Source organism: Microbacterium halophytorum (assembly GCF_002970975.1).
In the GTDB taxonomy this organism is placed as follows: domain Bacteria; phylum Actinomycetota; class Actinomycetes; order Actinomycetales; family Microbacteriaceae; genus Microbacterium; species Microbacterium halophytorum.
Window position 1 is genome coordinate 1 of record NZ_PNFA01000017.1, and the last position, 83,186, is coordinate 83,186.

Genomic DNA, 83,186 nt, shown 5'->3' on the forward strand with positions numbered 1-83,186 from the left:
ACCCTGATCGAAGGCGTCCCCGCGATCAACGCACGATACGCCGCCAACCGGACCGACCAATCAAACACGACACCCATCAACAACCCCATCCCCATCAGGAGCGTTGCACTAAGAATCTGAAACGGCCGCGTTGTATGGAGCGGAATCTGTCACGGCGACGGAATCGGGTGCGGCGGGTGGGGGCGATGACGTCGGTGTTCGCGCGCGGGGGCCCGGCGGGGCAGGATGGTGGGGTGCGCCGAGCGGCGCCGGTGAGGAGGAGCGGATGAGCGTCGCGGTCGTCGGAAGCGTGAACATGGACGTCGTGGCGCGGGTGCCGCGCATCCCCTCACCGGGAGAGACGCTCCTCGCGCGCTCCTCGTCGCGCGGCGGCGGCGGAAAGGGCGCGAACCAGGCCGTCGGCGCCGCACGCGCGGGCGGGGCGCAGACGGCGTTCATCGGCGCCGTGGGCGATGACGCGGACGGTGCCCAGCTGCGCGCGTGGTTGGAGGCCGACGGCATCGACGTCAGCGGCCTCGAGACGGTCGCCGAGCCGAGCGGCGTCGCCCTCATCTCGGTCGATGACGACGCCGAGAACACGATCGTGGTCGTCGCCGGCGCGAACCGGGCCCTGACCTCCCTGACCGCGCGCCAGCGTGCGATCATCGAGGCCGCCGACGCGGTCGCGGCGCAGCTGGAGGTGTCGATCGAGCTCGTCGAGGCGGCAGCGGACGCCGCACGCGGGCCCGCGCAGTTCGTTCTGAACGCGGCGCCGTCGGAGGCGCTCACCGACCGCGAGACGGCCGCGCGCATCCTGCCCAAGGTCGACGTGCTGATCGTCAACGAGCACGAGCTGCTCGACGTGGCGGGCCTCGAAGACCGCGAGCAGGCCATCCGGGCACTCGCCGCCCAGGTGCCCGCGCTCGTCGTGACGCTGGGCGCCGCCGGCTCGGTCGTCGTGCTCGGCGACGAGCGCGTCGAGGTGCCGGCGTTCCCGGTCGCCCCTGTCGACACGACGGGCGCCGGCGATACGTTCTGCGGCGTCTTCGCGGCGCACCTGAGCCGCGGGGAGCTCCGCCTCGCCGACCTGGCGATCGCGGCCCGCGCCGCCGCGGCGGCCAGCGCGATCGCGGTGACGCGCGAGGGCGCGCAGCCGGCGGTGCCGACGGACGACGAGGTGGCCGCCCTGCTCGCCGAGGAACGGCCGAGCGAGATCCCGACGCGGTGACGGATTCCTCGCCCTGCGGCGCGGCCTGGGCACGGATGCTGCGACGGCGGCGCCCGGGTGGCGGCATCCGCCGCGCGCGGAGCGTACGGGGGCTCATTCTCCCGGGGTGAACGGTGTCGCCGAGAGCGTCGGTCGCGCTAGCATGCGATCGTGCCCCCTCGTATCAAAAGCCTGATCACAGAGGTGCGGAGCCGTGGGTTCCGCACCGTGGCCATGGGTGTCTGCGCCCTCGTCGCCGCGGGGGCGCTCGCCGCAGCCGTCGACGTCGCGGCGCCGGAGCCGGCCGCCGCCGCGCAGGATCCGACGACCTGCGGTGATGCTGCCGCGCTCGTCAACGGCGGGTTCGAGGAGCCGGTGGTCGCCGGCAACCGCTACGGTCTGCTCCCCCAGGGGGATGTTCCCGGATGGAGCACGACGGACACCCGCGGTGCCATCGAGATCTGGAAGAGCGGATTCAACGGTGTGCCCGCCGCCGAGGGCGACCAGTTCGCCGAGATGAACGCGTACAGCGCGGGCACGCTGTACCAGGACATCGAGACGACGCCGGGGCAGTCACTGTCGTGGTCGCTCAGCCACCGCGGGCGTGACGGCGTCGATGTCATGCGCGTGCTCATCGGCACACCGGACGACCTCGTGCAGTCCGGACCGGACCTGAGCGATGCGCGATCGTGGGGAGAGCACTCGGGCACGTATGTCGTTCCCGACGGCCAGACCACGACGCGATTCGCGTTCCAGGCGGTCTCGTCCTCGTCGTCCAGCAATGCGGCAGGCAACCTGCTCGACAACATCATGTTCGGCACGGGGCCCTGCGTCATCAGCGATAAGACAGTGGAGAACGTCACGACCGGCGCGGCGGGGGCTGAGGTCGGCGACGTGCTGAGGTACACCGTCACGACGCGCAACGACGGGGGCAATGCGTCGCGTGAGATGACCTCGACCGATGTGCTCGACCCCGGCCTCGATTTCGTTCCCGGATCGCTCCAGATCGTGAGCGGATCCGGCACGGGCACCCTCACCGACGCGTCCGGAGACGACCGCGGCGAGTACATCGACGCCGACCGCACGGTACGGGTGCGCCTCGGTGAGGCGGCGACGGAGTCGGCCGGCGGTGCGATGCTCCCCGGAACGACCACGACGTACAGCTTCGAGGCGCGCGTCAACGTCGATGCGGCGGACAGCACGCTCCTGAATGAGGCGCAGGTCGCCTTCTTCGACCCCGTACTGGGCGAGGACCGAGTCTCTGTGACCCAGACGACCGAGACTCCCGTCGGGGAGGCCGCCGACCTGGCGATCACGAAGACGCTCGAGACCTCGCCGCTCGTGGCAGGCGAGCCCGTCACCTACGACCTGACCGTGACGAACAACGGCCCGCAGGCGGCCGAGGACTTCACCGTCTATGACCCGGTGCCGGGCGTCCTGAGCGACGTCCAGGCGGAGACGGCCTCAGGATCCTGCGTCGTGACGAGCAGCGTGAACTGCATCGGCGGAGCGCTCGCGCCCGGCGACAGCGCCGAGATCACGATCACGGGGGTGCTGTCGCCCGACGCGCAGGCCGGCTCCGCCGTCGTCAACACCGCGCAGGTCGAATCCGCGACGATGGATCAGGACCAGTCGAACAACACCTCCACGGCGTCGAGCACCGTGACGGCAGTCGCCGATGTCGCGGTCGAGAAGACATTCTCTCCCGAGCAGCCGACGGCCGGGGAGGACGTCGTCTACACGATCGCAGCGACCAACGCCGGGCCGTCCACGGCCACGGATGTCGTGATCACGGATCCGCTGGATCCGGCGACGACGTTCGTGAGTGCGGAGTCCGATGCGGGCGCGTGCGACTTCGACGGCACGGCGGTGTCGTGCCCGGTGGGGTCGCTCGAGCCCGGCGGGTCGGCCGATGTCGTCGTGACAGCGACGCTGGCGGCCGACGCGGACGCCGCGGTGCAGAACACGGCGACAGTCGCGACATCCGCCTCCGATTCCGATGCGACGAACAACGCGAGCTCGACGAGCTTCGACCCGACGATCGACGCCGACCTCGCCGTGACGAAGAGCGCCTCGGTCGAGACGGCTACCGCGGGCGACACCTTCACCTACACGATCGACGTGACGAACAACGGGCCGTCGGCCGCGCAGAACGCCGTACTGACCGATGCGGTCCCGGACGGCCTGGTCGTGCAGGGCGTCGCACAGCCGGACGGAGCGGTGTGCTCGTTCGACGAGGCCTCGGCGCGGTGCGACTGGGCGGAGCTGCCGCCGGGTCAGACCGCGACGGTCGAGGTCGCGGTCCTAGTGCCGGAGGACGCGCCTGCGGGATCGCTGGTCAACACCGCGTCGGTGGCAGCGCCGTCCGACGATGCCGACACGACGAACAATTCGGACTCATCGACCGTCGTCGTCGACCAGAGCGCCGACATCGGCGTCGAGAAGACGGCGATGCCGAATCCGGGTATTCCCGGCACCGAGCAGTCGTTCACGATCACGGTGACGAACCACGGGCCGTCGACGGCGCGCGGGGTCACGGTCGCCGATGTGATCCCGAGCGAGCTCCAGGATGCGTCCGCCGATGAGGCGTGCACCCTCACCGGTGTGATCGGCGCCTGTGCGCTCGGAGACCTTGCGGCGGGCGACTCCGCTTCCGTCACGGTGACGGGCACAATAGCTCCGGACGCGACGGGCAGCATCTCGAACACGGCGCGCGCAACGTCGGGCACGCCGGATCCGAACGGCGACAACTACCAGAGCACCGTCACGGTGCCGCTCGAGCCGTCGGCCGACGTGTCGTTGACGAAGACGACCTCGACGCCCGAGGTCGTCCTCGACGGTGAGGTGCGATACGAGGTGGCGGTGCGCAACGACGGGCCGTCGACGGCGACGGGTGTGATCGTCGAGGACACCGTCGACGAGGGCATCGCGCTGACAGGGGCCGAGGCGTCCGTCGGCACCCTGTCGGGGAACATCTGGAACGTCGGAGCACTGCAGCCGGGCGAAGCGGCGACGATCGCGATCACGGGCGTCGCCCACGCCGAGGGCACGTTCACGAACACCGCCACGGCGTCGTCGGAGTCGCCGGACCCCGACGCGGACGACCTCACCGCCGCGGCGGACGTGACGGTCGCGGCGGCCGCCGACCTCGCGATCACGAAGACGATCTCGGACGACCCTGCGCCGTCGAACGGCGAGGTCACCTACACGATCGCGGTCGAGAACTTCGGGCCGAACGACGCGAGCGAGGTCGTCGTCACCGACGAGCTCCCCGCGGAGCTCCTCGACGCGACGACCATAGGCGAGGGCTGTGAGATCGCGGACGGCGTGCTCACGTGCGAGGCGGCTTCGCTCGCCGACGGCGACACGCTCGAACTCGTGGTCACGGGCACGATCGATCCGGCAACAGGATCCGACGAGATCTCGAACACGGCGAGCGTGACGGCGACGCAGGCCGACCCGGATGCCGACAACAACTCCTCGACCGTCGTCGCCCCGATCACGGGCGAGAGCGCGGTCGAGCTGACGAAGGCGGCGTCGCAGCCTGCCGACACGAACGGCGACGGCCGGGTCGGCGCGGGCGACGAGATCGAGTATTCGTTCGTCGTCGAGAACACGGGCTCGACGCGGCTCGCGCAGCTGGCGCTCGACGACCCGCTGCTCGGCGGCGCGGTCGAGTGCACGGCGTTCGACGGCGCGCGCCTCGCGCCGGGGGAGTCGCTCGAGTGCGGCCCCGTCGCGTATGCGCTCACGCAGGCGGACATCGACGCCGGCACGGTCGCGAACACCGCGACGATCACGGCGACCTCGCCCCGCGGTGATGCCTCGGACGAGGCGACGGCGACGACGATCGTGCCGACGGTCGACGCCGTGAGCCTGGCGAAGTCGGGCGGTACGCCGGCCGATGTCGACGGTGACGGCAGGCTCGGTGCGGGCGACACGGTCGACTATGCCTTCACCGTGACGAACACGGGAACGACGACGCTGACGGGCGCGGCGATCACAGACCCGATGCTGGGCGGCGCGGTCGCGTGCCCCGAGCTCGAGGACGCGGACCTGGCACCGGGCGACGCGATCGAATGCGCACCGGTCACCTACGAGCTGACGCAGGTCGACATCGACGAGGGCTCCGTGCACAACGAGGCCCAGGTGACGGCGGACGCCCCGAGCGGCGGCGTCTCCGACGACGCGTCGGCCGAGGTCGACGTCGACGGGACCGACGCGCTGGAGCTGCAGAAGAGCGCGACGGGCGTCACGGATGTCGACGGCGACGGCCGCTACGGCGTCGGCGACGAGATCGGCTACACGTTCACGGTGGTCAACACCGGCACGACGGCCGAGACGATCGTTGCGATCGACGACCCGCTGCTCGGCGGCGACACCGGATGCCTCACGGACGGCGCGGTGACGCTCGCGCCGGGCGAGACGTTCGAGTGCGGGCCGGTGGCGTACGCGCTGACGCAGGAGGACGTCGACGCGGGTGTCGTCGAGAACACCGCGACCGCCACGGGCGAGGGTCGAGCGAGCGTCGAGGACTCGGGCACCGCCGCGGTGCGCTTCGGGGCCTCGGCGGGCGTCGACCTGACCAAGACGGCCGCGGCCCCGGCGGACGCCGACGGCGACGGCATGATCGGCGCCGGTGACACCGTCGACTACACGTTCACGGTCGAGAACACGGGCACGGCCACGCTGACGAGCGCGACCCTCGAGGATCCGCTCCTCGGCGGCGACGTCGCGTGCGACGCGCTCGACGCGGAGATCGCCCCGGGCGAAGCGGTCGAGTGCGGGCCCGTCGCGTACCCGCTGACGCAGGAGGACGTCGACGCCGGCGCGGTGCACAACGAGGCGAGCGTCGTCGCGCAGTCATCGGCCGGCGAGGCGAGCGACTCCGACGCGGCGGATGTCGCGGTCACGGGCACCGATGCCATCGCGCTCGCGAAGACCGCCGGTGAGCCCGTCGACGCCGACGGCGACGGCATGATCGGCGCGGGCGACACGATCGACTACGCCTTCACGGTGACGAATACGGGCACGACGACGCTGGCGGACGCCGCGATCGACGACCCGATGCTGGGCGGAGCGATCGACTGCGCCGAGCTGGCGGGCACGGCGCTCGCCCCGGGCGACGCGGTCGACTGCGCGCCCGTCGCGTACGCGCTGACGCAGGAGGACGTCGACGCGGGCGTCGTGCGCAACGCCGCGACGGTGACGGCGACGGGGTCGGGCGGCGAGGTCTCCGACGACGCGGACGCGACGGCGACCCTCGCGACCGCGAGCGGCATCAGCCTCGCCAAGACGGCGGGCGAGCCCGTCGACGCGAACGGTGACGGTGCGCTCGGTGCCGGCGACACGATCGAGTACACCTTCTCGGTGGCGAACACCGGCACCACGACGCTCAGCGGCGTCGCTGTGACCGACCCGATGCTCGACGGCGCGATCGACTGCGCCGCGGGCGACGGCGGGTCCATCGCACCCGGGGAGACGGTCGAGTGCGCTCCCGTGGAGTACGTGCTGACGACCGATGACGTCGACGCGGGAGCGGTGAACAACACGGCGACGGCGACGGCAGAGTCGCCGCACGGCGACGTCGACGACACCGCGAGCGCGGAGACGACCATCGCGGGCACGAGTGCCGTCGAACTGGTCAAGACCGTCGAGGCCGTCTCCGACACGACCGGCGACGGGCGCGTCGGCGCGGGCGACGAGGTGACGTACGCGTTCACCGCGACCAACATCGGCACGCGGACCGTCACGGACCCCGCGATCGAGGACCCGCTGCTCGGCGGGCCGCTGGAATGCCCCGCGCTGACGGGCACCGAGCTCGCGCCCGGTGACGCGATCGGCTGCGGTCCGTACGCGTACGAGATCACTCAATCCGACGTCGAAGCGGGCGTCGTGCACAACACCGCGACGCTGACGACGGCATCGGCCTCCGACGACGCGAGCATCGCGGTGATGATCGCCGGCGCGGACGGCATCGCGCTCGACAAGACCGCATCGGCCCCCGTCGACGTGGACGGTGACGGGATGATCGGCGCGGGCGACGAGCTGTCGTACAGCTTCGCGATCAGCAACACGGGGACGACCGTCCTGACGGACATCGCGATCGACGATCCGCTGCTCGGCGGTGCGGTCGGCTGCCCCGCCGTCGAGGCGGCCGACCTCGCTCCGGGCGAGTCGGTCGACTGCGGCCCCGTCCCGTACACCTTGACGCAGGGCGACATCGACGTGCGGACCCTCCACAACGAGGCGACCGTCACGGCGACCGGCGCGGCCCCCGTGACCGACACCGCGTCCGCCGACGTCGACGTGGACGGCACCGACGCGATCGCGCTGGTGAAGTCGGCCGCGGCGATCGAGGATGCCAACGGCAGCGGGGCGCCGGATGCGGGCGACACGATCGACTACTCGTTCGCGGTGACGAACGCGGGCACGACGACGCTGACCCAGCTGGAGGTCGCGGATGCCCGGATCGACGGCGGCGTCGCGTGCGAGAGCACGGCGATCCTGCCGGGGGAGATGGTGGCCTGCGGCGCGGAACCGGTCGTGCTGACGGACGACGACGTCGCGGCCGGCCAGGCGGTCAATACGGCGACGGCCACGGCCGTCGGCGCCCGCGGCACTGAGGTCCGTGCGGACGACACGGTCACGACGCCGATCGAGGCGCAGCCGGCGGTCGCGCTGGAGAAGACGGGCGGCGGCTACGACGACGCGAACGGTGATCGCGAGGTCAGCGCGGGCGACACGGTGCAGTTCCGATTCACGGTGACGAACACGGGCGCGACGGCCCTGACGGACATCGCGATCGACGACCCGAAGCTCGGCGGAGCGGTCGCGTGCGACATCCCCGACCTCGCGCCGGGGGAGTCCGCCGAGTGCGGTCCGGTGGCGTACTCGATCACGGCGGACGAGGCCGCGTCCCGCACGGTCGTGAACGCGGCGACGGCGGCCGCGACCGGCGGTGCGGTCGTGGTGACGGCGTCGGATTCGGCGACGGTCGACCTGCCCGAGCTCGCGGTGACCGGCGGCTTGATCGTCGGCCTCGGCTGGGCGCTGCTGTTCCTGGCCCTCGGCGCGGTCATCCTGCTCCTGGCCCGCCGCTCTCGCCGCACGGCGATCTGACCCGGCGGGCGGGGCGGGGCAACGCCCACCCCGCCCGCCGCGGTCGCAACATCCGCGCTCCCGATCGCCGATCTGGCGCGGATTCTGCGACGGCGGCGGAAGGAATTCGGCTGAGAGGGCGACCGGGACCGCGGCCCGGGGTCAGGCCGCGGCGGCCGCCGCGTGCTCGGCGCAGGCGGCGCGATCGCCGCACGCCTCGCACAGAACGGTGCGGGCCCGGCACGACTCGTCGACGCAGTTCGCGATGCGCTCGCTCGGCGAGCCGCACGCGCGGCAGCGGCCGATCACGTCGCCGCCGAACGACACCGACTCGCGGCCGTCGAAGACGTACAGCGACCCCTCCCACAGGCCGGTCGCGCCGAACGCCTCGGCGTAGCGCACGATGCCGCCGTCGAGCTGGTACACCTCGTCGAAGCCGCGGCTCGTCATGAGGCTCGACAGGACCTCGCACCGGATGCCGCCGGTGCAGTACGTCACGACTGGCCGGTTCTTGAGGTGGTCGTACTTCCCGCTGTCCAGCTCGGCTACGAAGTCATGCGTTGTCGCGACATCCGGAACGATCGCGCCGCGGAAGCGGCCGATCTCCGCCTCGAACGCGTTGCGGCCGTCGAAGAAGACGACGTCGTCGCGCTCGTCGATCATCCGGTGCAGCTCATCGGGCGTCAGGTGCGCGCCGCCGCCGACGACGCCGGCGCGGGAGACCTCGAGCTCGTCGGGGGCGCCGAACGAGACGATCTCGTCGCGCACCTTCACGCTCAGGCGGGGGAAGTCGAGGCTGCCGCCGTCGGCGTCGAGGCCCGTGCCCTCCGACCACTTGACGTCGAGGCCCGCGAACGGTGCGTACTCCTTGGTCTTGCGCACGTAGCGCTTGAGCGCGGGCATGTCGCCGCCGAGGGTGCCGTTCAGCCCGTGCCGCGAGATGAGCAGGCGGCCGCGCAGGCCGAGCGCCTCGGCGAGGTCGCGCTGCCAGAGCCGGATCGCCTCGGGGTCGGCGAGCGGCGTGAAGACGTAGAACAGCAGGACTTTCGCGAGCACGCCTTACAGGGTACGGACCCTGGATGGGCGATCGCCCTGCCGATCGCGGCGGACGATGCGGCGGCCGCGACCCGACGCGGGGGAGCGGCGGCGGCCGCGTGGTGGTTGTATGGGGCGGGTGAACCTGTACTTCCGTCTGATGAGCCTGATGCTCCGTCTGCGCCGTGCGCCCCGCGTCTCGCTGTGGAGCGAGGTGCGCACGCCGTTCCGCGTCTGGCCGACCGACCTCGACCTGCTGCGCCACATGAACAACGCGCGCTACCTCGCGCTGATGGACCTCGCGCGCACCGACCTCATCGGGCGGGCGGGGTTCATGAAGGACGTCTCCGATCGCGGCTGGTACCCCGTCGTGAGCGCGCAGACGATCACCTACAAGCGCTCGCTGAAGCTGTGGCAGCGCTTCGTCATCGCCACGCGCGTGCTCGGCTTCGACGACCGGGCCGTGTACATGCACCAGGAGTTCCGTCGGGGCGGGAAGCTCGTCGCGCGCGCCGTCGTGCAGGCGCGGTTCCTGAAGCGCTCGGGCGGAACCGTCACCACCGCCGAGCTCCTCGAGGTGTCGGGCCCGCCGGCGGAGCACGTCGAACTGCCCGAGTGGGTCACCGACTGGGCCTCGTCCATCCGGATCAGCTCGGCCGACGCCGCCGCCTGACGCGCGCGGCGGGGCATGGGGAGTTCTGCTCGCGACGGGCGGCCGCCGATGGCGGCCGGTAGTCTGGCGGGGCCGGTCGGTTCAGGTTCCGGCGGCCAGCGCGACACCGGGGGAGACATGTCCGACCGCGACCTTTCGAGCTACACCGAGCAGGATCTGCTGCGCGACCCGTTCTTCGACCAGTCGACGCTCGGGCACCTCGCGACCGCGCGGCCCGATCTGCGGCCAGCGATCCTCGCTCATCCGAACGTGTACCCCGAGCTCGCCGAGTGGTTGCGGGCGCAGGCGGTGCAGCCCCCGGCCGATGCGGCCCGCCCCGGCCCGACCGACCCCGCCCACGACACGGCGGTCGGTGGTGCCGTCGGGGAACAGCCCATGTCCGACACGGTCCGCGCCGGCGAAGCCCCGGTGTCGGGCGGCTACGGCACCCCCTCCGCGGCCCCGTCCGCCGGCCCCGGAATGGCGGCCCAGGGGCCGTCCGGCTCGGGCTGGGGCCAGCCGGGTGCATCGGTTCCCGCTCAGGAAGGCGCCGCGAGCGCCGGCTGGGGCCAGCCGGGCGCCTACGCCCCCGCGCAGGCCGAAGGCGCCCCCGCGTCGGCCGGCCCGCCGGACCCAGCCGGATGGAGCGACGCGTTCCGCGCGCGCACCGGGCGCGAGCCGTCGCTCGCCGAGTACCAGGCGGCGGTCGCCGCCGGTCAGGTCGCGCAGGGACGCGACGACTCGTGGGCGAAGGTCTCGGCCGGCGCCGCACAGGTCGCCGACGGGGCGAAGGACTTCTTCCAGAACCGTGTCGCGCCGGCCGCGCAGGGCGCCGCCCGCGACTTCCAGCGCGCCGTCGGCGATGCGCAGGCGACGCCGTTCGCGAAGGCCGTCTCGATCGCGGGCTTCGTGCTTCCCGCCCTCGCGCTCGTCGCGATCCTCCCGGTGTTCCTGCCCGCGGTGTCGATCTCCGCGATGGGGATGTCCGAGAGCGTCAGCTTCTGGGATTCGGGCGAAGGCGTCCTGCTGCTGATCGCCTTCGCGCTCACGGTCGCGGCGGGCGTCACCGCGATCATCGTGAAGGCCCTGTGGGCCAGGATCACGGTCGCCTGTCTCGGCATCGGATCCGCCCTCATCGGTCTGATCGACTCGATCGCCGTGATGGTCGGATCCGGTGATCTCGCCGACGTGGGCGGCGGCATGCTCGAGGTCAGAGCCGACGTCGGCTTCGGCGTCGTCCTGCTGCTGATCCTGTCGATCCTGTTGCTCCTCGCGGGCATCGCGATGCTGCTGCCGACGCGGAAGAAGCAGCCGAAGCCGTCCGCGAACCCGTGGCAGCAGGCGGCACAGCCCGGCCAGCAGCAGCCCGCGCCGGGTTACGCGCCCGATGCGCGGCAGGCGCCGAACGGGCAGCCGCAGCAGCCGGTGCCGGGAGCACCGCCTGTGCCCGGGGCTCCGCCGGTTCCGGGCGGCCCCGCGCAGTTCGGCGACTACTCCCGGCCGCCGCTCGACGACGCCCCCTACGGGCAGATCCCGCCGCGCCCGCAGCCGCCGCAGGCGCCGCGCGGCTGAGCCGGCGGGCGCCCGCGCCCCGGGGGCGGGTTCCGGAACGCCGCGGCGCGTGCCAGAATCCGAGAATGGAAGGCGACGACGGCGCCGCCGAACTGACGATGCGCGCCGTGACCCCCGGCGACGCGGACATACTCCGCGAGGCCACGCTGCGCAACATGAACTGGTCGGGCGAGCGGTTCACCATGGACGACATCCGGAGCAGGCCCGAGTTCGCCCGCTACTCCGCACTCGTGCCGGAGCGCGGAGACTTCGGGATCGTGGCGGAGGACGACGCCGGCTGGGTGTGCGTCGCCTGGCTGCTGTTCCTCGACGCCAGCGACCCCGGCTACGGCTACGTGCGCGACGGCGTGCCGGAGCTGAGCATCTGCACGCGGGAGGGCATGCGAGGGCGGGGGCACGGGCGCCGGGTGATCGAGCGCGCGATCCGCCAGGCGCGCTTCCACGGCGTCGAGGCGATCAGCCTGAGCGTCGAGCCGGGCAATGCGGCGCGGCACCTGTACGAGGCGGTCGGCTTCGTCCCGGCGCCGCAGGCGGCCGATGAGGGGGCCATGATCCTCGCCCTGAAGGGCTGAACAGCGGGACCGCCGCCCTCACCGCGCGGTGGGGCGGCAGGCGCCGGATCATCGGAGCGGACGCGGCTCCCACCGGGGCGCCGCCGGGCCGAGCCGGCTCGCGTCCCGAGACGACCGGGCCTACGCCGGGTCGGGGTCGAGCTCCGGGTGGCGCTCGGCGCCCGCGTGCACGAGGCTCTCCACGACGTCGTGGTGCCCGCGCGAGGCCGCGGCGATGACCGGTGTGACGCCGCGATGGTTCCTGTGAGCCAGGTCGGCACCGCGCGCGATGAGCCCGCGCACGAGCTCGACGTGCCCGCCCTGCGCTGCGAGCAGCAGCAGCGAATCGCCGTTCTCGTTCACGCTGTTCACGTTGTAGCCGTCGTCGATCTCCTGCAGCAGCACCCTGTCACCGGTGCGCGCGAACGTGTACAGGTCCATGTTCCGAGTATGGAGCGAAGCCGAGCGGATGTACACCGTTCGTCGCGCGTTCGTCGTGACGGAGCATCCGGATGCTCCGTCGGAGCCGCCGATGCCCGCTCGGCACCCCCTTGTGCGCGCGCCGAACCGGGAGCACGCTGGAGGCGCGGTGGCGCCCGTTGTGCCTTCGCGTTCGCCCCAGCGCTTCCCAGGAGGACCCATGGCGCAGAAGATCGTTCCGAATCTCTGGTGCGACCGTGCGGAGGAGGCCGGTGCGTTCTATGCGTCGGTCCTCCGCAACGCGTCGAGCGAGACGACGGCGCACTACCCGGATGACGTGCCCGACTGGCAGCAGGAGTTCGCGGGCCAGCCTCTCACGGTCGACGTCGTGATCGACGGGTTCCGCATCGTGCTCATCAATGCCGGCGACGCCTTCCGCCCGAACCCGACGGTGTCGTTCATGCTGAACTTCGACCCTCTGCAGTTCGGCTCCGACGCGGATGCGGCGAAGGCCGCCCTCGACGAGACATGGGCGGGCTTCTCGGAGGGCGGGCGGGTGCTCATGCCGCTGCAGGAGTACCCGTTCAGCCCGCGGTACGGCTGGGTCGAGGACCGGTACGGCACCAGCTGGCAGCTGATGCTGACGGACCCGGACGGCGACCCGCGGCCGTTCGTGATCCCCCAACTGATGTTCGCGCGCGACGTGACGGGCAAGGCGCGCGAGGCGGCCGAGTTCTACGCGTCGCTGTTCGAGGATTCGGGGGTGGGTTTCGTCGCCGAGTACCCCGAACAGACGGGGCCCGCCGCGGCAGGGGACGTGATGTTCGGCGAGGTGCGCCTCGCCGGGCAGTGGTTCTCGATGATGGATTCCGGCGCCGAGATGGAGTCGTCGTTCACGAATGGCGTCTCGCTCGAGGTGCTCTGCGACGGCCAGGCGGAGATCGATCGTCTGTGGGAGGCGCTCTCCGCCGACCCGGAGGCGGAGCAGTGCGGCTGGCTCGCCGATCACTACGGTCTCAGCTGGCAGATCATCCCCGCCGAGATGGGGGAGCTGATGCGGCGACCGGGCGCGCACGCGACGTTGATCTCGCAGAAGAAGATCGTCATCGACGACTACTGAGGGCTGCCCGTTCCGCGGCGGCAGCGGCCCACCGTGCGCCGTCGGCGTGCAGCGTGCGGTCGAGGGTGTCATTGCCGAGCACGGGCCCCTCGGTCGGCCGGCCGATGACCGCCAGACCCTCGGTGCGCCCGCCGTCGGGCCGGATGGCCGTGCCGTCGGGCGCGGTGAGCACGCCGCGCTCGCCGCGCCGGATCGTGGTGAGGCCGCGCGCGTGCAGGTCGGCGAAGAGCGGGTCGAGGAAATCCGGCGTGCCTGTCGCGGTCCGGGCGCCCGCCGCGGGCAGTGCCGCCCGCACGACGCCCGGCCCGATCGTGACAGCGTCGATGCATTCCGAAGGAGCGGGGGAACCAGACGCGAACTCGATCAGGCCCGCGTCGGCGAGAGCCACGAGCCGACGCGCGGTGAGCCCCGACGGGCCGAACGATGCGCGCTCCTGGTGCGCGAGCACCCGGTTCAGCCTCACCCGGTCGCGGGGCAGGAGGCGAGCGCGGTCGAGCAGCCGCAGGGTCTCGGGGAACAGCTCGAACCAGACCCGGCCCAGCACCCACGATTCGTCGGGCGGGCGGAGGCCGGCGTCGATCTCAATGCGCGTGCGCAGGAACAAGGCCTGCTGCCGACCGGCCCAGACGGCTTCGTCGCGTGCTGGCCGGCCCGTCAGCAACGTTCGCCACAGCCGCAGGGGCGAGGTCCGGATGCCGTGCGCCGCCAGCGCGTTCTCGCTGGCCCCGAGCACGCTGCGCCAGAGTGCGTCGAGGTCGAGCGGGGCGCCGCGCCCCGCAGTCCTCGGCAGCGCACGCGCGGGGGACCCAGTCGCGCTCGACGCGGAGCCGCGACCGGTGCCGGGTCGGGCGCCGGCGCCCACCGATGCCGGGCCGCGCCCCGCACCGGCCGGAGTGCTGATCGACTCTTCCCGCGCGCGCAGTTGAGCGCGCAGGTCCGCCCGAGCCCGCTCGATCGCCGGAACCAGTCGCGGGTGGGCGCCGTCGGGCTTCGGCGACATGACGGTACCCGAACGCGACAGTATCCGGATGCGCTGCGGCTCACGGCCCGAGGGGACGTACGTCAGGAAGCCGGCCGGGTTCTCACCCGGGGTCCGCACCCAAGCACCGCCGCGGGCCTCGGTCAGCAGGGCGACGGCGTCGAGGCCCGTGAGCGCCGCCCCGCGGATGACGGCGACCGAGCCGGCCGGGACGCGCCCGGCTCGGTCGTGGAGGTCGGACGGCGGCCCGGCATGGCCGGTCGCGAGGAGCACTTCGTCGTGCGCGCGGATGTCGAGAAGCTCCGGGGCCGGCTCGGGCGCGTCACATCCCGTGACGCGAGCTCCCGGCGCAGGCGCGCCCGTGGCTTCGCGCCCGGCGAGCGGGGCTGCCTCAGCGGCTGTCGCCGTGCCCTCGGGGGCGCCCGTGCCGCGGAGCCCCGTGATGCGACGGCGCACGTGTCGCACCGTCATCCGGTCGCTCTCCACGAGGGCGGCGAACGCCTCGCGCAGGTATGCGCCGGCGAGGCGGCGCGGCACGTAGGTCTCGGCGGCATGTTCGGGGTGGGTGCGGGCGACCCAATCGGCGAGGGCTTCGCCGAAGCCGGAGAAACGGGCATCGACGGCGCCAGCGGAGGAGTTCATGCGGAGCGCGGGCGGCAGCTCGGGCCGCCACACGGCGCCGCCGCCCGGTTCGGCCGGGTCGAACACGTCGACGGCGACGTCCGCGCCATCCGGAAGCCGGTCGTGCAGTTCCTGAAGGGCGAACAGCGCTTTGGGCCCGCCGCCGATCACCGCGATCCTGTGCACCCCGTGACTCTACTGGCCGAGACGGCACGACGCGCGCCTGCTCGCGGTGTCGATGGCGACGGCTCGGATGCCGCTGTCGTACGTCGGGCTCCGAGCCGCGGACGCGATCGTCGGTATCAGCGAAGGTGATCCTCGACATCCGTGGATGCGCCCCCAATATCTCTGGACATAGGCAAACCGTGCGGATTAGTGTGAGGGCACACCGCCCCCGGACAAGGAAGTCGAGGTCGCCATGGCGCGCAATCTTCAGGAACTGCTGGACGAGAAGGGCAGCGCCGTCGAGCTGCTCAGGAACTCGCGGCTGGGGGCGTACATCTACCCCGTTGTGCCAGCGGAGTTCTCGAACTGGAGGCGCGAGCAGAAGGCGTGGCGCGAGAGCGCCGTACTGTTCGACCAGTCGCACCATATGGTCAACTTCTTCGTCTCGGGCCCCGATGCGCTCCGCCTCCTCAGCGAGACGGGCATCAACAGCTTCGCGAACTTCCCGGTCGGCACGGCGAAGCAGTTCGTGCCGACGGCGTCGAACGGCGGCGTGATCGGTGACGGAATCCTGTTCCACGAGACCCAGGGCGAGTACGTCTACGTCGGTCGCGCGCCCGCGGCGGACTGGCTCCAGTTCCACGCCGAAACCGGCGGGTACGACGTCGAGTTCCGCTACGACGACCGCTCGCCGTCGCGCCCCTACGGCGAGGCAGTGCACCGTGACTACTACCGGTTCCAGATCCAGGGCCCGAACGCCTGGCCGATCATCGAGAAGCTGGCCGGCGGGCCGGTCGAGCAGGTGAAGTTCTTCCACATGGGCCAGATCGAGATCGCGGGCGAACGGGTGAGCACTCTCCGCCACGGCATGGCGGGCGCCCCCGGGCTGGAGATCTGGGGGCCGTACGCGCAGCACGGGAAGATCCGCGACGCGATCCTCGAGGCGGGCGCCGAGTTCGGCATCGAGCCGTGCGGGTCGCGCGCGTACTCGTCGAACACGCTCGAGTCGGGATGGATCCCTTCACCGTTGCCGGCGATCTACTCGGGCGAGGGCGAGCGCGCGTTCCGGGAGTGGCTGCCGACGTCGAGCTACGAGGCGGTCAACGCCCTGGCCGGCTCGTTCGTGTCGGAGAGCATCGACGACTACTACCTCAACCCGTGGGAGCTCGGCTACGGCTCCTTCGTCAAGTTCGACCACGACTTCATCGGCCGCGACGCTCTGGAGCGGCTCAACACCGACGCACAGCGCAAGAAGGTCACGCTCGCGTGGAACGACGAGGACCTCGCCAAGATCCTCGCGTCGCCCGTCGATCGCGACGGCCGGGGATATCAGTTCTTCGACCTGCCGAATGCGAATTACGGCTCGTCGAACTACGACGCCGTGATCGACGCCGACGGCACGGACGTCGGGCTGTCGCTCTTCACGGGCGTCACCGCGAACGAGAAGCGCGGGCTCTCGCTCGCGACGGTCGATCGCGACATCCCGATCGGGACCGAGGTGCGCGTGGTGTGGGGCGAGCCGGATGGCGGATCCGGCAAGACCACCGTCGAGCCGCACGAGCAGATCGCCGTGCGCGCCGTGGTGAGCCCCGTGCCGTACGCGGAGACGGCCCGGCTCGAGTACCAGGGCGGCTGGCGCTCCACGGGCGCCCTGTGACGCGTCCGATCGTCCTCGTCCACGGCGCCTGGGGCGGTGCGTGGGTGTGGCGGCGCGTGCTCGGTCCGCTGCGCGACGCCGGGCACGAGGTGCACGCCGTGACGCTGACGGGCGACGGCGAGCGCGCCCACCTGCGCCGGCCGGACATCACGCTCGGCACCCACATCGACGACGTGGTGGGGCTGGTCGAAGCCGAGGAGCTGGACGACGTGGTCCTGGTCGGCCACAGCTACGGCGGCATGGTGATCACGGGCGCCGCGGCCGCGCTGCGGTCGGCGGAGCCGTCGCGCGTGGGCGGCCTCGCCTACGTCGACGCGATGGTGCCGCTGCCGGGGGAGGGGTGGGGCGTCAGGCACTCGCCGGCGATCGCGGCCGCGCGCAGGGCGGCCGCGGCCGAGCACGGCAACGCACTGCCGCCGCCCGACCCTGCCGAGGGCTTCGCGCTCGACGAGGCCGACGCGGCATGGCTGCGCCGCCGCCACGTGCCGCATCCGTTCGGCATGTACCAGGAGCCACTCGAGTACGACGCGGCCCTCCTCGATCCGCTTCCTCGCCTGTTCGTCGACTGCTCCGAACCCGCCTACCGGACGATCGACTCGATCCGTGAGCGCGTCCGGTCGACGCCCGGATGGCGGGTCGAGGAGATCCGGACGGGGCATTTCCCGATGGTGACCGAGCCGGAGGCGCTGGTGCGCCACCTCGTGGCGTTCGCGGAGGGAACCGGCTCCGGGGACTGATCCGCATGCGCCGCAGGGCAGCGTGTGAAGCCGATGCCAGGCGGCGCAGGGACCAGGACGTGCGGCAGACCGATCAGGGCCCGCCGCAGACAGCGCCCGGCCCGACGGTGACGTTCGCCGCGGCGCTGGGCCCGCACGCCGCGGTAGCCTGGCTGGATGCAGGACAGCGCGGCCGTCGAGGCCTTCTGGAGCCGGTGCCGCGACGAGATCGACGGGCTGCCCGTCGAAGTGCCCGAGGCGTGGCCCTTCGGTGCGACGCCCGAGCACGCCGATGGTCTGCTCGCGCTCGTGCTCGACGGCGTGAAGACGGCGACGGCATCGTCGTTGTGGGATGTCGAAGCGCTCGGCGAAGAGCTGCCGGCGGCCGGAACGCACAGCATCATCCTCGACGGCTCGGGTGCACCCCGTGCGCTGCTCGAGACGATGTCGGTCGAGATCGTGCCGTTCGACGAGGTCGGTGCGGAGCACGCGCGCGCCGAGGGCGAGGGCGACCGCACGCTCGCGTACTGGCGCGAGGTGCACGAGCACTTCTGGCGCACGTACGCGGAGAACCCGAAGGGCTTCGACCCGAAGATGCCGGTCGTGTGCGAGTCCTTCCGCCTGCTGCGCGCCGAGTCGGCGGACGCAGTCTGACCGAGCACGCACCCCGCGCATGCTGACGTGGGCGGGCTCGTCGTACCGTCCGGAAGACTGCCGCGCCCCGAGGGCTATCGCCCGCCGTGCCCGAAGCATAGCGCAGCGCGCCGTACCACTCCTCCAGCGGTATCCGCCGTCGTCAGTGCAGCGGGCAACCGCGACCGGTCCGTCGTCGCCTGTGCAGCGATCCGGCGGGCCTGCCCCGCCCGGGCAGAGCAAAACCCCCGCCATGTAGAAGCTAGGCGAGGGTTTCTGGGATGATTGTAATGATCATCCTTGTGGCTCCGACGGGCGTCGATCCCGTGACCTCACGATTTTCAGTCGTGCGCTCTACCAACTGAGCTACAGAGCCTTACGGCGATGATGCATCTGCCGCATCCTACGCGAAAGGCCTTCTCGAAAGAAGGCCCGTCGCTCAGAGCGACCCTGACGGGACTTGAACCCGCGACCTCCGCCGTGACAGGGCGGCACGCTAACCAACTGCGCTACAGGGCCATACTTTATGAAATTTTCGTCGGCATGAGTGACCCCAACGGGATTCGAACCCGTGCTGCCGCCGTGAAAGGGCGGTGTCCTAGGCCGCTAAACGATGGGGCCGGGGCGAACCTGCTGGCTCTCCGTTGCCGACAACCAAGCATACGTACATCCGGCGCGAATCTTCAAATCGAGGGCGCGCCGACCGCATCTCGGGAGTGTCGCGGGGCAGGATGAGGGCGATCTGTGCCCGAGGTGGCGCGGAGAGCGCGCCCGTGGGGCGCGTGATGCGTGTGCCTGAGTCAGTGACATATGTGATTGATGTTGCTACTGTGGCGCGAGTGAGTAAGGCGGTGAACGACCCGATGGACACCACTCCCGAGTCCGATTGCGACTGCGCGCCGACGCAGGCGGAGCGGCGCGCCCTCTGGGGGCCCGTGTCGCGGCGCGTCGCGCTGGCAGCCGGTGCCGTCGGCGTTGCCGCCGTGAGCATCTCGTCCTTCGCCAAACCGGCAGCGGCGTATAACCCCGCCGACTACCCGTCGTGGGAGGACGTCGCCAACGCGCGCGCGAACCAGTCGGCCAAGGCCGCGGAGACCCGGCGCATCGAAGGACTCATCGCGCAGCTCAAGGAGAACGTCGCGGCGGCCCAGGCGCGCGCCGAGGAAGCGGCGGACGCGTACTACGAGGCGCAGCAGGACGCATTCGCCGCCGCCCAGCGGCTCCAGGAGCTGCAGTCGCAGGCCGATGAGGCGGCGAAGGCGGCCGACGAGGCCGAGCTCGCGGCCGCGCGCCTCGCGGCGCAGCTGAGCCGCACGAGCGGCAACGAGACGTCCCTCGGGGTCCTCTTCGCCGAATCGGACGACAGCGCGGACGAACTGCTCGCGCGCCTCGGGCAGATGGACAAGCTCTCGGAGCAGAACGAATCGATCCGGGCCGACGCCGTCGCCGCGCGCGATTCGGCCCAGTCGCTCTCCGACCAGGCGGAGGTCGCCCGCGACGAGCGCGACCGCCTGCAGAAGGTGGCCGAGCAGAAGCTCCAGGAAGCGCGCGCCGCGCAGGAGGCGGCGGAGGCCGCTCTCGCGCAGCAGGAGGAGCACCTCGTGACGCTCGAGGCGCAGCTCGCGGCCCTCAAGGACACGACGACCAAGACGGTCGCCGACTACAAGAAGGGCGTCGAGGCCAAGGAGGCATACGAGGCCGAGCAGCGCCGCCGGGCCGAGGAGCGCCGCCGGAAGCAGCAGGAGGAAGCCGAACGGCGCGCCCGCGAGGAGCGGGAGCGCCGTGAGCGCGAGAACAACGACTCCGGCGGCGGCGGAGGTGGCGGCGGCGGTGGTGGCGGCAACGACACGAGCACCCCGACGAACACCAGCTCGGGCTCCGGCTGGGTGCGGCCGAACGGCGGCGCCGTGACGTCGGGCTTCGGCCCGCGCATGGTGCAGTGCGGCACCGGGTACTGCTCGAGCGGCTGGCACATGGGGACCGACATCGCGGCGGGCTGCTGGGCGCCGATCTACGCCGCTCACTCCGGCACGGTGATCTGGGCCGGACCGCTCGGCGGCTACGGCAACTTCGTCAAGATCGATCACGGCTATGGCATCGCCACGGGCTACGGCCACCAGAACCAGGTCGCCGTCGGCTACGGCCAGTATGTCTCTGCCGGGCAGGTCATCGGCTACGAGGGCAACACGGGCAACTCCTTCGGCTGCCACGTGCACTTCGAGGTGTTCCAGGGCGGCACGCAGATCGACCCTGTGCCGTTCATGGCGTCGCGGGGCGTCTACCTCTGAGGCCCGCGCCGGATGCACGGCATCCGGGAACGACGAAGGGGACCAGCCGCGCGGCTGGTCCCCTTCGTCGTTCGGCTCAGTGGCCCTGCGTCTTGGCGCGGTCGAACGCCTCCGTGACGAGGCGCTCGGCCTCGGCGGCGTTCGCCCACTCGTCGACCTTGACCCACTTGCCCGGCTCGAGGTCCTTGTAGTGCTCGAAGAAGTGGCAGATCTCCTTGCGGGTGTACTCCGGGAGGTCGTCGACGTCCTGGATGTGGTCCCAGCGCGGGTCCTTCGCGAGCACGGCCACGACCTTGTCGTCGCCGCCGGCCTCGTCGCTCATCTTCAGCACGGCGACGGGGCGCACCTTGACGCCGACGCCCGGGTAGACCGAGTGGTCCATGATCACGAGCACGTCGAGCGGGTCGCCGTCCTCGCCGAGCGTGTTCTCGAAGAAGCCGTAGTCACTCGGGTAGCCGAATGTCGTGTACAGCACGCGGTCCAGGAAGACGCGGCCCGTCTCGTGGTCGACCTCGTACTTCACGCGGCTTCCGCGCGGGATCTCGATGACGGCGTCGTATGCGCCCATGCGTGTGCTCCTTCAGAAGAACGGTTGGAATCCGCGACAAGCCTACCGGCGGCACCCCGGGGAGTTCGAGCGGCGCCGGGGCGGACGGGTCGAGTCGGGTGCGGCGCGCGGGCTCCCCGTCACCGGGGCGCGGGCCGGTTCCGCGCGGCGCCCGGCGGCCGGTCTCGACGCGTCGGTGCGCATCCGGACGCCGCGCGTCGGTCGCGGGCGGGGCGGGCGGCCCCGCGGTAGCGTGAGCGCATGCTCGACCCCGCGATCGCCGCCGTCCGACTCGCCGTGCGCGAGGCGCTCCAGCCGTTCGCCGAGAGCGGCGCGACGATCCTCGTCGCGCTCTCCGGCGGCGCCGATTCGCTCGCGCTCGCCGCGGCCGCGGCTCACGAAGCGCGGGGCCTCGGCCTCGGCATCGCGGCCGTCACGGTCGACCACGGCTTGCAGCCGGGCTCCGCCGAGGTCGCCGAGCGCGCGGCGGCCCAGGCACGCGGGCTCGGGATCCCGGATGCGCGCGTCGCACGCGTCGAGGTGGGAACGGACGGCGGGCCGGAGGCCGCGGCCCGCACCGCGCGGTACGCCGCGATCTCACGCGCCGCGTCCGAGACCGGCGCCGCGGCCGTCCTGCTCGGCCACACGCTCGACGACCAGGCCGAGACGGTGCTGCTCGCCCTCGCCCGCGGCGCCGGCGCCGGCAGTCTGCAGGGGATGGCGCCGCGCCGCATCGACGAGCGAGGGCTCGCGTGGGAGCGCCCGCTGCTGGGGCTGCGCCGCGCCGAGACGCGCGCGTTCTGCGCCGCGGCCGGCATCGAGGCGTGGGAGGACCCGCACAACTCAGACGAGCGGTTCGGCCGCGTGCGCGTGCGCGAGACGGTGCTGCCGGTGCTGGAGCGTGAACTCGGCCCCGGCATCGCCGATGCGCTCGCTCGGACGGCCGAGCAGCTCCGCGAGGACAACGAGGCGTTCGCCGACATGATCGACGAGACGATCGAGGACATCGTCGAACACGCCGAGGCCGGCATCGCGATCTCGGTCGCGGCGCTGGCGGCCAACCCGGCGGCCATCCGGAACCGGATCATCCGGCACGTGGCCGCGAGCGAGTTCGATGCGTCGCTCACGCGCCGGCACACCCTCGAGATCGCCCGCCTCGTCACCGATTGGCGGGGCCAGGGGCCCATCGACCTGCCGGGCTTCGCGGCGACCCGCCGCGGCGCGCTCATCGTGCTCACCGCGCGTTGACCGTTCCTCGCGCTTCCCGCTCCTCCGCCTCCCGCTGAGGAGCAGGCGGCATGCGATTCCCATTCGGCAATGCGTAGGATCGATGCATGCGCGCCGCGGATATCGCCGACCAGCTGACCGACATCCTCGTGACCGAGGAGCAGATAGGCGACAAGCTCGCCGAGATCGCTCGGCAGGTGGAGGCCGACTACGAGGGCAAGAAGCTCCTGCTCGTCGGCGTGCTGAAGGGGGCTGCCACGGTGATGGTCGACTTCTCGCGCCACCTCGACCGCGAGATCGAGATGGACTGGATGGCGGTGTCGAGCTACGGGGCGGGCACCAAGTCCAGCGGAGTCGTGCAGATCCGCAAGGACCTCGACACCGACCTCGGCGGCTACCACGTGCTGATCGTCGAGGACATCATCGACTCCGGCCTCACGCTGAGCTGGCTGCTGAAGAACTTCGCGGAGCGCGGTGCCGAGTCGGTCGAGGTCTTCGCGCTGCTGCGCAAGCCGGAGGCCGTGAAGGTCGAGATCGACTGCCGCTACCTCGGCTTCGACATCCCGAACGAGTTCGTCGTCGGCTACGGCCTCGACTTCGCCGAGCACTACCGAAACCTGCGCGACGTCGCGGTCCTCGCTCCTCACGTCTACTCCTGATCGGAGCGGTGCCAGGGCGCCGCTCGACCTCGGCCGCCGCTCGCGCGTTACGCCTCGGGCGAATTCAGAAGCGCCATAGTGGCCGCGCGATAGCCTGGAGGCTGGACGCGCTTCGGCGCGCAGTTCGTCGACCCCGAGGGAGCACGGGCGCAGCCCGCACTATGAAAGCCAAGAAGATCACCCGCAATCCGCTGATCTATGTGCTGCTGATCGGCGTGCTTCTCATTGCGGGTTTCATCCTGATCAACTCGCTCGCGGGGCCGAAGCAGATCACCACCCAGCAGGGCATGGAGCTGCTCGGCGGCGACACCGTGACCGAGGTCACGATCACCGACGGCAACCAGCGGGTCGACATGCACCTCTCCGAGGCCTTCGAGGGCTCGGAGGACGTGCAGTTCTACTACGTCGGCGCCCGCGCCGACGAGGTCGTCGCCGCGGTCGAGACGGCGGCGCCGGCCGACGGTTTCGACGACGACGTGCCGCAGCAGAGCATCCTGGGCAGCCTGCTGACCTTCATGATCCCCGTGCTGCTGCTCGGCCTGCTGTTCTGGTTCCTGCTCGCGAACGCGCAGGGCGGCGGCAAGATGGCGCAGTTCGGCAAGTCGAAGGCGAAGATCGCCAACAAGGAGCATCCGGATGTGACGTTCGCGGACGTCGCCGGCGCCGACGAGGCGCTCGAAGAGCTGCAGGAGATCAAGGACTTCCTCGCGGACCCCTCGAAGTACCAGGCCGTCGGCGCGCGCATCCCGAAGGGCGTCATGCTCTACGGCCCTCCCGGAACGGGCAAGACGCTGCTCGCCAGGGCCGTCGCGGGCGAGGCGGGCGTGCCGTTCTACTCGATCTCCGGTTCGGACTTCGTCGAGATGTTCGTCGGCGTCGGTGCGAGCCGCGTGCGCGACCTGTTCAACCAGGCCAAGGAGAACTCCCCGGCCATCATCTTCATCGACGAGATCGATGCCGTCGGCCGCCAGCGCGGCGCCGGCATGGGCGGCGGCCACGACGAGCGCGAGCAGACGCTGAACCAGATGCTCGTCGAGATGGACGGCTTCGACCCCAAGGCGAACGTGATCGTGATCGCCGCGACGAACCGCCCGGACATCCTCGACCCGGCGCTGCTGCGCCCCGGCCGCTTCGACCGCCAGATCGGCGTCGACGCGCCCGACCTCGCGGGCCGCAAGCAGATCCTCGAGGTGCACGGGCGCGGCAAGCCTCTCGCCGACAGCGTCGACCTCGACTCCGTTGCGCGCAAGACGCCGGGCTTCACGGGCGCCGACCTCGCGAACGTCCTCAACGAGGCGGCGCTGCTCACGGCGCGCTCGAACGCGCAGCTCATCGACCACCGCGCGCTCGACGAGGCGATCGACCGCGTCATCGGCGGCCCGCAGCGGCGCACGCGAGTGATGAAGGACAAGGAGCGCCTGATCACGGCGTACCACGAGGGCGGCCACGCTCTCGCGGCGGCGGCCATGAACTTCTCCGACCCCGTCACGAAGATCACGATCCTGCCGCGCGGCAAGGCCCTCGGCTACACGATGGTGCTGCCGCTCGAGGACAAGTTCTCGATCACGCGCAACGAGCTGCAGGACCAGCTCACGTACGCGATGGGCGGCCGCGTCGCCGAGGAGATCGTGTTCCACGACCCGACGACGGGCGCGTCGAACGACATCCAGAAGGCGACCTCGACGGCCCGCAAGATGGTCACCGAGTACGGCATGACGACGGCCGTCGGCCCCGTCATGCTCTCCGGCGGCAGCGGCGAGGTGTTCATGGGCCGCGACATGGGCCACGGGCGCGACTATTCCGACGGCTCCGCCTCGACGATCGACGCCGAGGTGCGCGCGCTCATCGAACAGGCCCACGACGAGGCGTACGAGGTGCTGAACGCGAACCGCGACATCCTCGACCAGCTGGCGCACGAGCTCCTCGAGAAGGAGACGCTCGACCACCACCGGCTCGACGAGATCTTCGCCAACGTGCGCAAGCTCCCGATGCGCCCGCAGTGGCTGTCGAGCGGCGACCGCCCCGGCTCCGATCTGCCGCCGATCGAGGTCCCCGCGCGCGCGTCCGACGTGGCGATCGCCGCGAACGCCGAGGCGCCGCAGGCGCAGGCCTCGCAGCCGAACCCCGCGACCGGCACGACCCGACCGGCGACCGCCTGAGCCATGGCCGTGCCGGATGGCGTGGACCGCGAGCGCATCGCGGCCCTGACGCGCGAGTTCCTCCTCGCGATCGGTGAGGACCCGGATCGCCCCGGCCTCACGAAGACCCCGGAGCGCGTCGCCGGGATGGCCGCCGAGATGTTCGGCGGCCTCGCGCAGGACGCCGCGGGGCCGCTCGCCGCGACCATCAGCGTCGCGAGCGGGCCGGCGCCCGAGACCGAGCCCTCCGGCCCCGTGATCGTGCGGGGCATCCGGTTCCGCTCCGTGTGCGAGCACCACCTGCTGCCGAGCGCGGGCACGGCGCACATCGCGTACCTGCCGGGCGACAGGGTCGTCGGGCTCGGCGCGTTCCCGCGCGTGATCGACATCCTGGCGAACCGCCCCCAGGTGCAGGAGCGGCTCGGCGAGCAGATCGCCGACACGATCGCCGACGCGCTCGACGCCCGCGGCGTCGTCGTGGTGCTCGACGCCGTGCACGGCTGCGTCACGCTGCGCGGGCCCCAGCAGTCCGGCAGTTCGACCGTCACGATCGCGAGCCGCGGCGAGCTCGCCGAGCCGGCCGCGCGCGCCGAGATCATGGCCCTCATCGCGGCGGGTGAGCCGGCCGATCCGGACGCGGGGGGAGCGCGCTGATGGAGGTCTGGGGCGTCGTGAACGTCACGCCCGATTCGTTCAGCGACGGCGGCGAGTTCTTCGACCAGGGCAGGGCGATCGCCCACGGGCGGGAGCTGCTCGCCGCCGGCGCGACGATCCTCGACATCGGCGGCGAATCGACCAGGCCCGGCTCGATGCCGATCGGCGCCGAGGAGGAGCTGCGCCGCGTGCTCCCGGTGATCGAGGCCCTGGCAGGCGAGGCCGTCGTGAGCGTCGACACGTACCGCGCCGTGGTCGCCGAGCGCGCGGTCGCCGCGGGCGCCCGCATCGTGAACGACGTCTCGGGCGGGCTGGAGGACCCCCGGATCTTCGAGGTCGCCGCCGCCGCGGGCGTGCAGATCGCCATCGGGCATTGGCGCGGCCCGTCCTCCGACATGTACCGGATGGCGCGATACGAACGCGTCGGCGCCGAGATCGCCGCCGAGCTGTCCGAACGCGTCGCGCAGGCGATCGCCGCCGGCGTGCGGCGCGACCAGGTCATCCTCGACCCCGGCATTGGGTTCGCCAAGACGCCGGAGCAGAGCTGGGCAGCGCTCCGCGAGCTCGACGAGGTGCGCGCGCTCGGGCTCCCCGTGCTCGTCGGGGTGTCGCGCAAGCGCTTCCTCGCGACGGCGCTGGGCGAGGACCCGTCGCGCGACCGCCGCGACTTCGCGAGCGCCGTCGTCAGCGTGCTGGCGGCGCAGGCCGGGGCGTACGGCGTGCGCGTGCACGACGTGGCGGCGACGACCGACGCGCTCGCGGTGCTCGGGGAGTGGGCGCCCGCCGGTATCGGCGCGGTGGCGAGCGGTGAAGAGGCGCCGGATGCAGACGCGCCGGCGGAAGGGCGCGGCGGTGCGGCGGTGCCCGGCACGATCGAGCTGAACGGGCTGGCGGTGTTCGGCCGCCACGGAGTGTTCGACTTCGAGCGCGAGAACGGCCAGGAGTTCGTCGTCGACGTGTCGCTCCGGCTCGACACCGCGCCGGCCGCCGCGAGCGACGACGTCGCCGACACGGTGCACTACGGCGAGCTCGCCGACGCCGTCGCGGCGATCGTCGGGGGAGAGCCGGTGAACCTCATCGAGACGCTCGCGGCGCGCATCGCCGACGCCGTGCTGGCCTTCGACGCGCGGATCGACGCCGCGGTCGTCGCGGTGCACAAGCCCCACGCCCCGATCGAGCAGAGCTTCCGCGACGTCGCCGTCACGGCGACGCGCGAGCGCCGCGGAACGGGCGCGCGGTGACGGCGCGGCGCCCGGGCGTCGGGCCCGTCGATCGGACCTCCGGCGCGCGCGCGCACGCACCGGCCGAGCCGGCCCCCGCCGGGCGGGCCGCGGTGGCCGCCGTGGTCGCGTTCGGCGCGAATCTCGGCGATCGGTACGCGACGCTCACCGCCGCGGCGCGCGAGATCGCGGCGCTCGACGGCGTGCACGGCATCCGGATGTCGACGCCCGTCGAGTCGGTCGCGATCACGCTCTCGGGGCCCGACCCGACCAAGCCCGGGTACGTCAACGCCGTCGCCGTCGTCACGACGACGCTCGGCGCCGACGAGCTGCTCGCGGCGCTTCAGGGCATCGAGAACGCGCACGGCCGGGTGCGCGAGGAGCGCTGGGGCGACCGAACGCTCGACCTGGACGTGATCGCGTACGGCGGCGCCGTGAGCGACGACCCGCTCCTGACGCTGCCGCACCCGCGCGCGCACGAGCGCGACTTCGTGCTCGGCCCGTGGCTCGAGCTCGACCCCGATGCCGCGGTGCCCGGCCGGGGGCGCGCCGATGAGCTGCTCGCGGCGCTGCGCGCGGCGCAGGATGCGCGAGGCGCAGGGGAGGGCGCGCCGTGAAGAGGACGGAACCGATCGCCCTCGTCGTCGCCGCGGTCCTCGGCGGCGGTGCCGGCTACCTGATCGACCAGCTCCTCTCGGCGACGGGGCACCCCACGTTCACGCCGCCGGTCGGCCTGAGCATCATGCTCGTCGTGCTGGGCGGGGCGTGCATCGCCCTCGCCTGGCCCATCCGGAAGTCGGTGAAGGACGCGAAGGCGCCGCGCGTCGATCCGTTCCGCGCGCTGCGCGTCGCCGTGCTCGCGAAGGCGTCGAGCCTCGTCGGCGCTCTCGTCGGCGGCGTGTGCGCCGGCCTTCTGGTCTTCCTCGCTTCCCGGCCCGTGGTTCCGCCGGTAGGGTCGATGACAGCGATCATCGCCGCGGTGGGGGCCAGCGCCGCCCTGGTCGCGGCGGCGCTGTTCGCCGAGTACATGTGCACCCTGCCGAAGGATCCCGATGACCGAGACCAGCCAGACGCCGGGCCAGGAGCCGAGCCCACGACCTGACGGGTCGGGCATCGTTCCACCGCCGCCTTCGGGGATCGCGCCCGAGGCCGCCCCCGTGCTCGACGAGGGCACGTACGAGCAGATCCGCGAGCCGCGCTCCGAGAACCGGCTCGCCCTCGACGGCACGTGGCACCAGATCTCGCCCAAGTACGTCCTGTCGCAGACGGTGCAGAACGCGATCGTCGTCGTGCTCGCGCTCGTCGCGGCCACGGCGCTCTACCTGATCGCCGAGCAGTGGTGGGCGTGGATCGCGGCGGGCGCCATCGTCGTGGTGACCGTGATCACGCAGATCATCCTGCCCCGGCAGGCCCGCGCGCTCGGCTACATGCTGCGCGAGGACGACCTGGTGTTCCGCAAGGGCATCCTGTGGCAGCGCATCGTCGCGGTGCCGTACGGCCGAATGCAGCTCGTCGACATCACGCACGGGCCGATGGACCGCGCCTTCGGAATCGCGAAGCTCAAGATGATCACGGCGGCCGCGACGACCGGCGTCGAGATCCCCGGCCTGTCGCAGGATGCGGCGGAGTCGCTGCGCGACACCCTGATCGAGGTCGCCGAGACGAGGCGGACCGGCCTGTGACGCCTCAGCCCGTATCAGACGCGTCGGCGACCGCACCGCTCGCGGGCGGCGGCTCGTCGACGCTCGCCGACGGCGAGTGGCACCGGCTGCACCCGCTCACGCCGCTGTTCCGCGGCGGCATCGCGCTCGTCATCATCGTCGGCGTCATCGTCGCGAACCTTCGCGACAGGCTCATCGCCTGGTTCGTGGCCATCTTCGACGGCAACGCCGGCATCGACGTCGAGTACGAGAACGGCGACCCCGTCGGCTGGGCGATCGACTGGACCCTCGCGAACAACTTCGTGCTGATCGCGATGCTCGGCGTGCTCCTCGTCGTCGCGATCATCTGCGGGCTGTTCTGGCTGAGCTGGCGCCGGCACGAGTTCCGGATCACGGACGACCACGTCGAGATCCGGCGCGGTGTCGTCTTCCGCACGCAGCGGCGCGCGCCGCTCGACCGCGTGCAGGGCGTGAACCTCACGCGCCCGTTCGTCGGGCGGCTCGTCGGCATCGCCAAGCTCGAGGTCGACGGCGCGGGCACCGACGCGAACGTGCCGCTCGAGTACCTCGGAACGGCACGTGCGGAGGAGGTGCGGGCCGACATCCTGCGCCTCGCATCGGGCGTCAGGGCCGCGCGGGCAGAGGCGCGCGCCGCGAAGCAGGCGCCGGCGGAGGGCCGCGGCGCCGTGAGCGCGACCGTCAGCGCCGGCGTGCAGGGCCTGATCGACGGCGTCGACACCGCCGACGTCGCGCCCGAGAGCCTCGTGAAGCTGCCGACGGGCCGCATCATCGGAGCGCAGCTGCTCGACATCGCCGGGTGGGTCGTGATGTTCGGCATCATCTGGTTGGCGGTGCTCATCGGCCTCATCCCGGTCGCGACGGGGAACGAGGACGGCGCGGGCGAGGGCTTCCTCATCCTCGGCTCGGTCGGGCTCGTCACGGCGATCTCGTTCGGCATCGCGATCGTCGCCATCCTGTGGGCGAAGGTCTCGAAGGCGCTCCGCTACTCGATCGCGGACACCCCGAACGGCGTGCGCGTCACCTACGGCCTCACGACCACGACGACGCAGACGATCCCGCCCGGCCGCATCCACGCGCTCGAGATCACGCAGCCTCTGTTCTGGCGACCGTTCGGCTGGTGGCACATCCGCGTCAACCGCGTCTCGGGCAAGAGCGCGAGCCAGCAGCAGTCGGGGCAGGCGCAGCAGTTCTCGCAGGTGCTGCCCGTCGGCACGCGCGCCGACGTCGAGCGCGTGCTGCGGGTCTGCCTGCCCCACCTGCCGGTCGCCGACCTTCCGCTGCTGATCGACAACGGCATGTTCGGGCCCGTCGAGGGTGCCGACGACCCGTATCGCACGATGGCCCGCCGCGGCTGGTGGCGGCGGCCGGTCTCGTTCCGCCGGCACGGCTTCGCCGTCAGCGACTACGGCCTGTTCCTGCGCCGCGGCGTCGTCTGGCGCAAGCAGGCGGTGTTCCCGCTCGCCCGCCTGCAGGGGCTGTCGATCGCGCAGGGGCCGATCGACCGGATGCAGAAGGTCGCGTGGGCGCAGGCCCACGCCGTCGCGGGCGTGATTTCGGGTCAGTTCGTCGGCATGGAGCGCGACGACGCGACCGAGCTGCTCGAGCGGGTGCGCCGCGCGGCGGTCGCGGCGGCGGCGAACGACCCCGCACACCGCTGGGGCACGGCGGAGCCCGTGCCGGGGACGGTCTCGGCGCTGCCGGCGATGGCACCGGCCGGTGCTCCCGGGGCCGCGGCGCACGCTCCCGGCGGGCCGCCGTACGTCGGGCCAGCGGGGCACGACGCGCAGGCCGTCGCCGCGCAGCGAACGGCCGGTTCCGCGCCCGATGCCGCCGCTCCGCCGGCGACGGCGCCCGAGGCGCGGGGCGCATCGCCGTCGCCGGATCGGGAGCCGCCGACGGAGGCGTCCGCGTGATGCGCGATGGGCGGCTCGGCGTCGGAGTGATCGGCTCGGGCCGCGTCGGCCCCGTGCTGGCGGCCGCTCTTGCGGGCGCGGGGCACGCACTGACCGCCCGGACGCCGGCGACCGACGACGACCGCGCGGCGGCGGTGCTGCCGGGGATGCCGGTGCTCGATGCTCCCGAAGTGCTCCGCCGCAGCGAGCTCGTCCTCCTCACGGTGCCGAGCGCCGAGCTGGCTGCGACCGTGCGCGGCCTGGCGGAGGCAGGGCACTTCCAGATGGGACAGCTCGTTCTGCACACGGACCCGGCCAACGGCATCGAGGTGCTTCGGCCGGCGGTCGAGAGGGGCGCGATCCCGCTCGCCGTCCATCCGGCGATGTCGTTCACAGGCACGCGCATCGACCTGCGCCAGCTCGCGGCCGCGTTCGCCGGCGTCACGGCGCCGGCACCCGTCCTGCCGATCGCGCAGGCCCTCGCCGTCGAGATGGGGTGCGAGCCCGTCGTGATCGCGGAGGGCGACAGGCCCGACTACGCCGAGGCGATCGCGACGGCGTCGGAGTTCTCCCGCCAGATCGTGCGGCAGTCCACGGGGCTCCTGCGCGGGATCGGGGTCGACAATCCCGGCGGGTTCCTGTCGGCGCTCGTGCGCTCGACGGTCGACCAGGCGCTCGCCGACGCGACGCCCGCCGTGCCCGACCTGCCGGAGTTCCCCGACGCCTGAGGCCGCGGACCGCCCGCCGCGCGGGCCCGACGCGGCCTCCCCGGCTTGCCTGTGCCTGGGTGCCGGCGCCGCGCGGGCCCGACGCGGTGCGAGGGGCGGGCGCCCAGCGCCGGCGTCATAGACTGGGGGAGCCTGTGCGGCGCGCCCGATCGGCCGCGCCGCGACTTCCGCCCGCGAACCGCACCGAGGACTACGCGCATGCCTGAGACTCCCGCCGAGAACGCCGCAGCGACGCCCGACGAGGACATCGTCGAGCAGAAGGCCGTGCGCCTCGCGAAGCGCGAGAAGCTCGTCGCGGAGCGCGAGTCGCCCGCGGGCGGCGCCTACCCCGTCTCGCTCGCGGTGACGGCGACGATCGCCGAGCTGCGGGCCCAGTACGGCGAGGGCGGCCCCGACGCGCTCGAGGCCGGAGCGGAGACGGGTCGCACCGTCGGTGTCGCCGGCCGCATCGTGTTCAGCCGCAACACCGGCAAGCTCTGCTTCGCGGCGCTGCAGGCCGGCGACGGATCGCGCATCCAGGCGATGGTCTCGCAGGCGAAGGTCGGCGAGGACGCGCTCGCCGCGTGGAAGGAGATCGTCGACCTCGGCGACCACGTGTTCGTCTCGGGCGAGGTGATCTCGAGCCGCCGAGGCGAGCTGTCGATCATGGTCGACGAGTGGCAGATGGCGTCGAAGGCCGTCCTGCCGCTGCCGAACCTGCACAACGAGCTGAACGAAGAGACCCGGGTGCGCCAGCGCTACCTCGATCTCATCGTGCGCGAGCAGGCCAGGGCCAACGTCGTCGCACGCGCGAAGACGAACCAGTCGCTGCGCGAGACCTTCGTGAAGCACGGCTTCACCGAGGTCGAGACACCGATGCTGCAGGTGCAGCCGGGCGGCGCCACGGCTCGGCCGTTCATTACGCACTCGAACGCCTTCGACACCGAGCTGTTCATGCGCATCGCGCCCGAGCTCTACCTCAAGCGCGCCGTCGTCGGCGGCATCGACCGGGTGTTCGAGATCAACCGCAACTTCCGCAACGAGGGCGCCGACTCGACGCACAGCCCGGAGTTCGCGATGCTCGAGGCGTACCAGGCATACAGCGACTACAACGGCATCGCCGACCTCACGCAGGAGCTGATCCAGAGCGCCGCGGTCGCGGTCGCCGGATCGACCACCGTCACGTGGGCCGACGGCACCGAGTTCGACCTCGGCGGCGACTGGGACCGGGTCTCGATGTACCCGTCGCTCTCGGAGGCCGCCGGCGTCGAGATCACGCCCGAGACCCCGATGGCCGACCTGCTGTCGCTCGCCGAGCGCTCGGGCGTCGAGGTGCCGCCGCACGCGACGCACGGCAAGCTCGTCGAGGAGCTGTGGGAGCACTTCGTGAAGACGGGTCTCGAACGCCCGACCTTCGTGATGGACTTCCCCGTCGACACGAGCCCGCTCGTGCGCGAGCACCGCTCGATCCCCGGCGTCGTGGAGAAGTGGGACCTGTACGTGCGCGGCTTCGAGCTCGCCACCGGCTACTCCGAGCTGGTCGATCCCGTCATCCAGCGGGAGCGCTTCGTGGAGCAGGCGGCGCTGGCCGACCGCGGCGACGACGAGGCGATGCGCATCGACGAGGACTTCCTGAGCGCCCTCGAGCACGGCATGCCCCCGACGGGCGGCATGGGCATGGGCATCGACCGCCTCCTCATGGCGATCACGGGCCTGGGCATCCGCGAGACGATCCTCTTCCCGCTCGTCAAGTAGCGTCGGCCTCCCGGCCGGGCAGGAACGCCCAGGCGGGGAGCCTGCCGAGCTCGACGAGGCGCAGGATGATCCGAGCCAGCCCGTGCTCGGGCTCCATGCCGCGCGCCCGCTCGGCGTAGGCGCCCGCGTGCGTCGCGTTGCCCAGCGCCCATGACAGCCAGGCGGCGCTCGCGAGGGCGCCGGCGCGTGCGCGGCCGGGTGCGGCCGCCGCGACGGCCCTCGCGAGCGCGAGCCCGCGGCGAAGGCGCTCGGGGTCGGGCTTCTCGCCCGCGCCCGTCAGGCGCAGCACGCCGTTCGGCAGCTCGCCCTGCTCGGCCCCGGTGTCGGGCCGCCAGGCGAACTGCCACGCCAGCACCGTGCGGCCGGTCTCGATGTCGGCGGACCACTGCGTCAGGGCCGCATCGCGCAGCAGTGGCGTCGAGAGCACGAGCGCGAGGAAGCCCGCGTCGGCCGGGTCGAGCCCCTCCGCATCCCAGTCGAGCGCCTCGTCCAGCAGGCCGGGCAGCGACGCCTCGTCGACGGGCCGGGCCCGCGGGCCCGGCGCGCGGTCGGCGGGCGCCGGCGCCGTGCTCGCCGCGGGGTCCGCGAGGCCCGCCCTGCGCAGCAGGAGCTGGGCGAACGCGTACTCCGAGCGCTCGAGCTCGGCCGCGACGGCGCGGCGGCGGGCCTTGCCCGCGCGCTGGACGGCGGCGCCCTCGTGCTGATCTCGGTCGAGGCCGCCGCCGGGGCGCAGCTCGATCTCTGCGTGCGGGCGGGGCGCCGCGTCGCCGTACGCGCCCCAGCCGTCGGCCGTGACGAGGTAGGCGCCCCGCACGCCGAGCCCGCAGGCCTCGGCCCTGTCGAGCACGCGGTCGACGAGGCCCTCGCGGGGCAGCGGGCCGTCGGGCGGCCAGTGCGCGTCGCCGTCGTACACGACGACGGCGATCGCGTCGGCGCCCGCCACCTGGCAGGCCATGCCGATGGCGGTCGCGGCGACCTGATCGTCGGCGCCCGGCGTCGGCAGGTCGAGGCGGAGCGCACCGCGCGCGGTGGTGCCGGCGAGCGGCACGACGACGAGGCTCCGCACGGGCGTGCAGCCGGTCAGCCGCGGAACGGCACGCAGGAAGGCGGCGGCGTCGCGGATGGGGTGGGTGATCGCGGGGGATGTGAGAGAGGTCATGCCCCGATCGTCGCGCCGTGGGGCGACGCCCGGTGCCCGCGCGAGGGGGCTGTGGTCGGTCATGCGCGCAAGTGCGGGGCTGTGAGCGAGGGTCGGTGCCGCCCGGCGTCTCCCAGGCGCCGGATATCGCACGGGGCTAGAATCTCGGCGTGGACAACTACTGGGTCGCCGCCCTCTACTCGATCGCCCCGACGATCGTCCTGGCCGGCGTCTTCTGGTGGATCATGCGCAGCATCCTGCGGATGGATCGCACCGAGCGGCGCACGTACGCGCGCTACGAGGCGGAGGAGCGCGCTCGCCGCGGGCTCCCGCCCAAGCCCGAGGCCTGAGCCGCGGCGGATAGGCTGAACCCCAGATCACATCGGGGGGAGGCACGTGCAGACACTGTTCGGATGGCTGTTTCCGATCCTCGACATCCCGTGGCTCGCGACCAGCCTGTGGGTGCTCGACATGGCCATCCGGGTCATGGCGGTCATCGTCGTGCCCCGCAATCGCAAGCCGACGTCGGCGATGGCGTGGCTCCTCGCGATCTTCCTGCTGCCGCTCGCGGGCGCCTTCCTGTTCATCCTGATCGGAAACCCGCGCCTGCCCGCCCAGAAGCGGCGCATGCAGTCCCAGATCAACGAGTACCTGCGCGAGGCGAACGACATCCTCGAGCGCGGCGGGCTGCGGCCGAACGAGCCGGGGTGGTTCACGTCGCTCGTCCGGATGAACCTCGACCTCGGGGCGCTTCCGATCTCGGGCGACAACGGCGTGCGGCTGATCTCGGGTTACCAGGACAGCCTCGACGCCATGGCGGAGGCCATCAGGGGTGCGCAGCGCTACGTGCACATCGAGTTCTACATCTTCAAGTCCGACGAGGCGACGGACGGGGTGTTCCGGGCGCTCGAGGACGCGTGCGCGCGGGGGATCCCCGTGCGCGTCCTGCTCGACCACTGGGCCAACCTGTCGAAGCCGCGCCATCGGCTCACGCTCAAGCGCCTCTCCGACATGGGGGCGGACTGGCACTTCGCGCTGCCGCTCCAGCCGCTGAAGGGGAAGATGCAGCGGCCCGACCTGCGCAACCACCGCAAGCTCCTCATCGTCGACGGCGACGTGGCCTTCCTCGGCTCGCAGAACCTCACGCACCGCAGCTACAACGTGCGGGGGAACATCCGGCGCGGCCTCAAGTGGGTCGACGCGATGGTGCGGCTGGACGGCCCCGTCGTCTCGAGCGTCGATGCCGTCTTCCTCTCCGACTGGTACGGCGAGACCGAGGCGGTGCCCGACATCGACCTGCGGGAGATGAACTCCGGCTCCGGCGACCTCGACTGCCAGGTCGTCCCGTCGGGGCCCGGCTTCGAGACGGAGAACAACCTGCGCCTGTTCCTCGCGCTGATCTACGCGGCCGAGCGGAAGGTCGTGATGGTCAGCCCGTACTTCGTGCCGAACGAGGCGATGACGTCCGCCGTCGAGATCGCGTGCAGCCGCGGCGTCGAGGTGGAGCTGTTCGTCTCGGAGGTCGGCGACCAGGCTCTCGTCTACCACGCGCAGCGCAGCTATTACGAGTCGCTGCTGGAGGCGGGCGTGCGGATCTGGCTGTACAAGGCGCCGTACATCCTGCACACCAAGAGCCTGTCGATCGACGACGAGGTCGCCGTGATCGGCTCGAGCAATATGGACGAGCGCTCGTTCGGCCTCAACTTCGAGGTCTCGCTGCTGGTGCGGGGCGAGGAGTTCGTCTCCGAGCTGCGCGAGGTCGAGGCCGGCTACCGCGCGAACAGCCGCGAGCTCACCCTCGAGGAATGGCGGAAGCAACCGCTGCGCTCGACCGTCCTCGACAACCTCGCGCGCCTGACCTCGGCCCTGCAGTAGGGGTCACCCGGCCGCCGGAGTCCAACGGCACAGCGCAGTCGGCTCTTGGCATGCGGGTCGGGTCGGCCGCCGGGTTCCGGGGGCTGTGGAGCTGCGGCGCTGCGGTTCGACTGCATTGTGCCCGTCGGCCGGTGCGGTGTGCCTGGCCGGTGGCGTCGGGGTCGGCCGACCCCCGACCGCGTGGGCGGCGGGGTGGCGGTGCCTAAGCCGGTGACCCCGCGGGCGCGAGCCGGTGCCCGTGCGGCACCGTGACGAGGAGGCCGCCGGGGTGGATCGTGGCGTAGAAGCGGGTCGCCTCGCCGAGTTCGTCGCCGTCGAGCTGCACCGGTCGTGGTTCCGGCACGGCGATCTCGATGCCGAAGCCCGTCAAGTAGCGCACGGCGGTGTTGCGGTGGCTCTCGGCCAGGCGCAGACCGGCGCGGAACCGGCGGAGCACCGAGTTGTCCCACCACACCTTCCGCCACACGCCGACCCAGCCCAGCGGGCCGGACGGCTGGATGAGCGCGACGTCGAGCAGGCCGTCCGCGAACGACGCCGTCGGGAACAGTTCGATGCCGGCGGGCAGCGCGCCGCAGTTCGCGACGAGGATGCTCTGCACCTTCGCCGAGTGCAGGCGCGTCTGCGTCTTGCGATCATCCGGCTCGGGATCCCGCCCGCCGGCGCCCAGCAGCTGGTAGACGATGCGGAACGGCTTCGCATTCGGCAGTGACCGCGCGGCGCCGTCGACGTAGGCGACCCAGCCCATCCGCTTCTTGAGCTTCGCGCTCGTATTCGCGATCATCGCCGCGTCGAGCCCCATCCCGGCCATGACGACGAAGCCGTGCTCCTCCGTCGACCCGTCGGCGCGGCGCAGCTTCGCGATGCCGACGTCGATCGGTGTGGCGGCGCCGTCGAAGGCCGCCCGGATCATGTCCTCCGGGTCGACGAGCGGCAGCCGGATGTTCCTGGCCAGCAGATTGCCGGTTCCGGAGGGGACGATCGTCAGCTCCACGCCGGAGCCGTCCATCACCTCGGCGACGGCCCGCACGGTGCCGTCGCCGCCGGCGACGAACACCTTCGCGGCGCCGGCGTCGAGCGCCCGCCGCGCGAGCCCCTGGCCGGGGTCGTCGATCGTCGTCTCCAGGATGAGCGGATCCGCCCATCCGGCGGCGGCGCAGTGCTCGGCGAGCAGGGCGGCCAGGTGTCGTGCGTCGACCTTGATCGGGTTCACGATCAGGGCGGCCAGACCCACGGCATCGCTGTGCTCCATGCCGCCACATTAGCCGCACGGGGAGGGCCGGGCGCGCCGTGCCTCCGCACCGAGCGCGGGCGTGCGGCCGGGCTCGGTGCGTCGGCACGCGGGAGCTCGTTCGGGGCTTCCGACGCACGCCTGTCGGCGTCGTCGCTCGGGCGTGCGGCGGGCGGATCAGCGGGCCGGGCGCGCCGGAGCGCACACCGCCTAGACTTGCACCGTGATCGATCCCGTACTTCTTCGCGAACAGCCCGACCTCGTGACGCGCTCGCAGGAGGCTCGCGGGCACTCCGCAGAGACCGTGACCGGTGCCGTCACCGCCGAGCAGGCGCGGCGTTCGGCGCTCACGGCGTTCGAGGACCTCCGCGCCGAGCAGAACGCGTTCGGCAAGACCGTCGCGAAGGCACCCAAGGAGGACAAGCCCGCTCTCGTCGCGCAGGCGAAGGAGCTCGCCGCGCGCGTGAAGGAGGCGCAGCAGGCCGCGAACGACGCCGAGGAGGCGTACCGCGCGGCGATGGCGCGCATCGAGAACATCGTGATCGACGGCGTCCCCGCCGGCGGTGAGGAGAACTTCGTCACGCTGCGCGAGGTCGGCACGCCCCGCACGTTCGACCCGGCCGAGTACCCCGACGGCCCGCTCGACCACCTCGCCCTCGGAGAGAAGCTCGGCGCGATCGACATGGAGCGCGGCGCGAAGGTCTCGGGCGCCCGGTTCTACTTCCTCAAGGGCATCGGTGCGCGCCTCGAGCTCGCGCTCATGAACTACGCGCTCGACGTGGCGCTGCAGAACGGCTTCACGCCGATGATCACGCCGACCCTCGTGCGGCCCGACATCATGGCGGGCACCGGCTTCCTCGGCGAGCACTCCGACGAGATCTACCACCTCGAAGAGGACGACATGTACCTCGTCGGCACGAGCGAGGTGGCGCTCGCCGGCTACCACAAGGACGAGATCGTCGACCTCTCCGGCGGCGCCCTGCGCTACGCGGGCTGGTCGACCTGCTATCGCCGCGAGGCCGGTTCGCACGGCAAGGACACCCGCGGCATCATCCGCGTGCATCAGTTCAACAAGCTCGAGATGTTCGCGTACACGACCCCGGATGACGCGGAGGCCGAGCACGCCCGCCTCCTCGCACTCGAGGAGCAGATGCTCACGTCGCTGGGGCTCGCGTACCGCGTGATCGACGTCGCGGCGGGCGACCTCGGCTCTTCGGCGGCCCGCAAGTTCGACACGGAGGCGTGGGTCCCGACGCAGGGTGCGTACCGCGAGCTCACGTCGACGTCGAACTGCACGACGTACCAGGCCCGCCGCCTCGACGTGCGCCACCGCCCTGAGGAGGGCGGCCGCACGCAGCACGTCGCAACGCTGAACGGCACGCTCGCCACGACGCGCTGGCTCGTCGCGATCCTCGAGAACGGTCAGCGGCCCGACGGCTCGGTCGTCGTGCCGGAGCCCCTTCGCCCGTACCTGGGCGGCCTCGAGGTGATGGAGCCCATCGCGTGAGGCGCCTCATCGCCCTCGACGTCGACGGCACCGTCATCCTGGAGGATGAGCAGTTCAGCCCCGGCGTGGTCGACGCGGTGCGCGACGCCGAGGCGAACGGGCACGTCGTGATGCTCGCGACCGGACGCAGCTGGGAGGCGACGAGCCGCATCCACGAGCGCCTCGGCATCCGGCCCGAGTACGTCGTCTGCTCGAACGGTGCCGCCGTCCTGAGCCGCGGCGCCGAGGGGTACGAGCGCCACACGACGGCGACGTTCGACCCGACCGAGGTGCTCGACCTGCTCCAGCAGCACCTGCCCGACGCGAACTACATGGCCGAACTGGCGGACGGCCGCCGCCGCTACACGCATCGCGTCAGCGACTGGCTGATCGACGACGCCAACGCCAGCCACGTCGACTTCGATGATCTGAAGGCCGACCCCGTCTCGCGCATCGTCGTCGTCTCGCCCGAGCACACGGAGGGCGAGTTCACCCGGATGGTCGAGAGCATGGGGCTCAGCCAGGTCTCGTACTCCGTCGGGTGGACGGCGTGGCTCGACATCGCGCCCGAGGGCGTCGACAAGTCGACGGGCCTGGAGGAGGTGCGCGAGCGCCTCGGCATCCGGGGCGAGGACGTCGTCGTGATCGGCGACGGCCGCAACGACGTCGGCATGTTCCGCTGGGCCGCGGCGCACGGCGGCCGCGCCTTCGCGATGGGCCAGGCCCCGGACGAGGTCTCGCATGCGGCGACGGACATCACGGACGACGTGGAGGACGGCGGCGTCGCAGCGGCGCTGGAGGACCTGGGCCTGACGACGCGCTGACGCGAGCACTCGGCCGCTCAGGTCTCACAAGGTGCGGGTGGAATCGCCGTGTGCCCGCAGCTCGCGGCACCGGAGCGGACAGCCAGCCGCTCGGTTGTCACACTATGTCGGTGGAGCCGTCATGCACCCGCACGCTCGCACGCCGGAATGGGTGTGAGAGTCGCGTAGACTTCGTGGTCGGCGAGCGATCGCCTGGAGGGTTGTCCGAGCGGCCGAAGGAGCCGGTCTTGAAAACCGGTGGGCGGAGACGTCCCGTGGGTTCGAATCCCACACCCTCCGCTGGAGACGTGAAAAGGGCCCTGCAAGGGGCCCTTTTCACGTCTCCAGCGGAGGGCTGCTTTTCTGAGTCCTCGGCTGCGGCATGCGATCTGTCGCGCTTCGCGCGAAAGATCGTGCCGAAGCCTGCGGGGGTGGGTCGAGCAGGTGGGGCAGGGCAGGGCGCATAGGGCCGTGGAGCTCACGTGACTCTCTGGATCTCGTTGTCTTCTCTGGAGTCCAAGGCTTCGGCGCGGCGCTCGGCGCGCGCGGGGGCGGCTGGTTTCGTCGCACAGCCGGGAGCCGGTACTATGGTGCGAGCGCCCGTTCTGCGGGCGCGAGGAGACGTGCCGGAGCGGCCGAACGGACTTCACTGCTAATGAAGGGTTCTTGTTAAAGGGAACCGGGGGTTCAAATCCCCCCGTCTCCGCCATCGGAAGCCCCCGCAGCGCGGGGGCTTCCTCGCTTTCCCAGCGGCTCTGTATGCTCCGCTCGGCGATATGACAGGACGCGTCGGTACGATTGGGGCGTGTCGTCTGGTTCCGGAGTGCATCGATCGCGCCGCCCCGCTCAGCACGCCGCCCGTGTGAAGAAGGCCCTCTGGCCGCGCATCGTCGGGTTCGGCGTCGGGGGAGTGGCGCTGCTCGGCATCCTCGTCGTCGGCGTATTCATCTACCAGGCGATCTCGGTCGCATCGAACCTGCTCGCCGCCAAGGACGAGATCTCCGCCGTCGCGGACGAGGCTTCGAACGGTGACCCGGAGGCCGTGCTCGCGAGTGCGGAGGACATCCGGGAGATGGTCTCCGATGCCAACGACAAGGTGAGCAGCCCGCTCTGGTCTGCCGCGTCGAACGTGCCGATCGTCGGCGAGAACGTCAACGCCGTCCGCCTCGCGACGCAGGCGACCCACACCGTCATCGACGGCGCGCTGGAGCCCGGCGTCAAGATCCTGAACAGCCTCGACCTGTCGAGCACCGACGTCGAGGGCGGGGGCATCGACCTCGCGCCCCTGCGCGACGCGCAGGAGGACCTGCCGGAGATCTCGGCGGCGATCGAGAAGGCGAACGAGACCATCGGCGGCATCGATCGCAGCAAGGTGCTTCCGGTCGTGGACGACGCGCTGGGGTCGCTGACCGACGCGATCGAGGTCGCAGGGCCGGGGCTCGAGATCGCGCAGGAGTACCTGCCGCAGCTGCTCGACATCGCGGGTGCCGACGAGCCCCGCCGATACATGCTCGTGTTCCAGAACAACGCGGAGATCCGCTCGGGCGGCGGTCTGCCCGCAGCGACGGCGATCGTCGACGTCGAAGACGGCAAGGCGAAGATGGCCGACCAGACGAGCACCTACTCGTTCGACCGGTTCACGAAGGTGTTCCACCCCGAGCCCGAGATGGACCAGCTCTACGTCGAGGACACGTTCACGGGCTTCGGCAACTTCACCCGCACGCCCGACTTCCCGACGACGGCGCAGTCGTTCGACCAGCTCTGGTTCAACAAGACGGGCGAGCGGCTCGACGGTGTGATCACGATCGACCCGGTCGTGCTGTCCTACATGCTCGAAGCCACCGGCCCCGTCATCAGCAGCGACGGCGTTGAGCTGACGAGCGACAACGCGGTCGAGACCCTGCTCTACGACGCGTACCACATGTACACGGGCAAGCAGCAGGACGAGTTCTTCGGCGACGTCGCCGCGAAGGTCTTCGAGAAGATCTCCGACGGCGACTGGGACCCGCTCGAGATGGTCGATCAGCTCGTGCGCGCGGCCGACGAGGAGCGCCTGCACGCGTGGTTCCCGGATGAGGACGAACAGGGGATGGTCGAGGAGCTCGAGCTCGAGGGCTCGCTCGCGACCGACAACGAGGAGGTCACCGAGGTCGGGCTCTTCGTCAACGACTACTCGGCCAGCAAGCTCGAGTACTTCCTCGACACCGCGGTCAGCCTGACATGCAACGTCGAGGCCGGCACCATGACGACGTCGATCGACGTGACCAACAGCGTGCCGGAAGGCGGGATGACCAAGTACCAGCTCGGCATCCGGAACGATCGCTACGGCATTCCGTCCGACTCCTTCATCCTCGACGTGATGTATTTCGCGCCCCCTGGTTCGATGATCTCCCTCGACGACGAGCTTCCCCCCGTCTGGGAGCGGACGCCGGAGCAGATCGCTCTCGCCGACAGCCTCGGCGCCGACCCGGTGGCCGACGTCGAGTGGGAGCGCCGCACGGGCGTCGAGTACGGCCGCAACGTCGAGGTGAACCGCTACTTCGTGCCGCGCGGCGAGACCAAGACGATCTCGTACACGAGCACGATCCCCGAGGGCGAGCTCGGGCCCGCGAACCTGCGCTACTCGCCCACCGTCACGGACACCGAGACCCACGTCGGCGAGAGCTGCGCTTCCGTCTTCTCCGAGCGGTGAGACCCTGGCGCGGGCTCGGGAAGCGCACGGCGCCGTGTGACAGGATGACAGCGACGCGCGCCAGCCCCCAGGAGCATGCGCGCGCGGGTGTACAGGAGAGGGTCGCACGAGGGTGAAGAGGATCGGGAGGCGCGCCAAGCGCGCCGTCGTCGGCGCGATGTCGCAGCCGCTCATCCGCCGCGGCATGACGCCGATCGCCGCCCGATTGCGGGTCCGCAGCGACCTCCGCGTGCGGACGGGCGCGGCCGACGCCCAGGAGTTCTCCTTCGGCGTCAACGACTTCTACGATCTGCACCCGATCAACCGGCGCAGGCAGTGGCTGAACAACCGGGTCATCGCGCGCCGGGTCGTCCCCGGGCTCGGCGAATCGATGGAGGACGCCCTGTGCGTGCTCTCGCTCGCGAAGGACAGCGCCGACGGCATCTCCGTGGTGGGCCTGCGCGCGTTCCCCGAGAGCGAGAGCACCGATGTCGACGGCCTCGTTGCGGCCATCGCCGAGCGGCGTGCGGTGCGCGTGATGCCGATGCGATGGGACAGAGGACCGGGCGTCGTCGTCACAGCGGATCGCGGCCGCACATCGATCGCCGGGCGGGAGGTCACTCGCGATGAGTTCGCGGAGGCCCTCGTCGAGCTGGTCAGCCGCACGCGCTGCGTCGTGGTGGCGGATTCCGCGCGCGCCCGCCTGCTCGATGGGCGCGACCCAGCCGACACGCTGCTGCGGCTGTACGTCGGGCGCACCGAAGACCGCGTGCGCGTGCTGGATGCCGAGATCCTCGCCGGCGACGCGCTCGAGCGCCGCGACGGCGAGCGGGCGAGCGAAGCGCTGCTCTCGCGGCCGCCGTTCTTCGATCTCTCGCTGTCGACGGATCGCTTCGCGCACCGTGAGCAGATCGATGCCGATACGGGGGAATCGACATCCGGTGCCGCGGTGCCCGGCTATGCCGCCTTCGTGAGCGAGCTCATCGGCGCGCTGTGTCGGGCGACGAGCGCGTTCCGATTCATCTCGGTCGACGTCGCGGTGGGCGCGGACGGCGTGCTCCGGATCATCGATATCGCCAGGACGCCGGTGTTCCCGGCCGGGCGCGGCTTCGGCGAGGCCGCCGAAGAGTTCCTGCGGGAGCTCCGGGACGAGACCGCCGACGTGCGCAGGCGCCGCGCCGTGCGCGTCGCCGTGCGACGCGACCTGCGTCGACGCGTCGAACTCTTCCGCATGCGCGCGAACGGATTCACGGGGCGCTCGGCGCGCGAATGGACCGCCCGGTGCCGTAGCGACGCGTTACGGGGCTTCCCGTCGAAGGAGGTCCAGCGCGCCCACGAGTGGGGCTTCGAGGCGTCGGTCGTCCGCAGGTTCGGCATCACGAGCGCGAACCGTGCGTCGTTCCTGTCGCGCCGCGAGTACCTGTACGCACAGCCGCTGAACGGGGCGTACGCGAAGTGGATCCGCGACCGGGTGTCGGCCCTGATGGTGTTCCATCCGTTCGCCGAGCTCTTCGCGCCGACGCACTACCAGATCTATCGCCGCAGCCGCGGCGTCCACTTCGTCCCGCTCTCGGAAGAGGCCCGCAGTGCGGGCGCGACCCTCGACGCGATGGCAGGCATCCTGAAGCGCGGCGGCGAGATGGAGCTGCGCCCGACCCGATGGCGCGACCGCGTCGTCGCGCGAGTCGGGCACGACGGCACGGACTTCCTCGTGGACGGCGCCGCCTGCACGCCCGGCGAGTTCCAGGAGCTGCTCGCGACGTATGCGCGGCGGTCGATCGTCCTCGTCGAGCCGCGCGTCTGGAACGAGGAACCGCAGCGCGTCGTCGTGACGATGCTCAACGCTGCGGGTGACGACCCGAATCCGGTCGAGGCGCTGCTGCGCATCCCCGCGTCGGTCCCGCGGGCCGATGGCTCTCCCGGCGGCGAGGTCGTGCTCGCGCGGATCGACCCCGATACGGGGCGCTACAGCGGGGCGAGGCTGCTCCTCGACGGAGAGATCCTCTCGTTCGCGGACCACCCGAACACGGGGCGGCCGATCGAGGGCGAGGTCGCCGGATGGGCGGACGCCGTCGCGCAGCTGCGCCGGATGTGCCGCTTCGCGCCACAGCTGCGCTACATGCAGTTCACCCTCGACATCGCGCGCGACGGCATCGAGATCCGACGCATCGCCGAGAAGCCGCGGCTGAGTGATGCCTTCCCCGCATCGCGCGCGACGATCGAGTTCGTGCGCGAGCAGGCGGACGAGAAGCGCCGCCGCACGGAGGACCTGCGGTCGCGGATCGGCAGGGGCGCGCACAACGCGAAGCTCCGGATCCGGCGCGAGTTCGCGGAGGCGCTGTACCCGAAGGGGCTGCTGCCGTACCAGTCGGTGCGGTGGCTGGGAGACATGCGGCGGGATCTGTTCCAGCGCAACGGTGTGTCGCTGAAGACGAAGCTGTGGGCGTATCGGAACGGGTTCCTGTCGTACCGGATCCCGCAGTACGGGATCACGCCGGAGAACCGGCTCGAGTTCATCAGCGACTTCGAGTACCGCTGGCTGCGCCATATCAACACGCGGTACAAGTACTGGCTCGAGGACAAGGTGAGCATCAAGTACGTGGCGAGCGATTTCAACGAGTTCCTGCCGGCATACTTCTATGCGACGAGCCCGTCTGCGGGCGTGAACCATCTGATCCCGATGATGGATTGCCCCGAGGGTTACGGTGCGGAGTTCGAGGATGTGCTGCGGTTGGCGCGGGAGAAGGGCGTCCTCGCGCTGAAGCCGGATGAGGGCTCGCACGGCGACGGGTTCTACCGGCTGGGTTTCGAGGACGGCGGGTACACGCTGAACGGGGAGCCCGCGACGGGGGATGAGGTCCTCGCGATTCTGAGGGATCCGGAGAACCGGTATCTGGTCACTGAGTTCATCGTGATGCATCCGGTGTTGGCGGAGATCTATCCGACGAGCGTGAACACGATCCGGATGACGGTGTTCAAGAAGGATGCGGTCACGCCGCAGTTGGGGAACGCGTATCTGCGGATCGGGTCGGCCGCGTCGGGGTTCGTTGACAACACGGCCGCCGGCGGTCTGCTGGCCGAGATCGACATCGCCTCGGGCCGGTTCGGGAACGCGAAGTCGCTTGTGAACGGGCGCGTGGTGGACACGCCGAACCATCCGGACACGGGTGTGTTCATCGATGGGGTGGTCCCGCACTGGGCGTTCGTGAAGGAGCAGGTGCTTCTGATGGCGGCAAGCTTCTCGCAGTTGGAGTATCTGGGCTTCGATGTGGCGATCACGGAGGACGGGTTCAAGATCCCGGAGATCAACCGGTTCCCCGACTTCCCGCGCATCGACCGGTTGGAACCGGAGACAATCGAATATCTGCTGATGAAGCTCGACGAGAAGAAGCGTCAGTACGGGTACCACCGCAGGCGGCCCCGCACCATCATCTCCCTCCCCAAGCGGGACACGGCATGAGCGGCTGGTCGGCGCGGACGATGCGCGGCCTGCTCGTAGCGCTGTACGGCGCCATCAAGCTGGTCACGAGGCCGCGCGCGAACAAGATCGTGTTCCTGGGGCGCCGGATGGACAGGATGCCGCTCGACTTCCGGCTGCTGATGGACGAGGTCAGGCGCCGGGAGCCGGGCATCGAGACGGTCGTCATCTCGCGCCTCGTGAAGGGCGACAGCAACGAGCTGTTCACGTTCGTGCCCCTGCTGGTCCGGAGCATGTACCACCTGGCGACGGCACGCGTCGCGGTTCTCGACTCGTACTGGCCGACGGTCTCGATGCTGAACCACAGGGGTTCGCTCACGGTCTACCAGCTGTGGCACTCGCTCGGGAAGATCAAGCAGTCGGGGAAGCAGGCGATCGGCCGTGCCGGCGGCCGCTCGGCCGAGGTGGCGCGGGCGATGCGCATGCACGAGGGCTACGACTACGTCGTCGCCGGTGCCGAGGTGTGGAACCCGTTCTACCGCGCGTCCTTCGGCGTGGACGACGCCCAGATCCTCAACCTCGGGCAGCCGAGGGCCGACTATCTGCTGCACGACCGCGATCGCGTCGCCGCGCGCATCCGGAGCGCCTACCCGCGTCTCGGCAGGGACAAGCCCGTCGTCCTGTACGTACCGACGTTCCGCCGCGGGGAGCGGGGAACCGGCGCGCTGAAGCTCGCCACGGCGCTCGACCTCGACCGCTACGACCTCGTCATCAAGAAGCACGACAGCGACGACCTGCTCGAACCGCCGCAGGCGCACTTCACGTGCGACGAGTTCACGGGCACGCAGCTGCTGACGGTCGCCGACTACATCGTCACCGACTACTCGTCGATCGCGCTCGAGGCCGCGATCCTCGACGTACGCACCTTCTACTTCCTCTACGACTACGAGCACTACCTGGCGAACAACGGGGTCAACATCGACCTCTACGCCGAGATGCCCGGGTGCGTGTTCCAGCGCGCAGACGAGCTCGTCGGAGCGATCGACGGAGTGTACCCGGATGACGTGCTCGCGGCGTACAAGAGGAAGTTCCTGTTCCCGGATCCGGGCCATTCGACCCGCGATCTCACCGATCACATCTTCGAAGTGGGTGGGCTGTGCCGCCGCTAGTTCGTCGTCTCGTCAGAACGGGCAAGCTCGGGTACCTCTGGGTGACCCGCATCCTGCTCGCCCCGAACCGCTTCGGGGTGTCGCTCCTCACGCGCATCCGGATGGCGGTCTTCGGCGGCTTCATCGGCGATCAGTACGCGCTCTACGACCTGAAGCACCGGTCGAAGAAGGAGTACCTGTCGGAGTTCGACTGGTACCGGTCCCGTTGGATCAACGAGCCCTTCGACGCGATGCTCAACAACAAGATCATCTGCAACGAGGTGCTGCAGCCGCACGCGAACGTGTCGCCGATCCTGTTCGTCAAGAACAAGAAGCGGCTCGTGCGCTACGGTGCGGGCCGCGACCGGATCGGCTACGCCGACGTCGTCGCCGGCGTGCGCGAGACCGGCTCGGTGTTCATGAAGCCGCTCACGGCCGGCAAGGGCAAGGGCGTGCACCGGATCGACGCGCGCGACGGCCGGCTCCTCCTCGACGAGGCGGAGAAGACCGAGGCGGAGCTGATCGCGTTCCTCCAGGGCCAGCCCGACTGGTTCCTCACCGAGACGGTCGCGCAGCACGCCGAGCTCGACGCGATCTTCGACCGCACCAGCAACACCATCCGGCTCATCACGATGCGCACGGGCGACGGCGGCGCGCAGCCCTTCTTCGCGGTGCTGCGCCTCGGCACGTCCGACACCGTCCCCGTCGACAACGGCAGCCGCGGCGGCCTCGTCGCGAAGGTCGACCTCGCGTCCGGCGAGCTGACCGAGGCGCGCACGCTGTGGTCTCACGGCGTCTACCAGTCGCACCCCGACTCGGGGGCGCCGATCGCCGGGGCCGTCGTCCCCCGGTGGCAGGAGGTCGTCGACACGGCCGTCCGGCTCGCCGACGAGTTCCCGTTCCTGCAGTTCGTGGCGTGGGACTTCCTCGTCGCCGACGACGGGGTCTGGGTCATCGAGGCGAACACCTCGTCGGGCGTCAACATCGTGCAGCTCTGGGGCGGCCAGCGCAGGGGTCCGCTCGGCGACTTCTACCGCGCGCACGGGGTGATCGCGTAGTCGTGCGCTACGTGATCATGGCGAACGGCCGCGGCACCCGCTGGGGTCGCCACCTCGGGCTGCCGAAGCACCTCATCGAGTTCGACGGCGAGTCGCTGCTGCGCCGCGTCGTGCGCCAGGTGCGCGAGCAGGACGCCGCGAGCGACATCGTCATCTCCTCCGCGAACCCCGCCTACGAGACGGAGGGCGCGCGCCGGCACGCCCCCGAGCGCAACGAGCTCGAGATCGATCGGTTCGCGCCGGAGCTCATCGCCGACGAGGTCTGCTTCCTCTACGGGGACACGCTGTACGGCGACGCCGCGATCGGGCGGATCGTGAGCGAGCCGCTGGCCGAGCTGGACTTCTTCGGCGAGGAGACGGGCATCGTCGCCGTGCGCTCCGCCGCGCCCGATGTGCTCCTCGCGCACCTGCGCCGCGTGCGCGAGCTGTTCCTCGCTGGGGAGATCTCGTCGTGCGTCGGCTGGCAGGTCTACCAGTCGTACGCGGGCCTGCCGTTCGACGAGAAGCGCATCGGCAGCCGTTTCCACCGCACGGGCGGCAGCGCCGTCGGTTTCAACACCCCCGACGATCTCGAGGCGTTCGAGCGCTGGACCGCCGAGCATCCGGATGAGGCCGCTGCGGCCGGGTTCACGGGGCCGGGGGCGTAGACATGGGCGCCCCGCTGCCGCCGTACCCGGAGGCAGAGCCGGTGCTGAGGTCGCTCGGCGCCGAGGGGACGGGGCTCTCGAACCGGCTGATGATCGGCGAGGCGCTGGCCCACGGGCTCAGCGTCGACAGGAACGAGCGCGGCGTGTTCGTGTTCGGCGACGACACCGGCCGGACGCACACCTGGAACATGGGCATGTCGGACTTCACGACGCCGCTCGCCCACCGCGTCGCGGAGTACAAGGACGCCGCGAGCGCGCTGCTCGCCGCCGAGGGGATCGCGGTCCCGGAGCACGCCGTCTTCGGCAGGGGAGAGGCCGATCGCGCGTGGGCGTGGGGCGAGAAGTTCGTCTCGCTCGTGGTGAAGCCGTTCGACGGGAAGCAGGGCGCCGACGTGCACGTCGGCCTGGCGGGCCGCCCCGAGTTCACGGCGGCGTTCGACGCCGTCGCCGGCACGGGCGCGGAGCGCATCCTCGTCGAGGAGTTCTGCTCGGGCACCGAGCACCGCTGCCTCCTGGTGCGCGGCGAGTTCGTCGCGGCGACGCGTCGCCGGCCGGCCAGCGTGGTCGGGGACGGGCGGCGCGGCATCCGGGCCCTCATCGACGAGAAGAACGCCGACCGGGGCCCGATCCACCTGCCGATCGAGCTCGACGGTGAGGCGACGGAGCGGCTCGCGGAGGCCGGACTGACACCGGATTCCGTGCCGCCGCACGGCGAGCGCGTCACGCTGCGCCGCGCGTCGAACCTGCATCGAGGCGGCGACGCGATCGACGCGACGGACGAGCTCTCGCCCGATGAGATCGCCTTCGTCGAGACGGCGGCGCGGGCGCTCCCCGGCGGGCAGCTGATCGGGATGGACGCTCTGCTTCCCCGCGGCGCGGGGGACGGCGAACCGCGGGTGCTCGAGCTGAACACCAAGCCGATGATCTCGATGCACCACTACCCGTGGGAGGGCGCGCCGCGGAACGCCGCCCGCGCGATCATCCGCGGCATGTTCCCCGGCGTCTCCGCGGGCCGATGACTCAGGGGGCCGGATTCCGCAACGTGCGCCCTAGGGGCGGCCGCTCATCTCGGCGGCCGAGACGCCCTCGAGCACGCCCCGCGACAGCGACACCGCCTCGTCGATCAGCTCGGCGGCCGGGGCCCCGCTCGTGAGCCACTCGTCCGCGAAGTCGTGCGGCACGAGCACGGGGGAGCGGTCGTGGATGCCGGTGAGCCGATCCGGGGCGTCCTGCATCACGATCGAGTAGCATGTGTGCTCCTCGCCGTCGGCGGTGCGGCCCGGCCGCGTGACGGCCGCCATCGCGAACAGCTCGCCCGTCGCGAACTCGTGCCACGCGCGCTGGGGCTTCTGCATCTCGAACCACCGGGTCGCCGGGACGAGCGCACGGGGCGGGAGCGGCCCGCGGCCGGTGCTCAGCCGCTCTGAGCGGGAGTTGATCGATGGGAACTTGGCGGGTTCGCCGTTCACGAGGTATCCCCACCAGCCCCGTTCGAGCCGGCGCGCGCCGTCGGGCGCCGTGATGATCGGGTTCAGGTTGCGCTTGATCTTTCCCGTCGGGCGCAGCGTCTCGCCGTCGTTGTCGGCGGCCCAGGTGCGCAGGGCCTCGAGCATGGCCTCGTCGCCCGCGAGGATGTCGCGGGAATCGGTGAATCGCGGATCGAGCCCGTACGAAGCGCACATGCTCCGAAGGTACCGCCGATTCCCGATGGATGGGGGTGCTCGCGTGACCCGGAACGCGGTTCCGGCGCGCGGAAACGGTCATGCGCTTCATGCGGGGACGAGCCCGGCCGGGTCAGGCGGAGGTCGACGCCCGGATGATCAGCTCGGGCGGGAAGACCGTCTGCCTGGGGAGGCTCGCCGGGTCCTCCGCCTCCTCCAGCAGTGTGCGCAGCGCGGTGCGGCCGATCATCCGGCCGGGCTGCCTGACCGAGGTCAGCGGGACCGCCGCCGCGGCGGCGAACGGGATGTCGTCGAACCCGACGAGCGCGAACTCGCGGGGCACGAGGAGGCGCCCGTCGACGATGAGGGACTGCAGCAGGCCGAGCGCGATCAGGTCGTTCGCCGCGAGCAGGGCATCGGGCCACTCGCGGCGCGGCCGCGCGAGCAGGCGCCGCCCGGCGTCGATGCCTGCTTCGACCGTCATGCTGTCGACGGCGATCACCTCGAGGTCGGGCGGGGCATCGGCGTTGTCGACGGCGGCGCGGGCGCCCGCGAGGCGGTCGCTCACCTGGCGCAGCTGGAAGGGTCCGCCGACGAACGCGAGGCGCCGCCGCCCGATGTCGATCAGGTGCTGGGCGGCCATCCGGCCCCCCGCCACGCTGTCGAGCGACACCGAGGAGAACTCGTTGTCGGCGTTGAAGCGATCGACGAGCACGGTCGCGATGCCCGCGCGGCGCAGGCTGCGCAGGTGGGGGAGCACGTCGCCGTACGGGGCGAGCAGGATGCCGCGCACCTGCTGCTGGCGGAACAGGTCGAGGTAGACCTTCTCGCGCCCGGGGTCTTCGTCGGTGCTGCCGTACAGGATGGCATTGCCCCGCTGCGCCGCCTCGTCCTCGGCGCCGCGCACGACTTCGTTGTAGAACGGGTTCTGGCCGTTCAGCACGACGAAGCCCACCGTCGTGCTGACGCCGGCGCGCAGCTGCCGCGCGGCGTCGTTGCGCACGTAGCCCAGCTCGTCGATCGCGCGGCTCACGCGGTCGACCGACTCGGCAGAGACCTCGTCGGGGCGGTTCAGCACGTTCGACACGGTGCCGACGGAGACACCGGCGCGCTGTGCGACATCGCGGATACTGACGGGCACCCGTTCTCCTTCGTCTGAGGTGCGTAACGATTGCGTTGCCTTGGCGCGGGTTGTGTAGCGGCCGCGGCGTGATTAACATTACCGTGAACATCGCCTGAATCGATTCAGGAGCGTTCACGAATCTGAATGCTTCCCTCGAAGGAGAGGACCCCCGTGGTCGTCGAAGATCCCGATACCGGCTCGCCAGGGCCGGCGCTCGAGCTCGAACGCGTCGTCAAGTCGTTCGGACCTGTCGTCGCTCTGCGCTCCGGCAGCCTGTCCCTGCGCCCGAACTCCATCCACGCCCTGATCGGCGAGAACGGTGCGGGGAAATCGACGCTCGTGAAGATCATGGCGGGCCTGTACCGCCGCGACGCCGGCGAGTTCCGCCTGCACGGCGAGAGCGTCGACTTCACCAGTACGGCGCAGTCGAAGGACGCGGGCATCGCCGTGATCTACCAGGAGCCGACGCTGTTCCCGGATCTGTCGATCACGGAGAACATCTTCATGGGCCGCCAGCCCACAGGGAGGTTCGGCCGCATCGACCGCAGGGCGATGCGCGCCGAGGTCGAGCGGATCTTCGCGCGGCTCGGGGTGGCGCTCGACCCCGACCGGATCACCGAGGGCATGTCGATCGCCGATCAGCAGATCATCGAGATCGCGAAGGCCATCTCCCTCGACGCCAGCGTGCTCATCATGGACGAGCCGACGGCCGCGCTCAGCGGCGTCGAGGTCGAGCGGCTGTTCGCCGTCGCGCGCAGCCTGCGCGACGAGGGCCGCGCGATCATGTTCATCTCGCACCGCTTCGACGAGGTGTTCGCACTCTGCGACACCGTCACGGTCATGCGCGACGGCTCGTATGTCGCGACCCAGCCGATCACCGACACGACCGTCGACGACCTCGTCCGCCAGATGGTGGGCCGCGACGTGACCGACCTGTTCCCGAAGGTCGAGACCGAGGTCGGCGACGAGCTGCTGCGGGTCGAGGGCCTGACCAGCACCGGCCAGTTCCACGACATCTCGTTCAGCGTGCGCGCCGGCGAGATCGTGGCGCTCTCCGGGCTGGTCGGCGCGGGCCGCAGCGAGGTCGTGCGCGCCGTGTTCGGCGTCGACGGCTACGAGTCGGGGTCGGTCACGATGCTCGGCAAGAAGGTCCCCGCCGGAAAGCCGACCGCCGCCATGAGCGCGGGGCTCGCCCTCGTGCCCGAAGACCGCCGCAAGCAGGGCCTCGTGATCGACTCGACCGTCGGCGGCAACACCGCGATGGCGATCTGGCGCAGGATCGCCAGGTTCGGCCTGATCACGACGGGGATGGAGCACAGGGCGGCCCGCCCGTGGGACGCCCAGCTCGAGGTGAAGAGCCACGCCCTCGACACGGTGGTCGGCACGCTCTCGGGCGGTAACCAGCAGAAGGTCGTGCTCGCGAAATGGCTCGCGACCGAGCCCCGCGTGCTGATCGTCGACGAGCCGACCCGCGGCATCGACGTCGGCACGAAGGCCTCGGTGCACGCGCTCCTCTCGGAGCTCGCGGGCAAGGGCCTCGGCATCGTCATGATCTCGTCCGAGCTGCCAGAGGTCCTCGGCATGGCAGACCGCATCCTCGTCATGCACGAGGGGCGCATCACGGCCGAGATCGCCCGCGGCGACGCCACGAGCGAGAACGTCATGCACGCCGCGACTCACGCATCGGAGCACCAGTCATGAGCACGACAGCAGTGACGGCCCCGGACGCGGGCCGAGTGAGGACGTTCCTTTCGGGAGGCCGGATGCGGGAGCTGGGCATCCTGCTCGCGCTGATCCTGGTCGTCCTGGCCGCGACGCTCGTGAACCCGAACTTCCTCTTCTCGGGCGACGGCTGGCGCGACCTGCTTCTGACGCCCGCTCCGCTCATGCTCGTCGCGGTCGGGCAGGCGATCGTCATCATCACCCGCAACGTCGACATCTCGGTCGGATCGATCATGGGGCTCACCGCCTACATGACCGGCTGGCTGTTCGCGACGTTCCCCGGGGTGCCGATCCCGCTCGTCGTGATCACGGCGATTCTGTTCGGCGCGCTCCTGGGCCTGGTCAACGGCATGCTCGTCGCCTTCGCCAAGGTGCCGGCCATGGTGATCACGCTCGGCACGCTGTACGCCTTCCGCGGCATCAACGTGCTGTGGACCGGGAGCAACCGGATCAACCCCTCCGATATGCCCCGGGAGTTCCTGCAGTTCGGAACGGCCCAGTTCCTCACGATCCCGCTGCTGACGATCGTCGCGATCGTCGTGCTCGTCGCCGCCGCCTGGTACATGAAGAACATCCGCTCGGGGCGCGAGATGTACGCGATCGGCTCAGATCCGGATGCCGCGAAGCTGTACGGTCTGAAGACCACGCGGCGCGTGCTGACGGCCTTCGTCCTGTCCGGCACGCTCTCGGGCCTGGCCGGCGTGTTCTACGCGGCCCGCTACGGCACCGTCGACTCGCAGGCGGCCGCGGGGTGGGAGTTCGACGCGATCGGCGCGGCCGTCATCGGCGGCGTCGCGATCGTCGGCGGTGTCGGCACCGTGTGGGGCGCCGCGATCGGAGCATTCCTGCTCATGACGATCAACCGCGCCCTGCCGATCCTCGGCATCCCCGACTTCTGGCAGCAGGCCGTCGTCGGTGTGCTCATCATCGGCGCCATTATCCTCGACCGCGTGCTGGCCCTGCGCCAGAAACGGCGGCTCATCGAAGCGAGGGATGAAGCATGACCAGCACGGCACCCGCAACGACGACGACCAACATCGTCCAGTTCGACTTCGACCGGCCGCTGTGGCGCCGCGTGCTGATGACGCGGGAGTTCGCGATCATCGGGGCGCTCATCCTGGTGGTCCTGGTCGCCTCCGTCGCGGTCGAGGGCTTCGCCCAGCCGCTGACCTACAACTACCTGCTGCTCGACGTGGCGCCCATCCTGTTCATCGCCCTGCCGATGACGCTCGTGATGACGACGGGCGAGATCGATCTGTCGGTCGGGTCGATGGCCGGCCTCGCGAGCGTCACGACGGGAGCGCTCGTGCAGGCGGGCACACCGTTCGAAGCGGCGGCCGTGATCGCGCTCGTCGTCGGCGTGATCGGCGGTGCGTTCAACGGCTATCTCGTCACGGTCGTCGGCCTGCCGTCGCTGGCCGTCACGATCGGAACGCTGGCGCTGTTCCGCGGCATCGCGGTCGGAATCCTGGGCACGACTGCCGTGACCGAGTTCCCGGAGTTCTGGACCGACCTCGCGAAGGCGAAGATCTCGGGCACCGAGCTGCCGTGGGTGCTCATCCCGTTCCTCGTGCTGCTCGTCGTCTTCGTGGTGCTCTACCACTTCACGCCGTTCGGCCGCGGGGTCTTCGCGGTCGGCCAGTCGTCGGACGCGGCCCGCTTCTCGGGCATCGACGTGAACCGCACCAAGTTCATGGTGTTCGTCCTCACGGGCGCCGTGGCGGCGCTCGCCGGCATCTTCTACACCCTCCGCTACGGCAGCGCCCGAGGCGACAACGCGACGGGCCTCGAACTGCAGGTGATCGCGGCCGTGGTCCTCGGCGGTGTGTCGGTCTTCGGCGGGCGCGGCAAGATCCACGGCGTGATCGCCGCGGTGCTGCTGATCGGCGTGCTCTCCAGCGCCCTGCGCCTGTCGGGCGTGACGGCCGACATCATCAACATCATCACGGGCGGCCTGCTGATCGTGTCGGTGGTGGGCGCGAGCTTCTTCGCGTGGCTGAAGACGAAGCGCAGCAAGATCTCACCCGCTCGAGCAGCGGCATCCGCAGCCTCCTGAGGCACCCGTCCGGAGGGACCGCCTCCGGAGCAATCCATGAAAGGAACAACAATGAAGTTCTCTCTGAAGCGTGCGGCCGCAGGCGCGGCCGTGACCGCGGTGGCAGCGCTGGCGCTGACCGGCTGCGCCGACACGAGCGGCGGCGAGTCGGGCGGCGGCGAGGCCGCATCCGGCGACCTGTCGATCACCCTGCTGCCCAAGAACCTCGGCAACCCGTACTTCGACGCCTCCGAGGTGGGCGCGTCGGCGGCCGCCGAGGACCTCGGCGCCGAGTTCGAGCAGGTCGGCCCGACCGAGGCGACCCCGGACGGCCAGGTCAGCTACATCAACACCGCCGCCCAGCAGGGCCGCTCGGCGCTCGTCGTCTCGGCGAACGACCCGAACGCGATCTGCGACGCGCTGAACGAGGCGCGCGACGCCGGTACGAAGGTCGTCACCTTCGACTCCGACACGAACACCGACTGCCGCGACCTCTTCATCAATCAGGCGGACACGGCCGGCATCGCCAAGGTCGAGGGCGACCTCATCGCCGAGCAGATCGGCGAGGAGGGCCAGGTCGCGATCCTGTCGGCCGCCGCGAACGCGACGAACCAGAACGCCTGGAACGACGCCCTCGTCGAGTACGTCACCGAGACGTACCCCGACATCGAGATCGTCGACACGGTGTACGGCGACGACGACGATCAGAAGTCGTTCGACCAGACGGCCGCTCTGCTGTCGAAGTACCCGGACCTCGCCGGCATCGTCTCGCCCACGACGGTCGGAATCGCGGCCGCTGCGCGGTACGTGTCCGACTCGGACTTCAAGGGTGAGGTGGCCGTGACGGGCCTCGGCACCCCCAACCAGATGCGCGAGTTCATCGAGGACGGCACGGTCGAGGCGTTCGCGCTGTGGAACCCGGAGGACCTGGGCACGCTCGCGACCTACGCCGCCGGCGCGCTCGCCGCAGGCGACATCGAGGGCGCCGAGGGCGACACCTTCACGGCCGGCGACCTCGGCGAGTACACGGTAGGCGCCGACGGCGTCGTGCTGCTCGGCGACCCCTTCGTGTTCGACGAGAGCAACATCGGCGACTTCGACTTCTGAGCCGCCCGGGGTGCCCCGCTTCAGCGGCGGTGCACCCCGCTTCATGACTTCCCGGATGCGCCGCCGCGCCCATCCGGTGTGAGCGTCGACCGGCACACCAGCCCGTCGCCCGCTCAACAGCCTTCGGCGCTCGCGCGCCGAAGCGGCGGTGGCGCCGACATCCCGGCCGGATGACGTCGGCGGCCGCGACCGCGGCGCCAGCGCGCCCGCAAGCAGTTCCGTTCAATGATGAAGGGGTACATTCCATGCGCGCATCACGACGCGTTCGAACCACAGCGGGCATAGCGCTCGCCGCTGTTGCCGCGACGGGTCTCGCCGTTCCCGGCCTCGGGCAGACAGAACCGGCGTCCGCCGCCGGCGGAGGCGGCTCCGTTGCCACCCCGGCGCCCGCTGCAACTGCATCCATGCACTCCGGCTCTGCATTCGCAACGGGCCTGGAGCAGGATTACGTCGACCCGGATCGGATCTACAGCACGGACATTCGGTGGTGGATCGGCGATGCATCACACACGGACGACACGCTGCTCGAACAGATCCAGCAGCTCTACGATGCCGGATTCCGCGGTGTCGAACTGTGCATGCAGAACGATGCTCAAGCGCCCGACGACGTCTACGCGTACGGCAGTGAGATGTGGACGCACAAGTGGAACCTGATGATGAACAAGATGCTCGACCTGGGGATGAGCGTCTATCTGACGTCGGGCACCAACTGGGCGACATCGAACGTGCCGGGGCTCGACCCGACGAGCCAAGCCGCGATGCAGAACCTGACGATGGGTACCGGGACCGCGGAAGCGGGCGAAACGATCACCGCCCTGCCCGCTCCCGAGGAAGAAGTCAGGCAGGCAGGCGCGAGCCTCGTCTCGGCCTATGCGTATCGCGTCACGGAGGGCAACGCCGTCGACCCCGACAGCTTCATCGACCTGAGCGGCGACGTCGCCGAGGGCGACGGCGTCTGGGATCAGAGGCTCGAGTGGACGGCCCCCGATGACGGCAGGTACCGGATCTTCGGCATCTGGACGGAGGGCACGTTCCAGACATCGGAGCCCTCGGCGCAGCCGGCGTACACGACGAACTATTTCGACGAGCGCGGCGTCGAAGCGCTGAAGGAGTTCTGGGAGGCCCATTACCTCAGCGACCCGGAGCTGGCGGCGAAGATCGAAGACGGCGATGTCCAGCTGTTCATGGATTCGCTCGAGATCCACCCCGGCGGTGGCAGCGAGTTCGAGGGGCCGACGCAGGAGGATCCGCGGTTCACGTTCTGGTCCGAGGACATGGCCGAAGAGTTCGAGGAGCGCAAGGGGTACGACATCACTCCATACCTGTTCCTCATTCGCGGAACCAAGGCCAACGTCTACGACCCGTACCACGGCGTCGACAAGACCGGCTTGTATACGCTCGACGGCGACGAGGAACTGCGCCAGCGGATCATCAACGACTTCCAGGACGTGCAGACCCAGCTCTACCGGGAGCGGATGCTGCAGCCGCTCAAGGAATGGCTGAACTCCGTCGGCATCGAGACTCGGGCGCAGATCTCGTACGGCAAGCCGTTCGAGATCTCCGAGCCGGCCATGGACGTCGATTACCCGGAGGCGGAGAACCTCAACCAGTACAACCAGGTCGACATCTTCCGGCTCTGGACGGGCGCATCCAAACTCGAGAACAAGGTGCTCTCGACGGAGACCGGCGCGCAGATTCCCGCGTTCAGCGGCACCGCGCAGTTGAACCTGCGCGATGCCTACTCCGCGTACGCCGCCGGATTCCAGCGCGTGGTCTGGCACGTATGGGGCGCTGACTACGGTTACGGAAACCACGACTGGCCCGGCTACGTGCCGTTCGGGTTCGGCGATGTCGTGATACCCGATGCATTCCGATACTTCGGCGACCGGAACCCCGACGCCAGGGACTACGACGAGTTCAACGCGCATCTCGGGCGCGTGCAGCAACTGCTGCAGACCGGCGAAGCGCGCAGCGACGTCGGATTCGTGCATCAGAACTGGTTCCAGGGAATCAACGTCAAGGGCGGCATCGGCAGCGACAACTCCGCGATGAACTGGCAACTCGCCCACCAGGGCGTCTATTACCGCTCCACTGAGCTGCAGGACAACGGGTATACCTACGACTACTTCAGCCCTGACTTCCTGTTCGACGAGGACGTCACCTTCGACGAGAAGACCCAGACGATCGAGAAGGCCGGGTACAAGGCTGTGGTGCTGTACCAGGATTGGCTCGACCTGGAGGGCGCTGAGCGCATCCTCGACTGGGCGAAGAAGGGGCTGAAAGTCGTCATCCTGGAGAATGCCGCGTCACAGACGCCGTTCCACGACGGCAATGACGATGAGCTCGCTTCCGTGATGTCGCAACTGAAGGGGCTCGACACCGTGCGTCAGGCGCAGGTGGCGGATATGCCGGAGGGCGGCTACTTCTCGAGCGACCCCGGCGGGTACGACGACGACGTGCTCGAGCAGCTTCAGGACCTCGGGGTGGAGCCGTACAGCGGGTTCAGCGAGCCCAATCTGCAGCTGCTCACGCAGACTCGAGAGGATCCGGACGGCAATCAGTACGTCTTCGCCTACAACTACGACGACGGCTCTTACCTCGACAAATCGCACAAGCCGAGCGTGCGGAAGGCGAAGCACGGCGACAGCATTCAGACCGAGATCGTCCAGAACGGCGAGTTCGTGCCATATCGCATCGATGCGTGGACCGGAGACGTCACGCAGCTTGCCGACTACCGCTGGGAGGACGGGAAGACCATCGTCCCCGTGGACATCCAGTACAACGACATCGATCTGCTCGCGTTCGAGAAGGCCGACCGGGCGCCGGTCCATGTGCTGGCGAGCAACGCCGATTCGACGTACGCCTCGCCCGATGGTGTCGTGGCGCGCGCGACGAAGACCGGCAACGTGAAGGCGGAGCTGAGCGATGGTTCCGTGCACAAGGACCGGGTGAAAGTGCCGAAGGCGTTCGATGTCACCGACTGGGACGTCACAGTCGACTCCTGGCGGCCCAACCCGGATGCAGGTGACCTCGTCCGTACCGAGACGATCGATGGCGTCGAGACGACGAATCGAAAGACCTCGACCGACGTCGAGCAGATCGATGTGCGACTCGAGACACTGGCGCCGTGGGACGAGATTCCGGAGATCGGAAAGGAGGTCTCAGGCACTGGGCACTATGAGGCGACCTTCGACTGGGATGCGGACGCCGCATCGGGTGCGTACCTCGACTTCGGCACGGAGTTCGAGTCGACCATGGAGGTCTGGATCAACGGCGAAAAGGTGGGCGGCGATGTATCGACCAATCCGACCAAGGTCCGTCAGGATGTCGGTGGCACGGTGGGCGACGGCCGCGGCAACGAGATACCGCTCGAAGGTGAAGACCTCTACACCGGCGGAATGAACTGGTCGACGCCGAAGGCGGACGTCAGCGAGTACCTCGTCGACGGCGAGAACGAGATCGTGATCGACTACTCGTCCGTGCTGTCGAATGTGCAACTGGACCGCGGTGTGATCGAAGAGCAGTCCCCGAGAAGCGGATTCATCGGGGACGGATGGTGGGGGAACGACCAGACCTACCTGAGCTTCGGCCCGCAGCAGGCCGAGATTGTGCCGTTCGTCGAGGTGACGTATGCGACCCAGGACGATTCAGACGGCTCATCGGACGGCGACGCGGTCGACGGCGCGCCGGACGGAGATGCGGTGGACGCCACGTCTGACGCGGCGACGGACGGTGCCGCCGACCCCGGCGCGACGGACGGGACCGATGGATCGGACACGGGAACGGACGGCTCCGACGGAACCGGCGACGCGGCCGGCGACGATGACCTCGCTGTGACCGGCGGAACGGTGGCGACCGGTGCCGCCGTGCTGGCCGTGCTGCTGCTCGCCGGTGGCGCGCTGCTCGTTCTGCGGCGGCGACGCACGGCTCTCGGGGCTGACGGCGACGACTGAGCGAAGGAACGCGTGATCGCCGTTCTCCGACGGCGATGCGCCCCCAGCGGTGCCCGGCCTGGTCGACCAGGCCGGGCACCGCTGTGTCGGGGGTCGGTGGCAGAGTGGGCGCCACCCACCACCGGAGGTCGCGATGGTCGCCGCAGAGTTCGTCGTCACCCACCCGGGGCTCCGCACGGCGTACTCGCGGGCGACGTCGTCTGTGGCGTTCGTCGACGAGTCGTACCGTGCCGCCGGGCGCCCTGGCGAGCCGCCGTTCTACCTGATGGTCGCCGTCGTCATCGATGTCGACGCGATGGGGCAGGCGCGCGCCGACCTGATGCGCATCGCCGGCGGCACGTACTGGCATACGACTGAGGCCTTCCGCGAACTCACGGGCCGGTCGCGCGTCGACGCGATGGTCGCGTACCTCAGCGCGGCCGACGTCTGGAGCGTCGTCGCAGTGCAGACATGCGTCGACCCGCGCGACGCGACGCTCGAGAGCGCGCGCATGGAGTGCATGGCGCGGCTGATCGCCGAGGTCACGCGCGGTGGCGGGCCGCATGCGACGCGCACGATCGTGGCCGAGATCCGCCGCCCGGGTGCTGAGCAGGCGCGCGACGACGAGAACATCACGCGCCTGTTCCGGGCGGGCGTGCTGAGCGACGGTGTGCGGCTGCATATGGTGAGCCCGAACCAGGAACCACTGCTGTGGGCACCGGACGTCGTGGCGTGGGCTCTGCGTCGTCTGCTCGCACTGGGTGATGGTCAGTGGTTCTCGCCGCTTCGTACGGCGTGCACCTTGTTCGAGTCGGGCAGCGGTCGCCGGATCATGGTGGGCGTACCTCGCGCCGGGCGATGAGCGGCATCTGCCCGAAGACGAAGACAGCCCCGGGGGAGCCGCAGCCAGCCCCCGGGGCCCGAACCGGCATATCCCGGTCGTTGTCGACCTAGATCCTACCAAGAAGCCCTGGTGATTGCGTGGGCACGGTTGTGCCAGGCCGAGAAGTGAGACAGCCCCGGGGGAGCCGCAGCCAGCCCCCGGGGCCCGAACCGGCACTTCCCGGTCGTTGTCGTCGATCGCGCTACTCGGTTCTCCGCGGGCGCGCGGCGTACTGTGGGGCGCATGGGCGGTGGGTTCGATGACATCCGGGAGGAGATCGCTCGCGACCCGGATAACGCCGAGATGGCGGCCAAGGGGTACTCGCCGCTGTTCTCCGCCGGTGCCGGGGCGCGCATCGCCGTCGTCGGGCAGGCTCCGGGCGCGAAGGCGCAGGAGTCGGGCATTCCGTGGAACGACGCGAGCGGCGCCAAGCTGTTCGACTGGCTCGGCGTGAGCGAGGAGCGCTTCCGCGACCCCGACGAGTTCGCGATCCTGCCGATGGACTTCTACTTCCCCGGCAAGGGCACCACGGGCGACCTGCCGCCGCGCAAGGGCTTCGCAGCGCGCTGGCATCCGCCGCTGCTTGCGCTGATGCCCGACATCCGGCTCACGATCCTGATCGGGCGCTACGCGCAGGAGCATTACCTCGCGGGCCGCGCGCAGCGGAACCTCACCGAGACCGTGCGCGCATTCCGCGACTACCTGCCGGCCGAATTCCCACTCGTGCACCCGTCGCCGCTGAACTTCCGGTGGCAGGCGAAGAACCCGTGGTTCGAGACGGACCTGCTGCCGGTGCTGCGCGAGAGCGTCGCCGACGTTCTGCGCCGCTGAGCAGCGCGCCGCGCCCCCGCACGGCGTCGGCGGCGCGACCCGCGCGGATTTGTGCCGTTGTCGAGGTCCGAGCGGTCAGACCTCGACAACGGCACAAATCGGAACGCCGGACGCACCGCGGGTGCGCCTGCGGGGCGGCGACTACGCCTCGGGCGCTTCGGCGAGCTGGTCGGCCAGGTTGAACACCTCGGTCAGCGGGGTCGCGGCCTGGTCGGGGCGGCCCTCGAGGCCGACGAAGAACTCCTGCATCGATGCCTCCCACTTCGCCGCGATCGGCGACGCGGCGAGGTACGCCTGCGCGGCCTCGTCGTCGTCGGTCTCGTAGTAGCCGATGAGGCGCCCGCCCTCCGCGAGGAACAGCGAGTAGTTGCGGCGACCGGATGCCGCGATCTCGGCGAGCATCTCGGGCCAGACGGGCGAATGGCGCTCGACGTACTCATCGATGCGCGCCGGGTCGATCGTCAGCTCGAAGCAGACGCGGGCGGGGGTGCTCATGCGCTGGGTCCTCGTCGGGTCGGGGTCGGGTCGTGCCCGGGAAGTCTCCGGCGACGCGAGCCGCGCCGCGCGGATGGGGCTCTCGGGTGCCGCCTAGTGCTGGTCTTCCGGGCGCGCGGTGAGCCCGCTCGCGACCATGGCCGTCGCCGCGAGCCACGCGCGCTGCGTCGCGGGGTTCAGCGCGCGCAGGTGCAGCTGCGACGCGCCCATCGCCGGGTCGTACGGGATGCGTGCGACGTCGCGCACCATGTCGCGGTAGCCCTGCTCGATGCGACGGATCTCTGCGGGCGTCGTCTTCTCGTCCGACTGGCTCACGATCGCAACGGCGTTGCGCGCCAGGTTGGCGGAGCGCTCGTCGCGGTCGGCGAGGGCCTCCAGCAGCAGCGCGCCGGCCTCGGCGTGCTCGGCGCGCGACGAGGTCGCGACGATGAGCTGGTCGGTGTGGTCGATCATCCGGAGCCACATCGGGTCGGACTCGTCGTTGCCCGAGTCCATCACGATGAGGCGGTAGTACTTCGCGGCGACGGCGTGCACCTTGTCGACGTCGGTGCTCGAGACGCGCTGCTGGCTGCGCAGCGCCATGGGCTGCGAGCGGAGCACGTCGTAGTGGTCGCGGGACTGGTGGTGCACGAACTTCGCCAGCTCGGCCGACTGCGCGTTCGACGCGAGCAGCCGCTCGGTCTCGGGCAGCAGGTCGTGCAGCGTCGCGTCGTGCGGGCCCTGCTCGGTGCGCCATCCGAGCGTGCCTCGCGTCTGGTTGTTGTCCCACGCCAGGACGCCGGCACCGCCGTGCTGGGCGAACATCGCGGCCGTCAGGATGGTCGTGGGCGTCTTGTTCGCGCCGCCCTTGCCGTTGACGACGGCGATCGTGCGCGGGCCGGTCCACTGCTGGGCGACCGTGGCGCGCTCCTCGCGCTCGCTGCGCTCGTCGGCACCGGGGCCGACCTTCATGCCGGCGCGCACGAGGAATCCGCGCCAGCCGCGCGTCGCCGGGTCTTCGCTCGCCTCCGTCGTGATGAACGACGCGCGGCCGTTCGGCGAGATCGGGCGCGCGCCCGGGAGGCCGGGCTCCGGCGGCGCGGCCTGACCCATCGGGAGCGGCGTCGGCTCGGCCGCGGCGGCCTGCGGGTCCGCGTCGTCGCCCGGCGCCGCCTCTCCCACGGCGACGTGGCTGCTTCGGCGCGGTCCGGCGGGGGCGCCGGCCGCGTCGGCCGGGACGACGCCCGGGACCTCATCGATCACGCTGTCGCGCTCCGGTGCCATCTCGGCCTCCAAACCTGATGCGCCGGCGGGCGCGGTGTCGTCCTCGTCCGCATCGACGCGCCCGTCCGGATGCACGATCAGCGGCCACGTCGCATCCGGCTCCTGGACCGTGACGCGGACGGGGCGCTGCAGCTTCTGGGCGTTGTCGGCGCAGAAGCGCACGACCTCGCGCCGGGCGTCCTCCGCGGTCGCGGCCTGAATCGCGTGCTCGGTGTCGTTGAGCGTCACCAGACCGGCACCGGACTCGTCGATGCGAGCCGAGATGACGGGCCACGTGGGCACGATCTGCATGGACAAGACCCCCTGATATCACCCCCGCAGTACGCGGGCACATTCTCGAATACCACCCTATGTGCTCGGGCTTGCGGATCGCCGACAGGGCGCGGGGCGACGCGCGAACCCGGGGAGTCGCCGCTCCTGACGCGGCGGAAAGAATCGCGGATCTTGCGGGCTCAGCGGTGGGAAAGTGGGTGGGTCTGCTCCGTATTCTGGTAAAGAATCACGGCCCGCACCGCTTGGGCCCGCGAAGCGAAGGAGCGCCATGAACGCATACGACGAGAAGCTGGTCGCCTGGTGCGAGCGCGAGGAGCTCGCGGAACGGATGATCCCGGTGATCGGCCGCCTGTATCGGGGCAGCGGCACCGTCGTCTCGATCCATGGGCGCCGCCTCGTCGGGCGCTCGCCGATCGAGATCCTGAAGGCGCACCGCTTCGCCCGGCTCGCGGGCGACCGGGTGCTGAACCCCGCCAAGACGCTCGCGGTGCTCGAGTCCCTCGAATCGCTCGGCCTCGGTGCGGCATCCGTCGACGTCGCCCTGCTGGTCGAGCGCTACGACGCACAGGGCGGCGAGTACGCACCGGATGCGCTGGCCGACTACCTGCGGGCCGAGCTCGCCGAGGTCGTCGGAGCGGAGCCGCCCACCACGACCGACGTCGTGCTCTACGGGTTCGGGCGCATCGGCCGCCTCGTGGCCCGCATCCTGATCGCTCACGCCGGCCGCGGCTCCGGCCTGCGCCTCCGCGCCATCGTCGTGCGCGGCGGCGGCGCGAACGACCTGCGCAAGCGCGCCAGCCTGCTGCGCCGCGATTCGGTGCACGGGGCCTTCGACGGCTCGATCGAGGTCGATGAGGAGAACGACACGATCCTCGCCAACGGCACGCTCATCCGGGTCATCCGCTCCGACGACCCCGCGTCGATCGACTACACCGCCTACGGCATCGACGACGCCGTCGTGATCGACAACACGGGCAAGTGGCGCGACGAGGAGGGGCTCGGCCGGCACCTGCGCTCGAAGGGCGTCGCCCGCGTGCTGCTCACCGCGCCCGGCAAGGGCGGCATCAAGAATATCGTCTGCGGTATCAACTGCGACCAGATCCACCCGGATGACCGCATCCTGTCGGCCGCGTCGTGCACGACGAATGCGATCACGCCCGTCCTCGCGGCCCTCGACGATCGCTACGGCGTCGTCGGCGGGCACGTCGAGACGGTGCACTCGTTCACGAACGACCAGAACCTCATCGACAACTTCCATGCGGGCGACCGCCGCGGGCGCTCGGCGGCCCTGAACATGGTGATCACTGAAACGGGCGCGGCTAAGGCCGTTGCGAAAGCCCTGCCGCAGCTGGCGGGCAGGCTCACCGGTTCGGCCATCCGGGTCCCGACCCCCGACGTCTCTCTCGCGATCCTCAACCTGCGCCTCGGGAAGGCGACGGACAAGGCCGAGCTGAACGCGTACCTGCGCCGACTCAGCCTGACGTCGACGCTCCGCCAGCAGATCGACTACGTCGAATCACCCGAGGTCGTCTCGACCGACTTCGTGGGAAGCAACCGCGCGGGCATCGTCGACGGGCTCGCGACGCTGGCCGACGGCGACGAGAACGCCGTGCTCTACGTCTGGTACGACAACGAGTTCGGCTACTCGAACCAGGTCGTCCGCGTCGTCGAGAAGATGGCGGGCGCGCACCCGGTCCACCTGCCCGAGCGGGAGGCCGTCGCGCACGAGGAGGCCCCCGTTCCGCTGCCCGTCTGAGCCTCGGCGGGCCCGCCGAGGTCGGCCCCGCCGCGCGCCGAAGCGCCGCGCGGCGGGGCCGGCCATGCGGCGTCGGGCCGCCGCGGAAGCGGCGCTTTCCCCGTCGCGGCCCCGCTCGGCTAATGTCGTAGGAGACGAGGAGGACCGGTGGGACGCAACGCCGACGCGATTTCGGAGGGCGAGCAGATCGCCGTCTCGGCCGCGCGCCTGGAGATCAAGAACCGCATCCTGGTCACCACGATCGCGGCGGGTGAGAACTTCGACCCCGACATGCTCCTGCCGCAGGCTCGCGAGGCCGTCGAGCGGCTCGCCGTGGAGTCGGAGGACGCCGCCGAGGCCCTGCGCAGGCTGCGCAAGCGCGCGTGGGGCCGCCATTCCCAGTCGCACGGCACGCACGACTACCGCGACAAGGACGTGCGGAACCTGCGTCGCCGCGCGAAGCAGTCGACGGGCGTCGCGAAGCGCCTGCGCGAACTGCTCGGCGACGACGACCGGCTGCGCACCATCATCGAGCAGGCGCGCGACGCGGCCTGGCACGACGTGGAGTCGAACATCGACACCCGCCTCAGGATCGAGGCGATGCGCCCGGATCAGGACCCCGATTACCAGCAGATGCGCGAGGCGCGCATGCAGGCGCTCATGATGGTCGACCTGCAGGCGCTCGAGTCGCAGGCGCGCGCCAGGCGCGGCGAGCCGGCGGCCGACGCCGCGGAGTCCGGCGCCGAGGAACGGCGGGGCGAATAGGCCGCCACGCCCGGGATGCGCCGTCGGGGCGCCTCGATTTCGCACGACGCCGGATGCTGGGGTACTATCGTCAGGTTGCTTCGGCAGCGGAAACTGCGCCTGTAGCTCAATGGATAGAGCATCTGACTACGGATCAGAAGGTTGGGGGTTCGAGTCCCTCCAGGCGCACATAGTATCTGCAACTGCAAATCCTGAAGTGGGTCTGACCAGGGGTTTTCCTGAGGTTCGAACATCGCACGTTCGGGTCAACGCTCGTTGATCCAGTAGATGACTGAACTCTTCGACAAGGATGCCCCTGGTCTGGCTCGGGTCTCGTCCGATGCGGATCTTCTGGAAGAGCATCCGATTGAGGTGCCGCTTCTGGATGGTGTCGCTGTTGGCGTATCGCCGGTCGCAGCCTTCGACGGCGTCGAGCCGCCGGGCGAGTTCGCGGTGCGTATCCTCACTGCTCGCGGTGAGCCGATCGCGTACGACCTCGGCATGCGTTCTACGCTTGGTGAGCTCGCGTTGCTGGTCGAGGAAGAGCGTTCGAGGAATCGCGCCGGCGTAGTAGGCATCGAGAAGCCTGAGTTGGCGCTCGCCCAGCTCGTCGAGATGCTGCTCGATCTCACGAACCTGCGCCGCCCGGACCGTGAGTGCCGCTCGTTGCCGCTCGGCTTCGCGTCGCTCCAAGCGTTCTCGTTCATGCGGCGTGATGCTCAGGTGCGCGTAGAGGTGCTCGACGCGCTGCTCGGCTTCGGCAACCGGGATCGCGGGTTGGCGACAGTTGATCGCTCGGGCCTGCCGGCCCGAGCACACGAAGTAGGCGTACCGCTTTCCTGCGCGTGAGGTCACGTGCTGCATGATCAGCCGACGCTCGCACGAGCAGCAGTAGAGAGTGCTCTACAAGAAGTGGGTGTGAACGCGGGAGCGTTCGCCGCAACGCCGCGATGCGAGCATCTCCTGGACCCGCTCCCAGCGTTCCGCGGACACGATGGCCGGGTGCAAGCCGGGATGCTCGACCCCGTTCATCGTGACGACGCCCTTGTAGTACGGGTTCTTCAGCATGCGGTGCACCGTGCTCGGCCCGATCGGCTTTCCGGGCTCTTCCCTCAGTGTGCGGGTGGTGAGGCCGCGTGATGTCAGCTCGTCCACGATCTGGGAGATGCTCCAGGTCCCGGCCGCGTAGGCGTCGAACATCCACGCGACGTGAGCTGCGCGCTCGGGATCGAGGTCTACCTCTCCGGCCGAGGCGCGACGTCCTTCGCTTGCCCGGCGCACATTGAGGTAGCCGAGCGGTGCGCGCCCGCCGGTCCCGCCTTCCTCGGCTTTCTGGCGAAGGCCCTTCTTCACCTCGGTGGACAGGTTCTGGGAGTAGAACTCTGCGATCGATGCCATGATGCCGTGCACGAGACGCCCGCTCGCGGTCTCGTCGATGTTCTCGGTGGTGGACACGAGGCGGACGCCTGCCTCTTCCAGTGCGCGGACGATCTGCACGTCGTCCGCTCTGTTGCGAGCGAGGCGATCGAGCTTGTGCACGATCACGATGTCCACCTTGTGCGACGTGACGTACTCGAGCAGTCGGCGCAGCTCGGGCCGATCGGTAGTGCGCGCGGAGGCGCCTCGCTCGACGAACTCGGCGGCCACCACCGCGCTCATGGAGAGCGCATGACGCTTATTGGCGGCGCGCTGCGCCGCCAACGAAAGCCCCTCACCCGAGGTTCCGCGGCCCACCTGCCGCTCGGTCGAGACACGAGAGTAGGAAATTGCTGTGAGCGGCTCGAAACGGAACTCGTTGTCTTCGCTGGTCTGGATAGCAAGGGTCATACGCGGAGGCTTCCAGACGACCCAGACGCAGATGCCGTGCGCCGCCAGCGCGACACCGAGGGTACTCACTCGGTGAGCCGTCGGGCTAACGTCAGAGGCCCCGGATACGCTGGAAGCGTGAGTCTCCCCGCCGCCATCACCGAGTTCCTCGCGCGACCCTTGGGGCCCCGCGGGTCGCGTGGGCTGGTTGGATCGGCGGATCCGGCGGCTGAACTGACTCCGGTCGCCGCTGCCGTGCTGGCGGCGATCCCCGCGTGGTGGTCGGCTCGAGCAACGCGGGCAGGTCTCGCAGGGGAGTGGACAGACGTGCACTTCGCCGTCGATGTCACACCTCCGCTCGTGTTGGGTGAGGCACCGCCCCTTGAGCCGGACTGGGCGCTTCTCAGCGCAGAGCAGGTTGGCGCCGCGTATGTGGAGTCGCTTGCATCCGAGACGCGCGCGCGACACGGACGCCACTACACGCCGCACGAGCTGGCACGAGAGCTCTGGTCGATGACCAAAGCAGCACTGGGGATGAAGCACCCTGTGGTGCCGTTGCCGGGTCTCGTGCGGGACCCTGCCTGTGGCGCGGGCGCGCTGCTGCTGCCGGCACTGCGAGAGCACCTCGCGGCGAGCACCGCGATCGATCCGCGTCTGGTCCTAAACAGGCTCCCCTCGTTGATCGAAGGCATCGACTCTGATCCGGCTGCGGTGTGGGTGGCGAATGTCGTTCTCGCGGCGGAGATGCTTCCGACCCTCGCCCGTATCCCGGAGAGTCACCGGCGACCATTGCCCGCACTGGCGCACATCGGCGACGGATTGGCGCCGGATCGCGCACCCGCCCGAGCGGTCTTGATGAACCCGCCCTATGGGCGCGTGCGTCTGAGCGACGCCGACCGCGCGCGATTCGCGAAGTCGCTGTACGGGCACGCCAACCTCTACGGGATGTTCATGGCTGCTGGAGCCGAGGCGCTGGACTCCAGCGGCGTCCTTTCCGCTCTCGTTCCGACATCGTTTACGGCAGGACGCTACTTCGAGCCTCTCCGCGCACACCTGACGTCCCAGCTACGGCTGGAGAGCGTGGCGTTCGTCGCCGACCGGTCCGGAGTCTTCACATCCGTGCTGCAGGAGACCTGTCTGGCGACACTCACTCGCCGTCGTGTGCGCAAAGTGGATGTGCGTGCGATCGGTTCGGCTGTGGAAGATGTCGCGACCATCGCCTCGCCGACGGGCGGCAACCCGTGGATACTCCCTCGTCGCTCAGACCTGGCTCCTGTGGCCGCCGCCGCTGCGAAGCTGCCCAATACTCTGTCGAGTGCAGGGTGGAAGGTCAGTACGGGGCCGCTGGTGTGGAATCGGCGAAAGGACGACCTCTTCTCGCGACCTGCGAACGGACGCCACCAGATCATCTGGGCCGCCGATATCGACGGCGGGGCTGTACACCGCGACGTCCGTCGAGCCTCGACCCGATACCTGGCGCTGCACTCAGATCGCGACCGCAACGTCATGCTCACGACCGCGCCTGTCGTGCTCGTGCAACGCACCACGGCACCTGAGCAGCAGAGGCGACTGGTAGTGGCCGAGCTCACCGAGGACGACTTGGCTCGCTCCTCTGAGGGTGTCGTCGTCGAGAACCACGTCAACATCATCAAGCCGGTCGGAAATGAGCAACTCCTCAGTAGACGTCTGCTGACTCGAATCCTCTCGACAGACGCCCTCGACAAGCTGGTCCGATGCATCTCCGGGTCAGTCGCGTTGTCGGCGTACGAGCTCGAATCGATCACGCTGCCCGACGCCCAGACGCTGAAGAGTTGGGAGAGCCTGCCTGACGGCGAGCTTGAGCGCTCTGTCGCACAAATGTACGGCCTTCCGGAGCAGCCGGGGACATGAGACCCATCATCACGGCCGAAGAGGCCACCAAGCGTCTCCTCGTTGTCTTTCCACGCACCGCATTCGACGCCGTGATGTCCAGCCCGCTCGCCGGCGCTGCTGTTGCGGCGCTGATCTACGTAGACGCCGTTGCCGATGATCCCTACAACTTGTTCTGGGCGCGCCCGTCAATGGTGACCTGGATGTCCGAGACCATGCGCGAACAGGCCAGCGACGAGGACCGGCTCGCCTGGCGCGGTGAAGCAGCGAAGGGAGCGAAGGCCCTCGCTGGCCTCCTGCAATCCTGGGGCGTTCCGGATACTCCTGGATACGCCGATAATTCTCGCGAGACCCTGCGAGACGAGACATTCCGGAAGTGGCGAGAGCACGGTGCGCTCCGTGAACGGCTTGACCTTCCCAAGACGTCAGGCGCAGGACGCTGGGTGATGGAGCCACACTTCGCGGATCTCTTCGCGCCCGGACTGAGCGATGCAGAGGTGGAAGTCGCCGCCGCTGAATGGCGCGAGGCACACCTGTCGCCGGCCGCGAAGCTCCGGGTACGGTTCGCGATCGAAGGAGAGCAAGCGAGTCACGCCGTCACGGTCACGCTCCCGAACAATGCAGGCACCCGCACCCTCGAAGCTGGGCGTGCCTCCCTAATCCTCAAGGGCGTGATCGAGAACTGGGCACCGGCGCGGCTGCGCAACCCCTACGTGGTCTCCGTCAGCGAACCGGGCGACAAGCTCTTCACGGCAGACGCCCAACTCCTCTCGTACCTCGGCGTCACCATCAACGTCTCCAGCCTTCTTCCCGACGCGCTGATTGCCGACGTCGGAGACAAAACGGTCGACTTCTGGTTCATCGAAGCGGTCAACACCGACGGCGAGATCAATGAGGCACGCAAGCGCGACTTCCAGGAATGGGCGCTCCTGCAAGGCATTGACCCCAAGCAGTGCCGGTTCCTCACCGCGTTCGGCTCACGCAACCATCCCGCTGCCAGGAAGCGCTTGAAGGATCTCGCCGAAGGCAGTTACGCCTACTTCGCCGACGAGCCCGACCACGAACTCGCGTGGTACGCGATCACAGGCAATCACACTGGTGATTCATGAGGATCGTCAGGAGGTCGACATGCCTGAGGAGCGGTCAGCGGTAACGGTGGATGGCGACGGCAAAGAGGCCGCGGCTGGAGCCACGGCCCCCGGCGCCTGGTTAAGGCGTAGGTGGGCCGCCCTTACTGCCCGACGCGCCGAGCGGCAACAGATCCGCTCTCGCCGACCCGCACGGCCGGGTAACACCATCCCACTCAAAGCTCTCGCGCCCGACTTCCAACGTGAATACCACCAGGTCTACTTGGATCTCCTTGAACGAGCACTGCGCCACCCAGACACTCGCAGCGTCGCTCTGACTGGATCGTATGGATCGGGCAAATCCAGCGTTCTCCGCGCGCTCGGACGCACCTGGTGGCGACGTCGGCGCATTGTGGAGCTTTCGCTCTCGACACTTGATCCCGACCTGATTCCTCCTGCTCAGATACAGAACCCAGCCGAGCGCGAGAAGAGCAATCAGATTCAGAAGGAGCTCGTCAAGCAGCTCCTATACCGCCTGCCGCCGGGCAGAACACCCCGATCTCGATTCCCCCGCGCCTCGTCGCCCAGCCGAGGGACGGGGCTATTCGTAGCATTCACTGCCGCGGCTGCCGTCGGAGCCGTATGGGTGGTAGCTCTTCTCGCAGGATGGCAACCGGACATCACGCAGCGCATTGAAGGGGTCGGCTGGTCCGGGCCCTGGTTCTGGGCTGCCGCGGCCGCTGTGGCAGCGCTCGGCGCGACTGGCGCGTGGTGGGTGCTCGCGGGCAAGTACGCACTCCAGGCAGGTCTGAAAGCCGGCGCAGTCACTGTCAGCCTGGCGCCGACCTCGTCGAGTTACTTCGACCAGTATCTCGACGAGATCATGTACTTCTTCCAGGTCAGTAAGGCCGGCATCGTGCTCATCGAGGACGTCGACCGATTCGATGACGCCGTGGTCTTCGACACGCTGCGCGCACTCAACACGCTCCTCAACAGTTCACGTCAGGTCCGCCGACGAGTCATCTTCATCTACGCAATCCGAGACAGCGTCCTTGGCCGCATCGGAGCAGAGAAGACAACGAGCAAGGGAGAGCCGAGCGACACGGCCGCCGCCGATACGACTCCCGTCCTCGAGATCGACAAGGCGAACCGGACCAAGTACTTCGACGTGATCATCCCCATAGTCCCGTTCGTCACTGCTGACAACGCTCGCGATCTCCTGATGGAGATTATGCAGCCGCACCTCGCGCACAATGAGGGCGCTCCTGGGATCTCACCGTCACTTATTCGGCTGGCTGCACGGCACGTGGCGGACATGCGGACGCTCCTGTCGATCCGCAACGAGTTCGAAGTTCACTTGGACCGACTGATGACCTCTGCCCGGGCACCGATGCCCGACATCAATCACGACATCATCCTCTCTCTGGTGCTCCTACGCGCAACGAGCCCCGATGCTTACGAGAAGATCCGACTCAAGACCAGCCCACTGGACGACCTCAACAGACGATGGCTCACTCTCGTCGAAGAGAACCTGGAAACCCTCACCGCGGAGCTCACCCGATTGCGAACCCAGCTGGAGACCGGAGTCGCTCTCGACCTGCGCCTGGGGAGGGCAGCAGCTGCGCTGGACGCGCGACGTTCAGAACTCTTCGAACTCGCGCAAGGAATCACTCCCGAGCGGGTCCAATTCAGCGGTCCTCTGTCAGACGACAACCTGGCGAACCTGATGGGCTGGCAACAGATCGCCGACGGGCAGCTACTCACCCTGACCTTCTTCACCAAGCCGGATCGATACAGTCAGCGCCAGACGAAGATAGTGACGGTAGGTCGGCATCTGCTCGCGCAGCTTCTGGACATGCCGATTGACCCCGCGTCCTGGCGAACAGCTGACGTGGATGAGCTCAACGACCAGATCGCATCCACCGAAGCGGAGATCAGATTCCTGAGACACCACACTTGGGCCGAAGTGCACTCGCGGCCCGACCTCACTGTCAAGGCGGCAGGTAGAGAAACCTCGAGTCGCGTAGAGGGTCATCCAGCAGGTGAAGCTCCAGCAGCTCCGAAGGCCGTTGCCTCCACGCGTCCCAACTTTACCGATCTTGTCCAGGAGCACGCGCCGAGTGAACTTGCAGCCGGCCTGATCGCGCATGGTTATCTTCCGCGGCACTTCGCTAGGTACGCATCGACGTTCTACGGCAAGGTCGTCGGACTCAACGCCACCGAGTTCATCTCCAGGGCCATCGAACCAGGCACACCCATCGTCGAGTACGAGCTGAACGAACAGGATGTTGCTCAAGTCCTCGCAGAACAGCAAGCCGATGAAGACGATGCAGACCTGTTCGACGATCTGAGCATCTACAACCTCGACATCGTCGCCTACCTCCTCCTGCACCGTCCTCGGGCGGCGCAGCGGGTCGCGGACCATCTGGCCGCAAGGTGGGGTGAGGTAGAACGGAGCTTCCTGAGCCGATTCCTGCAACGGGCCACTAATGACCAGGCCGCCGCACTCACCTCGATGATGGCGCCCAACTGGCAGGACGCACTCCGCTTCACCATCTCGGAAGTAGCGCTCGCCCCGGCTTCCCGTTACCAGCTGGTGGACGCTGTCCTAAACGCCGTCCGCTCGGACGAGCGCGACGATCTCGACCCCGAAGTCGGACGGTTCCTTGCTGCCAACTACCCGCAGCTTCCCACCGCTATCGCTCCACGGAACCCGGACCGCGCAGCAATCGTGATGACTGTCTTCGAACAGGCCGGCGCAACGATCGCTGATCTCACCCCGCTCAACGACACTGCCATCACCGCAGCGACGGCTCTGAGTATCTATCCGGTAACTGCACCCAACCTGCAGGCGATCGGTGGAGCCGAAGAAGTTCCGCTCGATGCCTTGCGCTCACGGGCAGAAGGCCCGCAGGTCTACGAGCACGTGATCAAGCGTCTTCCCGACTACCTCGACGCTCTCGGGAAGCTCGACCCGCCAGCGACGCCGATCAAGGATCCGTCCCAGTTCACCGCTGTCCTCAACGACATCGCCACGTCGTCGGGAAGCGACTGGTTCGACGAGTTCGTCTCTGCCACGGCGGATGCATGCACCGTTCCGGATCTCGAGAGCGTTGACCCGTCAGCGTGGTCGGCGCTTGTCAAGTTCAGGCGAACAGACGAGACTTTCGAGAACGTCGATCGCTACGTGAACGAGCACGAACTCGACGCCGCGCTCGGCGAGTTCCTTGCCGAGCGCGCTCAGATCACGACCACCGCAGAGATCACTCAAGCAGCAAAGTCAGCGCTGGCCGCCACGGTCCTTGCCTCGAGAGACTCGCTTCCTGACCCCTCGACGCGCGTCGCGCTCGTGAAATCGCTCGAGCCTGGCGTCCTCCCGGTCACGCACGTTGGAGCGCGCGATGGCGAACTTGTCGGGCTCCTCCTCAGAGAGGGGCTACTGGCCGACGCCCCAGACACGTTCTCTGCCGACCTGCTCTCGGACTGGCGCAACCTTGAGAGCGCCATCCAGGCATCCCAGAGCTTCGCCGCGTTCGCAGACGCGACCATCATGCCGCCCCGTCACCTCGCTGCGATGTTGACCAGCAGCAAGTTATCGGTGGAGACCCGTGACGCGTTGGCAGTGAAGCTCGTGGAGCTGCTCACAGGAGCAACCGCAACAGACGGGACTGCTACCGCCAATGCGCTCGCCCGGCAAGGTACGCAACTTGACTTCCCGCGGATTGACGCGCTGCGCGAGTCCGGCGCTGACCGCCGCACAATCATTCAACTCGCGGCTACCCAGAGCGAAGGGCTGTCAACCACCGAACTGAGGGCGCTCCTGCACGCGATGGGCGGGGAGTGCCGGCGGCTCGCTCTCGGAGGGAGTGGAGTGGTGCGCTTTGACGTCGACGGTGACCATCGGGCTGTGCTCGCACGCTTGGCGGGGATTACGCACACCGGAGCGAAGGAAGGATTCACTCTGAAGCACGGCACGAAGCTTGAGGCGAATCTGAAACACGCACCCGCGATTCAGCAGTGAACGCGTACGCGATTGAGCTCTTGCGTGGGCACCGATCACAGGGTGCATGTGTGCGATCCACGCATCAGGACGCCCGTGACCACGAGCAGGTGAAGCGGGGGTCAAGAGGCGCGAGAATGCGGCACGCCCGCGACCGCTCGAGACGGACGCAACTCCGTCCCGGAATTGCGGAGGTAGGTGCCTACAGTCGTGGGGGAGACAGACAGAGCCTTACCGATCTGCGCCAGAGTCTCGCCCCCACGGTAGCGGTCTGTCGCGATCTTGAGTTCCGCGTCATCGAGGCCTTGATTGCGCAGCTGCACCCCGGCCTTCCGCAGGTGGCGTGTCACGGTAGCGCGGCTCGCGCCGACCTGCTCGCACACCTTCTTCAACGGGAGCCCCGACTCGTAGAGCTCGCGCATCAGGCCGACGGCTTCAGACGTGACCGTGTTTCGAGGCTTTCCAACTGACCGCACGACAGGCCCTCGATGGTCCGTGATCGAGGGCTCCGACGCCGACGCGCTACTGGTCTCGATGCCCTTCCTCGCCCGAGAAATCAACGATCTCAGCGCGCGGGACGAGATTCGAACGTCCTCCAGCAAGGCGCACAGAGGACGAAGCCCCGGTGGAAACGCCGGGGCTTCGTCGTTGCGCGCGAAGACCTGTGCCGATCGTCATCTGCTCAGCGTACGCCCCGCCCGCGCGGCGTGTGAACCGCGGGCGGCCGCACGGCGGCGCAGGGCGTGTCCCTTTGTTCGGGCCCTAGCGAGCAGGTGCCCAGTGACCAGCGCAGTAGGCCGGAACCAAGCGGCATGCGCTACTGCGGGAGGCCGCGGAGCTTGGCGGTCAGTTCGTGCAGCGTCCGCAGCTCGTCGTCGGTGAGCACGCTCATTCGCTGGGCGATGTGGCGCCCGTGCTGTGTCGCGACGGCGCGGAACGTGCGGGCGCCTCTCGGCGTCGCCGTGACGAGCGAGCCGCGGCCGTCCTCGGGGTCGGGGCGCTTGGTGACGAGCCCCTTCGCGACCATCCGGTCGATCAGCCGCGAAACGCTCGGCTGGCTGATCAGCATGTAGGTCGTGATCTCGCGCAGGCGGGCGGTCATGTCGGGAGCGCGCGTGACCGTCAGCAGCACGTCGTACTCGGCCTGTGCGAGCTCGGTGCCGCGGAAGTCGCCCTCGATCGATTCGAAGATCTCGTGCTGCGCACGGAACAGGCTCTCCCACGCCTGGACGGCGGCTCTGCGGTCGGTCACGTATGCAAGCGTATAAGAATCGCCGCGCGAACCGGCGCCGGCTCTCCGGACGGGCCTCCCCCGTGCGGCGGAGGCGGCGGGTCCGCCGCCCCCGATATCCTGTGCCGATGGCCAGGTGGAACGACCGGATGGATCACGTCGGCCGCGGGCGGAGCGTGCGGTCGCGCACACTGGGCCGCGTGCGGCGCGCCGGCGCCGGGATCGCGCTCGCGGCGCTGCTCGCCCCCGCGCTGACCGGCGCTGCCGTCGAGGCATCAGGCCCGAGGGCCGCCGACGTCGACGATTTCGCGTTCGACAGCATGCACACGGTCTTCGAGCTGGCCCGCGACGCAGACGGCGTCGGCCGCGCGGTCGTGACGGAGACGCTGGTCGCCGACTTCCCAGCGCGGCAGAACCGGGGCCTGAACAGGCAGATCCCCGAGGCATCGTTCGGGGCGCCGACCCGGCCCGATGTCCTCTCCGTGACCGACGAGAACGGCGCGGAGCGCGCGTACGAGGAGGACACGGAGGACGGCTACCTCTCGATCACCTCGGCCGTTCCCGAGGGCGAGTACGCCGAGGGGCGGCAGACGTACGTCATCCGGTACGAGATCGAGAACGTCGCGCAGCCGATGGACAACGGCCTCGACGAGTTCTACTGGGACATCAACGGCGAGCAGTGGGCGCAGCCGTTCGGCGAGGTGAGCGCGACCGTGGTGGTCGACGGCGACATCGCGGGCGACCTCACGGGCGACGCGCGATGCTACATCGGCACGGCGGGCGACGAGTGCGCCGTTTCGCGCGCCGCGGCGACCGACGGCGGGGTGCGGTTCGACACGGAGCCCGTCTCGGCCGCCCCTCGCGAGAGCGCCACCGTGGCGATCGGCTTCCGCCCCGGCACCTTCGAACCGTACGACAACGAGTTCGCGGCATCCGTGCCCGCATGGATCGGCCTGATTGCGGCGATCGGCGCCGTCGGCGCGCTCGTCGCGGGCCTCGTGCTGCGCGGGCGCCGCCTGCGCGACTCGCCGGGGCGCCCCACCGTCATCGCGGAGTACGACCCGCCCGACGGCATCGACGCGCTCCAGGCGGCCGTCTTCGTCGGCAGGGGCGCGACCTCGGCGGTGCCGGCCGAGGTCCTCGAACAGGCGGTGCTCGGCTCCGTCCGGATCGTCGAGGCCGAGGGGAAGAAGGGCAGGACGGAGCTGGCGGCCGAGCTCGCCGACGCGGCGCGCGCCGACGGCAACGGCAGGCAGCTGCTCCGGGCGATGTTCGGACACGACCTGCGCGGCGGGCCGTACGCGTTCGGCAAGCACGACAGCAAGCTCGCGAAGGCGACCGGGAAGCTCATCCAGCAGACCACAGAAGCGCAGAAGAAGAGATACCGCCGGCGCTACCCGGCGGGCGCGGCGCTCGCCGTCGCCGCCACGGCGATCGTGCTGGGCGTGGGCGCCGTGGTCGGGGAGGCGATCGCGCTCGACGCGCTGGTGAGGCCGCTGGTGCCCGTCACCGTGATCGTCGTCGCGCTCGTCTGCGCCGTCGCCGCATGCATCGTCGTGGCGAAGGTGCCGTTAAATCCAGCCGGTGCGGAGCTGCGCGATCACCTCGCGGGGCTGAAGCTGTTCATCCGGGTCACGGAGGAGGAGCGCATCCGCGTGCTGCAGTCTCCGGATGGCGCTGCGCGGCGGCGCATCGAACCGGGCGACCCGCGCCAGCTCCTCCACCTCTACGAGGAGCTGCTGCCGTTCGCCGTCGCATTCGGGCTCGAGAAGAAGTGGTCGGACAGGCTGGCGGCGATGTACGGGGACTCAGCGCCGGCGTGGTGGGCCGGTGCGGGCGCGTTCCACGCGGCCAGCTTCTCGAAGGGCGTCGGCGCGCTCGGCCCGAGCGTCGGCGCCAGCACCTCGAGCTCGTCGGGCGGCTCGACGGGCGGCGGCACGGGTGGCGGCGGCGGCGGTGGCGGCGGTGGCGGCGGCGTCTGACCCGGCGATCGCCGGCGCGCCGATGGTCGCGTCCCGGTGCGCTCAGCGCCCGGGGAGGAGCCTCGCGAGCCGCTCCCGCTCTTCGGACGGCATGCGATAGGTGTGCTCCTCGGCGGGGTAGCGCGATGAGCGGACGTCATCCGCGAACTCCGCGAGCCCCGATATCATCCGCTCGCGAAGAGCGTCGTACCGCTTGACGAAGCGAGCCGGTGCGCCGTTGTGGATGCCGAGCAGATCGTGGAAGACGAGCACCTGGCCGTCGACGTCGCTGCCCGCGCCGATGCCGATCACGGGCACGCGGATGCACTGCGCGATCTGCGCGGCCGCGGCGGCCGGGATCGCCTCGAACACGATCGAGAAGCACCCGGCTTCCTCGAGGGAGCGAGCGGCATCGAGCACCGTCAGAGCCTCCTCGGCGGTCCGGCCGCGGGCGCGGAAGCCGCCGCCGGCGGCCGCGGTCTGCGGAGTGAGGCCGACATGGCCCATCACGGGGATGCCAGCGCGCACGATGGCCCGCGCGCGCTCGGCCGATGCCCCGCCTCCTTCGAGCTTGACGGCGTCGGCGCCCGCCTCCTTCACGAAGCGCTGCGAGGTCGCGACGGCGTCGCCGTCCGAGGCCTCGTACGACCCGAAGGGCAGGTCGGCGACGAGCAGCGGCCGGTGCGCGCCGCGTCGGGCGGCCCTGCACAGCACGAGCATCTCGTCGACCGTGACGGGAACGGTGCTGTCGTAGCCGAGCACGGTCATCGCGCCCGAATCGCCGACGAGGACGACGTCGACGCCGGCCGCATCGGCCGCACCCGCACTGGGGAAGTCGTAGGCGGTCACCATCACGATGCGCTCACCGTTCGCCTTCATCCGGGCGAGATCCGTGATGCCGACGCGCTCGCCCCCGGACGGCCGGGAGCTCATGGCCGCGCTCCGAGCAGCTGGTCGACGGCGGCGTCGACCGTGACGATCCCGTTGCCGCGGTCGACGTGCACGACGCGCGGCTCGTACTGCTCCAGGTCGCGCTCGTCGTACTCCGCGTACGAGACGACGATGATCGTGTCGCCTGAGTGCACGAGCCGGGCCGCGGCGCCGTTGACCTGCATCGTGCCCGTGCCGCGTTCGCCCACGAGCGCGTACGTCTCGAACCGGGCGCCGTTGTCGACGTCGAGGACGTGCACCTGCTCGTGGGGCAGGATGTCGGCGGCCTCGAGCAGGTCGGGGTCGATCGTGATCGAGCCGACGTAGTTGAGGTCGCTGCCGGTGATCGTGGCTCGGTGGATCTTGGACTTCAGCATGATGCGTCGCATCGGTGGTCTCCTTCCAGGATGCGGTTGTCGATGAGTCGTGCCGCACCGACGCGGGCGGAGATGGCGAGCAGCGCGCGGTCGCCGACGTCTTCGCGCGCGCTGAGGTCTTCTGCGTCGCGCAGCTCGATGTACTCGGGGTCGAGGCCCGCGGCCGCGAGGACGCCGCGCGCGGCCGCGATCACGGGCGCAGCGCGGCGCTCGCCGGAGCGGACGAGGGCATCGGCGGTGTCGAGGGCGCGATTGAGCGCGGTGGCGCGCCGGCGCGAGGCTTCGTCCAGGTAGGCGTTGCGCGAGCTCATGGCGAGGCCGTCGGGCTCGCGCACGATCGGGCACGCGACGACCCGCACCGGCATGTTCAGATCGCGCACGAGGCGCCGCACGACCACCACCTGCTGCGCGTCCTTCTGCCCGAAGTACGCGCTGTCGGGCGCCACCATGCCGAACAGCTTCGCCACGACCGTGGCGACGCCGTCGAAGTGGCCGGGCCCCCGCACGGCGCCGCACAGCACGTCGGTGACGCCGGTGACGTGGATCGTGGTGGCGAAGCCGTCGGGGTACACCTCGCTGACGGGAGGCGCGAAGAGGATGTCGGCGCCCGCCTCGCGGGCCAGGCGCGCGTCGCGCTCCTGGTCGCGCGGGTACGCGTCGAGGTCCTCGTGCGCACCGAACTGCGTCGGGTTCACGAACAGCGACACGATCACCAGGCCGCTCTCGGCGCGCGCGGCGCGGATGAGCGAGAGATGCCCCTCGTGCAGCGCCCCCATCGTCGGAACGAGCCCGACCTCTTCGCCCGCGGCCTTCGCGTCGGCCACGGCGGCGCGGATCTCGGCGACGGACCTCAGCACGTTCATGCTTCCTCCTCGATCATCCGGCTGGTGCTCGCGTGCATCGCGTCGAACAGCTCCAGCGCGCCAGGCACGTCGGAGAGGGCGGCGCGCTGGCGTGCGACCGTCGCGGCGTCGCCGCGCGTGATCGGCCCGGTCAGCGCGCCGGCGCCGAGTTCGACCCAGTTGTCGATCGTGCGCCGGATGAGCGGAGCGAGCATGTCGCGAGCGCTCGCTGTGGGGATGCCCGCGGCGCTGGCGGCACCGGCAGCCGCCTCCTCGAGGGTGACGAGGAAGTTCGAGGCGATGCAGCACGCCGCGTGGTAGGCGGCGCGGTCCTCGTCGGCGATGTCGAACGCCCGTCCGCCGACGGCGCCGACGAGCAGCGCCGCGGCGTCCCTCCCGGCGGGGCGGTGGGCCGCGACAGCGCAGGCGAGATCGACGAAGACGTCCGGATGCTCGTCGCCCGTGAACGTCTGCACCGGGTGCAGGCCGAAGTCGACGTCATCGATGGGGGTCGCGCCCGAGGTGTGTCCGATGAGGCGCACGCGGTCGGCGATCGCGGCCGCCGCGCTCGGAATCTCGGAGTCCGTGACGCACAGCAGGCCGATATCGGCGCGGGGCGCGGTCTCATCGCGGCCGAGCGGGCCGGTGACGCAGAGGCCCGCGGCACGGAGCGCCCTCGCGAACGCGCGGCCGAGCCTGCCTCGGCCGATGACGACGACGTGGGCGGCTGCGGGGGCGGGTATGTGGCTCTTCATGGGTTCGGCGCGGCCCGGCCGCGCGGGATGAGTATCCGGCGCCCGGCGGATGCGGCACAAATCGCGGAGCATTTCGACACGTGTGTTGGCCCGATTTGTGCGCGTTGTGCTCCGGTTCAGCGCAAACAGCGGTGCGAAGTGATCTCAGGGGCCCTGCCGTGCCCCCGTCCGGCGCGGTGACGGACGCAAGAAGGGCCGGGTCGGATGTTGATCCGACCCGGCCCTCGTCCCTTGCACCAGGAGTGTCCTGCAATCACATGTAGGTCGCCGCCACAGCAAAACGGCTTCCCGGTTCAGACTCTATAACAGCGAGGTAACGCTCGCCAAGGCCCAGCGTTACTTTTCCGTGATTTTCTTTGCGGGTGCATCTGGAACGCTCAGCCGGGCGGCCGACCCGCCCCACCGGCGTCGGCGCCGACGGTAGCGTGGGAAGCCCGTACGGAAGGATGCACCCATGGCAGAACCCATCCGGATCCCGGAGATCACCCTCAATGACGGCACCGCGTTCGCGGAGCTCGGCCTCGGCACCTACAAGCTGAACGGCGAGGAGGGCATCGCGGCGATCGAAGCGGGCATCGGCAGCGGCTACCGCCTGCTCGACACGGCCGTGAACTACGGCAACGAGCGCGAGGTCGGCGAGGCCGTGCGCCGCAGCGGCATCGATCGCGACGAGATCATCGTCACGACCAAGGTCCCCGGGCGTCACCACGGCTTCGACGAGGCGATCGCGAGCGGCATCGAATCGAACGGGGTGCTCGGCCTCGACCGCATCGACCTGCTGCTCATCCATTGGCCGAACCCGAGCGTCGGAAAGTACGTCGAGACGTACAAGGGGCTCCTCGAGCTGCGGGAGCGCGGCATCGTCCGCTCGGTCGGCGTCTCCAACTTCACGATCCGGATGCTCGAGGAGCTGATCGCGGAGACGGGCACGGCACCGGCGGTGAACCAGGTGGAGCTCCACCCCTACTTCCCGCAGGCCGAGCTGCGCGCCTTCCACAACGAGCACGGCATCCGCACCGAGAGCTGGAGCCCGCTCGCGCGGCGGAGCGAGCTCCTCGAGGAGGAGGGCGTCGTCGCCCTGGCCGAGAAGTACGGGGTCACGCCGACGCAGCTGGTGCTCCGCTGGCACACCCTGCTGGGAGCGACGCCGATCCCGAAGTCCGCGTCCCCGGAGCGGCAGCGGGAGAACGCCGATGTGTTCGGCTTCGACCTCGACCCGGACGACATGGACCAGCTCTCGTCGCTCGAGCGGGGGCGGCTCTGGGACGCGGACCCGGAGCACCACGAGGAGATGTGACGAACAGCGCGGGGGCGTGGGCGGTGAGCCGGCGCCCCCGCGCCCCCGCGCTGTTGTCGTGCGGGGCGCGCGGACGCCGAGGTGCGGTCGAGGGCGACACGCCCGGGAGCGCCGTGGTTTGTGGGGGCGGCGGGATCCGCGTAATGTATTCCCTTGTCGCCGCCAAGCGGTGAGGTTGAGCCGGAAGGTTCCCATCCCAAGCAGGCGACACGATCCCGACGAAGGTCACGAGCAGCTCAGGCTGCTCCGGTCTTCTCTCGGGTGGTCGCTCTTCTCCCGAGCATCGCGATTTGCGAGCGCTTCGAGAGTGGGTTAAGCTAGTGAGGTTGTCTCGCCGGCTCAACCGAAAGAAAGAGCGGCCGACACGGTTTCAGAATTCATTCAGTTTCGACTGGATAAGCTGAGACGGAAAGATAAACAAAGCTTCTCCGGTTCCGAACATTTCGGATTTGCGAAATGCAAACGGAATAGGATAAGCTGAGGAAGTTGCCCCGGAGGGCTGCGGCGGGAGTCGCAGGGCCGGGAGCGTCCGATCCTTGAGAACTCAACAGCGTGCACTTGTCAAATGCCAAATTATCCTCGGCTCGAGTGGTTTTCC

General features: G+C 70.2%; 62 protein-coding genes and 6 tRNA genes. 49 read left to right on the plus strand and 19 right to left on the minus strand.

From position 1 onward, the window contains the following. The first annotated feature begins 265 nt into the window (after nucleotides 1-265). Both C0010_RS14135 and C0010_RS14140 read left to right on the plus strand, forming a co-directional pair. Nucleotides 266-1,207 (plus strand): ribokinase, encoded by a 942-nt coding sequence (locus C0010_RS14135; protein ID WP_105567741.1) that lies wholly within the window; start codon nucleotides 266-268, stop codon nucleotides 1,205-1,207. A 150-nt stretch (nucleotides 1,208-1,357) separates the two neighbouring features. Beyond that, entirely contained in the window at nucleotides 1,358-8,308 is a 6,951-nt protein-coding gene (locus tag C0010_RS14140; RefSeq protein WP_158685527.1) for a DUF7507 domain-containing protein, read from the plus strand. Between the two features lie 141 nt (nucleotides 8,309-8,449). Here C0010_RS14140 and trhO read toward each other — a convergent pair whose 3' ends face one another. Beyond that, nucleotides 8,450-9,343 carry an oxygen-dependent tRNA uridine(34) hydroxylase TrhO gene (trhO, locus tag C0010_RS14145; protein ID WP_105567743.1) on the minus strand — a complete coding sequence of 298 codons (894 nt, stop codon included), beginning with the start codon at nucleotides 9,341-9,343 and terminating at the stop codon, nucleotides 8,450-8,452. A gap of 139 nt (nucleotides 9,344-9,482) precedes the next feature. On the opposite strand from trhO, the gene C0010_RS14150 reads away from it, so the two are divergent. The 3 genes from C0010_RS14150 to C0010_RS14160 all read left to right on the plus strand — a co-directional run bounded on the left by C0010_RS14150 (nucleotide 9,483) and on the right by C0010_RS14160 (nucleotide 12,118). Further along, complete coding sequence (locus tag C0010_RS14150) at nucleotides 9,483-9,995, plus strand: acyl-CoA thioesterase (RefSeq protein ID WP_232531972.1); 513 nt, start codon at nucleotides 9,483-9,485, stop codon at nucleotides 9,993-9,995. 117 nt (nucleotides 9,996-10,112) lie between these two features. Then, nucleotides 10,113-11,546: a variant leucine-rich repeat-containing protein gene (locus C0010_RS15075; RefSeq protein ID WP_158685528.1), complete on the plus strand. Its 1,434-nt coding sequence runs from the start codon at nucleotides 10,113-10,115 to the stop codon at nucleotides 11,544-11,546. A gap of 65 nt (nucleotides 11,547-11,611) precedes the next feature. Next, nucleotides 11,612-12,118, plus strand: coding sequence for a GNAT family N-acetyltransferase (locus C0010_RS14160; RefSeq protein WP_232531973.1), 507 nt, complete (start codon nucleotides 11,612-11,614; stop codon nucleotides 12,116-12,118). A gap of 120 nt (nucleotides 12,119-12,238) precedes the next feature. Here the strand turns inward: C0010_RS14160 and C0010_RS15080 are convergent, their stop codons facing one another. Beyond that, nucleotides 12,239-12,538 (minus strand): ankyrin repeat domain-containing protein, encoded by a 300-nt coding sequence (locus C0010_RS15080; RefSeq protein ID WP_158685529.1) that lies wholly within the window; start codon nucleotides 12,536-12,538, stop codon nucleotides 12,239-12,241. A gap of 199 nt (nucleotides 12,539-12,737) precedes the next feature. Between C0010_RS15080 and C0010_RS14170 the strand changes: the two genes are divergently transcribed. Beyond that, the gene (locus C0010_RS14170) at nucleotides 12,738-13,637 is read left to right on the plus strand and encodes a VOC family protein (protein WP_105567746.1); all 900 of its coding nucleotides are present in this window, start codon (nucleotides 12,738-12,740) and stop codon (nucleotides 13,635-13,637) included. Here C0010_RS14170 and C0010_RS14175 read toward each other — a convergent pair. Further along, a complete protein-coding gene (locus C0010_RS14175; RefSeq protein ID WP_105567747.1) occupies nucleotides 13,621-15,423 on the minus strand; it encodes an FAD/NAD(P)-binding protein in 1,803 nt (600 codons plus the stop codon). The genes C0010_RS14170 and C0010_RS14175 overlap by 17 nt on opposite strands. Before the next feature lie 232 nt (nucleotides 15,424-15,655). Between C0010_RS14175 and ligM the strand changes: the two genes are divergently transcribed. From ligM to C0010_RS14190, 3 genes are all read left to right on the plus strand, one after another. Continuing rightward, nucleotides 15,656-17,059 carry a vanillate/3-O-methylgallate O-demethylase gene (ligM, locus tag C0010_RS14180; RefSeq protein ID WP_105567748.1) on the plus strand — a complete coding sequence of 468 codons (1,404 nt, stop codon included), beginning with the start codon at nucleotides 15,656-15,658 and terminating at the stop codon, nucleotides 17,057-17,059. Then, complete coding sequence (locus C0010_RS15185; protein ID WP_198410860.1) at nucleotides 17,056-17,796, plus strand: alpha/beta fold hydrolase; 741 nt, start codon at nucleotides 17,056-17,058, stop codon at nucleotides 17,794-17,796. Before ligM ends, C0010_RS15185 begins: the two co-directional genes overlap by 4 nt. A gap of 156 nt (nucleotides 17,797-17,952) precedes the next feature. After that, on the plus strand, nucleotides 17,953-18,429 hold the full coding sequence (locus tag C0010_RS14190) for an ASCH domain-containing protein (RefSeq protein ID WP_105567749.1): 477 nt from the start codon (nucleotides 17,953-17,955) through the stop codon (nucleotides 18,427-18,429). 282 nt (nucleotides 18,430-18,711) lie between these two features. Here C0010_RS14190 and C0010_RS14195 read toward each other — a convergent pair. The 3 genes from C0010_RS14195 to C0010_RS14205 all read right to left on the minus strand — a co-directional run bounded on the left by C0010_RS14195 (nucleotide 18,712) and on the right by C0010_RS14205 (nucleotide 19,029). Further along, nucleotides 18,712-18,784: transfer RNA gene (locus tag C0010_RS14195), tRNA-Phe, on the minus strand. A gap of 69 nt (nucleotides 18,785-18,853) precedes the next feature. Then, nucleotides 18,854-18,927, minus strand: a tRNA-Asp gene (locus C0010_RS14200). A 29-nt stretch (nucleotides 18,928-18,956) separates the two neighbouring features. Then, a tRNA-Glu gene (locus C0010_RS14205) sits at nucleotides 18,957-19,029 on the minus strand. A gap of 218 nt (nucleotides 19,030-19,247) precedes the next feature. Between C0010_RS14205 and C0010_RS14210 the strand changes: the two genes are divergently transcribed. Further along, nucleotides 19,248-20,696, plus strand: coding sequence for a M23 family metallopeptidase (locus C0010_RS14210; protein ID WP_324999413.1), 1,449 nt, complete (start codon nucleotides 19,248-19,250; stop codon nucleotides 20,694-20,696). 76 nt (nucleotides 20,697-20,772) lie between these two features. On the opposite strand, the gene ppa is transcribed toward C0010_RS14210, so the two are convergent. Beyond that, nucleotides 20,773-21,264: an inorganic diphosphatase gene (ppa, locus tag C0010_RS14215; protein ID WP_105567751.1), complete on the minus strand. Its 492-nt coding sequence runs from the start codon at nucleotides 21,262-21,264 to the stop codon at nucleotides 20,773-20,775. A 240-nt stretch (nucleotides 21,265-21,504) separates the two neighbouring features. Between ppa and tilS the strand changes: the two genes are divergently transcribed. The 11 genes from tilS (at nucleotide 21,505) to lysS (ending at nucleotide 33,177) form a co-directional block, all read left to right on the plus strand. Further along, on the plus strand, nucleotides 21,505-22,491 hold the full coding sequence (gene tilS, locus C0010_RS14220) for a tRNA lysidine(34) synthetase TilS (RefSeq protein ID WP_105567752.1): 987 nt from the start codon (nucleotides 21,505-21,507) through the stop codon (nucleotides 22,489-22,491). 86 nt (nucleotides 22,492-22,577) lie between these two features. Beyond that, on the plus strand, nucleotides 22,578-23,129 hold the full coding sequence (gene hpt / locus C0010_RS14225; RefSeq protein WP_105567753.1) for a hypoxanthine phosphoribosyltransferase: 552 nt from the start codon (nucleotides 22,578-22,580) through the stop codon (nucleotides 23,127-23,129). Between the two features lie 161 nt (nucleotides 23,130-23,290). Further along, nucleotides 23,291-25,288: an ATP-dependent zinc metalloprotease FtsH gene (ftsH, locus tag C0010_RS14230; RefSeq protein WP_105567754.1), complete on the plus strand. Its 1,998-nt coding sequence runs from the start codon at nucleotides 23,291-23,293 to the stop codon at nucleotides 25,286-25,288. Nucleotides 25,289-25,291: 3 nt separating this feature from the next. Beyond that, nucleotides 25,292-25,921, plus strand: a complete 630-nt coding sequence (gene folE / locus C0010_RS14235; protein WP_105567755.1) for a GTP cyclohydrolase I — start codon at nucleotides 25,292-25,294, stop codon at nucleotides 25,919-25,921. Continuing rightward, a complete protein-coding gene (folP, locus tag C0010_RS14240) occupies nucleotides 25,921-27,162 on the plus strand; it encodes a dihydropteroate synthase (protein ID WP_232531975.1) in 1,242 nt (413 codons plus the stop codon). The genes folE and folP overlap by 1 nt, the downstream gene beginning before the upstream one ends. Next, the gene (gene folK / locus C0010_RS14245) at nucleotides 27,159-27,758 is read left to right on the plus strand and encodes a 2-amino-4-hydroxy-6-hydroxymethyldihydropteridine diphosphokinase (RefSeq protein ID WP_324999418.1); all 600 of its coding nucleotides are present in this window, start codon (nucleotides 27,159-27,161) and stop codon (nucleotides 27,756-27,758) included. Before folP ends, folK begins: the two co-directional genes overlap by 4 nt. Then, nucleotides 27,755-28,243, plus strand: coding sequence for a DUF3180 domain-containing protein (locus C0010_RS14250; protein ID WP_105567757.1), 489 nt, complete (start codon nucleotides 27,755-27,757; stop codon nucleotides 28,241-28,243). The genes folK and C0010_RS14250 overlap by 4 nt, the downstream gene beginning before the upstream one ends. Beyond that, nucleotides 28,194-28,823 (plus strand): PH domain-containing protein, encoded by a 630-nt coding sequence (locus C0010_RS14255; protein WP_105567758.1) that lies wholly within the window; start codon nucleotides 28,194-28,196, stop codon nucleotides 28,821-28,823. The genes C0010_RS14250 and C0010_RS14255 overlap by 50 nt, the downstream gene beginning before the upstream one ends. After that, nucleotides 28,820-30,736 carry a PH domain-containing protein gene (locus C0010_RS14260; RefSeq protein ID WP_105567759.1) on the plus strand — a complete coding sequence of 639 codons (1,917 nt, stop codon included), beginning with the start codon at nucleotides 28,820-28,822 and terminating at the stop codon, nucleotides 30,734-30,736. Before C0010_RS14255 ends, C0010_RS14260 begins: the two co-directional genes overlap by 4 nt. After that, on the plus strand, nucleotides 30,736-31,443 hold the full coding sequence (locus tag C0010_RS14265; protein WP_105567760.1) for a DUF2520 domain-containing protein: 708 nt from the start codon (nucleotides 30,736-30,738) through the stop codon (nucleotides 31,441-31,443). The genes C0010_RS14260 and C0010_RS14265 overlap by 1 nt, the downstream gene beginning before the upstream one ends. A gap of 198 nt (nucleotides 31,444-31,641) precedes the next feature. Beyond that, entirely contained in the window at nucleotides 31,642-33,177 is a 1,536-nt protein-coding gene (lysS, locus tag C0010_RS14270; RefSeq protein ID WP_105567761.1) for a lysine--tRNA ligase, read from the plus strand. Here lysS and C0010_RS14275 read toward each other — a convergent pair. Next, nucleotides 33,170-34,336: a DUF4192 family protein gene (locus C0010_RS14275; RefSeq protein WP_158685530.1), complete on the minus strand. Its 1,167-nt coding sequence runs from the start codon at nucleotides 34,334-34,336 to the stop codon at nucleotides 33,170-33,172. The two genes, lysS and C0010_RS14275, sit on opposite strands and share 8 nt — an antisense overlap. Nucleotides 34,337-34,485: 149 nt before the next feature. On the opposite strand from C0010_RS14275, the gene C0010_RS14280 reads away from it, so the two are divergent. Continuing rightward, the gene (locus C0010_RS14280; protein ID WP_105567763.1) at nucleotides 34,486-34,665 is read left to right on the plus strand and encodes a hypothetical protein; all 180 of its coding nucleotides are present in this window, start codon (nucleotides 34,486-34,488) and stop codon (nucleotides 34,663-34,665) included. A gap of 121 nt (nucleotides 34,666-34,786) precedes the next feature. Further along, the gene (gene cls, locus C0010_RS14285) at nucleotides 34,787-36,190 is read left to right on the plus strand and encodes a cardiolipin synthase (protein WP_105567801.1); all 1,404 of its coding nucleotides are present in this window, start codon (nucleotides 34,787-34,789) and stop codon (nucleotides 36,188-36,190) included. Nucleotides 36,191-36,392: 202 nt separating this feature from the next. Here the strand turns inward: cls and C0010_RS14290 are convergent, their stop codons facing one another. Beyond that, the gene (locus tag C0010_RS14290; protein ID WP_105567764.1) at nucleotides 36,393-37,439 is read right to left on the minus strand and encodes a diacylglycerol/lipid kinase family protein; all 1,047 of its coding nucleotides are present in this window, start codon (nucleotides 37,437-37,439) and stop codon (nucleotides 36,393-36,395) included. A 202-nt stretch (nucleotides 37,440-37,641) separates the two neighbouring features. Between C0010_RS14290 and serS the strand changes: the two genes are divergently transcribed. The 10 genes from serS (at nucleotide 37,642) to C0010_RS14340 (ending at nucleotide 49,668) form a co-directional block, all read left to right on the plus strand. Next, nucleotides 37,642-38,925 carry a serine--tRNA ligase gene (gene serS, locus C0010_RS14295; RefSeq protein ID WP_105567765.1) on the plus strand — a complete coding sequence of 428 codons (1,284 nt, stop codon included), beginning with the start codon at nucleotides 37,642-37,644 and terminating at the stop codon, nucleotides 38,923-38,925. Beyond that, nucleotides 38,922-39,728, plus strand: coding sequence for an HAD family hydrolase (locus C0010_RS14300; RefSeq protein ID WP_232531976.1), 807 nt, complete (start codon nucleotides 38,922-38,924; stop codon nucleotides 39,726-39,728). The genes serS and C0010_RS14300 overlap by 4 nt, the downstream gene beginning before the upstream one ends. A gap of 194 nt (nucleotides 39,729-39,922) precedes the next feature. After that, nucleotides 39,923-40,007 (plus strand) — tRNA-Ser (locus tag C0010_RS14305). Between the two features lie 317 nt (nucleotides 40,008-40,324). Continuing rightward, nucleotides 40,325-40,416, plus strand: a tRNA-Ser gene (locus C0010_RS14310). A 96-nt stretch (nucleotides 40,417-40,512) separates the two neighbouring features. After that, a complete protein-coding gene (locus tag C0010_RS14315; protein ID WP_158685531.1) occupies nucleotides 40,513-42,399 on the plus strand; it encodes a DUF4012 domain-containing protein in 1,887 nt (628 codons plus the stop codon). Nucleotides 42,400-42,511: 112 nt separating this feature from the next. Further along, nucleotides 42,512-45,838, plus strand: a complete 3,327-nt coding sequence (locus C0010_RS14320) for a sugar-transfer associated ATP-grasp domain-containing protein (protein WP_105567768.1) — start codon at nucleotides 42,512-42,514, stop codon at nucleotides 45,836-45,838. Continuing rightward, on the plus strand, nucleotides 45,835-46,965 hold the full coding sequence (locus C0010_RS14325; RefSeq protein ID WP_105567769.1) for a CDP-glycerol glycerophosphotransferase family protein: 1,131 nt from the start codon (nucleotides 45,835-45,837) through the stop codon (nucleotides 46,963-46,965). The genes C0010_RS14320 and C0010_RS14325 overlap by 4 nt, the downstream gene beginning before the upstream one ends. 41 nt (nucleotides 46,966-47,006) lie before the next feature. After that, entirely contained in the window at nucleotides 47,007-48,002 is a 996-nt protein-coding gene (locus tag C0010_RS14330) for a sugar-transfer associated ATP-grasp domain-containing protein (RefSeq protein ID WP_158685532.1), read from the plus strand. A 2-nt stretch (nucleotides 48,003-48,004) separates the two neighbouring features. Next, nucleotides 48,005-48,649 (plus strand): NTP transferase domain-containing protein, encoded by a 645-nt coding sequence (locus C0010_RS14335; protein WP_105567771.1) that lies wholly within the window; start codon nucleotides 48,005-48,007, stop codon nucleotides 48,647-48,649. A gap of 2 nt (nucleotides 48,650-48,651) precedes the next feature. Continuing rightward, entirely contained in the window at nucleotides 48,652-49,668 is a 1,017-nt protein-coding gene (locus tag C0010_RS14340; RefSeq protein WP_105567772.1) for a hypothetical protein, read from the plus strand. A gap of 30 nt (nucleotides 49,669-49,698) precedes the next feature. On the opposite strand, the gene C0010_RS14345 is transcribed toward C0010_RS14340, so the two are convergent. Further along, the gene (locus tag C0010_RS14345; RefSeq protein ID WP_105567773.1) at nucleotides 49,699-50,331 is read right to left on the minus strand and encodes an SOS response-associated peptidase family protein; all 633 of its coding nucleotides are present in this window, start codon (nucleotides 50,329-50,331) and stop codon (nucleotides 49,699-49,701) included. Nucleotides 50,332-50,443: 112 nt separating this feature from the next. Continuing rightward, nucleotides 50,444-51,451: a LacI family DNA-binding transcriptional regulator gene (locus C0010_RS14350; RefSeq protein WP_105567774.1), complete on the minus strand. Its 1,008-nt coding sequence runs from the start codon at nucleotides 51,449-51,451 to the stop codon at nucleotides 50,444-50,446. Between the two features lie 153 nt (nucleotides 51,452-51,604). Here C0010_RS14350 and C0010_RS14355 point away from each other — a divergent pair, with 153 nt between their 5' ends. From C0010_RS14355 to C0010_RS14385, 7 genes are all read left to right on the plus strand, one after another. Then, complete coding sequence (locus C0010_RS14355) at nucleotides 51,605-53,134, plus strand: sugar ABC transporter ATP-binding protein (RefSeq protein ID WP_232531977.1); 1,530 nt, start codon at nucleotides 51,605-51,607, stop codon at nucleotides 53,132-53,134. Next, on the plus strand, nucleotides 53,131-54,159 hold the full coding sequence (locus tag C0010_RS14360; RefSeq protein WP_105567776.1) for an ABC transporter permease: 1,029 nt from the start codon (nucleotides 53,131-53,133) through the stop codon (nucleotides 54,157-54,159). The genes C0010_RS14355 and C0010_RS14360 overlap by 4 nt, the downstream gene beginning before the upstream one ends. Continuing rightward, entirely contained in the window at nucleotides 54,156-55,211 is a 1,056-nt protein-coding gene (locus tag C0010_RS14365; RefSeq protein WP_105567777.1) for an ABC transporter permease, read from the plus strand. Before C0010_RS14360 ends, C0010_RS14365 begins: the two co-directional genes overlap by 4 nt. A gap of 51 nt (nucleotides 55,212-55,262) precedes the next feature. Further along, entirely contained in the window at nucleotides 55,263-56,297 is a 1,035-nt protein-coding gene (gene rhaS, locus C0010_RS14370; protein WP_105567778.1) for a rhamnose ABC transporter substrate-binding protein, read from the plus strand. 404 nt (nucleotides 56,298-56,701) lie between these two features. Next, nucleotides 56,702-60,250: a glycosyl hydrolase gene (locus C0010_RS14375; protein WP_105567779.1), complete on the plus strand. Its 3,549-nt coding sequence runs from the start codon at nucleotides 56,702-56,704 to the stop codon at nucleotides 60,248-60,250. A 133-nt stretch (nucleotides 60,251-60,383) separates the two neighbouring features. Then, on the plus strand, nucleotides 60,384-61,091 hold the full coding sequence (locus C0010_RS14380; protein WP_105567780.1) for a hypothetical protein: 708 nt from the start codon (nucleotides 60,384-60,386) through the stop codon (nucleotides 61,089-61,091). A 264-nt stretch (nucleotides 61,092-61,355) separates the two neighbouring features. Beyond that, the gene (locus C0010_RS14385; protein WP_105567781.1) at nucleotides 61,356-61,943 is read left to right on the plus strand and encodes a uracil-DNA glycosylase family protein; all 588 of its coding nucleotides are present in this window, start codon (nucleotides 61,356-61,358) and stop codon (nucleotides 61,941-61,943) included. Nucleotides 61,944-62,084: 141 nt separating this feature from the next. On the opposite strand, the gene C0010_RS14390 is transcribed toward C0010_RS14385, so the two are convergent. Both C0010_RS14390 and C0010_RS14395 read right to left on the minus strand, forming a co-directional pair. After that, the gene (locus C0010_RS14390; protein WP_105567782.1) at nucleotides 62,085-62,438 is read right to left on the minus strand and encodes an L-rhamnose mutarotase; all 354 of its coding nucleotides are present in this window, start codon (nucleotides 62,436-62,438) and stop codon (nucleotides 62,085-62,087) included. A 93-nt stretch (nucleotides 62,439-62,531) separates the two neighbouring features. After that, nucleotides 62,532-63,992, minus strand: a complete 1,461-nt coding sequence (locus C0010_RS14395; protein WP_232531978.1) for a MinD/ParA family ATP-binding protein — start codon at nucleotides 63,990-63,992, stop codon at nucleotides 62,532-62,534. 250 nt (nucleotides 63,993-64,242) lie between these two features. On the opposite strand from C0010_RS14395, the gene C0010_RS14400 reads away from it, so the two are divergent. The 4 genes from C0010_RS14400 (at nucleotide 64,243) to C0010_RS14415 (ending at nucleotide 67,302) form a co-directional block, all read left to right on the plus strand. Further along, entirely contained in the window at nucleotides 64,243-65,730 is a 1,488-nt protein-coding gene (locus C0010_RS14400) for a glyceraldehyde-3-phosphate dehydrogenase (protein WP_105567784.1), read from the plus strand. A 147-nt stretch (nucleotides 65,731-65,877) separates the two neighbouring features. Further along, nucleotides 65,878-66,474 (plus strand): asparagine synthase, encoded by a 597-nt coding sequence (locus tag C0010_RS14405; protein WP_105567785.1) that lies wholly within the window; start codon nucleotides 65,878-65,880, stop codon nucleotides 66,472-66,474. Between the two features lie 95 nt (nucleotides 66,475-66,569). Beyond that, a tRNA-Arg gene (locus C0010_RS14410) sits at nucleotides 66,570-66,642 on the plus strand. A gap of 99 nt (nucleotides 66,643-66,741) precedes the next feature. Next, on the plus strand, nucleotides 66,742-67,302 hold the full coding sequence (locus C0010_RS14415; RefSeq protein WP_105567786.1) for a hypothetical protein: 561 nt from the start codon (nucleotides 66,742-66,744) through the stop codon (nucleotides 67,300-67,302). Nucleotides 67,303-67,356: 54 nt separating this feature from the next. Here C0010_RS14415 and C0010_RS14420 read toward each other — a convergent pair whose 3' ends face one another. After that, nucleotides 67,357-68,280, minus strand: a complete 924-nt coding sequence (locus tag C0010_RS14420) for a recombinase family protein (protein ID WP_105567787.1) — start codon at nucleotides 68,278-68,280, stop codon at nucleotides 67,357-67,359. 117 nt (nucleotides 68,281-68,397) lie between these two features. Between C0010_RS14420 and C0010_RS14425 the strand changes: the two genes are divergently transcribed. Genes C0010_RS14425 through C0010_RS14435 form a run of 3 tightly spaced genes read left to right on the plus strand, consistent with a single transcriptional unit; the run spans nucleotide 68,398 to nucleotide 75,216 of the window. Beyond that, nucleotides 68,398-70,149 carry an Eco57I restriction-modification methylase domain-containing protein gene (locus C0010_RS14425; protein ID WP_158685533.1) on the plus strand — a complete coding sequence of 584 codons (1,752 nt, stop codon included), beginning with the start codon at nucleotides 68,398-68,400 and terminating at the stop codon, nucleotides 70,147-70,149. Further along, the gene (locus C0010_RS14430) at nucleotides 70,146-71,237 is read left to right on the plus strand and encodes a BsuBI/PstI family type II restriction endonuclease (RefSeq protein ID WP_105567788.1); all 1,092 of its coding nucleotides are present in this window, start codon (nucleotides 70,146-70,148) and stop codon (nucleotides 71,235-71,237) included. The genes C0010_RS14425 and C0010_RS14430 overlap by 4 nt, the downstream gene beginning before the upstream one ends. Before the next feature lie 19 nt (nucleotides 71,238-71,256). Beyond that, the gene (locus C0010_RS14435) at nucleotides 71,257-75,216 is read left to right on the plus strand and encodes a YobI family P-loop NTPase (RefSeq protein ID WP_324999402.1); all 3,960 of its coding nucleotides are present in this window, start codon (nucleotides 71,257-71,259) and stop codon (nucleotides 75,214-75,216) included. Nucleotides 75,217-76,012: 796 nt separating this feature from the next. Here C0010_RS14435 and C0010_RS14445 read toward each other — a convergent pair. Then, nucleotides 76,013-76,447 carry a MarR family winged helix-turn-helix transcriptional regulator gene (locus tag C0010_RS14445; protein ID WP_105567791.1) on the minus strand — a complete coding sequence of 145 codons (435 nt, stop codon included), beginning with the start codon at nucleotides 76,445-76,447 and terminating at the stop codon, nucleotides 76,013-76,015. A 107-nt stretch (nucleotides 76,448-76,554) separates the two neighbouring features. On the opposite strand from C0010_RS14445, the gene C0010_RS14450 reads away from it, so the two are divergent. Continuing rightward, complete coding sequence (locus C0010_RS14450; protein WP_158685534.1) at nucleotides 76,555-78,408, plus strand: DUF2207 family protein; 1,854 nt, start codon at nucleotides 76,555-76,557, stop codon at nucleotides 78,406-78,408. Nucleotides 78,409-78,450: 42 nt separating this feature from the next. Here C0010_RS14450 and panB read toward each other — a convergent pair whose 3' ends face one another. The 4 genes from panB to C0010_RS14470 are packed head-to-tail and all read right to left on the minus strand — an operon-like array spanning nucleotide 78,451 to nucleotide 81,291. Then, nucleotides 78,451-79,320, minus strand: a complete 870-nt coding sequence (gene panB, locus C0010_RS14455) for a 3-methyl-2-oxobutanoate hydroxymethyltransferase (RefSeq protein ID WP_105567793.1) — start codon at nucleotides 79,318-79,320, stop codon at nucleotides 78,451-78,453. Then, a complete protein-coding gene (gene panD, locus C0010_RS14460; RefSeq protein ID WP_105567794.1) occupies nucleotides 79,317-79,706 on the minus strand; it encodes an aspartate 1-decarboxylase in 390 nt (129 codons plus the stop codon). Before panD ends, panB begins: the two co-directional genes overlap by 4 nt. Further along, complete coding sequence (gene panC, locus C0010_RS14465; protein WP_105567795.1) at nucleotides 79,688-80,557, minus strand: pantoate--beta-alanine ligase; 870 nt, start codon at nucleotides 80,555-80,557, stop codon at nucleotides 79,688-79,690. The genes panD and panC overlap by 19 nt, the downstream gene beginning before the upstream one ends. Then, nucleotides 80,554-81,291, minus strand: a complete 738-nt coding sequence (locus C0010_RS14470) for a DUF2520 domain-containing protein (RefSeq protein ID WP_105567796.1) — start codon at nucleotides 81,289-81,291, stop codon at nucleotides 80,554-80,556. The genes panC and C0010_RS14470 overlap by 4 nt, the downstream gene beginning before the upstream one ends. A 454-nt stretch (nucleotides 81,292-81,745) precedes the next feature. Between C0010_RS14470 and C0010_RS14475 the strand changes: the two genes are divergently transcribed. Continuing rightward, entirely contained in the window at nucleotides 81,746-82,588 is an 843-nt protein-coding gene (locus C0010_RS14475) for an aldo/keto reductase (RefSeq protein WP_105567797.1), read from the plus strand. The last annotated feature ends 598 nt before the right edge of the window (nucleotides 82,589-83,186 follow it).

Excerpts from the sequence above, each read along its gene's own strand:
- C0010_RS14135 (WP_105567741.1), top strand. The coding sequence starts at position 266 with ATGAGCGTCGCGGTCGTCGGAAGCGTGAACATGGACGTCGTGGCGCGG.
- C0010_RS14150 (WP_232531972.1), top strand. The coding sequence starts at position 9,483 with ATGAGCCTGATGCTCCGTCTGCGCCGTGCGCCCCGCGTCTCGCTGTGG.
- C0010_RS15075 (WP_158685528.1), top strand. The coding sequence starts at position 10,113 with ATGTCCGACCGCGACCTTTCGAGCTACACCGAGCAGGATCTGCTGCGC.
- C0010_RS14160 (WP_232531973.1), top strand. The coding sequence starts at position 11,612 with ATGGAAGGCGACGACGGCGCCGCCGAACTGACGATGCGCGCCGTGACC.
- C0010_RS15080 (WP_158685529.1), bottom strand. The coding sequence starts at position 12,538 with ATGGACCTGTACACGTTCGCGCGCACCGGTGACAGGGTGCTGCTGCAG.
- C0010_RS14170 (WP_105567746.1), top strand. The coding sequence starts at position 12,738 with ATGGCGCAGAAGATCGTTCCGAATCTCTGGTGCGACCGTGCGGAGGAG.
- ligM (WP_105567748.1), top strand. The coding sequence starts at position 15,656 with ATGGCGCGCAATCTTCAGGAACTGCTGGACGAGAAGGGCAGCGCCGTC.
- C0010_RS14190 (WP_105567749.1), top strand. The coding sequence starts at position 17,953 with ATGCAGGACAGCGCGGCCGTCGAGGCCTTCTGGAGCCGGTGCCGCGAC.
- ppa (WP_105567751.1), bottom strand. The coding sequence starts at position 21,264 with ATGGGCGCATACGACGCCGTCATCGAGATCCCGCGCGGAAGCCGCGTG.
- tilS (WP_105567752.1), top strand. The coding sequence starts at position 21,505 with ATGCTCGACCCCGCGATCGCCGCCGTCCGACTCGCCGTGCGCGAGGCG.
- hpt (WP_105567753.1), top strand. The coding sequence starts at position 22,578 with ATGCGCGCCGCGGATATCGCCGACCAGCTGACCGACATCCTCGTGACC.
- ftsH (WP_105567754.1), top strand. The coding sequence starts at position 23,291 with ATGAAAGCCAAGAAGATCACCCGCAATCCGCTGATCTATGTGCTGCTG.
- folE (WP_105567755.1), top strand. The coding sequence starts at position 25,292 with ATGGCCGTGCCGGATGGCGTGGACCGCGAGCGCATCGCGGCCCTGACG.
- folP (WP_232531975.1), top strand. The coding sequence starts at position 25,921 with ATGGAGGTCTGGGGCGTCGTGAACGTCACGCCCGATTCGTTCAGCGAC.
- C0010_RS14255 (WP_105567758.1), top strand. The coding sequence starts at position 28,194 with ATGACCGAGACCAGCCAGACGCCGGGCCAGGAGCCGAGCCCACGACCT.
- C0010_RS14265 (WP_105567760.1), top strand. The coding sequence starts at position 30,736 with ATGCGCGATGGGCGGCTCGGCGTCGGAGTGATCGGCTCGGGCCGCGTC.
- lysS (WP_105567761.1), top strand. The coding sequence starts at position 31,642 with ATGCCTGAGACTCCCGCCGAGAACGCCGCAGCGACGCCCGACGAGGAC.
- C0010_RS14275 (WP_158685530.1), bottom strand. The coding sequence starts at position 34,336 with ATGACCTCTCTCACATCCCCCGCGATCACCCACCCCATCCGCGACGCC.
- cls (WP_105567801.1), top strand. The coding sequence starts at position 34,787 with ATGGCCATCCGGGTCATGGCGGTCATCGTCGTGCCCCGCAATCGCAAG.
- C0010_RS14290 (WP_105567764.1), bottom strand. The coding sequence starts at position 37,439 with ATGGAGCACAGCGATGCCGTGGGTCTGGCCGCCCTGATCGTGAACCCG.
- C0010_RS14325 (WP_105567769.1), top strand. The coding sequence starts at position 45,835 with ATGAGCGGCTGGTCGGCGCGGACGATGCGCGGCCTGCTCGTAGCGCTG.
- C0010_RS14340 (WP_105567772.1), top strand. The coding sequence starts at position 48,652 with ATGGGCGCCCCGCTGCCGCCGTACCCGGAGGCAGAGCCGGTGCTGAGG.
- C0010_RS14345 (WP_105567773.1), bottom strand. The coding sequence starts at position 50,331 with ATGTGCGCTTCGTACGGGCTCGATCCGCGATTCACCGATTCCCGCGAC.
- C0010_RS14360 (WP_105567776.1), top strand. The coding sequence starts at position 53,131 with ATGAGCACGACAGCAGTGACGGCCCCGGACGCGGGCCGAGTGAGGACG.
- C0010_RS14365 (WP_105567777.1), top strand. The coding sequence starts at position 54,156 with ATGACCAGCACGGCACCCGCAACGACGACGACCAACATCGTCCAGTTC.
- rhaS (WP_105567778.1), top strand. The coding sequence starts at position 55,263 with ATGAAGTTCTCTCTGAAGCGTGCGGCCGCAGGCGCGGCCGTGACCGCG.
- C0010_RS14375 (WP_105567779.1), top strand. The coding sequence starts at position 56,702 with ATGCACTCCGGCTCTGCATTCGCAACGGGCCTGGAGCAGGATTACGTC.
- C0010_RS14380 (WP_105567780.1), top strand. The coding sequence starts at position 60,384 with ATGGTCGCCGCAGAGTTCGTCGTCACCCACCCGGGGCTCCGCACGGCG.
- C0010_RS14385 (WP_105567781.1), top strand. The coding sequence starts at position 61,356 with ATGGGCGGTGGGTTCGATGACATCCGGGAGGAGATCGCTCGCGACCCG.
- C0010_RS14390 (WP_105567782.1), bottom strand. The coding sequence starts at position 62,438 with ATGAGCACCCCCGCCCGCGTCTGCTTCGAGCTGACGATCGACCCGGCG.
- C0010_RS14395 (WP_232531978.1), bottom strand. The coding sequence starts at position 63,992 with ATGCAGATCGTGCCCACGTGGCCCGTCATCTCGGCTCGCATCGACGAG.
- C0010_RS14400 (WP_105567784.1), top strand. The coding sequence starts at position 64,243 with ATGAACGCATACGACGAGAAGCTGGTCGCCTGGTGCGAGCGCGAGGAG.
- C0010_RS14415 (WP_105567786.1), top strand. The coding sequence starts at position 66,742 with ATGACTGAACTCTTCGACAAGGATGCCCCTGGTCTGGCTCGGGTCTCG.
- C0010_RS14420 (WP_105567787.1), bottom strand. The coding sequence starts at position 68,280 with ATGACCCTTGCTATCCAGACCAGCGAAGACAACGAGTTCCGTTTCGAG.
- C0010_RS14430 (WP_105567788.1), top strand. The coding sequence starts at position 70,146 with ATGAGACCCATCATCACGGCCGAAGAGGCCACCAAGCGTCTCCTCGTT.
- C0010_RS14435 (WP_324999402.1), top strand. The coding sequence starts at position 71,257 with ATGCCTGAGGAGCGGTCAGCGGTAACGGTGGATGGCGACGGCAAAGAG.
- C0010_RS14450 (WP_158685534.1), top strand. The coding sequence starts at position 76,555 with ATGGCCAGGTGGAACGACCGGATGGATCACGTCGGCCGCGGGCGGAGC.
- panB (WP_105567793.1), bottom strand. The coding sequence starts at position 79,320 with ATGAGCTCCCGGCCGTCCGGGGGCGAGCGCGTCGGCATCACGGATCTC.
- panD (WP_105567794.1), bottom strand. The coding sequence starts at position 79,706 with ATGCGACGCATCATGCTGAAGTCCAAGATCCACCGAGCCACGATCACC.
- panC (WP_105567795.1), bottom strand. The coding sequence starts at position 80,557 with ATGAACGTGCTGAGGTCCGTCGCCGAGATCCGCGCCGCCGTGGCCGAC.
- C0010_RS14470 (WP_105567796.1), bottom strand. The coding sequence starts at position 81,291 with ATGAAGAGCCACATACCCGCCCCCGCAGCCGCCCACGTCGTCGTCATC.
- C0010_RS14475 (WP_105567797.1), top strand. The coding sequence starts at position 81,746 with ATGGCAGAACCCATCCGGATCCCGGAGATCACCCTCAATGACGGCACC.